General features: G+C 66.5%; 105 protein-coding genes, 1 tRNA gene and 2 other RNA genes (2 of these 108 cut by a window edge). 51 read left to right on the forward strand and 57 right to left on the reverse strand.

Annotation, left to right across the window (positions count from 1 at the left end; translation table 11 throughout):
- The 9 genes from ACYX4P_RS15625 to sppA form a co-directional block, all read right to left on the reverse strand.
- On the reverse strand, positions 1–394 hold the start of the coding sequence (locus ACYX4P_RS15625) for a UDP-N-acetylmuramoyl-L-alanyl-D-glutamate--2,6-diaminopimelate ligase (protein ID WP_248120294.1). It extends 1,064 nt beyond the left edge of the window; the window shows 394 of its 1,458 coding nt (coding positions 1–394); it begins with the start codon at positions 392–394; the stop codon falls past the left edge of the window.
- Positions 391–2,175, reverse strand: coding sequence for a peptidoglycan D,D-transpeptidase FtsI family protein (locus ACYX4P_RS15630; RefSeq protein WP_248120296.1), 1,785 nt, complete (start codon positions 2,173–2,175; stop codon positions 391–393). The genes ACYX4P_RS15625 and ACYX4P_RS15630 overlap by 4 nt, the downstream gene beginning before the upstream one ends.
- Entirely contained in the window at positions 2,172–2,618 is a 447-nt protein-coding gene (gene ftsL / locus ACYX4P_RS15635) for a cell division protein FtsL (RefSeq protein WP_248120298.1), read from the reverse strand. The genes ACYX4P_RS15630 and ftsL overlap by 4 nt, the downstream gene beginning before the upstream one ends.
- Positions 2,615–3,583: a 16S rRNA (cytosine(1402)-N(4))-methyltransferase RsmH gene (rsmH, locus tag ACYX4P_RS15640; RefSeq protein WP_248120300.1), complete on the reverse strand. Its 969-nt coding sequence runs from the start codon at positions 3,581–3,583 to the stop codon at positions 2,615–2,617. The genes ftsL and rsmH overlap by 4 nt, the downstream gene beginning before the upstream one ends.
- Positions 3,580–4,056, reverse strand: a complete 477-nt coding sequence (locus ACYX4P_RS15645; protein WP_248120301.1) for a division/cell wall cluster transcriptional repressor MraZ — start codon at positions 4,054–4,056, stop codon at positions 3,580–3,582. Before ACYX4P_RS15645 ends, rsmH begins: the two co-directional genes overlap by 4 nt.
- A 381-nt stretch (positions 4,057–4,437) precedes the next feature.
- An RNA gene (gene rnpB, locus ACYX4P_RS15650) (RNase P RNA component class A) lies at positions 4,438–4,815 on the reverse strand.
- A 32-nt stretch (positions 4,816–4,847) separates the two neighbouring features.
- On the reverse strand, positions 4,848–5,609 hold the full coding sequence (locus ACYX4P_RS15655; RefSeq protein WP_248120303.1) for an N-acetylmuramoyl-L-alanine amidase: 762 nt from the start codon (positions 5,607–5,609) through the stop codon (positions 4,848–4,850).
- A 12-nt stretch (positions 5,610–5,621) separates the two neighbouring features.
- Positions 5,622–5,945: a hypothetical protein gene (locus ACYX4P_RS15660; protein WP_248120305.1), complete on the reverse strand. Its 324-nt coding sequence runs from the start codon at positions 5,943–5,945 to the stop codon at positions 5,622–5,624.
- 105 nt (positions 5,946–6,050) lie between these two features.
- Positions 6,051–7,829, reverse strand: coding sequence for a signal peptide peptidase SppA (gene sppA / locus ACYX4P_RS15665; RefSeq protein WP_292046028.1), 1,779 nt, complete (start codon positions 7,827–7,829; stop codon positions 6,051–6,053).
- A gap of 214 nt (positions 7,830–8,043) precedes the next feature.
- On the opposite strand from sppA, the gene panD reads away from it, so the two are divergent.
- Positions 8,044–8,400, forward strand: a complete 357-nt coding sequence (gene panD / locus ACYX4P_RS15670; RefSeq protein ID WP_248120309.1) for an aspartate 1-decarboxylase — start codon at positions 8,044–8,046, stop codon at positions 8,398–8,400.
- Between the two features lie 126 nt (positions 8,401–8,526).
- On the opposite strand, the gene ACYX4P_RS15675 is transcribed toward panD, so the two are convergent.
- On the reverse strand, positions 8,527–9,327 hold the full coding sequence (locus ACYX4P_RS15675; protein ID WP_248120310.1) for an SIMPL domain-containing protein: 801 nt from the start codon (positions 9,325–9,327) through the stop codon (positions 8,527–8,529).
- 214 nt (positions 9,328–9,541) lie between these two features.
- Between ACYX4P_RS15675 and ACYX4P_RS15680 the strand changes: the two genes are divergently transcribed.
- Positions 9,542–9,617, forward strand: a tRNA-Ile gene (locus ACYX4P_RS15680).
- A gap of 267 nt (positions 9,618–9,884) precedes the next feature.
- Entirely contained in the window at positions 9,885–10,418 is a 534-nt protein-coding gene (locus ACYX4P_RS15685) for a YobI family P-loop NTPase (protein ID WP_248120312.1), read from the forward strand.
- 307 nt (positions 10,419–10,725) lie between these two features.
- Here ACYX4P_RS15685 and ACYX4P_RS15690 read toward each other — a convergent pair whose 3' ends face one another.
- Entirely contained in the window at positions 10,726–12,099 is a 1,374-nt protein-coding gene (locus ACYX4P_RS15690) for a transposase (protein WP_248120520.1), read from the reverse strand.
- A gap of 406 nt (positions 12,100–12,505) precedes the next feature.
- Between ACYX4P_RS15690 and ACYX4P_RS15695 the strand changes: the two genes are divergently transcribed.
- A complete protein-coding gene (locus ACYX4P_RS15695; RefSeq protein WP_248120314.1) occupies positions 12,506–13,144 on the forward strand; it encodes a TniB family NTP-binding protein in 639 nt (212 codons plus the stop codon).
- An 848-nt stretch (positions 13,145–13,992) separates the two neighbouring features.
- On the opposite strand, the gene ACYX4P_RS15700 is transcribed toward ACYX4P_RS15695, so the two are convergent.
- The gene (locus ACYX4P_RS15700) at positions 13,993–14,166 is read right to left on the reverse strand and encodes a DUF1328 domain-containing protein (protein WP_248120315.1); all 174 of its coding nucleotides are present in this window, start codon (positions 14,164–14,166) and stop codon (positions 13,993–13,995) included.
- 174 nt (positions 14,167–14,340) lie between these two features.
- Here ACYX4P_RS15700 and ACYX4P_RS15705 point away from each other — a divergent pair, with 174 nt between their 5' ends.
- From ACYX4P_RS15705 to ACYX4P_RS15730, 6 genes are all read left to right on the forward strand, one after another.
- A complete protein-coding gene (locus ACYX4P_RS15705) occupies positions 14,341–14,838 on the forward strand; it encodes a GAF domain-containing protein (protein ID WP_248120317.1) in 498 nt (165 codons plus the stop codon).
- A 46-nt stretch (positions 14,839–14,884) separates the two neighbouring features.
- Complete coding sequence (locus ACYX4P_RS15710) at positions 14,885–15,562, forward strand: SDR family NAD(P)-dependent oxidoreductase (protein WP_248120319.1); 678 nt, start codon at positions 14,885–14,887, stop codon at positions 15,560–15,562.
- Positions 15,562–16,395: an HpcH/HpaI aldolase/citrate lyase family protein gene (locus tag ACYX4P_RS15715; RefSeq protein WP_248120320.1), complete on the forward strand. Its 834-nt coding sequence runs from the start codon at positions 15,562–15,564 to the stop codon at positions 16,393–16,395. Before ACYX4P_RS15710 ends, ACYX4P_RS15715 begins: the two co-directional genes overlap by 1 nt.
- 298 nt (positions 16,396–16,693) lie before the next feature.
- Positions 16,694–18,691, forward strand: coding sequence for a capsular polysaccharide biosynthesis protein (locus ACYX4P_RS15720; protein ID WP_313432284.1), 1,998 nt, complete (start codon positions 16,694–16,696; stop codon positions 18,689–18,691).
- A 28-nt stretch (positions 18,692–18,719) separates the two neighbouring features.
- Complete coding sequence (locus ACYX4P_RS15725) at positions 18,720–19,871, forward strand: beta-ketoacyl-ACP synthase III (protein ID WP_248120330.1); 1,152 nt, start codon at positions 18,720–18,722, stop codon at positions 19,869–19,871.
- Between the two features lie 249 nt (positions 19,872–20,120).
- On the forward strand, positions 20,121–20,381 hold the full coding sequence (locus tag ACYX4P_RS15730; RefSeq protein WP_248120332.1) for a hypothetical protein: 261 nt from the start codon (positions 20,121–20,123) through the stop codon (positions 20,379–20,381).
- A gap of 72 nt (positions 20,382–20,453) precedes the next feature.
- Here the strand turns inward: ACYX4P_RS15730 and ACYX4P_RS15735 are convergent, their stop codons facing one another.
- On the reverse strand, positions 20,454–20,981 hold the full coding sequence (locus ACYX4P_RS15735; protein WP_248120334.1) for a porin family protein: 528 nt from the start codon (positions 20,979–20,981) through the stop codon (positions 20,454–20,456).
- Positions 20,982–21,239: 258 nt separating this feature from the next.
- Positions 21,240–23,918, reverse strand: a complete 2,679-nt coding sequence (gene ppdK, locus ACYX4P_RS15740) for a pyruvate, phosphate dikinase (protein WP_248120336.1) — start codon at positions 23,916–23,918, stop codon at positions 21,240–21,242.
- A 199-nt stretch (positions 23,919–24,117) separates the two neighbouring features.
- Here ppdK and ACYX4P_RS15745 point away from each other — a divergent pair, with 199 nt between their 5' ends.
- Positions 24,118–24,471, forward strand: a complete 354-nt coding sequence (locus tag ACYX4P_RS15745; RefSeq protein ID WP_248120338.1) for an endonuclease domain-containing protein — start codon at positions 24,118–24,120, stop codon at positions 24,469–24,471.
- Positions 24,472–24,627: 156 nt separating this feature from the next.
- Here ACYX4P_RS15745 and glyS read toward each other — a convergent pair whose 3' ends face one another.
- The 6 genes from glyS to ACYX4P_RS15775 form a co-directional block, all read right to left on the reverse strand.
- Complete coding sequence (gene glyS, locus ACYX4P_RS15750) at positions 24,628–26,700, reverse strand: glycine--tRNA ligase subunit beta (protein ID WP_248120340.1); 2,073 nt, start codon at positions 26,698–26,700, stop codon at positions 24,628–24,630.
- Positions 26,700–27,593 (reverse strand): glycine--tRNA ligase subunit alpha, encoded by an 894-nt coding sequence (locus ACYX4P_RS15755; RefSeq protein WP_292074810.1) that lies wholly within the window; start codon positions 27,591–27,593, stop codon positions 26,700–26,702. The genes glyS and ACYX4P_RS15755 overlap by 1 nt, the downstream gene beginning before the upstream one ends.
- 109 nt (positions 27,594–27,702) lie before the next feature.
- The gene (locus ACYX4P_RS15760) at positions 27,703–28,542 is read right to left on the reverse strand and encodes a fasciclin domain-containing protein (protein ID WP_248120344.1); all 840 of its coding nucleotides are present in this window, start codon (positions 28,540–28,542) and stop codon (positions 27,703–27,705) included.
- 209 nt (positions 28,543–28,751) lie between these two features.
- The gene (locus tag ACYX4P_RS15765) at positions 28,752–29,624 is read right to left on the reverse strand and encodes a 4-(cytidine 5'-diphospho)-2-C-methyl-D-erythritol kinase (protein ID WP_248120346.1); all 873 of its coding nucleotides are present in this window, start codon (positions 29,622–29,624) and stop codon (positions 28,752–28,754) included.
- Positions 29,625–29,686: 62 nt separating this feature from the next.
- Positions 29,687–31,567, reverse strand: a complete 1,881-nt coding sequence (locus ACYX4P_RS15770; RefSeq protein ID WP_248120348.1) for a tetratricopeptide repeat protein — start codon at positions 31,565–31,567, stop codon at positions 29,687–29,689.
- Positions 31,568–31,669: 102 nt separating this feature from the next.
- Positions 31,670–33,325 carry an electron transfer flavoprotein-ubiquinone oxidoreductase gene (locus ACYX4P_RS15775; protein ID WP_248120522.1) on the reverse strand — a complete coding sequence of 552 codons (1,656 nt, stop codon included), beginning with the start codon at positions 33,323–33,325 and terminating at the stop codon, positions 31,670–31,672.
- A 195-nt stretch (positions 33,326–33,520) separates the two neighbouring features.
- Between ACYX4P_RS15775 and ACYX4P_RS15780 the strand changes: the two genes are divergently transcribed.
- Together ACYX4P_RS15780 and ACYX4P_RS15785 are read left to right on the forward strand one after the other, a co-directional pair.
- A complete protein-coding gene (locus ACYX4P_RS15780) occupies positions 33,521–34,333 on the forward strand; it encodes a uracil-DNA glycosylase (protein ID WP_248120350.1) in 813 nt (270 codons plus the stop codon).
- 94 nt (positions 34,334–34,427) lie between these two features.
- Positions 34,428–36,119: a lytic transglycosylase domain-containing protein gene (locus ACYX4P_RS15785; RefSeq protein ID WP_248120352.1), complete on the forward strand. Its 1,692-nt coding sequence runs from the start codon at positions 34,428–34,430 to the stop codon at positions 36,117–36,119.
- Between the two features lie 4 nt (positions 36,120–36,123).
- Here ACYX4P_RS15785 and ACYX4P_RS15790 read toward each other — a convergent pair whose 3' ends face one another.
- Complete coding sequence (locus ACYX4P_RS15790; protein WP_248120354.1) at positions 36,124–36,273, reverse strand: hypothetical protein; 150 nt, start codon at positions 36,271–36,273, stop codon at positions 36,124–36,126.
- Positions 36,274–36,394: 121 nt separating this feature from the next.
- Positions 36,395–36,715: a DMT family transporter gene (locus ACYX4P_RS15795; protein WP_248120355.1), complete on the reverse strand. Its 321-nt coding sequence runs from the start codon at positions 36,713–36,715 to the stop codon at positions 36,395–36,397.
- A 163-nt stretch (positions 36,716–36,878) separates the two neighbouring features.
- On the opposite strand from ACYX4P_RS15795, the gene purB reads away from it, so the two are divergent.
- From purB to ACYX4P_RS15815, 4 genes are all read left to right on the forward strand, one after another.
- Positions 36,879–38,177 carry an adenylosuccinate lyase gene (gene purB / locus ACYX4P_RS15800; protein ID WP_248120357.1) on the forward strand — a complete coding sequence of 433 codons (1,299 nt, stop codon included), beginning with the start codon at positions 36,879–36,881 and terminating at the stop codon, positions 38,175–38,177.
- On the forward strand, positions 38,178–38,690 hold the full coding sequence (locus ACYX4P_RS15805; RefSeq protein WP_248120359.1) for a DNA-deoxyinosine glycosylase: 513 nt from the start codon (positions 38,178–38,180) through the stop codon (positions 38,688–38,690). It abuts the gene before it with no gap.
- Entirely contained in the window at positions 38,690–39,541 is an 852-nt protein-coding gene (purU, locus tag ACYX4P_RS15810) for a formyltetrahydrofolate deformylase (RefSeq protein ID WP_248120361.1), read from the forward strand. Before ACYX4P_RS15805 ends, purU begins: the two co-directional genes overlap by 1 nt.
- 106 nt (positions 39,542–39,647) lie before the next feature.
- Positions 39,648–40,280 (forward strand): fasciclin domain-containing protein, encoded by a 633-nt coding sequence (locus ACYX4P_RS15815; RefSeq protein ID WP_248120363.1) that lies wholly within the window; start codon positions 39,648–39,650, stop codon positions 40,278–40,280.
- A 182-nt stretch (positions 40,281–40,462) separates the two neighbouring features.
- Here the strand turns inward: ACYX4P_RS15815 and ACYX4P_RS15820 are convergent, their stop codons facing one another.
- Positions 40,463–40,786, reverse strand: a complete 324-nt coding sequence (locus ACYX4P_RS15820; RefSeq protein WP_248120365.1) for a DUF1476 domain-containing protein — start codon at positions 40,784–40,786, stop codon at positions 40,463–40,465.
- 315 nt (positions 40,787–41,101) lie between these two features.
- Here ACYX4P_RS15820 and purC point away from each other — a divergent pair, with 315 nt between their 5' ends.
- The 6 genes from purC to ACYX4P_RS15850 all read left to right on the forward strand — a co-directional run bounded on the left by purC (position 41,102) and on the right by ACYX4P_RS15850 (position 45,484).
- Positions 41,102–41,860: a phosphoribosylaminoimidazolesuccinocarboxamide synthase gene (purC, locus tag ACYX4P_RS15825; RefSeq protein WP_039244425.1), complete on the forward strand. Its 759-nt coding sequence runs from the start codon at positions 41,102–41,104 to the stop codon at positions 41,858–41,860.
- A complete protein-coding gene (gene purS, locus ACYX4P_RS15830) occupies positions 41,860–42,096 on the forward strand; it encodes a phosphoribosylformylglycinamidine synthase subunit PurS (protein ID WP_248120367.1) in 237 nt (78 codons plus the stop codon). Before purC ends, purS begins: the two co-directional genes overlap by 1 nt.
- 89 nt (positions 42,097–42,185) lie before the next feature.
- Positions 42,186–42,665: a YbhB/YbcL family Raf kinase inhibitor-like protein gene (locus tag ACYX4P_RS15835; protein WP_248120369.1), complete on the forward strand. Its 480-nt coding sequence runs from the start codon at positions 42,186–42,188 to the stop codon at positions 42,663–42,665.
- A gap of 37 nt (positions 42,666–42,702) precedes the next feature.
- On the forward strand, positions 42,703–43,920 hold the full coding sequence (locus ACYX4P_RS15840; protein WP_248120371.1) for an MFS transporter: 1,218 nt from the start codon (positions 42,703–42,705) through the stop codon (positions 43,918–43,920).
- Between the two features lie 33 nt (positions 43,921–43,953).
- Entirely contained in the window at positions 43,954–44,616 is a 663-nt protein-coding gene (gene purQ / locus ACYX4P_RS15845; RefSeq protein WP_248120374.1) for a phosphoribosylformylglycinamidine synthase subunit PurQ, read from the forward strand.
- 31 nt (positions 44,617–44,647) lie between these two features.
- Complete coding sequence (locus ACYX4P_RS15850; protein ID WP_248120376.1) at positions 44,648–45,484, forward strand: hypothetical protein; 837 nt, start codon at positions 44,648–44,650, stop codon at positions 45,482–45,484.
- Between the two features lie 5 nt (positions 45,485–45,489).
- Here ACYX4P_RS15850 and ACYX4P_RS15855 read toward each other — a convergent pair whose 3' ends face one another.
- Both ACYX4P_RS15855 and ACYX4P_RS15860 read right to left on the reverse strand, forming a co-directional pair.
- Entirely contained in the window at positions 45,490–45,687 is a 198-nt protein-coding gene (locus ACYX4P_RS15855; RefSeq protein WP_248120377.1) for a hypothetical protein, read from the reverse strand.
- Between the two features lie 56 nt (positions 45,688–45,743).
- Positions 45,744–46,118: a hypothetical protein gene (locus tag ACYX4P_RS15860; protein ID WP_292074815.1), complete on the reverse strand. Its 375-nt coding sequence runs from the start codon at positions 46,116–46,118 to the stop codon at positions 45,744–45,746.
- Positions 46,119–46,258: 140 nt separating this feature from the next.
- On the opposite strand from ACYX4P_RS15860, the gene ACYX4P_RS15865 reads away from it, so the two are divergent.
- Complete coding sequence (locus tag ACYX4P_RS15865; protein WP_248120381.1) at positions 46,259–47,056, forward strand: hypothetical protein; 798 nt, start codon at positions 46,259–46,261, stop codon at positions 47,054–47,056.
- Between the two features lie 59 nt (positions 47,057–47,115).
- Here ACYX4P_RS15865 and ACYX4P_RS15870 read toward each other — a convergent pair whose 3' ends face one another.
- Positions 47,116–47,364, reverse strand: coding sequence for a Tat pathway signal protein (locus ACYX4P_RS15870; protein ID WP_248120383.1), 249 nt, complete (start codon positions 47,362–47,364; stop codon positions 47,116–47,118).
- A complete protein-coding gene (locus ACYX4P_RS15875) occupies positions 47,361–47,504 on the reverse strand; it encodes a hypothetical protein (RefSeq protein ID WP_248120384.1) in 144 nt (47 codons plus the stop codon). The genes ACYX4P_RS15870 and ACYX4P_RS15875 overlap by 4 nt, the downstream gene beginning before the upstream one ends.
- A gap of 112 nt (positions 47,505–47,616) precedes the next feature.
- On the opposite strand from ACYX4P_RS15875, the gene purL reads away from it, so the two are divergent.
- The 3 genes from purL to ACYX4P_RS15890 all read left to right on the forward strand — a co-directional run bounded on the left by purL (position 47,617) and on the right by ACYX4P_RS15890 (position 51,682).
- Positions 47,617–49,833 carry a phosphoribosylformylglycinamidine synthase subunit PurL gene (gene purL / locus ACYX4P_RS15880; RefSeq protein WP_248120386.1) on the forward strand — a complete coding sequence of 739 codons (2,217 nt, stop codon included), beginning with the start codon at positions 47,617–47,619 and terminating at the stop codon, positions 49,831–49,833.
- Positions 49,830–50,258, forward strand: a complete 429-nt coding sequence (locus ACYX4P_RS15885) for a DUF305 domain-containing protein (RefSeq protein ID WP_248120388.1) — start codon at positions 49,830–49,832, stop codon at positions 50,256–50,258. Before purL ends, ACYX4P_RS15885 begins: the two co-directional genes overlap by 4 nt.
- Positions 50,259–50,407: 149 nt before the next feature.
- Complete coding sequence (locus ACYX4P_RS15890) at positions 50,408–51,682, forward strand: cytochrome P450 (protein WP_248120390.1); 1,275 nt, start codon at positions 50,408–50,410, stop codon at positions 51,680–51,682.
- Between the two features lie 31 nt (positions 51,683–51,713).
- Here the strand turns inward: ACYX4P_RS15890 and ACYX4P_RS15895 are convergent, their stop codons facing one another.
- From ACYX4P_RS15895 to ACYX4P_RS15910, 4 genes are read right to left on the reverse strand one after another with little or no spacing between them, the layout of a single operon-like run.
- Entirely contained in the window at positions 51,714–52,535 is an 822-nt protein-coding gene (locus ACYX4P_RS15895) for a TIGR00282 family metallophosphoesterase (RefSeq protein ID WP_248120392.1), read from the reverse strand.
- On the reverse strand, positions 52,532–53,077 hold the full coding sequence (locus tag ACYX4P_RS15900; RefSeq protein ID WP_248120394.1) for a 5-formyltetrahydrofolate cyclo-ligase: 546 nt from the start codon (positions 53,075–53,077) through the stop codon (positions 52,532–52,534). Before ACYX4P_RS15900 ends, ACYX4P_RS15895 begins: the two co-directional genes overlap by 4 nt.
- Complete coding sequence (locus ACYX4P_RS15905; RefSeq protein WP_248120396.1) at positions 53,074–53,556, reverse strand: RES family NAD+ phosphorylase; 483 nt, start codon at positions 53,554–53,556, stop codon at positions 53,074–53,076. The genes ACYX4P_RS15900 and ACYX4P_RS15905 overlap by 4 nt, the downstream gene beginning before the upstream one ends.
- Positions 53,553–53,975, reverse strand: coding sequence for an antitoxin Xre/MbcA/ParS toxin-binding domain-containing protein (locus ACYX4P_RS15910; protein ID WP_248120398.1), 423 nt, complete (start codon positions 53,973–53,975; stop codon positions 53,553–53,555). The genes ACYX4P_RS15905 and ACYX4P_RS15910 overlap by 4 nt, the downstream gene beginning before the upstream one ends.
- Here ACYX4P_RS15910 and ACYX4P_RS15915 point away from each other — a divergent pair.
- The gene (locus ACYX4P_RS15915) at positions 53,974–54,120 is read left to right on the forward strand and encodes a hypothetical protein (RefSeq protein ID WP_248120400.1); all 147 of its coding nucleotides are present in this window, start codon (positions 53,974–53,976) and stop codon (positions 54,118–54,120) included. The genes ACYX4P_RS15910 and ACYX4P_RS15915 overlap by 2 nt on opposite strands.
- 5 nt (positions 54,121–54,125) lie before the next feature.
- Here ACYX4P_RS15915 and ssrS read toward each other — a convergent pair.
- The 3 genes from ssrS to ACYX4P_RS15930 all read right to left on the reverse strand — a co-directional run bounded on the left by ssrS (position 54,126) and on the right by ACYX4P_RS15930 (position 54,919).
- Positions 54,126–54,286, reverse strand: a non-coding RNA gene (ssrS, locus tag ACYX4P_RS15920) — 6S RNA.
- Between the two features lie 52 nt (positions 54,287–54,338).
- The gene (locus ACYX4P_RS15925) at positions 54,339–54,653 is read right to left on the reverse strand and encodes a cell division protein ZapA (RefSeq protein WP_248120402.1); all 315 of its coding nucleotides are present in this window, start codon (positions 54,651–54,653) and stop codon (positions 54,339–54,341) included.
- The gene (locus tag ACYX4P_RS15930) at positions 54,653–54,919 is read right to left on the reverse strand and encodes a hypothetical protein (RefSeq protein ID WP_248120403.1); all 267 of its coding nucleotides are present in this window, start codon (positions 54,917–54,919) and stop codon (positions 54,653–54,655) included. Before ACYX4P_RS15930 ends, ACYX4P_RS15925 begins: the two co-directional genes overlap by 1 nt.
- A 138-nt stretch (positions 54,920–55,057) precedes the next feature.
- On the opposite strand from ACYX4P_RS15930, the gene tkt reads away from it, so the two are divergent.
- From tkt to ACYX4P_RS15950, 4 genes are all read left to right on the forward strand, one after another.
- Entirely contained in the window at positions 55,058–57,007 is a 1,950-nt protein-coding gene (tkt, locus tag ACYX4P_RS15935; RefSeq protein WP_248120524.1) for a transketolase, read from the forward strand.
- Positions 57,008–57,054: 47 nt separating this feature from the next.
- A complete protein-coding gene (purT, locus tag ACYX4P_RS15940) occupies positions 57,055–58,248 on the forward strand; it encodes a formate-dependent phosphoribosylglycinamide formyltransferase (protein ID WP_248120405.1) in 1,194 nt (397 codons plus the stop codon).
- 106 nt (positions 58,249–58,354) lie between these two features.
- On the forward strand, positions 58,355–60,442 hold the full coding sequence (locus ACYX4P_RS15945; RefSeq protein WP_248120407.1) for a carbon starvation CstA family protein: 2,088 nt from the start codon (positions 58,355–58,357) through the stop codon (positions 60,440–60,442).
- Entirely contained in the window at positions 60,435–60,668 is a 234-nt protein-coding gene (locus ACYX4P_RS15950; RefSeq protein ID WP_248120409.1) for a YbdD/YjiX family protein, read from the forward strand. Before ACYX4P_RS15945 ends, ACYX4P_RS15950 begins: the two co-directional genes overlap by 8 nt.
- Before the next feature lie 158 nt (positions 60,669–60,826).
- On the opposite strand, the gene ACYX4P_RS15955 is transcribed toward ACYX4P_RS15950, so the two are convergent.
- Complete coding sequence (locus ACYX4P_RS15955) at positions 60,827–62,095, reverse strand: S41 family peptidase (protein WP_248120411.1); 1,269 nt, start codon at positions 62,093–62,095, stop codon at positions 60,827–60,829.
- 129 nt (positions 62,096–62,224) lie between these two features.
- On the opposite strand from ACYX4P_RS15955, the gene ACYX4P_RS15960 reads away from it, so the two are divergent.
- The 4 genes from ACYX4P_RS15960 (at position 62,225) to carB (ending at position 70,388) form a co-directional block, all read left to right on the forward strand.
- Positions 62,225–62,923 (forward strand): HAD family hydrolase, encoded by a 699-nt coding sequence (locus ACYX4P_RS15960; protein ID WP_248120412.1) that lies wholly within the window; start codon positions 62,225–62,227, stop codon positions 62,921–62,923.
- 295 nt (positions 62,924–63,218) lie between these two features.
- Complete coding sequence (locus ACYX4P_RS15965; RefSeq protein WP_248120414.1) at positions 63,219–66,554, forward strand: TonB-dependent receptor domain-containing protein; 3,336 nt, start codon at positions 63,219–63,221, stop codon at positions 66,552–66,554.
- A gap of 197 nt (positions 66,555–66,751) precedes the next feature.
- Positions 66,752–67,066: a ribonuclease E inhibitor RraB gene (locus tag ACYX4P_RS15970; protein ID WP_248120416.1), complete on the forward strand. Its 315-nt coding sequence runs from the start codon at positions 66,752–66,754 to the stop codon at positions 67,064–67,066.
- Positions 67,067–67,091: 25 nt separating this feature from the next.
- Positions 67,092–70,388, forward strand: a complete 3,297-nt coding sequence (carB, locus tag ACYX4P_RS15975) for a carbamoyl-phosphate synthase large subunit (protein ID WP_248120419.1) — start codon at positions 67,092–67,094, stop codon at positions 70,386–70,388.
- A 56-nt stretch (positions 70,389–70,444) separates the two neighbouring features.
- On the opposite strand, the gene ACYX4P_RS15980 is transcribed toward carB, so the two are convergent.
- Together ACYX4P_RS15980 and ACYX4P_RS15985 are read right to left on the reverse strand one after the other, a co-directional pair.
- Complete coding sequence (locus ACYX4P_RS15980) at positions 70,445–72,358, reverse strand: methyl-accepting chemotaxis protein (protein ID WP_248120421.1); 1,914 nt, start codon at positions 72,356–72,358, stop codon at positions 70,445–70,447.
- Between the two features lie 194 nt (positions 72,359–72,552).
- A complete protein-coding gene (locus ACYX4P_RS15985; RefSeq protein WP_248120423.1) occupies positions 72,553–73,857 on the reverse strand; it encodes a dicarboxylate/amino acid:cation symporter in 1,305 nt (434 codons plus the stop codon).
- Between the two features lie 130 nt (positions 73,858–73,987).
- On the opposite strand from ACYX4P_RS15985, the gene ACYX4P_RS15990 reads away from it, so the two are divergent.
- The 7 genes from ACYX4P_RS15990 to trxB all read left to right on the forward strand — a co-directional run bounded on the left by ACYX4P_RS15990 (position 73,988) and on the right by trxB (position 78,297).
- Positions 73,988–74,212, forward strand: a complete 225-nt coding sequence (locus tag ACYX4P_RS15990; RefSeq protein WP_248120424.1) for a cysteine protease — start codon at positions 73,988–73,990, stop codon at positions 74,210–74,212.
- A 58-nt stretch (positions 74,213–74,270) separates the two neighbouring features.
- Positions 74,271–74,936, forward strand: coding sequence for a glutathione S-transferase family protein (locus tag ACYX4P_RS15995; RefSeq protein WP_248120426.1), 666 nt, complete (start codon positions 74,271–74,273; stop codon positions 74,934–74,936).
- Positions 74,937–74,990: 54 nt separating this feature from the next.
- A complete protein-coding gene (locus ACYX4P_RS16000; protein WP_248120428.1) occupies positions 74,991–75,191 on the forward strand; it encodes a hypothetical protein in 201 nt (66 codons plus the stop codon).
- A gap of 145 nt (positions 75,192–75,336) precedes the next feature.
- The gene (greA, locus tag ACYX4P_RS16005; RefSeq protein ID WP_312570599.1) at positions 75,337–75,810 is read left to right on the forward strand and encodes a transcription elongation factor GreA; all 474 of its coding nucleotides are present in this window, start codon (positions 75,337–75,339) and stop codon (positions 75,808–75,810) included.
- A 4-nt stretch (positions 75,811–75,814) separates the two neighbouring features.
- The gene (locus ACYX4P_RS16010; RefSeq protein ID WP_248120430.1) at positions 75,815–76,237 is read left to right on the forward strand and encodes a VOC family protein; all 423 of its coding nucleotides are present in this window, start codon (positions 75,815–75,817) and stop codon (positions 76,235–76,237) included.
- Positions 76,234–77,220: a mitochondrial fission ELM1 family protein gene (locus ACYX4P_RS16015; RefSeq protein WP_248120431.1), complete on the forward strand. Its 987-nt coding sequence runs from the start codon at positions 76,234–76,236 to the stop codon at positions 77,218–77,220. Before ACYX4P_RS16010 ends, ACYX4P_RS16015 begins: the two co-directional genes overlap by 4 nt.
- Positions 77,221–77,289: 69 nt before the next feature.
- Entirely contained in the window at positions 77,290–78,297 is a 1,008-nt protein-coding gene (gene trxB, locus ACYX4P_RS16020) for a thioredoxin-disulfide reductase (RefSeq protein WP_248120433.1), read from the forward strand.
- 144 nt (positions 78,298–78,441) lie between these two features.
- Here trxB and ACYX4P_RS16025 read toward each other — a convergent pair whose 3' ends face one another.
- From ACYX4P_RS16025 to ACYX4P_RS16040, 4 genes are all read right to left on the reverse strand, one after another.
- Positions 78,442–79,401 carry an aldo/keto reductase gene (locus tag ACYX4P_RS16025; protein ID WP_248120435.1) on the reverse strand — a complete coding sequence of 320 codons (960 nt, stop codon included), beginning with the start codon at positions 79,399–79,401 and terminating at the stop codon, positions 78,442–78,444.
- Positions 79,402–79,470: 69 nt separating this feature from the next.
- Entirely contained in the window at positions 79,471–79,878 is a 408-nt protein-coding gene (locus tag ACYX4P_RS16030; RefSeq protein ID WP_248120437.1) for a response regulator, read from the reverse strand.
- 64 nt (positions 79,879–79,942) lie between these two features.
- Positions 79,943–81,880 (reverse strand): PAS domain-containing protein, encoded by a 1,938-nt coding sequence (locus tag ACYX4P_RS16035; RefSeq protein WP_314135886.1) that lies wholly within the window; start codon positions 81,878–81,880, stop codon positions 79,943–79,945.
- A gap of 95 nt (positions 81,881–81,975) precedes the next feature.
- On the reverse strand, positions 81,976–83,154 hold the full coding sequence (locus ACYX4P_RS16040; protein ID WP_248120441.1) for a cell wall hydrolase: 1,179 nt from the start codon (positions 83,152–83,154) through the stop codon (positions 81,976–81,978).
- Between the two features lie 199 nt (positions 83,155–83,353).
- Here ACYX4P_RS16040 and ACYX4P_RS16045 point away from each other — a divergent pair, with 199 nt between their 5' ends.
- On the forward strand, positions 83,354–86,641 hold the full coding sequence (locus ACYX4P_RS16045; RefSeq protein WP_374322560.1) for a PAS domain S-box protein: 3,288 nt from the start codon (positions 83,354–83,356) through the stop codon (positions 86,639–86,641).
- Between the two features lie 60 nt (positions 86,642–86,701).
- On the opposite strand, the gene ACYX4P_RS16050 is transcribed toward ACYX4P_RS16045, so the two are convergent.
- Complete coding sequence (locus ACYX4P_RS16050; protein ID WP_248120445.1) at positions 86,702–87,058, reverse strand: DUF6481 family protein; 357 nt, start codon at positions 87,056–87,058, stop codon at positions 86,702–86,704.
- A 250-nt stretch (positions 87,059–87,308) separates the two neighbouring features.
- Complete coding sequence (locus ACYX4P_RS16055) at positions 87,309–87,491, reverse strand: hypothetical protein (RefSeq protein WP_248120447.1); 183 nt, start codon at positions 87,489–87,491, stop codon at positions 87,309–87,311.
- A 513-nt stretch (positions 87,492–88,004) separates the two neighbouring features.
- On the opposite strand from ACYX4P_RS16055, the gene ACYX4P_RS16060 reads away from it, so the two are divergent.
- Positions 88,005–89,105, forward strand: coding sequence for a cell wall hydrolase (locus ACYX4P_RS16060; protein ID WP_292074817.1), 1,101 nt, complete (start codon positions 88,005–88,007; stop codon positions 89,103–89,105).
- 19 nt (positions 89,106–89,124) lie between these two features.
- Here ACYX4P_RS16060 and nadC read toward each other — a convergent pair whose 3' ends face one another.
- The 4 genes from nadC to nadA are packed head-to-tail and all read right to left on the reverse strand — an operon-like array spanning position 89,125 to position 93,493.
- Entirely contained in the window at positions 89,125–89,982 is an 858-nt protein-coding gene (gene nadC / locus ACYX4P_RS16065) for a carboxylating nicotinate-nucleotide diphosphorylase (RefSeq protein ID WP_248120450.1), read from the reverse strand.
- Positions 89,979–91,490, reverse strand: a complete 1,512-nt coding sequence (locus ACYX4P_RS16070) for an L-aspartate oxidase (RefSeq protein WP_248120528.1) — start codon at positions 91,488–91,490, stop codon at positions 89,979–89,981. Before ACYX4P_RS16070 ends, nadC begins: the two co-directional genes overlap by 4 nt.
- A gap of 5 nt (positions 91,491–91,495) precedes the next feature.
- Positions 91,496–92,359: a metalloprotease gene (locus ACYX4P_RS16075; protein WP_292046078.1), complete on the reverse strand. Its 864-nt coding sequence runs from the start codon at positions 92,357–92,359 to the stop codon at positions 91,496–91,498.
- Positions 92,360–92,413: 54 nt separating this feature from the next.
- The gene (nadA, locus tag ACYX4P_RS16080; protein WP_248120455.1) at positions 92,414–93,493 is read right to left on the reverse strand and encodes a quinolinate synthase NadA; all 1,080 of its coding nucleotides are present in this window, start codon (positions 93,491–93,493) and stop codon (positions 92,414–92,416) included.
- A gap of 211 nt (positions 93,494–93,704) precedes the next feature.
- Between nadA and ilvA the strand changes: the two genes are divergently transcribed.
- Complete coding sequence (ilvA, locus tag ACYX4P_RS16085; RefSeq protein ID WP_248120457.1) at positions 93,705–95,219, forward strand: threonine ammonia-lyase, biosynthetic; 1,515 nt, start codon at positions 93,705–93,707, stop codon at positions 95,217–95,219.
- A 122-nt stretch (positions 95,220–95,341) separates the two neighbouring features.
- Positions 95,342–96,769: a purple acid phosphatase family protein gene (locus tag ACYX4P_RS16090; protein WP_476070010.1), complete on the forward strand. Its 1,428-nt coding sequence runs from the start codon at positions 95,342–95,344 to the stop codon at positions 96,767–96,769.
- A 57-nt stretch (positions 96,770–96,826) separates the two neighbouring features.
- On the opposite strand, the gene ACYX4P_RS16095 is transcribed toward ACYX4P_RS16090, so the two are convergent.
- Positions 96,827–97,225, reverse strand: coding sequence for a host attachment family protein (locus ACYX4P_RS16095; protein WP_248120468.1), 399 nt, complete (start codon positions 97,223–97,225; stop codon positions 96,827–96,829).
- Positions 97,226–97,434: 209 nt separating this feature from the next.
- Here ACYX4P_RS16095 and ACYX4P_RS16100 point away from each other — a divergent pair, with 209 nt between their 5' ends.
- A complete protein-coding gene (locus ACYX4P_RS16100; protein WP_248120470.1) occupies positions 97,435–98,247 on the forward strand; it encodes a tetratricopeptide repeat protein in 813 nt (270 codons plus the stop codon).
- Here the strand turns inward: ACYX4P_RS16100 and ACYX4P_RS16105 are convergent.
- The 6 genes from ACYX4P_RS16105 to ACYX4P_RS16130 form a co-directional block, all read right to left on the reverse strand.
- Complete coding sequence (locus tag ACYX4P_RS16105; protein ID WP_248120472.1) at positions 98,244–98,789, reverse strand: methylated-DNA--[protein]-cysteine S-methyltransferase; 546 nt, start codon at positions 98,787–98,789, stop codon at positions 98,244–98,246. The two genes, ACYX4P_RS16100 and ACYX4P_RS16105, sit on opposite strands and share 4 nt — an antisense overlap.
- The gene (locus tag ACYX4P_RS16110) at positions 98,773–99,906 is read right to left on the reverse strand and encodes a bifunctional transcriptional activator/DNA repair enzyme AdaA (protein ID WP_248120474.1); all 1,134 of its coding nucleotides are present in this window, start codon (positions 99,904–99,906) and stop codon (positions 98,773–98,775) included. Before ACYX4P_RS16110 ends, ACYX4P_RS16105 begins: the two co-directional genes overlap by 17 nt.
- Before the next feature lie 63 nt (positions 99,907–99,969).
- Positions 99,970–100,179 (reverse strand): helix-turn-helix transcriptional regulator, encoded by a 210-nt coding sequence (locus ACYX4P_RS16115; protein WP_476070013.1) that lies wholly within the window; start codon positions 100,177–100,179, stop codon positions 99,970–99,972.
- Positions 100,172–100,873, reverse strand: coding sequence for a hypothetical protein (locus ACYX4P_RS16120; RefSeq protein WP_248120477.1), 702 nt, complete (start codon positions 100,871–100,873; stop codon positions 100,172–100,174). Before ACYX4P_RS16120 ends, ACYX4P_RS16115 begins: the two co-directional genes overlap by 8 nt.
- A 54-nt stretch (positions 100,874–100,927) precedes the next feature.
- Entirely contained in the window at positions 100,928–102,061 is a 1,134-nt protein-coding gene (locus ACYX4P_RS16125; RefSeq protein WP_476070015.1) for an HAAS signaling domain-containing protein, read from the reverse strand.
- A gap of 26 nt (positions 102,062–102,087) precedes the next feature.
- Positions 102,088–102,423 (reverse strand): PadR family transcriptional regulator, encoded by a 336-nt coding sequence (locus ACYX4P_RS16130; RefSeq protein ID WP_248120481.1) that lies wholly within the window; start codon positions 102,421–102,423, stop codon positions 102,088–102,090.
- Between the two features lie 144 nt (positions 102,424–102,567).
- Between ACYX4P_RS16130 and uvrB the strand changes: the two genes are divergently transcribed.
- Entirely contained in the window at positions 102,568–104,910 is a 2,343-nt protein-coding gene (gene uvrB / locus ACYX4P_RS16135) for an excinuclease ABC subunit UvrB (RefSeq protein WP_248120483.1), read from the forward strand.
- A 230-nt stretch (positions 104,911–105,140) separates the two neighbouring features.
- On the opposite strand, the gene ACYX4P_RS16140 is transcribed toward uvrB, so the two are convergent.
- Together ACYX4P_RS16140 and ACYX4P_RS16145 are read right to left on the reverse strand one after the other, a co-directional pair.
- Positions 105,141–106,571, reverse strand: coding sequence for a hypothetical protein (locus ACYX4P_RS16140; protein WP_292046102.1), 1,431 nt, complete (start codon positions 106,569–106,571; stop codon positions 105,141–105,143).
- A 358-nt stretch (positions 106,572–106,929) separates the two neighbouring features.
- Positions 106,930–107,700, reverse strand: coding sequence for a hypothetical protein (locus ACYX4P_RS16145; RefSeq protein ID WP_248120486.1), 771 nt, complete (start codon positions 107,698–107,700; stop codon positions 106,930–106,932).
- A gap of 172 nt (positions 107,701–107,872) precedes the next feature.
- Here ACYX4P_RS16145 and ACYX4P_RS16150 point away from each other — a divergent pair, with 172 nt between their 5' ends.
- Together ACYX4P_RS16150 and ACYX4P_RS16155 are read left to right on the forward strand one after the other, a co-directional pair.
- On the forward strand, positions 107,873–108,442 hold the full coding sequence (locus ACYX4P_RS16150) for a hypothetical protein (RefSeq protein WP_248120488.1): 570 nt from the start codon (positions 107,873–107,875) through the stop codon (positions 108,440–108,442).
- A gap of 234 nt (positions 108,443–108,676) precedes the next feature.
- A complete protein-coding gene (locus tag ACYX4P_RS16155; protein WP_248120489.1) occupies positions 108,677–110,224 on the forward strand; it encodes a DEAD/DEAH box helicase in 1,548 nt (515 codons plus the stop codon).
- Positions 110,225–110,338: 114 nt separating this feature from the next.
- Here ACYX4P_RS16155 and ACYX4P_RS16160 read toward each other — a convergent pair whose 3' ends face one another.
- On the reverse strand, positions 110,339–111,065 hold the 3' portion of the coding sequence (locus tag ACYX4P_RS16160; protein ID WP_248120491.1) for an OmpP1/FadL family transporter. It continues 626 nt past the right edge of the window; the window shows 727 of its 1,353 coding nt (coding positions 627–1,353); its start codon lies off the right edge, out of view; the stop codon is at positions 110,339–110,341.

The following is a 111,065-nucleotide window of genomic DNA, read 5'->3' on the forward strand; positions in this document are numbered from 1 at the left end:
TGCCCATGCTGGCCGACTTGTGCCCGACGCCCGCCCACAGCTGGCGGCAGAAGGCGGCGACCGAGGTCTTGCCGTTGGTGCCGGTCACGGCGACGCAGGTCTTGGGCTGGGCGCCGTAGAATCCGCGCGCGGCGATGGCGTAGGCGCGGCGCACGTCGCCGGACGTGACCAGGACCGGCGCCGCCGTATCGGGGGTGTCGGCGGGGGCCAGGACGGCGGCGGCGCCCTGGGCCAGGGCCTGGGGTATGAAGGCGCGGCCGTCGGCGGCCGATCCCGGCAGGGCGACGAACAGGGCGCCGGGCGCGACCTTGCGGCTGTCGGCGGTGACGCCGGTGATGACGGGATCGGAGGCTACGTCGCGGCGCAGCAGGTCGGACAGGTGAAGCGCGCTCACAGCCCGTCCCCCGCCACGTCCTGATAGGCGGGAACCTTCTCGCCCATGGCGGTGCGCCAGCGGTCCTCGCGCCGTTCCACGCCCAGGAAACCGGCGATGCGGTCGGCGATGTTGCGCACAGCCGGGGCGGCGACATAGGCGCCGGTCTTGGGATAGGTCCCCGGCTCGTCCATCACGATCAGGATGGCGTAGCGTTTGCCGTTCAGCGGACCATCGACTGGGAAGACCGCCGCGAAGGAGCCGAGGGCGTGGCTGGGGTCGTAGCGGCCGCCGACCAGCTTGTTGGCCGAGCCGGTCTTTCCGCCCACGCGCAGGCCGGGCGCATCGGCGAAGCCGCCCGAACCCTTGACCACATTGCGGCGCATCAGGTCCAGAATGGTGCGCGAGGTCTCTTCGGTGACGACCTGCTGGGGCTGGACGCCGCGCGCCCCGCCCTTGCGCAGGCTCAACGGGATCATCCGCCCGCCGTTGGTCAGGGCGCCCATGGCCTGTATCATCTGGGCCGGGGTGATCATGATGCCATAGCCGAACGACAGCGACGCCAGGGTCGAATTGTCCCAGCGGCGCGGCACGACAGGCTTGGCCGATTCCTTCAGCTCGATCCTGGCGGGGTCCAGCAGGCCCAGCCGCTGGAAATAGCTGCGCATCACGTCCGGCCCCATCTGCACCGCCAGTTGCGAGGTGCCGATGTTGGAGGAGTGCAGATAGACTTCCTCCAGGGTCATCACCCGGTTCTGGGCGTGGAAGTCCTTGATCTTGCGGTCGCCGATCTGGAAGGCCTGGGAGGCGTCGAACAGGGTGTTCATGTCGGCCCGGCCGGTGTCCAGACCGGCGGCGACGGTGAAGGTCTTGAACACCGAGCCCATTTCATAGTGGCCCGAGACGGCGCGGTTCAGCGTCGCGCCATCGGGCGCCGCGCCGCGATTGGCCGAGTTGAAGGTCGGCCAGGAGGCCATGCCCAGCACCTCGCCGGTCTGGACGTCGGTGACGATGCCCACCGCGCCCTTGGCCTGGGCCTTGATCGCTGCGGCGGCCAGTTCGTTTTCCAGCACGCCCTGAACGCGCAGGTCGATGGACAGGGGGAAGGTCTCGCCCCGCTGGCCCGCCGCGCGGATTTCGTCGTTGAAGGCCAGTTCGGCGCCGGACACCCCCTGCCCGCCCGTGTCGGCGTCGCCGATCAGGTGGACGGCCGAGGTTCCCAGCGGATAGGCGCGGCGATCCTCGGGCTCGAAGGTGACGCCGCCCAGAGCCAGGTCGTGGACGGCGGCCTTTTCCTGAGGCGTCAGGCCGGTCAGGGCGATCAGGCGGCGATCACCGGCCAGGACACGCTTCAGCCGGTCGCTGGAGATACGCGGCAGGGCGCGGCGCAGCTGGCGATAGGCCAGGTCGCGATCCCAGATCTCGGCCGGATCTATATAGAGGCCGTAGTGGACGATGTTGGTGGCCAGCAGTTCGCCGTTGCGATCCGTCAGATCGCCGCGCACGAGGGCGTCGGGATTGGCGCCGGCGCCGCGCCCGCCGCCGGGGGCCAGCAGCGCCTTATAGGACGCGCCCAGCGCCAGCCCAGCGAAGACGCACGAAAAGACGATCATGATCAGGAAGATGCGGACGCGCGTGTCTTCTTCCGGCCGGGCGTCGGCGCGGGCGCGTTCGAACCCATGCTCCAGCCTCCAGACCAGCTCGGACAGCCAGCGCCAGAACGGCGACAGACGGCCCTGCAACCGCTCCTGGAAGTCGCCACCCGGCGCGGGGCGGTGATAGCGATGGTCCTGAACGCTCATTGCTGCGTCTCATGAGCGGGCGCGGGCGCGGCGTCGTCGGCGATCGCGGGGGCGGCGGGCGTCGCGGCAGGGGCGGCGGCCGGCTTGGCGGCGGCGGCTGGCTTCAGGGCGGTCAACTGCCCCTCCCCCGCCTGGCGGTGGACGTCGACCGGGGCCATGCCGATCTGGCGCGACAGGGCCTCCAGCCGGGCGGGCTGCTCCAGTCGGGCGACCTCAGCCCGCAACAGGCGGACACGCTGACCGTTCTCGCGGATGTCCTGCTCCAGCTGGGCGATGCGGCTGCTTTCGCGCGCGGCGGCCGCCTTGGCGGCATAGACCGACACGATCATGATCGCGACCAGAGCCACACCGATGATCTCGACCCAGCGCACGCCGCGCACCTTCCAGTCGAACAGGCGCTGAAGGGCCGAGCGGGAATAGGTGAAGAAGGGCGCCGTGGTCATGCCGCAGCCTTCCCGGAAATCCCGCCCCAGGCCGGGGCGTCGGTTCGGATGGCCGCGCGCAGCTTCGCCGAGCGGGCGCGGGGATTGGTCGAACGCTCTTCGTCGCCCGCCTCGCGCGCGCCCTTGAACCGAAGCGTGAAGCTGGGCTTGCGCGGATCGACGGCCATGGGCGCGTGGCGCGAACCGGCGGGCGCATTGCCGGTGCGCTCCGTCAGGAAGGCCTTGACGATGCGGTCTTCCAGCGAATGGAAGGTGACGACGGCCAGACGGCCGCCGGGCGCCAGGGTCGCCTCGGCCGCCTCCAGCCCGCGCTCCAGTTCGCCCAGTTCGTCATTCACCGCGATGCGCAGGGCCTGAAACACCCGGGTCGCAGGATGAATCGGCGCGCCGCGACGACCGCCCAGAGCCTTTTCGACGACCTCGGCCAGATCCAGGGTCCGGGTGAAGGGTTGTTCGACGCGCCGGCGCAGGATGGCGGTGGCGACCCGGCCCGACTGACGCTCTTCGCCATACAGTTTGAAGATGTGGGCCAGGGGGCCGTGATCCCAGGTGTTGACGATGTCGGCTGCGGTTGCGCCGTCGTCGGACATCCGCATGTCCAACGGACCGTCGCGCATGAAGGAGAAGCCGCGCTCGGCCTGATCCAGCTGCATGGAGGACACGCCGATGTCGAACACGGCGCCGTCCAGCTGGGCCTCGCCGCTGTCGGCGAAGGCTTGCGCCAGACCCGAGAAGGGGGTGCGGATCAGTTGGAACCGACCGGGGAAGTCATTGGCGACCGCCTCGGCGTGCGGCTGGACCGTCGGGTCGCGATCCAGTCCGATCACCTGGGCGCCGGACTTCAGGATGGCGCGGGTATAGCCGCCGGCGCCGAAGGTGGCGTCGATCATCACATCGCCGGGCGCGGGCGACAGAGCCTCGATCACCTCGGCCAGCAGGACGGGGGCGTGCGGAGCGTCAATCACGCCCCACCTCCCGCCAGCTTCATCTGGGCCTGCAGCTTCAGGGCGCCGATCTGGGCCATGCCGGCCTTGGCCAGGGCGCGTTGTTCGGCGCGGCGGGCCGCCCATTTCTCGCGCGACCAGATCTGGAAACGGTCGTTCAGGCCGACGATGACGACGGTGTCGTCCAGACCCGCCTCGGCGCACAGGCTTTCCGGCAGGGTGATGCGACCGCCGGAATCATAGGCCAAACGCACCTGCTCGCCCATGACCTGCCACTCCAAGGCAGAACGCTCTTCGGACCCGAACGGCAGAGCCTCGATCATTTCGGCATAGACGGCGAACAGGCGGTCGCCGCCCGCTTCCAGGCAGTCGGCCTCGATAGAGGGGAAGATGAAAACGCCGCCGGCCGCGCCGTTTTCGGCCGTGCGGAAATCGTTGGGGATCAGGAGACGGCGCTTGCCGTCCAGCTGCTTCTCATAGGTCGAGAGAAACACGCCCTGCCCAATCGGACCCTTCCGGCCCGTCCCTAGATGCCTGACGAACGCCCGCCGCGCCCGCCTTTCAGCCCCAAATCATGATATTGGGATAGCATGGGACGAAATGGGCCTCAATGGGATCGAGACCAAGATTTAACCATGTTTTGACATGTGGCCACCTGAACACGCTCATAGAAGCGGAACATACATAGAACATCTTAAGTATTCACAGCCTGTGAAGCGTTCTAACCTTCGTTGGAGAGACAACAGGTTAACGAGCGCTGGACCGCGCATGCGCCATCAGAACGCTGAAATGCGGGGATAATCCGAATACGGACCACAGCAGAGCAACAGGCGTGCGAACCCAGACAGGCCGAGGGCCGACAGGCCCAGGGAAAATATGCCAGACGGCCTGTAAGCCGGGTTTTGTTCCGCTCCGAAAAGCGGCGACGATCATTCCTCTGGACCGACCATTGCTGATCGGTTCTCGCGACCTACCCGGACATCTGAGGCGGTGAACCCCGCGAGCGAGCCCGCGCGATGTCCCTATTTGGTCTTGCTCCAGGCGGGGCTTGCCATGCCGTCCCTGTTGCCAGGCACGCGGTGGGCTCTTACCCCACCCTTTCACCCTTACCGGCCTCGCAAGGCCGGAGGTTTGCTTTCTGTGGCGCTATCCCTCGGGTCGCCCCGGGCGGAAGTTATCCGCCGCCTCTTCACCGTGGAGCCCGGACTTTCCTCGACGGGATCAAGTCCCGCCGCGACCGCCCAGCCGTCTGGCGCGCGCTAGATGCGCGTAACCGGGCCGAAGGTCAATCCAGCACGCCCGTCACGCTTTCGGCGCTGGCGAGTTGAAGCAGGCCGACAAGGCGGGCGCGGGTTTCGCCGTCGGCGACGCCGTCGATCCGGCTGGGGCGCCAGTGACGCTGGAAGGCGCGGACGGCGGTTTCGGCATCCGCATCATAATCGCCGCCGGGCTTCAGCCCGTAGCCCAGGCGATGCAGACCGGCGCGCAGGACGATGACGCCGATCCCCTGATCCCCTTTCTGCAACAGGCCGCCCAAGGCCTGGATACGCTCGGGGGCCGGTTCGAACCACAGGCCGTGGCCAGCCTCGGCCAGACGTTTCCAGGGGAAGCGTTCTCCGGGATCTTCCTTGCGGTCCGGCGCCAGATCGGAATGGCCGATGATGCGGTTGTCGGGGATGGTCCAGCGGCTGCGGATGTCGCCGATCAGGGCGATGACGGCCGCGACCTGATCTTCGGGGAAGTCGCGATAGCCGAACTCATGGCCGGGATTGACGATCTCGATGCCGATGGAGGCGGCGTTGCAGTCGTCTTGGCCCTGCCAGACGCCGCGACCGGCGTGCCAGGCGCGGCGTTCTTCTGGCGCGAGTTGGAAGATGCGGCCGTCCTCCTCCACCAGATAATGAGCCGAGACCTTGGCCTCGGGATCGCGCAGGCGCGCCAGGGCCGCCTCGCCCGTTTGCATCCCCGTATAGTGGAGCACCAGCATGTCGGGCGGCGCACGGCGCGCGTCGAAGTTGGGCGAAGGCGCGTCGATGAAGGCGATCATGAAGGCGTGGCCTCAGCGGCCGTTGCGTTCCCACCCATAGGCGACCCAGGCGCCGTCCACCTTGTGCGCCTCGATCAGGTCGGGATCGCCGGCGCGGCGGCGCGGCGTCATGGTGCGCCGGGTCCGCATCACCAGACCGACCAGGAAGACCAGCACCCCCGCGAACAGGGCGATCACCGCCACCGCAGCGGCGGTGAAGACGGCCAGCACCGCACCGACGGCCATGGCGGCGACGGCCGCGATCACGCCGGCGAGCCACATCACCGAGGCGACCAGGCCGTTGGGACGGCGGCGGGCGGCGAAACCGATAGTGGCGAGACGTTCAGGCTGGAACATGGATCATCCTTTCAGGCGCTCCGGGGAACGCCTGAACCGCAATGTCGGTCCATCGGGGCCTGCGGTCAATGGACTGCGGCGCACGGCCGCGCTTCGGCGCCTCCGTCAGAACATCGGCTGTTCGGCCAGGACCACGGCGCCCTGGCTGCGCATCCTGTCGCTGTCGATCCGCTGCATCACCGCCTGGGCCTGGGGATCGGCCATCACCCCGCCCAGCATGACGAGGGCCTTGGCGGCTTCGGTCTGGACGCCGAACATTTCGGAAATGGCCTGCCACGGCGACTTCTCCTTGGGGAAATGCTTGAAGCGGACGGACTGATCGGCGGGAATCTTGGCCAACTGCCTGGCCTTGGCCACCGCTTCGGTCAGGCCGCCCAGCTGGTCCACCAGCCCCAGCGGCAGGGCCTGGGCGCCTGTCCAGACGCGCCCCTTGGCGATCTCGCGCACCCGTTCCGCAGGCAGTTTGCGGCCCGTGGCGACGCGGCTGATGAAGTCGTCGTAGATACGGTCCATCTGGCCCGAGAAGGCCGCGCGCTGGGCCGGAGTGAAGCTCTGGCCGGGCGAGAAGGCGTCGGCGTATTCGCCGCCCACCGTCAGGCCGCGCATATCCACGCCGAAGCGGCCCAAAGCGTCCGCCAGCACGAACTTGCCGCCGAACACGCCGATGGATCCGGTCAGGGTGGTCGGCTGGGCCACGATCCAGTCGGCTTCGGAACTGACCCAATAGCCGCCCGAGGCCGCATAGGCGCCCATGGAGACCACCACCGGCTTGCCGGCCGCACGCGCCGCGCGCACGGCGGCCAGAATCTGTTCGGACGCCTCGGGCGAACCGCCGGGTGACGAGACGCGGAAGACGATGGCCTTCACGTCCTTGTCCTCGATGGCGTCATAGATGGCCTCGGCCGTGTCGTCGGAATAGATGGACGATCCGCCGCCGAAGCCGCCGCCGCCGCCTCGGCCGGTCACGATGGCCCCCTCGCCGCCCACGATGGCGATGGCGTTTCGGCCCGAGCCGGCGCGTTCGCCCTTCTGGTTCAGATATTTGCCGAACTCGACGATCTCGGCGCCCTTGCCGGCGCGGGCCTTGACGGCGATCTCGGCCTCCTCGACCTGGCCGACCTTATCGATCAGGCGGTTGGCCAAGGCCTGTTCGGCCGTATAGGGGCCGGCCTCGATCAGGGTCTTCAGCGTCGGAGCCGTCGTCTTGCGATCCTGAGCGGCGTGGCCCAGGGCGCTGTCGTAGATGGAGGTCATCCAGGCGGTCATGGCCTCGCGGTGCGGGCCGGTGTAATCGCTCTGGGTGTATTCGTTTACGGCGTTCTTGTATTCGTAACGCTGCTCGAACTCGGCCTTCACCCCGTATTTCTGGAAGGCGCGGCCCAGGAACAGGCTGTCGGCCGAGAAGCCCGTGGCCTGGAAGCCGGCGGTGTTCTGCATCCACAGCTCCGACGCCGACGCCCCGACCATATAGGTCGACATCACCGCCCCAGCGGGCGCGAAGCCCTGGCTGTGGGCGATGACCGGCTTGCCCGAGGCGCGGAAGCGATGGATGGCCTGGCGCAGTTCGTCGGCGGTGGCCGGGGTCATGCCGCTTTCCGGCAGGCGGATCAGCACGGCCTTGACGCTGCTGTCGCCCTGGGCCTGCTGCAGGCCGTCGACCACACGGGTCAGGGCCAGGCCAGAGCCGCCGAAGGCCGCGAACGGATTGGACGACGGCTGGTCGCTGATCCCGCCGCGCAGGTCCAGCTCAAGCACCGTATTGGCCGGGGTCGTCGGCTTGGACGTCGAGGCGACGGCGACCGTCAGCAGCACCACGGGAATCACGACCACGAAGAGGATCAACCCGGTGAAGACACCCAGGACCGTCAGAAAGAATTGCTTCATCGGAGGGAAAACGCGCGCTCGCAGGCCGGAAATGGCCGGGCCAGCATAGGGGGCGCTTCGCCGTCGTCAAATGAAGGTGTCGCAAGATCGCGACCACTGCGGCCGCTCATGTTGCAATGCAGCGGCGGCGATTGATGCAGACGGCGAAAATCCCTATATGAGCGGCCTGTCGGCGCGGCCTGAAATCGCGCGTGTATTACGAGGAGACCGGGCGATGCTGGTCACCCTGATGAAGTCCAAGCTGCACCGGGCCACGGTGACCCAGGCCGATCTCGACTACGAGGGATCGATCGCCATCGACATGGATCTGCTGGACGCCGCGGGCATCTATCCGCACGAGCAGGTCGATGTGCTGAACATCACCAATGGCGCGCGCTTCACCACCTACGCCATCGAGGCCCCGCGCGGCTCGCGCGTCATCGGCGTCAACGGCGCCGCCGCCCGCCTGGTGCAGAAGAACGACAAGGTCATCGTGGTCACCTATGGCCAGATGCCCCATGAAGAGGCTCGTCAGTGGAACCCGAACGTGGTCCTGCTGGACGACGCCAACGAGATCAAGCACGCGGGCTGAAGCCGTCTCCTCTCCATGAGATGGGGAGGAGGACCGCAAAGCGGTGGAGGCGCTCCTTGCCGCCCACCCACCAACAAAAAAGGCCCGCCGTCGCCGGCGGGCCTTTCTTCGTTTCAGCCGATGGGATCAGCGGGCGATGTCGTAAACGCCCGAGATATCGATCCGCACCGACAGTTCGCCGGCCGAGACTGGGGTGCTTTCGGCACGATCCATGGCCACCGCGCGGGCGGCGAACATCGGCATCGGCGGCTGCGGCGCATAGCCGCCGCCCTCGGTCAGGTTGCGGATGCCCGACAGTTGGACGTTCAGCGACTGGGCGTACAACTGGGCCTTGGCCTGCAGATTGCGGACGGCCAGTTGGCGCGCCTGATTCTCGGCCGCCGTGGGGTCCTTCAGGCCAAAGCTGATGCCGTCGATCTGGTTGACGCCGGCCGCGACCACGGCGTCGGCCGTCGTCCCCACCTTGGTCAGGTCGTTGATGACCACCGTCACGCGGTTGACCGCCTGATAGCCGCGCAGCTTGGGCGGCTCGTTCTGTTGATAGTCATACTGGGCCGACAGGTTCAGGCCCGAGGTCTGGATGTCGCGCTCGGCGATGCCTGCGCGACGCAGGGCGGCGACAACGCGCGTCATCTGGGTGGCGTTATCGCGCATGGCGGCCTGGGCCGTCGGCGCCTCGGTCTGGACGCCGAAGGTGATGGTGGCCATGTCCGGCGCGGCCTTGACCTCGCCATAGGCCGACAGGTTCAGCGACGGCGCGGGCTGCATCATATGCATGGCTCCCATGGACGGTTCGGCGGTCTGGGCCATGGCGCGCGGCGTGGCGGCGGCCATGAAGGCGGCGGCGGCGACCGCGCCGCCCAGGGCCAGCGTCTTCAGGGCGGGCGCGGTCAGGCGTTTGGCGGGGGCCGTCAGGGTGCGGGTCATGCGGTTTGTCTCCGTATTCGATCCAGAAGCGACGGGCTCGTCGATCCGTTGCAACGACCTTGGCCGTTCTCGCCTGAATGAACGCCCTTCGTGGCTTTGCAGTTTCCGTTCATCTTCATGAATTCGACGAAACACGACCTTCTGACGCGCCGCCGCTTGGCAAGCCGCGCCCGCGCCTGCTAGGCGAACCTCCTTCCGCCGAGGCGCGCCTTGGGGGCCTGTAGCTCAATGGTTAGAGCCGACCGCTCATAACGGTCTGGTTGGGGGTTCGAGTCCCTCCGGGCCTACCACTCTGTCGGGACCACTTAGAAGTGGCTCAAAACCACTTAAGAGTGGCTTAGCGGATAGATTCATCTCTCCAGTGAGCAGCAGGGTGTCCACGCTTGCGTCAAAGCGGCGGGCGGAAATGTCCGCTGTCGGGTGGATATTTGTGATTGTGTTTGCTGCGCGCGCAGCATCATCACAGGACCGCGCGCATCGTCATCAGATTTGAGCAGGCTTTTGCGGCCGATTGACCGATGTTAGTCGATCTCTTGGGCGCACGGGGGGCTTACGCCATGAAGAAACTGTTCGAATTTCGAGCGAAATTGTCTGGCTGGGTTGCATCCGTCGCGGATTGGCTTGCTCCCAATCCTGCGGCTGATGAGGACAAGTCCAGATTCGTCGACCTCGCCCCAACCGACAAAGCGGACGAAGCAGGCATATATTCAGCGGCGTTGACGGAGGCGACCAACAATCCCCGCGTGATGAACATCGCGCTTACCGGACCCTACGGGTCAGGCAAGAGCAGCATCGTAAAATCGTTCCTGAAACGCTATAAGCGCCCGGCATTGCAGATCTCGTTGGCGGCGTTCATGCCCGAGGCCGTACCCACTGGTATGGCGGTCGGAAGACAGGAAATCGAGCGCAGTATCCTTCAGCAGATGCTCTACGGCGCCGACGCCAATCGCCTGCCGCTGTCCAGGTTCAAACGCATCCAGTCGCCCGGCCGATGGTCCGGGATCATGAAGACGCGGAACATCATCTCGTCGTGGAGTAGAGAGACAGGCTTCTTCGGTGACAGCATTCGCATTAATTTATTCAGGAAATAGGTGCAATCGACCAAGGTGTGCGGATGCATCATGTTAGCTTGCGCCCGCCTGAGCAGCCCTTACGCCGAGGTTAGGCTAGGCTGATGCCGATGCGTGTGCCGGCGACAAGGGCAGTTTAGCTACGGTGGCGGTACGGTTGCCGCCAGAGCACGATCTCTGACCGTGTGAGTCAGTGAGGCGCTGACTCAGACCAAGCCAATGACGTCTGCTTGTCGGTTGGAAATCAATGTCCACTATTGGCGGATTTCGTTGAAAAGGCGGCTGCTGAGATCGCCGCCAGTGACGGACGCTGCGGTTTATTCTCGCCTCACGCGGTCGCCGGCGTCGTTGGTGGGATCAGTTTGGCCATTTTGCGCAGGTTCTGGGCGGTGGCGGCGAGGAGGAACTCGTCCTTGGCGCCGTTGGGGCCTCTCAGGCGCAGTCGGTCCAGCTTCAGGATGCGCTTGAGGTGGGCGAACAGCATCTCGACCTTCTTCCGTTCGCGCCGGGAAACGACGTAGGCGTCGGTCTTGGCGATGTCGCGGGCGAAGTCCCGGGCGCCTTCGTGGATTGAGCGCGTGACCTTGCGCATCGGCGTGTTGGGGCAGCAGCGAGGCTTGAGGGCGCAGGCCCGGCAGTCGGCCGTGCTGGCGCGATAGCGCAGGGTGTCATCAGGCGGCGCCTGGGTCCGGGGCGTCGAGAAGACGCGCCGACCGTGGACCAGCGTCTTGCCCGCCGGGCAGCGGTAGAGGTCCTGGGCGTGGTCATAGGCGAAGTCGCTGCGTGAGAAAGTCCCGTCGACCCGCTCGGATTTGTCGATGACAGGGATGTGGGGCTCGATGCCCTGATCGTGGACCAGCCAGTCCAGCATCTCGGCCGAGCCATAGGCCGTGTCCGCCGCCAGCCGGGCAGGCCACAGATCATGATGCTCGCGCGCACGCTCGATCATGGTGCGGGCCGCCGTCACCTCAGCCTGGCGCACCGCCGTGCACGGCTCGACATCGACGATGATCGCGTGGTCCAGGTCGATCAGATAGTTCGTCGCATAGGCGAAAAAGGCCAGACCCTTGTTGGCGCCGGTCCAGCGCGAGGCCGGGTCGGCTGGCGAGATGAACTTGGGCGTCACCGGGGTGGCGCCGCCGAAGGCTGCGTCGTCAAGCACGGCCAGATACTCGTCGATCGCGCGGCTGGCGGCCTCGGGCGGCAGACCTTCGTCGCCGGGCACGCAGCGCTGGCGGTTGGCGTCAGCCTTGATCAGGCTCGCATCGACGGCGAAGCGCTCACCGCCGACCAGACCCTCGGCCATGCAGCGGCGCAGCACCGTCTCGAACAGTTCCAGCAGCAAGTCGCTGTCGCGGAAGCGGCCATGGCGGTTCTTCGAGAAGGTCGAGTGGTTCGGCACGTCGCCGTCCAGGCCCAGCCGGCAGAACCAGCGATAAGCCAGGTTCAGGTGGACTTCCTCGCACAACCGCCGCTCCGAGCGGATGCCGAAGCAGTAGCCGACCAACAGCATCCGGATCAGCAACTCTGGGTCGATCGAGGGGCGACCGATGGTGCTGTAGAACGGCGCCAGATGCGCCCGCAGCCCGTCCAGTTCCACGAAGCGATCAATCGCCCGCAACAGGTGATCCGCCGGCACATGCCGCTCCAGCGAGAACTCGTAGAACAGGGCTGACTGATCGACCCGCCGTTCGCCCATCATCGCCGCACCTCCGGTCTCAACGACCAGAGTGAATCAGCGCGGCGCCCTCATGCCAATTGCCGGAGGCTGCCTTTTTCAACGAAATCGGCGCTTGGCAGACTTCGCTGCACGACCGTCGATCGGTCGTGAAACGCTACCGCTAACTTCAGCCCCTCCCCCGATCGTGCAGTGGCTTCGTGGCGCAAGGATTCAGCGACGTCCTTATCACGCTCGACCTACGCAGTTCGATGTTGAGCCATATCAACAGCTTTCGTCACTTGCCGGCTCGTTAGCGTCGTTGATCTACAGATAGCTGGAAAGTCGATCCGCCCATCCAGGCACTTCGAGACATGGATTTGGCCCTCCCGCACCGCGACAACTCGACACTATCAGATGTTTGACAAAAGATATGCTTCTAGGACGCCCTATGAGTGTCCGCTCTGAACAAACGCGCGCCGAACTCAATGACGGGATTGCCGCCAAGATCGCGGCATTCAAAGAGGTTTTCATACCTTACCCGATCCATATGTCGCTGCACGTCGAGCTGGACTACCTGCAAAAGCTCGGCCGACAGACCGTGGGTCAGCCACAGATGGGGCTGCGCGTATTGGGTCCTACGGGATCCGGCAAAACATCCGCCATTCTGGCCTATATCGCCGCTGTGGAGCGGAGACGGCCTAGAACAGCGACATTCGTCCCTGTCCTGAAGGTGGATTTGGAGCGCGGATCGACACCCAAAAAGTTCATGATGTCGATACTCCAGGCATATGGGGATCTGCACGCCGGTCATGGCAATGAGCTGGCCCTAAAAATCCGCGTCTTTGCCTGCTTCGAGCGGTTCGGGACTGAGCTGCTCATCGTGGATGAGTTCCAGCACCTCAACTATCGCAACGGGGTCAAAAACGATGTGACGGATACGCTGAAGGGCATGCTCGACGCCGGCATTGTCCCGATGGCCTTTCTCGGAACAGAGGAAGCCTCGCCCATGTTCGTGCGAAACCTACAGCTCAACGGACGCTTGCTGCCTCCTTGCGACCTGATCGACCCGTGTCCGGCGACGTCGTAATCTAGTGGCGTAACTGGCAGAGGCCGCCATGCGGCGATGGCCGCACGGGCCTCTTCAAGAACGTCTGGCGCGAACCGGCCGACTGCGTCGTCGCAGAGCTTCAGAAACCGCCGCTGCAGCCGCTCAAGGGTCAGGTCGCCATAGCCGAGGTCTTGGCTGTCCTTACTTACAAGGACCGGCGGCGTTGGGCAGGAGGCGATCCAGTCCCGATAGTCGTCCGGGCTCTCGCCTTGACTGAGGATCAGGACGGTGAATGGAGCGACATCCGGAATCGGTTGGGATCGGATCGCTCGAGGAGACTGGGGGTGGACCTCCAGCGGTGCCGTACCGCACAGACGTCGGGACAAAAAGCCAGCATGGTGCTCCGGCATGAAGTCAAGGATGGTCGTAGGCAGGCAGGAGAGCGCACCCAAATAGGGACTAGCTTCGCACAGCTGAAGCGAGAAACCCGCCAGAGGGGTCGCCTCTTCAGGCCGCCAATCAGGTACGGTCGGGACATAAACGATAGTCGTCAGAATGCGTTCGAGCATGGCCCAAGCCTAGCTGGACGTCCGGCATCGACAAAGCTGATGTGCGATTATCTCAGTTCGTTGCAACACATCTCGCAGACGCATCGAAGTCTAAGAGTTGGCAATATCTGGTGTTAGCGCTGACCTGCGACGACGTCCTCCCTAAATCCAAATCGACTGAGGCACTGTTAAGTGGTCAGCTAACATGCGGGCGGAAAAATTGAGCGGGTTTTCAACCAGCGCCTGAGCCAATCTTAAGTGGTCCCGACACACTCCCTGTCAAACGAAAACGGCGGCCCCGGAGGGCCGCCGCGTCGGTCTTGGAGCAATCCTGAAAGATCAGGTGACCTTCTTGGCGACGGTGACGCCGAGCACCAGGAAGACCGCGAAGACGATCAGGGCGACGACGAACAACAGTTTGGCGATGCCGGCGGCGGCGCCTGCGATTCCACCAAAGCCCAGCAGGCCCGCCACCACGGCGATTACTGCGAAAATCAAAGCCCATTTCAACATTGCGTTCTCCTTTGACTGCAGAACGACAGCGGCGGGACGGAGTTCCGGCGGCGCTCGCGAATCGTGGACAGAACGTCGCGGGGACGCAGGACGGGGATGGACGGCGCGCCTCCCCTCCCCTTCTGAGGGCGGTCCCCCTATATGGCGGGCCTAATCGCTTTCGGAGTTTTCACCATGGCCTATGTCGCCCGCACCGACCGACCCGCCGACAAGGCGGCGCGCTATCATGAGGTCGAGGCGGAAATCCTGGCCGTGCTGGATGGGGAGCCGAATGTCACGGCGCGGATGGCGACGGTCGCCTCGATGCTGGCGGATGCGTTCGAACACTATTTCTGGACCGGCTTCTATGCCGTGGCGCCGGACAGGGCGGACGAACTGGTGGTCGGGCCTTATCAGGGAACGCTGGGCTGTCTGCGGATCGCCTTCGGGCGCGGGGTTTGCGGGGCGGCGGCGGCGACTGGGCAGACGCAGTTGGTCGAGGACGTTCATGCCTTCCCCGGCCACATCGCCTGTGACAGCCGTTCCGCCAGCGAGATCGTGGTTCCGGTGCGGGATGCGTCGGGCGCCCTGATCGCCGTGTTCGACGTGGATGCGACGACCCCGGCCGCCTTCGACACCGAGGATCAGATTGCGCTGGAGCGTCTGATGGCGCGGGTGTTCGCGACCGGTTGATCGCGTGATGGGCGACTCTATGGTTCCTGGCGACAGGGAGGATGCGATGAGCCGGCGGACGATGGCGATTACGGGCGGACACGGCGTCCTGGGGCGGTCGGTGCTGGAAGCGGCGCTGAACGCCGGGTGGCAGGTCGCCGTCATCGACCATGCTGGAGGCCACGCTGTGCCGCACGGCGTGCTGGAGGTCGGCGGGATCGATCTGACCGACGCCGATCAGGCGCAGCGGGCCGTGGATACGGTGATCGCACGGTTCGGACGGCTGGACGCCCTGCTGAACATCGCTGGCGGTTTCGTCTGGCAGACGACCGACGACGCCGCCCCGGCTTGGGACCGTATGCACGCCCTGAACGTGACCACGGCGCTGAACGCCAGCCGGGCGGCTCTGTCGGCGCTGAAGGCCTCGCCCGAGGGCCGGATCGTAAACGTCGGCTCGGCCGCCGCGCTGAAGGCCGGGGCCGGCATGGGGGCCTATGGCGCGGCCAAGGCAGGGGTCCACGTCCTGACACAGGCGCTGGCCGAAGAGCTGAAGACCACATCCGTCACCGTCAATGCCGTCCTGCCCTCCATCATCGACACGCCCGCCAACCGAAAGGACATGCCCGACGCCGACCCGGCGACCTGGGTCGCGCCGGCCGATCTGGCGGCGGTGATCCTGTTCTTGGCCTCGCCCGAGAGCCGGGCCATGACCGGCGCCCTGATCCCCGTGACGGGCCGGGTCTGATGCGAAGCGAACGGGTTCGCAGCGTCCTTTATCTGCCCGCCTCCAATGCGCGGGCGATCGAGAAGGCGCGGACACTGGATTGCGACGTCGCCTTGCTGGACCTGGAGGATGCGGTGGCGCCCGAGGCCAAGGCCGCAGCGCGCGACGCCGCCGTCGCCGCGGTTCGGGGCGGCGGGTTCGGGCCGCGCCTGGGGGTGCGGATCAACGGGCTGGACACCGAGTGGGGCTTGGACGACCTGGCGGCGATGAAGGCGGCGGGGGCGTCGCTGGTGGTCGCGCCCAAGGTGGAGACGCCTGAGGCCGTCCACGCCCTGTCCTCCGGCCTCGCCAAGAGTTGCGCCCTGTGGGCCATGATCGAAACGCCGCGCGCCCTGATGGCCCTGGCCGACATCGCCACGGCGGACGGGGCGCTGGACGGACTGATGCTGGGGGTCAACGATCTGGCCAAGACGCTGGGGACCGGGGCATCGGCGGATCGCGAGCCGTTCAAACCCTGGCTGGCGATGCTGGTGGCCGCCGCGCGGGCCAACGGACTGCTGGCCATCGACGGCGTGTTCAACCGGATCGACGACACGGAGGGCCTGGCGGCCGAAGCGGCGCAGGGCAAGCTGTATGGGTTCGACGGCAAGAGCCTGATCCATCCGTCGCAGATCGCGGCCGCCAACGCCGCCTTCTCGCCGTCCGAAGCCGATATCGCGCAGGCCCGCGCGGTGGTCGCCGCCTTCGCCGAGCCGCAGGCAGAAGGTCAGGGCGCGATCCGCGTGGACGGAGCCATGGTCGAGCGGCTGCATCTGGAACAGGCCAGAGCTTTGCTGGCGCGGGCGGAAGGCTGACCACCGTCTGCTCCCCACTCGCGGGGAAGGGGACCGGCCCCGGGTCTAGCCAAAGGCGAGCCCGAGGACAGGCGACGCGGTAGAGGGGCTTTTGAGCGCTCGTGATGCGGTGAGACCCCCTCCGTCTCTTCGCTGCGCTTCGAGCCACCTCCCCATGAAATGGGGAGGTGACAATGGGATCGGACCTAGCGGGTGCGAGGCAACCGCCCTAAACCTCGCGTCGAACCTCAGCGGACCCGCCTTGCCCCTCCCCTCTGACACATCTGCAAGAATCCCGGCCTGGGTCTGTGCGCCCGGCGTGCTGAAGGTTCCGTTCCTAAACGTCTTCCTGGCCGACTACGACCTGCGGCGACTGCCGGGTGATGACATCAAAGCCGTGCTGGGCTGGGGGATGAAGCCGACGGCGGCGACGGGGCGAAGGTGGGCGCAGAAGAACGGGCGGCCCTATGTGGCGCTGGAGGACGGGTTCCTGAGGTCGGTCGGGATCGGCGAGACGGGGGCGACGAGCCTCAGCCTGATCGTCGATGATCTGGGAGTCTATTACGATGCGACGCGACCCAGCCGGCTTGAGCATCTGATCCAGACGGCCGACGACTGGTGCGACGCGGCGATGATCGCGCGGGCGGGCGGGCTGATCGACCGGATCGTGGCGTCAGGCGTGTCCAAGACCAATATGGGCGGGCCGCTGGATCCGGGCCTGCTGAAGCCCGGCCGCCGCGTGCTGATCGTGGACCAGACGTTCGCGGACGCCTCCATCGCCCACGGGCTAGCCACGGCGCAGAGCTTCGACGACATGATCGCCGCCGCCCGACGCGACGAGCCGGACGCCCAGTTGATCGTGAAACGCCACCCGGCCGTGGCGGCGGGCAAGAAGCGCGGCTGCGTGACAGACCTGACAAGCGTCACCCTGGTCGATACGGACGTGCGGCCCGCCGACCTGCTGGCGGCGGTGGATGCGGTCTATTGCGTCACCTCGGCGTTGGGGTTCGAAGCGCTGTTGCGGGGGCTGCCGGTGCGGTGTTTCGGGGCGCCCTTCTATTCCGGGTGGGGCCTGACGACCGATGCGGTCCAGACGGGACGGCGCGACGTGGCGCGGTCGATCGAACAGATCGCCGCCGCCGCCCTGATCGCCTACAGCCGCTATGTGGATCCTGTGACGGGCCAGCGATGCGAGGCCGAACAGGCGCTGGAGCGGTTGATCGCCCTTCGCGACCGGGCCGACCGGCTGGCGGGGTCCTGGTCCGCGGTGGGGTTCGCGCCGGCCAAGCGCCCCCCAGTGCGCCGTCTGCTGAACTCGCCCAAGGCGTCAATGCGTTATTTCATGTCGCCCTCGCGCGCCGCCGCCCATGCGAAGACGACCGATGGCCGCCTGATCTGGTGGGCGGGCAAGGAGAGCGAGGCGACACGTCAGGCCGCGGCGGCGTTCACCGGGCCCACGGTGCGGATGGAGGACGGCTTCATACGCTCGCGCGGGCTCGGGTCCGATTTCGTCGGCGCGCTGTCGGTCGCCCTGGACGATCAGGGCGTCTATTACGACCCGTCGCGGCCCTCGCGGCTGGAGACCCTGATCGAGACCTCGGACCTGTCGCCGCTCCAACTGGCGCGGGCCGCCGCCCTGCGGACGCGCGTGGTCGATGCGGGCCTGTCGAAATACAATCTGAAGGGTCAGGCGCCGACCGGGTGGCCGGTTGATCGCGATATCCTGCTGGTCGTCGGTCAGGTCGAGAACGACAAGTCGATCCTGCTGGGCTGCCACCCCGATCTCAACACCAACTCGGCCCTGGTGGAGGCGGCGCGGCGCGATCACCCGAACGCCTTTCTGGTCTATCGCAATCACCCCGACGTGCTGGCGGGCAACCGGCCGGGGCGGCTGGACGCCGGGGCCATGGCCTCGGTCGATGCGGTGGGTGACGGGCTGGACATCGTGGACTGTCTGAACGCATGTCGGCGAGTGGCGACCTTGACGTCCCTGACCGGGTTCGAGGCCCTGATGCGGGGCAAGGCGGTTTCGGTCTATGGGCGACCCTTCTATGCTGGCTGGGGCCTGAGCGACGACCGGCTGACGTTCAAGCGCCGCAGCCGCCGCGCCAGCGTCGATCACCTGATCCACGCCGCCCTGATCGCCTATCCGCTGTATGTCACGCCCGAGGGCTGGCCGTGCGAGGCCGAGGATCTGGTGGACCGGCTGATCGCCGCGCGCGAACAGCCGACGCCCAAGGCGCCGCGCGGTCAGGTGCAGCGCTGGGCCGCCGGGATCATCGCCAGTCTCGACCGCAGGCCGCCGCCGTCCTATTAAGGGGGTTCGTAAAGGAAACCCGCTTCCAGTGTCCAAAGCCGTCATCGCCGCCACCGGCCTTTTCACCCCCGAACAGTCGGTCTCCAACGCCGAACTGGTCGATAGCTACAACGCCTGGGCCGATGGCTGGAACGCGCGCCACGCCGCCCAGATCGAGGCCGGCGAACTGGAGGCCAAGGCCCACTCCTCGCCCGAGTTCATCGAGAAGGCGTCCGGGATCAAGAGCCGCTTCGTGCTGGACAAGGCCGGGATCATCGACCCCGAGCGGATGGCCCCGAACCTGGCCGAACGCTCCAACGACGAACTGTCGATCCTGGCCGAGATGGCGGTGAAGGCCGCGCGTCAGGCGATCGAAGCCTGGGGCAAGCCGGTGTCGGAGATCGGGGCGGTCCTGTGCGCCGCCTCGAACATGCAGCGCGCCTATCCCGCCATCGCGATCGAGGTGCAGCAGGCGCTGGGGATCGAGGGTTTCGCCTTCGACATGAATGTGGCCTGCAGTTCCGCGACCTTCGGCATCAAGACCGCGGCCGACTTCATCGGCGGGGGGGCGGTCAAGGCCGTGTTGATGGTCAACCCCGAGGTCTGTTCGGCCCACCTGAACTTCACCGACCGCGACAGCCATTTCATCTTTGGCGACGTGGCGACGGCGGTGATCGTGGAATCGTCCGAGACGGCCGGACCGGGCGGCTGGGACCTGCTAGGCACGCGGCTGAAGACGACCTTCTCGAACAATATCCGCAACAACTTCGGCTTCCTGAACCGAAACGCGCGCGACACCGCGCATCTGGACAGCCCCGTAGCCGACGACAGCGTCCAGAACGACAAGTTGTTCATCCAGCAGGGGCGCAAGGTGTTCCGCGACGTGGTGCCGATGGTGTCGGACATGATCGTCGATCATGCGGACGAACTGGGCGTCGATCCCCACGGCCTGAAGCGGCTGTGGCTGCACCAGGCCAACATCAACATGAACACCATGATCGGCAAGAAGGTGCTGGGGCGCGAGCCCTCCGCCGAGGAGAACGTCATCATTCTGGACGATTACGCCAACACCTCTTCGGCCGGGTCGATCATCGCCTTCCACCTGCACAACGACGGGTTCGAAGCGGGCGACACGGGCCTGATCTGCAGCTTCGGCGCCGGCTATTCGGCCGGCGCCGTCTTCGTGCGTAAACGGGCCTGAGGCGAAGAAATTGGGGTCAGCCGGCCGAGCGCGGCCGGTCGGATGGGCCGACTTGCATTCCCCGGCGCGCCGGATGCGGTCATGCGCTCTAAGGAATTTTTCGGAGCATTCTCGCTTTAGAGAACCAAATCGCCTGACCCGCGTTATGTCAGGTTAATTCGCATCCATGCTGATTCTCGCGCGGCGACGCTTGAAACTGTCACAAGTTTTTGTCACCCATTCGCCTGTCGAGAACAGGGGATATCCCAGATGGCTCACACGACGCCTAAGCAGGTGCTGGAAAGCTTGGCCAAAGACATCGCCGCCGTGCTGAAAAGCATGGGCGGTTCGGCGCATCAGAACATGGTGGTCGATTGCATCGCCGCCATGCGGCGCCAGCGCGGCGAGGCGGTCAATCCGCCCGACTTGCGCAACAAGATCATCGAAGCCTTTGAACAATATCGCGACTGGTTCGTGCGCCCGTTCGGCGAAGGCTCTCAACGCTGGGCCCTGGCCGGCGACTTCGCCTGACATCGCGGCCCTGAACGCAAAAGGCGCGCTCCTTGCGGAGCGCGCCTTCGTCGTTTTGGCTGACCCTAAAGATCAGAAGCGACGGATGTAGCTGACCGAATAGGCGTCGGCCTTGCCCGCGTCGTCGCGGTAGTCGCGGCGGGTCCAGTCGGCGCGCACGCCGTTCACGCCGTCCACGAAATAGTTGGCGCCCGCGCCATAGTTCCAGCTGTCGCCGCCGACGTCGGTATTGGCGCCCGGGAACTTCTGCTTCAGCTCGGTGTGGCCGTAGCCGCCGCGCGCGAACAGTTCCAGCTTGTCGGAGACCGGCACCTTGCCGACCACATAACCGGCCGCGTCCCACTCCTGCTTGATCTCGCCATCGACGCCAGCGACGGTGAAGTCGTCATGCTTGACGCCGACCGAAGCTTCGGTCTCGACGGCCAGGTAACGGTTGAGGTTCACGCCCAGACGACCCGTGACGGCGCCGGTCGTTGCATTGTCACCTTCAAGATGAGTGTAGCCCAGCGAGCCGTAACCACGCGGCTCGGGATTGGTTTGAGCAAATGCCGGCGCGGCGATTGCGGAAACGGCGACAGCGGCGAGAATAATGTTACGCATTGTTTCTTATTAACTCCTAGATGTGATGACCAGGCCGATCATCAGCCCCATCCAGCGAGTGCTTAAATAGGTCAGCCACTCATCTGTTCCAGAGGCCGTAAAACACTACCAACGCCTGTGGATGCCAAGACACATACGCCGTTCCGTCAAGGTTGGCGGTTTTGTGACAGAAAAAAGGGCGGCCTCCGCAGAGACCGCCCTTTATTTCTTTCCCCGTCATCCTCGAGCTCGAGCCGAGAATGACGGGTGTGTGAAGCCTCAGCGGTCTTTTTCCCGTTCGATGTCCAGCGCCGCCTGCGCTGCCGCCAAACGCGCGATCGGCACGCGGTAGGGTGAGCAGGAGACGTAATCGAGCCCGGCCTGTTCGCAGAAGGCGATCGACGACGGGTCGCCGCCGTGTTCGCCGCAGATGCCCAGCTTCACCTCGGGCCGCACGACGCGCCCCCGCTCGGCGGCGATCTCGATCAGGCCGCCCACGCCGTCCTGGTCCAGACGCACGAAGGGATCGGTCTCGAAGATGCCCTTGTCCAGATAGGCCTGCAGGAAGCGCCCCGAGTCGTCGCGGCTGATGCCGAACGTCGTCTGGGTCAGGTCGTTGGTGCCGAAGCTGAAGAACTGGGCGTATTCGGCCAGATCGCCGGCGCGGATGGCGGCGCGGGGCAGTTCGATCATGGTGCCGACCAGATAGTCCACGCTGTCGCCGGCCTCTTCGAAGACGGCCTTGGCCGTGCGGTCGGTCAGTTCGCGCAGATATTTCATCTCCAGACCCAGGGCGACCAGCGGGTGCATGATCTCCGGGATCGGCGCCAGACCGGATGTTTGCTTGACCTCCAGCGCGGCCTCCAGCACGGCCCGGACCTGCATCTCATAGATTTCGGGATAGGCCACGCCCAGGCGACAGCCGCGATGGCCCAGCATGGGGTTGGTCTCGTGCAACTCCTTGGCGCGGCGCTTCAGCTTGTCCGCGTCGATGCCCGAAGAGGCGGCCAGGGCGTCGATATCCTCGTCCGTATGCGGGATGAACTCGTGCAGCGGCGGGTCCAGCAGCCGCACCGTTACCGGCAGGCCCGCCATGATCTCGAACAGCTCCACGAAGTCGGACTTCTGGAACGGCGCGATCTTGGCCAGGGCCGTGCGGCGACCCTTTTCGTCGTCGGCCAGGATCATCTCGCGGACGGCGGCGATGCGGCTGTCGTCGAAGAACATATGTTCGGTGCGGCACAGGCCGATGCCCTCCGCGCCGAAACCGCGCGCGGTCTTGGCGTCCAGCGGGGTCTCGGCGTTGGCGCGGACCTTCAGGCGGCGCACCTTGTCGGCCCAGCCCATCAGGGTCTGGAAGTCTCCGGTCAGTTCCGGCTCGATCATGGCCACGGCGCCGTCCAGCACCTCGCCCTTCGACCCGTCGATGGTGATGACCTCGCCGGCCTTGAAGGTGCGGCCGCGCGCGGTGAAGACGCCCTTGGCCTCGTCGATATGGATTTCGCCGGCGCCGGAGACGCAGGCGCGCCCCATGCCGCGCGCCACGACGGCGGCGTGGCTGGTCATGCCGCCACGCGCGGTGACGATGCCGCGCGCCGCATGCATGCCGTGGATGTCTTCGGGGCTGGTTTCCTCGCGCACCAGAATGACCGCCTCGCCCAGACCGGCCAGACGTTCGGCCTCATCCGCATCGAAGACGATCTTGCCGGTCGCCGCGCCGGGCGAGGCGGGCAGGCCCGCCGCCACCACGCGACGTTCCGCATCCGGGTCCAGCGTCGGGTGCAGCAGCTGGTCCAGAGCTGCAGGCTCGACGCGGCTGATGGCCTCTTCCTGAGAAATGACGCCCTCTGCGGCCAGATCCACCGCCACCTTCAGCGCCGACTTGGCCGTGCGCTTGCCGTTGCGGGTCTGAAGCATCCACAGACGGCCCTGTTCGACCGTGAACTCGATGTCCTGCATGTCGCGGTAGTGGCTTTCCAGCTTGCCGACGACTTCGACGAACTGGCCGAACACTTCCGGCATGGCTTCTTCCATCGAGGGGGCGGTCTCGCCCATCTCCTCGCGGCCGATCTTGGTCAGGCTCTGCGGCGTGCGGATGCCCGCGACCACGTCTTCGCCTTGCGCGTTGATCAGGAACTCGCCGTAGAGGCGCGCCTCGCCGGTCGAGGGGTTGCGGGTGAAGGCCACGCCCGTCGCCGACGTCTCGCCCATGTTGCCGAACACCATCGACTGGATATTGACGGCGGTGCCCCAGCTTTCGGGGATGTCGTGCATCCGGCGATAGAATTTCGCCCGATCGTTCATCCAGCTTTCGAACACGGCGCCCACGGCGCCCCACAACTGGTCCTTGGGGTCCTGCGGGAAGGCGTGACCCAGCTCGCGCTCGACCACGGCCTTGTAGTCGGCGACCACCTTTTCCCAGTCGGACGCGCTCAGGTCGGTGTCGACGGTGACGCCCAGACGGTCCTTGTGCTGGTCCAGCACCTCTTCGAAATCGTCGTGGCTGAGGCCCAGCACCACGTTGGAATACATGGTGATGAAGCGGCGATAGGAGTCGAAGGCGAAGCGGCGGTCGCCCGACAGCTGGGCCAGCCCCTCGACCGTCTGGTCGTTCAGACCCAGGTTCAGGACGGTGTCCATCATGCCCGGCATCGACGCCCGCGCGCCCGAGCGCACCGAGACCAGCAGCGGATTTTCGACATCGCCGAACGTCTTGCCGACGATCCCTTCCACCTTCTCCAGCGCCGTCTGGACCTGGGCCTCCAGGTCGGCGGGATAGGTTTCGCCATTGGCGTAATAGTGGGTGCAGACCTCGGTCGTGACGGTGAAGCCCGGCGGCACCGGCAGGCCCAGCGACGACATCTCCGCCAGATTGGCGCCCTTGCCGCCCAGAAGGTTCTTCATCGACGCATCGCCGTCGGCGGAGCCTCCGCCGAAGCCGTACACCCACTTGGTCATCTTGCAGTCCCTGAGCTTTGTCGGATCATGCGGCGGGTTCTCCCCGCTCGCACATGCAGCATGATCTAGCGCGGGCGATCCGGCTTGGCCATGGCGGATGTAACAATGCGTGACCGGTCGGGCGGTTTCTTGACGTCATCGTCTCCTCCCCATGAAATGGGGAGGTGGCTCGGAGCGCAGCGGAGAGACGGAGGGGTTCTTGACGCACGAAGGCTCCGTCTCGCGCGCCCGCATTCTGCGTTGCGCCCTTACGCCACCCGAAGCGCGGCTTTGGATCCGCCTGCGTCGTCGCGCTCTAGCCGGCATGAAGTTCCGTCGCCAGCATCCGGTCGGCATCTATGTGCTGGACTTCTATTGCGCGGAGGCGATGCTGGCGGTCGAAGTGGATGGCGAAAGCCATGAGGGCCGGGGCGAGCACGATGCGCGAAGGACGCGCTGGCTTGCGACCCAGGGCATTGCGGTCATCCGCGTCTCGGCGGAACAGGTGCGGGTGGACTTAGGCGACGTTCTCGATTTCATCGCCGACAAGGCGAGAGAGCGCATTCAATGCTGACGCATCCGTCTCCTCCCCATTCCATGGGGAGGTGGCGCGGCGCGCTTGCGCCGTGACGGAGGGGTTCTTCACCCCATCGCAGCGGTGGGACGTCAAGAGCCCCTCCACCGCTGCGCGGTCCCCCTCCCAACAAGTGGGGAGGAGACGATGCGGCCCCTATCCCGCGATCTGACCGAAGTCGGCGACCTGGCCCATCACGCCGCGCACCTGGCCCAGCAGTTTCAGGCGGTTGTCGCGTTCCTCGGCCACGTCGGAGTTGACCATGACGGCCTCGAAGAAAGCGTCCACCGGGGCGCGAAGGGCGGCGAGCGCCGTCATGGCGGCGGCGAAGTCCTCGGTGTCCAGCGCCGCCTCGACGGCCGTGCGGGCGGCGCCGACGGCGAAGGCCAGGGTGATCTCGGCCTCGGGCTGGTTCGGCAGGCCGGTCTGGACCATTCCGGTCGGCAGCGGTCCCTTCTTCTCCTCGGCGCGCAGGATGTTGGAGGCGCGCTTGTAGCCCGCCAGCAGATTGGCCCCGTCGTCCGTGGCCAGGAAGGCGGCCAGCGCCTCCACCCGACGCACGATGCGGACCAGATCGTCGTCGCCCAGAGCGAAGACGGCGGCGACGAGATCGTGGCGCTGGCCTTGATCGCGAAGGAGGACGGTCAAGCGGTCGGCGAAGAAGGACGCCAGTTCTGACCCAAGGGACAGCTTATCGACCTGGCGATCTACCTTGCCCTGACTTGTAATGAGCGCAATCGCAGGAGCAAAAGCGTCGTCGGCTAGAGCAAGCCGGATCTTGTTATTCAGAATTAGACGAACCACCCCAAGCGCCGCACGGCGCAGCGCGAACGGGTCCTTCGATCCCGTGGGCTTTTCGTCGATGGCGAAGAAGCCGACCAATGTGTCCAGCTTGTCGGCCAGGGCGACGGCGACCGTGACGGGCGCGGTCGGGACCGTGTCGGCGGGGCCTTGGGGCTTGTAGTGGTCGCGCACGGCGTCGGCGATCGCGTCAGAATGGCCGGCGAGGCGGGCGTAATAGCCGCCCATGATTCCCTGCAGTTCCGGGAATTCGCTGACCATGCCCGACAGTAGGTCGGCCTTGGACAGGCGGGCCGCCATCTCGGATTCGTCAGCGTCGGCGCCGACCAGCGGCGCGATCTCACGGGCCAGGGCGGCGATACGCTCGACGCGCTCGGCCAGGGTGCCCAGCTTGGCGTGGAAGGTGACGCCGGACAGTTTGGCGTTCCAGGCGTCGAAGCCGACCTTCTGGTCTTCATCCCAGAAGAAGCGGGCGTCGTTCAGGCGGGCGCTCAGCACGCGGCTGTTGCCGGCGGCCAGGGCCTTGCCGCCGTCGGTCGCCTCGACATTGGCCACGACCAGGAAGTTGGGGGCCAGGCCATCTTTCGACGGATCGCGGACGGCGAAATACTTCTGATGCACCTTCATCGACAGTTGGATCACTTCCGGCGGCAAAGCCAGGAACTGCGGGTCCATGTCGCCAAGGATCGGCGTCGGCCATTCGGCCAGACCCGCCACCTCGTCCAGCAGGCCGTCGTCGTCGACCAGCACCAGCCTGCGCGCGGCGCAGGCGGCCTTGGCCTGTTCCAGGATACGCAGCTTGCGGTCGGCCACGTCGATCAGGACGAAATTCTTCTCCAGCTGGGCGCGGTAGTCGGCGAAGTCGCTGACCCGCAAGGGTGCGCCCGAACCCAGGAACCGATGGCCCTCCGTGATCGCATCGGACGCGATGCCGTCGATCTCGAACGGGACCACCGCCCCGTCGAAGACGCACAGGATGCGCTTGATCGGCCGCACCCAGCGCAGGGTTCCGACACCCCAGCGCATCGACTTGGGCCAGGGGAAGGCGCGCACCATCTGATCGACCGTCTCGGCGACCAGATCGGCGGTGGCGCGGCCCTTGGACGACAGGACGGCGAACAGGACGCCGTCGCGCTCCACCAGCTGTTCGCGGGTCAGGCCGGTCTTGCGCAGGAAGCCTTCCAGCGCCTGTTCGGGCGCCGAGGCCTTCGGCCCCTTGACCTCGTCCTCTCGGTCGGGCGTGGCGGCAGGCAGGCCGTCCACCACCAGCGTCAGGCGACGCGGCCCGGCATAGGTGGTCAGAGCATCCCAGGTCAGGCCAGCGGCCTTCAGACGCTCGGTCGCCATACGCTCCAGATCGCGCGCGGCGCCCTGCTGCATGCGGGCGGGGATTTCTTCGGAGAAGATTTCGAGGAGAAGCTGGGGCATCAGGCGGTTTTCCGCTCTTGTTCGACGTAAGCGAGGGCGCAGGCTTTGCAGAGTTCGCGGATGCGGCCGATGTAGCTCTGGCGTTCCGCCACGGCGATGGCGCCACGCGCATCCATCAGGTTGAACAGGTGGCTGGCTTTCAGAACCTGGTCGTAGGCGGGCAGGACCAGCGGCTGGCCCTGGGGTCCGGTCATGGCCAGAAGCCGCGAGACCTCCGACACCATGTCCTCGAACCGGCGCTTCAGACCATCCACGTCATAGCCGTGGAAGTTGGCTTCCGACTGCTGGCGCTCGTTCTCCAGGAAGACCTCGCCATAGGTCAGCCCCTCCTTGGTGAACTTCAGGTCGTACACATTGTCGACGCCCTGCACATACATCGCCAGACGCTCCAGCCCGTAGGTCAGTTCGCCCGACACCACGTCCACCTCGATGCCGCCGACGCCCTGGAAATAGGTGAACTGCGTCACCTCCATCCCGTCGCACCAGACCTCCCAGCCCAGGCCCCAGGCGCCCACGGTGGGGTTTTCCCAGTCATCCTCGACAAAGCGGATGTCGTGCAGTTTCGGGTCGATGCCGATGGCGGCCAGCGACCCAAGGTACAGCTCCTGCAGGTTGTCCGGGTTCGGCTTCAGGATGACCTGGTATTGATAATAGTGCTGAAGCCGGTTCGGATTCTCGCCATAGCGGCCGTCGCCGGGGCGGCGGCTGGGCTGGACGTAGGCGGCCTTCCAAGGCTTCTGGCCCAGGGCGCGCAGCACCGTCGCCGGGTGCAGCGTGCCCGCCCCCACCTCTATGTCATAGGGTTGCAAGATGGCGCAGCCCTGATCGCCCCAATAGCGGTGAAGGGTCAGGATCAGGTCCTGAAACGCGAGCGGCTCAGTCGGGGTGGTCAAATCGGGCTCGGGAGGGGCTGCAAAAAAGACGGCGGACCATAGGGCCCGCCGCCTCTCGCTTCAACACGCTGCGCCCGCCCATTTGGCGGCGGGCGAAACCCGGCCGGTCCTATTTCGGGTTCGGAGCGGTCTGGTCGCCGGCGTCCGGGGTCGGATCGACCTGGCCATCCGTCGGATTCTGGACCGGGGGCGAGGCGGTGGTGGTGGTGGTCGCAGCCGGTTCGCCAGTCGGCGCCGTGGGGGCCGCAGCGCCGTCGCTCGCTTCGGGCGGAGCGGCTGCGTCGGCCGGGGCGGCGGCTTCTTCGTCGCCCATGGCGGCCATGGACTGGGCCGGGTTCAGCACCTTGTCGATGGGGAAGACCGCGCCGTTGGAGGCGTCAAGCTCGGCGCTGACCACGGTCGCGCCATCCGCCTTGATGGCAGAGCCGGTGCCGTCCAGCAGGATTTGGCTGTCCGCGGCGGTCGGCACGCCGCCCTTCTTGCCCTGGATCTGATCGGGCGTCACATCAGCGACGATGACATGATAGAGCAGCAGCTGGCGCAACTCGGCCGCATTGGCCGGGTCCATCAGGCGGGTGCGATCCGCCTCGGGCAGTGCGGCGAAGGCCGCGTCCGTCGGAGCGAAGATCGAGATGGCCGGGCGGCTAGCCAGGGTATCGGTCAGTTGGGCGGCGTCCAGGGCGGCCAGAAGGGTGGTGAACTGACCGCTGGATTTCAGCACATCGACCACCGTCTCGGCGGCGGCGGGCGTGGCCTGGGTCGTGGCGGTTCGGGCGGGCGCGACCTCCTGCATCACGGGCGCGGCAGCGGCGGGCGCTTGATCCGGCGTCTGAGCCGGCGTTTCCGCAGGCGCCTGCGTCGGGGTGACGGGGGCGGTTTCCTGGGCGAAAGCCGGGGCGGCCATCAGGGTGGCCACGGCGGTCGCGGCAAGCAGTTTGGCACGAAGCATGACGATATCCTTTTTCTGTTTGAGGATCGTCATCGGCAGAGAGACGATCCGTTCCAGTCATCGGAACTGTCATGCCCAAGTCGGAGACCGGCGGTCCGGTTCCGAGATTTCGTTACAAACCGTAACTCCTGTGATCATCGCGGCGAGACCTGGGCGAATGCTGGACCAAATGCGTCATATCGCCAGCATTCGGCCATAAGACTGAGGCGTTACTGCACAGCCAGTCGGGTCGACTGAACCCAGGCGGTCGGATGAGCTTCGGCCAGAAAAGCCGACGCCGCCTCGGCGGCATCGACGTTCGGATAGAGGCCAAACACCGTCGCGCCCGAGCCGGACATCCGCGTAAGGGCGATATCTGGCGTGGTGGAGACCGCGCGCAGGGCGCCGGCGATGGCGGGCGTCAGGGCCAGAGCCGGCGCCTCAAGGTCGTTGCGCTGGCGCGACAGCCAATCGATCACGCCGCCGATGCTCCAGTCGATAGGCGGCGCCGGGCGATCCGCCGCCGCGACGGGCCCGGCGTCATAGGCCCGATAGACCTCGCCGGTAGGCGACGTAACGCCGGGATTGAACAGGACGGCCGGCAGCGGCGGCAGCCGCGGTTCGTCCGTCAGGACGTCGCCCCGCCCTTCGGCCCAGGCGGTGCGCATCCTGACGCACATGGGGCCGTCGGCGCCGACGACGGTCGCCACCGTCTCCAGCCCTGCATCGTCGATGTCGAGCGCCAGCACGTCGCGCGCCAGCTTCAGCGCCGCGCCGGCATCCGACGATCCGCCGCCCAGGCCCGCCGCGATGGGCAGGCGCTTGTCCAGAACGACCTTCAGCCCCGGTTCGCCCGCGCCGACCGTCTCGCCCAGTCGACGCAGCGCGCGCAGAATAAGATTGTCGTCAGCGCCCGATAGGCCAGCGGCGAACGGGCCGACGACGTCAAGCGACAGCCGCGCGGCCGGTTCGACGGACACCCGGTCGCCCACGTCGGCGAAGGCCACCAGACTGCTGAGCGGATGATAGCCGTCCCCGTCCAGGGGCCCGACATGCAGGAACAGATTGATCTTGGCCGGGGCCAAGGCGGTGCGGACGGTCATGGGCGCTGACTAACCCATGACCGGGCGCATTTCATCCGTTCATCCCCGCGAATGATCGGAGATCAGTTCGAGACGCCGCTGGTCGAAGCAGGCTTGTCCAACCCATCGGCGATCTTGCGTTCGACCTCGACGCGGCGTTCGTCGTCGGGGTTCAGCACCAGGACGCGGTTCCACAACCAGACGGCCTCGCGCTGGCGGCCGACCTTCCAATAGGCGTCGCCCAGGTGGTCGTTGATCTCAGCGTTGGCCGGCTCCTTGTCCACTGCCTCTTCCAGGGTGTTGACCGCGACGTCGTACTGGCCCTGTTTGAACTGGGCCCAGCCCAGGGAGTCCTGGATGTTGCCGTTGTCGGGTTCCAGCGCGTGGGCGCGGGCGATCATGGCGGCGCCCTCTTGCACGCGCAGCCCCTTGTCCACCCAAAGATAGCCCAGGTAATTCAGCATGTCGGCGTCGTTTGGCGCGGCCTGAAGCGCGGCCCACAGCTCGGCCTCGGCCTCGGTCGTGCGGTTCAGGGCCTCATAGGCGGCGCCGCGCAGGAAGTGGACGTTGGCGCCCTGATCGGCGGTGTTCAGCACCGGCCCGTCCAGCAGGGTCAGCGCCTCTTCATGCTGTTTCAACTGCATCAACTGCCCCGCCAAGACCAGGGCGATCTGGCGATTGTCGGGGCTGGCGGCGAAGGCGCGGCGCAGTTCGGTCAGGGCGTCGTCCGACCGCCCCTCTTCTTCCAGACTGACGGCCATCTGGGCACGGGCGGCGGCATAGAGCGCCGCGTCCTCGGTCCCGATGCGCGACAGGGCGGCGCGGGCGGAGCTTTTCAGCCCGGCGCGGGCCAGGACCTGGGCCAGCTGATATTCGGTCTCGTCGTCGGGATAGAGGTTCTGGGCAAGGCGCAGATAGACGGCGGCGAATTCGTTGCCCCGCTCGGCCGAGGCCTGGGCCGCGGCGGTGACCAAGGCCTGGGACGCGCCTTCGCGCAGATCAGGCAAGGCAGGAGGCCGACCGCCGGCTTCGGCCCGTTCCAGGGCGCGCGTCACGCCGGGATCGACCGGCTGAACCGCCGTCGCCGCGCGATAGAGGGTGATGGCGTCATCACGGCGACCGCGCCGCTCCATGAACTCGCCGTAGGGGCGTTTGAACAGGGCGCCGATGGTCGGCGCATCGGCCGCCGCTTTCAGCTCGACCTCGGCCCCGGCATAGTCGCGGCGGCGCTCCAGCAGGGATGCGCGGTTGATGCGAGCGAAGGCCAGGGTCAGCGGATCGCCGGCGGTCGGAGCGGGCTGAAGCGCGCGCGTCCAGTCATTGGCGGCGGCCGCGATCCATGGCGCGACCAGCAGACCCGCGCGGGCGTGGGGCGCGCCGATCGGCTTGGCCGCCAGGGCGGCGTTGGCGGCGCGGGCGTCGCCGTGGGCGTAATCCTGAACCAATCGAACCAGCCGCCCGCCCTCGACGAAGGCCGGAGACGCCGTGGCGTCGGTCGGGGCCAATGCCGCCGCCACGTCCAGATCGCCGGTCAGCAGCGCCGAGGTGAAGGCCTGTTCGCGCACGCGCGGCTGTTCCGGCGTCAGCCGCTCGGCCCGGGCCAGATAGTCGGAGCCTTGCGCGCCCTCCCCCTGCATCAGGGCCAGTTTGCCGGCCAGATACAGACCATAGGCGCTGCGGCCCTCGGCGTTTGTCGGGATCGGCGCCCAGACGGCCGGTATCGCCGGGGCGGCGGGCGTTTCGGTGATGACGATGTGGGGATCGGACGCGGCGCCCTGAGCCGGCGAGGTCGTCTGGCCGGGAATGGGTTGGCCCGGCTCCAGGATCACGGCCGGCGGATGGGTCTGGGGCGTTGGGGCGGCGGGCGCGGCGTCCTGCGCCCCCGCCTGTCCGGCCATGGCCAGGGCGACGACGGTCAGGGAGGCGGAAATCAGAGTCGAGCGGCGCGAACGAGAGGCGATCATGCCGCGACCCTTCACGCTTTCCCCCTCCCCCGCAAGAGGCTGGATGATTGCTCCTCCACTCCGCTCATCCCGAGGAAAGCCGGGATGGGCGGATAGGGGTGTTTACATGTTCGGATAGTTGGGACCGCCGCCGCCTTCGGGCGTGGTCCAGACGATGTTCTGCGACGGGTCCTTGATGTCGCAGGTTTTGCAGTGGACGCAGTTCTGGGCGTTGATGACGAAGCGCGGGTCAGCCTTGGCCGCCTCGTCGCCATAGACGACCTCGTACACCCCCGCCGGGCAGTACAGCCGCGCAGGCTCGCCGTATTCGGGCAGATTGACCCGGATGGGGATGGACGGATCCAGCAGCTTCAGGTGGGCGGGCTGATCCTCGGCATGGTTGGTGTTGGAGATGAAGACCGACGAGAGCTTGTCGAACGACAGCTTGCCGTCCGGCTTGGGGTATTTGATCGGTTTGTGGTTGGCCGCCAACTCGGTCGAGGCGGCGTCGGTCTTGGCGTGTTTCAACGTCGGGATCGGCGACCAGCCGCCCAGCAGCGTTCGGCACCACATGTCGAACATGCCCAGCGCCCCGCCCAGGGTCGTGCCGAACTTGCTGAGCAGCGGCTTGGCGTTTCTGACGACCGACAGCTCCTTATAGACCCAGCTCTTTTCGAAGGCGGTCTGGTATTCAAACAGTTCGTCGCCCGACCGCCCCGCCTGAACCGCCTCATAGGCGGCGTCGGCGGCCAGCATGCCGGTCTTCATGGCGTTGTGGCTGCCCTTGATGCGGGGCACGTTCACGAAGCCCGCCGAACAGCCGATCAGAGCGCCGCCGGGGAAGGACAGTTTCGGAATCGACTGCAGCCCCCCCTCGGTGATCGCCCGCGCGCCATAGGAGATGCGCGTCCCGCCCTGCAGGTGTTTGGCGATCTCGGGGTGGTGCTTGAAGCGTTGGAACTCGTCGAACGGCGACAGGAACGGGTTCTTGTAGTTCAGGTGAACGACATAGCCCACGGCCACGTAGCGGTCGCCGAAATGATACAGGAAGCTGCCCCCGCCGGTGTGTTCGTCCAGCGGCCAGCCGGTCGTGTGCTGGGCCAGGCCGGGCTGGTGCTGTTCGGCGGGCACCTGCCACAGCTCCTTCAGGCCGATGCCGTATTTCTGCGGCGACTTGCCGTCCTGAAGCTTGTGACGAGCGATGATGGTCTTGGCCAGGGAGCCGCGCACGCCCTCGGCGATGAAGACATATTTGCCGTGCAGTTCGATGCCCGGCTGGAAGTCGTCGGTCGGCTTGCCTTCGCGGTCGATGCCGAAGACGCCGGCGACGACGCCCTTCACCCGGCCCGTCTCTTCTTCCCAGACGACATGGCTGGCGGCCATGCCGGGATAGACCTCGACGCCCAGCGCCTCGGCCTGTTCGCCCAACCAGCGTGTGACATTGCCCAGCGAGGCGATGTAGCAGCCGTGGTTGTGCATGAAGGGCGGCAACAACGGCATCGGCAGCGGCGCCGACCCTTGCGGCCCCAGCAACAGGAAGCGATCCTTGGTGACGGGCGTCTCCAGCGGCGCGCCCCGTTCCTTCCAGTCGGGGAACAACTCGTTCAGCGCCTTGGGATCGATCACGGCGCCGGACAGGATGTGACCGCCGACCTCGGCCGCCTTTTCCAGCACCGCAACGGTGATCTCATTGCCGTCCTTCTCCGCGCGCTGCTTCAGGCGGATGGCCGCCGACAGGCCAGCCGGGCCTCCGCCGACGATCACGACATCATATTCCATGATCTCGCGCTCGACGCCGTTCAGCGCCTCCAGCGGCGGCAGATTGTCGATGATGGCTTCCTGACGGGCGTTTTCGGCGCCGCCCTCGATGGCGTCTTCGGCCATGATTTCCCCTGAATCCCGGTTGTCCGTGTGGTTATGCCGCTTATCGGAAGGTGACGCGAGGGCGGTCAAGGCCTATCGGTACCCGCAGACATGAACGCGCAACCCCATGACATCGCTGCAGTCGAAAGCCTGCTCGCCTTCTGGCGGGATGCGGGGGTGGACGCCTGCTATGGCGACGCCCCGGTCGACCACACCCATATCGCTCCGCCGCCGGCGGTGAAGGCGGTGCAGCGCGCGACCGCCTCTGTGGCCCCGGCCCTGGCCGGACACGCCGCCGAGGACGCCGTGTCCGAGGCCCGGCGTCTGGCCGCGGGCGCGGCGACCTTGCAGGATCTCGCCGCCGCCGTCGCCGCCTTCGAAGGATGTCCGTTGCGCGGCATGGGCGCGACCCAGTCGGTGTTCGGACGCGGCAATCCCAACGCCCCCGTGCTGATCGTCGGCGAAGGCCCCGGCGCGGACGAGGACCGGATCGGCCAGCCCTTCGTCGGCAAGGCGGGTCAGTTGCTGGACCGGATGCTGGCGGCGGCCGGCCTGACCGACCGGGTCTTCATCACCAACACCGTCTTCTGGCGCCCCCCCGGCAATCGCACGCCCACGCCCCAGGAGCAGGCGGTCTGCGCCCCCTTCGTGGAGCGCGCCTTCGCCTTGTTGAAGCCGCGCGCGGTGCTGCTGCTGGGCGCCGCCTCTGCGCGCGGGGTGCTTCAGGCCGAGGACGGGATCATGAAGCTGCGCGGCCGCTGGCAGGAGTGGCGGCTCGCGGAGGGCGGCGTTTCCGCCCCCGTCATACCGACGCTGCACCCCGCGTTTCTGCTACGTCAGCCCCAGGCCAAACGCCAGGTCTGGGCCGATCTGCTTTCGCTGGCGGTTCGCCTTGAAACGGACTCGGTTGAAGAACAAGGCTAACGGCGGCATTGTGACATGCTGACGACCATCGCCATACACGCGCCGCCTTTGTCCTGTTGACAGGCAGCCGTCGCCAACGAGGGGGCCGCCGCTTATGCACCTGTTCCGCCGCGCGTTCCTCGCGCCGACGCTGGCTGTCGCCGTCTGCGCCGTATCGTGCGCGGCGTGGGCCGAAACGCCCTACGGCGGTTCAACGGCGGATTCGAGCGCCGGTTCCGGCCGCCCCGTCGCCCTGAGCTCCGCCGACCGGATTTCCTACACCACCGCCTTCGACGCCCTGCGGCGCGGCGACATCGAGACGGCGCGGGCCTCCGCGCGCCAGGCCCAGGACCGGGTGCTGCTGGGCCAGGTCGAGTTCGAGAGCCTGTTCCACCCCGACCACATCGCCACCTATGAAGAACTGACGGCCTGGCTGGAAACCTATTCCGACCTGCCCTGCGCCGACCGCGTTTATACGCTGGCGCTGCGTCGTCGCCCGGACGGCGCGCCCGAGCCGACGCGGCCCGGCGGCGTGATCGGCCGGACCTGGAACAGCCTGGTGACGGCGGTTTCCGGCGGCGGCGGGGTCGACGATCCGGCCAAGGCGGCGCGCGTCGCCTACAACAACGACGACCTGACCGGCGCCTCGGCCATCGGTCGCCAGATCGGCGACTGGTGGACGGTCGGCTTGGCGGAATGGCGGCTGGGCCAGTTCCACGAAGCCTTCGCCGCCTTCGAGCGCGTCGCCAACGACCCGACCGAAGATCCGTGGGTGCGCGCCGGCGCCGCCTATTGGACCGCGCGCGCGGCCTCGCAGTCCGGCCGCCAGGATCGGGTCAACGACTATCTGCATCTGGCGGGACAATGGCCCGCCACCTTCTATGGTCAGATCGCCCTGCGTCAGCTGGGCGAGGAGCCGACCATCGAGAACATGGGGCCGCGCCCCTATGAGGCCGAGGCGCGCCTGCGCCGCGCGACCTATGTGCCCCAGAGCGCCAGCGTCGAGCCGACCGCGCTGGAGGCCTTCGTCCAGAGCGACACGCGCGCCAAGCGCACTGTCGCCTTCTACGAGGTCGGACGCCGGGCCGACGCCGAGACGGAGTTGCGATCCAACCTGCGCACCGCCGTCGGCGACGCCGCCAAGATGTGGACCGCCCTGGCCCGCGCCATCATGCCGGTGAACACCGCCGCTGAGGCCAGTCGCATCGATGCGACCCGCTACCCCATGCCGGACCTGGCGCCCGAGGGCGGCTTCGTCATCGAAAAGGCCCTGGTCTATGCGTTGGCGCGCAAGGAGACCGATTTCAACGCCACGGCGCGATCCAGCGTCGGCGCCTATGGCCTGATGCAGGTTATGCCGACGACGGCGGCGGAACTGAGCGGGGATCGGGGCTTCGTCAACGATCCGACCCGTCTGTTCAACCCTGCGGTGAACCTGCGACTGGGTCAGGCCTATATCAGTCGAATGCTGGCCCTGCCGGCCTTCCAGGGCGACCTCCTGCGGGCGGTGGCCTCCTACAACGCCGGGCCGGGGCCGATGCTGGCGGCGGTCAGGAAGCTGGGACCAGACGCCGATCCCCTGCTGCTGATCGAAACCATCGACGTACCCCAGGCCCGCGACTACGTCGAAAAGGTCGTGGCCAGCTACTGGATCTATCAGCGAATGTTCGGCGGGCCGTTGAAAACGCTGGACGCCTTGGCATCGGGCGCCCGGGCCGCGCCGATCGCCCTGGATTATGTCGCTCCGCCGCCTCAGGCCGAGCCGGTCCTGATCGCCCAGGCCAGCGCGGTCGGAGGCGAGCGATAGCCGCCTAGAAGATCGCCATCAGCAGGCTGGCCCAGAAGGCGGTTCCGATCAGGGCCGCCAGACCATAGCCCACGACCGGATGCATGGCGCGCGGCGCAGCGTCCGCGTCCGCGTCCGTTTGGGGCTGAATTGTCGGCATGGCCGTGCGGGGCATCTGACAGGTCCGAATAAGGGAAACGCCGTCCTTCAGGTAACGACGTCGGCTTAACGCGGCGTCTGCCGAAATGGTTCGCGTTCGTTTAGGATTTCGCCGCCGCCTCAAACCTGCAAGACCGTCAATGGCTGGAGGCCAGTTTCAGCACGATCAGGCCGGACGCCACCAGGGTCACGCCGACGAGTCTGAGAGGCGTCAGCGGCTCGCCCAGAAAGACCGCCCCGACCGCGAAGGCGCCCACCGCCCCGATGCCGGTCCAGATAGCGTAGGCCGTGCCCAGCGGCAGGGTTCTCATCGCCATCGACAACAGGCCGAACGACCCGATCATGAAGACGATCATCCCCACGGTCGGCCACGGCCGTGTGAAACCGACAGACGCCTTCATCAGAAAGGCCCAGATCACTTCGAGCAGGCCGGCGAAAAGAAGGAAAGCCCAGGCCATGACGTATCTCCCTGCATGGCGCCGGGTCGTCCCGGCGTTGATCCCATGTGGGGGAGGTCGTCCTCCTGAAAGCGCGCCTAATCTGGGACAGGGCAGCGCAAAGTCAAGGCTGGCGTCCGGCGAACCTTGACTCCGAGGCCCGTCAGACCGACACGAACCGCCCATGATCACGCGCTATTCCCGCCCCGTCGCCGCCGCCATCTGGTCCCAGGAAACCAAGTACAAGATCTGGTTCGAGATCGAGGCCCACGCCGCCACGAAGATGGCAGAACTGGGCGTGATTCCGAAGGAATCGGCCGAGGCCATCTGGGCCAAGGGCAAGGACGCGACCTTCGACGCCGATCGCATCGACGAGATCGAACGCACCACCAAACACGACGTCATCGCCTTCCTGACGCACGTCGCGGAAATCGTCGGTGAGGAAGCCCGCTTTCTGCACCAGGGCATGACCTCATCGGACGTGCTGGACACCTGTTTCGCGGTCCAACTGGCGCGCTCGTCGGACCTGCTGATCGAGGGCGTGGACCGGGTGCTGGCCGCGCTGGAGACCCGCGCCAAGGAGCATAAATACACCCCGACCGTGGGCCGTTCGCACGGCATCCACGCCGAGCCGGTGACCTTCGGCCTGAAGCTGGCCGGCTATCACGCCGAGTTCCAGCGCGCCAAACGCCGCCTGATCACCGCCAAGGAAGAGATCGCCACCTGCGCAATCTCGGGCGCCGTCGGCACCTTCGCCAATGTCGATCCGGCCGTTGAACAGTATGTCGCCGACCAGATGGGCCTTCAGGTCGAGCCGGTCTCGACCCAGGTCATCCCGCGCGACCGCCACGCCGCCTTCTTCGCCGCTCTGGGCGTGGTCGCGTCGTCGGTCGAACGCCTCGCGGTCGAAATCCGCCACCTGCAACGCACCGAAGTTCTCGAAGCCGAAGAGTTCTTCGACAAGGGCCAGAAGGGCTCGTCGGCCATGCCGCACAAGCGCAACCCGATCCTGACCGAAAACCTGACCGGCCTGGCCCGTCTGGTCCGTTCGGCCGTGACCCCGGCGATGGAGAACGTCGCCCTGTGGCATGAGCGCGACATCAGCCATTCTTCGGTCGAGCGCGGCATCGGCCCCGACGCGACCATCCACCTGGACTTCGCCCTGCACCGCCTGGCCAGTGTCGTCGAGCGGCTGAACGTCTATCCTGAGAACATGCAGAAGAACATCGACCGCCTGGGCGGTCTGGTTCACTCGCAACGGGTCATGCTGGCCCTGACCCAGGCGGGCGTTTTGCGCGAAGACGCCTATGCCGCCGTTCAAGAGAACGCCATGAAGGTCTGGCGCGGCGAAGGCGCCTTCATCGACTTCCTGAAGGCCGACGATCGCGTCACCCTGCCCCACGACCAGCTCGAAGCCCTGTTCGACCTGGGCTACCACACCAAGAACGTGGATGTGGTGTTCAAGCGGGTGTTCGGAGACTGAGTGTCTGACCAGCGCCGCATCGGCTTTGAACCCATTGTCGATGCGGGCGCCCGCCTGCTCATTCTCGGCAGTCTGCCGGGGGATGCGTCTCTGAAGGCGGCGCAGTATTACGCGCATCCGCGCAACGGCTTCTGGGCGCTGATCGGCGGCGTGCTGGGCGAAGACCTGCCTGCCCTGCCCTATGAGCAACGGCTCGAACGGTTGAAGGCGTGCGGGGTCGGGTTGTGGGACGTGATCGCCTCGGCGGAACGGTCGGGCAGTCTGGACGCCGCCATCCGCTCGCCCGAGGCCGCCGATCTGCGCGGACTGGTCGAAAGCCTGCCGGCGCTGCGAGCCGTCGCCTTCAATGGCGGCTTGGCGGCCCGGCTGGGGCGGCGGATCCTGAGCGGCGTGGGCGGCGTCGAACTGCTGGATTTGCCGTCATCCAGCCCCGCCCATGCAATATCCTTGTCGGCAAAGTCGACAACCTGGGCCATACTGGGGAAGTTTCTGCCAGATAAGCCTGCTGACTGATGATCCTGACCCTTTCCTGCCCTGACCGCCACGGCATCGTCGCGGCGGTTTCCTCGTTTCTGCTGGCGCGCGACGCCAACATCTCCGACGCCCAGCAGTTCGGCGACGCTTACAGCGACACCTTCTTCATGCGGGTGGTGTTCGAACCCGCCGACGGTGACGTCGAGGCCGTGATCAGGGACGCCTTCGCCCCTCTGGCCGCGCGGTTCGAGATGGACTGGACGCTGCGTGGGGCAGAACTACGCAAGGTGATGATCCTGACGTCCAGGTTCGATCACTGCCTGGCGGACCTGCTGTACCGCTGGCGCATCGACGAACTGCCCATGCAGGTGACGGCCGTCGTGTCGAACCATCCGCGCGAGCTGATCGGTCATGTCGATCTGGGCGACCTGCCGTTCCACCACTTGCCGCTGAAGGCGGGCGACGCCCCCGCCAAGGCGGATCAGGAAAAGACCCTGCTGCGCCTGATCGAAGAGACCGGCACGGAGCTGGTTGTGCTGGCGCGCTACATGCAAATCCTGTCGGACGACCTCAGCCGCGCGCTGGCGGGGCGATGCATCAACATCCACCACTCGTTCCTGCCGGGCTTCAAGGGCGCCAAACCCTATCACCAGGCCCATGCGCGCGGGGTGAAGGTCATCGGCGCCACCGCCCACTATGTCACGCCCGACCTGGACGAAGGGCCGATCATCGAGCAGGACGTGGAGCGGATCAGCCACCGCGACCGCCCCGAAGACCTGATCCGCAAGGGCCGCGACATCGAGCGCCGCGTTTTGGCCCGCGCTGTCCGTCGTCATTTGGAAGACCGCGTTTTGCTGCATGGTGCAAAGACGGTCGTGTTCGAAGACTGAATGGTGAAGCTGCGATTTCTTGTCGCGCGACATGCATCCTCTCGGCCTTCGTAAACGTAACGTTCCCGTTACCGCCTCGTGAGCGGGAAATAGGGAACGAAACACCATGAAAAATCTTCGCAATCTTATGCTCGTCGCCGTATCCGGCGGCGCGCTGATGGCGCTAGGCGCCTGCAACAACAACGAACCGGCAAAGACCGCGCCCGCGGAAACGACCGCCATGGCGCCAGCCGAAGGCGCGGCGATGGCCCCCGCGACCGATCCAATGGTCGGGGGCGCCGCGATGAGCCCGAACGAGACCATCGTCGCCAACGCCTCCAAGGCGTCGAATCTGACCACCCTGGTCTCGGCCGTCAAAGCCGCCGGCCTGGTTGACACCTTGCAGGGCGCTGGTCCCTTCACCGTCTTCGCGCCTGACAACGCCGCTTTCGGCAAAATCCCCGAGGCCACCCGCACCAGCCTGATGCAGCCGGCGATGAAGGCAGATCTGACCAAGATTCTGACCTATCACGTCGTCGCCGGTCGTCTGACGGCCGCCGACATCGCCGCCCAAGCTCGGGCCAATGGCGGCGTCGCCACGCTGAAGACGGTTCAGGGCGAAGAACTGAAGGTTTCGGCCGGCCCGAACAACACCTGGGTCATCACCGACGCCAAGGGCGGCAAGTCCACCATCACCCAGGCGGACGTGGCGCAATCGAACGGCATGGTCCACGTCGTGGACACGGTTCTGATGCCGTAAAAATAATTGGGTTTCGGCCTCTCGGCGCTGAAACCAAAATCTTGCGCCGGTGTTGTTTAGGGGCGCGAGACGCACAGTACGCCGGGTGAGACATCCCCCAACGTCCCCGGCAAAAAAGAAAGGGCCGCACTTTCCCCCGGGTGCGGCCCTTTCGAATTTCGATATCGACCCCGACCGAAGGCTTATTCGCCGGCGCGAATCTGCTCTCGAGCGATGGAGGCCAGTTCGTCGATCTTGGAGCGAATCTCGCCTTCGGACACGGACAGGCCCGAAGCCTTGAAGTCGCCGGCGACCTTGCGGAACACGTCCTCGTCGCCCGGCTGCTCGAAATCGGCTCGCACGACGGCTGCGGCGTACTGATCGGCGCTTTCGGCCGACAGGCCCATCTTTTCGGCGGCCCAGAGGCCCAGCATCCGGTTGCGCCGGGCGATGGCCTTGAACTCCTGCTCCTGATCGAGGGCGAACTTGGCCTCGAAGGCCTTTTCCCGATCGTCGAAGGTCGTCATTTCGCTCAGCATAGCTCCGTACGCCCCGCTAACGTCGGGGCAACGGCCGTCTATAGACCGCCCGGCCATGAACGCAACCTGAGTTCAGTCGTCTGGGACCGTCTGTCCTCATCCGGCGCATGTGTCACGCTGGGGTCAACAGGGCGCGACCGCCATCCTCATTTGTATCATAGCCCGGGTTCCGCTAAGGAGACGCCGAACGAGATTGACTGCCCGAACGATTCCGAAACGCGCCGCCAGGACCGGGTCTTGCCCTTCCATTCATGGCCGCGCGATTTTTGTTTCTGGAAGGCGCCCGTAAGCCGGGACCGGACGATGAACAGCAAGCGCAAGAAAATCTACGAGGGCAAGGCCAAGATCCTCTACGAAGGACCCGAGCCCGGCACCCTGATCCAGTATTTCAAGGACGACGCCACCGCCTTCAACGCGCAGAAGAAGGCCGTGCTGGAAGGCAAGGGCGTGGTCAACAATCAGATCAGCGAGTTCATCATGTCGCGCCTGAACGGCATCGGCGTGACCAACCACTTCATCAAACGCCTGAACCTGCGCGAGCAGCTGATCCGCGAAGTCGAGATCATTCCGCTGGAAGTCGTCTGCCGCAACATCGTCGCCGGTTCGATGAGCCAGCGCCTGGGCATCGAGGAAGGCACGCCCCTGCCCCGTTCAATCATCGAATTCTACTACAAGAAGGACGAGCTCAACGACCCCATGGTCACCGAAGAGCATATCACCGCCTTCAACTGGGCCTCGACCCAGGAACTGGACGACATGCTGGCCATGACGGTGCGGGTGAACGACTATCTGTCGGGCCTGTTCAGCGCCGTCGGCATCACCTTGGTTGACTTCAAGATCGAGTTCGGCCGCGTGTGGGAGAACGACTTCAGCCGCGTGCTGCTGGCCGACGAGATCAGCCCCGACAGCTGCCGCCTGTGGGACGCCTCGACCGGCGAGAAGCTGGACAAGGACCGCTTCCGTCGCGACCTCGGCAATGTGATCGAAAGCTACACCGAGGTTGCGCGTCGCCTGGGCATCATGAAGGGCATGCCGACCGTCATCCAGGGGGGACTGCACTAATGGCTAAGGTCAAGGTTCACGTCTTCCTCAAACCGGGCGTTCTGGATGTTCAGGGCAAGGCCGTCGAAGGCGCCCTGCAGGGTCTGGGCTGGCCCGGCGTATCGAACGCCCGCGTCGGCAAGCTGATCGAATTCGACCTGACCGGGGTCGAAGACCCGCAAGGCGAAGCCAAGAAGATGTGCGAGCAACTGCTCGCCAATACGGTGATCGAAAGCTACCGCATCGAGGCGGCCTGACGGCTCCTCCCCGACATATTGAGGTGGAGACGGTTGCATCCTTCGTCATGGGCGCCAGTTTAGCAGACGGCTTGATCGACGGAGCGCCCATGACCTTCACCCTCACCTCCACCGACATTCAGGACGGCGGGGTTTTGCCGGACGCCCAGGTTCACGCCAAGGGCAACACCTCGCCGCAGTTGGCCTGGTCCGGGGCGCCGGAGGGGACCAAGAGCTATGCGATCACCTGCTATGATCCCGATGCGCCGACCGGCTCGGGCTTCTGGCACTGGACAGTGGCCAATATTCCGGCGGATGTGACCCAACTGGCGAGCGGCGCCGGATCGGCGGGGGGACATCTGCCTCACAGCGCGATCCAGGGGCGCACGGACTTCGGCCAGGCCGGCTTCGGCGGCGCCGCACCTCCGGCCGGCCACGGCCCGCACCGCTACATCTTCACCGTCTTCGCGGTGGATGTGGAGAGCCTGGACGTCACGGCCGACAATTCCGGCGCCGTGTTCGGCTTCAACCTGCATTTCCACACCCTGGCCAAGGCGTCGATCACGGCGACCTACGAAAACCAGGGTTGATCGCGGGTTTGCCCTTGTCGGGTCATTAGGCGAGCGTATGTTGCGCCGCAACATGGCCCAGGCCGCTCTTCTTCCCGACTCGCCAACGCTCTCTCGCGGGGCAGTGGCGCTGGTTCTGGTCGCCCTGGCCATGGGCGGCTTCGCCATCGGCGTGACAGAGTTCGCGGCCATGAGCATCCTGCCCGACTTCGCCGCCGGTCTGGGTGTCGATGCCCCGACTGCGGGCCATGTCATCAGCGCCTATGCCGCGGGCGTCGTGGTCGGCGCGCCGATCCTGGCGGTGCTGGGCGCGCGCCTGCCGCGCTGGCAGTTGCTGATCGGTTTCATGGCCTTGTTCGCCATCGGCAATGTCGCCAGCGCCCTCGCGCCCACCTATCACTGGATGCTGGTGTTCCGCTTTCTCAGCGGTTTGCCGCACGGAGCCTATTTCGGCGTGGCGGCCCTGGTCGCAGCCTCGGTCGTGCCGCTTCATTTCCGCACCCGCGCCGTCTCGACCATACTGATGGGGCTGACGGTCGGGACCGTGCTGGGCGTGCCGGTGGTCAATATCATCAGCCACGCCCACGGCTGGCGCTGGACCTTCGCCATCGTGGGCCTGCTGGCCGTCGTGACCATGGCGCTGGTCGCCTTGTTCGCGCCGCGCGATCCAGCCCATCCCGACGCCAGCCCCTTGCGCGAACTAGGCGCGCTGAAGCGCAGTCAGGTGTGGCTGACGCTGGGCGTCGGCGCCGTCGGCTTCGGCGGCATGTTCGCGGTCTATGCCTATCTGGCCTCCACGCTTGAGGCGGTGACGGGCGTGAGCGCCGCTGTCATGCCCTGGATCTTCGCCGTGTTCGGCGTGGGAATGTTCATGGGCAATATCCTGGGCGCATGGGCGGCGGACCACATCGGGTTCAAGGCCGCAGGCCTGCTGTTGCTGTGGAGCGCGGCGGCCCTGGCGCTCTATCCGATCGCGACGCCGCATCTGTGGGCGGTGATGATCGTGATCTTCCTGATCGGCGCCGGCGGGGGGCTGGGGTCGATCCTTCAGACCCGGCTGATGGATGTGGCCGGCGACGCCCAGACCCTGGCGGCGGCGCTGAACCACTCGGCCTTCAACACCGCCAACGCCATCGGCCCCCTGTTGGGCGGCATGGCCATCGCGGCCGGCTATGGCTGGGCCTCGACCGGCTGGGTCGGCATGGGGCTGTCGCTGGGCGGCTTCGTCATCTTCGTCATCGCCTGGGTCACCGGTCGCAAGCACGCGACGGCCTGACAAGCCGAAAGAAGCCTGCTAAAGGCCCGCGCCATGAGCGCCGCCGTCATCGTCTTCCCCGGTTCCAACTGCGATCGCGACTGCAAGGTCGCCGTCGAACGCTCCACCGGCGAGCCGGTGTCGATGGTCTGGCACGCCGAGACCGAGCTGCCTCAAGGTCTGGACCTGATCGTGATTCCCGGCGGCTTTTCCTACGGCGACTATCTGCGCTGCGGCGCCATGGCGGCCCAGTCGCCGGTGATGCAGGCGGTCAAGAAGGCGGCGGAAGACGGCGTCGCCGTGGTCGGCATCTGCAACGGCTTCCAGATCCTGTGCGAGGCCGGACTGCTGCCAGGCGCCCTGTTGCGCAATCAGGGTCTGAAATACGTCTGCAAGCCCATCGCCCTGACCGTCGCCAACGGCCAGACCCGCTTCACCGCCGGCTATCAGGGCCAGCGCGAGGTGGTGATGACGCAGGGCAACGGCGACGGAAACTTCTTCGCCGACGCCGAAACCCTGGCCCGCATCGAGGGCGAGGGCCAAGTCGTGTTCCGCTACGTCGACAATCCCAACGGCTCGGTCAACGCCATCGCCGGCATCCAGAACGCACGCGGCAACGTCCTGGGCATGATGCCCCACCCGGACCGCGCCTTCGAAGCCGAACTGGGTTCCGCCGACGGAGCCGTGCTGTTCCAGAGCATCTACGCCGCCGCTTGACGGCAATCAGAAGTTGGTGCGGATTAAGGCGATGCACAATCGCCTTCGATTAACCGCCGCTCTCCTTTCTCTCGCCGCAGCTTCGCCTGTCCTGGCACAAGAGAGCACTCCTCAGGCCGAGGACTGGACGCTGACGTCCGTGCCTGAACGCAAGGCTGTGATGGCGACGATCGACTTCACATCGGGCCTTGCCATAGCCGCCCGCTGTATGGATGGGGTCTATGACGTCCTGATCACCGGCCTTCCCGACGCGCCGCGTCGCGACCTGTCGCGCGAACTTGGAATCCAGGCCGGCGACCAGACTGAACCCTACACCTCGGTCTGGACAGTAGGCACGCAGCGGAACACTGCGTTCAGTCGATTGCCCGCGGTCGTCGCGCGCGACTTGGCGAAGGGCGGCAAGCTTCAGGTCATCGTGCCCGCATCGCCCCCAAACGGTCGGCGGACGCGCTACGTCATGGATCTGGATACGTCCAGCACCGCGATCGAACAGACACTGACCGCCTGCGGCCGGCCGATGGTCGATCCGCGCGAAGCGAGGGCCCGAGAAATCGACGGCAATGGGCAGGACGGACTGCCTGACACCGTGCAATGGCAGACCGTGCCGCGCCCGACATTCCCAGAATCGGTAAATGGTCGAAGTCCGCTGGAGGGCTATGTCGTGCTGTCCTGCGTCCTGACCGATACCGGGCAGATGACCGATTGTCAGACGGAAAGCGAGCAACCTGCGGGCTATAATCTGTGGCGCTCGGTCGAACGTTCTCTGCCTCGCGCGCGCCTCAAGCTTTCGGAAGAAGCGGCCGCCGCAGGTCTGACGCTGGGCGGCCGGATGGTACGCTTTTCGGTCAACTTCAAGATGGAGCCCTGAGGCGCTCAGACATCCTTGATCTGGGCGCGCCCATCGGAAAGATCGGCGGCCGCATCGTCTTCGTCCTGGCCGTCGAACGCCTTTTCCCCCGCCTCGCGCTGGGCGGCCAATTCGCGCGCGCCGACGCCCAACCCCTGTTCGATGGCCAGGTTGGCCTCGACCTCTTCGGTCAGGTGCAGGTCTTCGTTGTCGGGGTCGGCCATGGGGTCATCCTCTATGCGGGTTCAGCCGAAAAACCACCTTCGGGCGTCTTGGGTTCCTATCGACCGAACAAGGGCTCCAGACTGGCGCGGGACAGGGGGCGGAACACCAGAAACTGTCCTCCGACCGTGATCGTGACCTCATGCGCCTGTGGCCGTTGCAGCAAGGCCGGATCGTCCAGGGACACTGCGCGCCCGGAGGCGATGTCGCGCGCGTCCATGGGCGGCAGGGTGGGCCGCCGTTCGTATGCCGCCAACGCGGACAGGAAGCCACGTACGGCGTTGGCCTGCTGGGCGGGCGTCAGGGCGGCGCGCACCTGGACCCAGGCGTCCTGAACCGAGGCTGGCAAGGGCGCCGTCTGAACCGACGGCTGCACCTGCGCGACAGTGGCGGTCGAAACGCCGACCGCCGATAGAAGGACCAGAATCGACACGACCAGAGGTTTCGAATCTTGCATCGAAACAGCAGAGGGCGCCGGCAGCGCGTAATGCAAGCTTCACTTTTCCGAGGAGTGGATGAACCTTCTTCCCGTCCTGCGCGTATGACCCGCACAAGCTTCGCAATGGAAAGCCAATGTCCTCCATCATCCGCCCTACCCCCGGTCAACGCACACGCCGCCTGGTTGTCCTGGCCGCCGCCGTTTTCGCCATCGCCGTGCCTCTGGTCCAGAATCTGGCCGGCCTGGGCCTGAACCAGGCCGAGTTCGCCGAAGACGGGAACAGCACCCTGCGCGTCGCCGGCTACGCCTTCGCCATCTGGGGGCTGATCTATGCGGGCGTGCTGGCCTATGCCATCCGCCAGGTCCTGCCGCAGACCGGAGAAAGCCCTCTGCTGACGCGGATGGGCCTGCCCTCGGCGGTCTCCTTCTTCGGCATCGGGTTATGGATCATCGTCGCCGCCCTGAACCTGAAGGCGGCCAGCGTGGTCGTGATCTTCGCATCCCTGGTGGCCTTGCTCCTGCCGCTGCTCAGCGTCGCCGGCCTTGTGCGGAGCTTGCCGCGTCTGGACCGCGAGCGGCTGTTGCTGGTCTGGCCGCTGGCCGCCCTTGCAGGCTGGTTGACGGTCGCCGCGCCGCTGAACCTGATCACCACCTTGACCGCTTTTGAAGCCCTGCCCACCGCCCTGTCGCCTGAGCTTTGGGCTATCGTCGCCATCGTGGCGGTGACGGTGATCGCGCTGGGCGTCACGGCGGTTCTGCGGACGCTGGCCTATCCGCTGCCGACGGCCTGGGGCCTGCTGGGCGCCTTCGTGGCGGAGCAGGCGGACAAGCCCGCCGTGGCCTTCACGGCCCTGGGCGGCGCGGTTGTGCTTTTGGTGGGCGGCGTGCTGTTGAGCTTCCGCCTGCGCCCCGGCGTCGAGCGCGCCCGCTAGAGTTCGGGAGCTTTTCCCGCTCATCCCTGCTGTCGTCGGGATGAGCGGGAAGCCATGGATCAGGCTTCAGGCTTAGCCGTGATCGCATCATCCTGGGGCTCGTGATCATCGGCCCCAACGTCGAAGGCGCCGTCTTGGTCGAATCCAACGCTGCCGACACCGGCAGCGGAACCCGTCAGGCGCTGGCGACTGGCCAGGGCGGCCTCTGGCGCGGCGGCGTCCAGTTCGGCCGTCGTCTCGGGGTCGTTCGAACGATCCATCTGCTGACCCGAAGCGGGGACGATGCGGTCGGTGTGAGGCTTGCTCACTTGTCGTCCTCCTCGGCGTCGTCTTCCGCCTTCTTCTGAGCGGCTTCGGCAAGGGCGGACGCGCCCGCGTCATCGGCGGCGATCTCGGGCCGGTCGTCGTCCTCGGGCGTGGCGGCCGGGTCTATAGGGGTGTCGGTCATGGTGTGCTCCTTGGAACTGTCGCCGAAATCAACCGCTCGCCGTGGTCGATGTTCCCCGATCTTGCGCCACGCGGGCTGACAATCGGCGCATCTGCGGCTAGAAGCGCCGCCCATGAGCGCTCCTGAAAAGACGATGTCCGAATTGGCCGCTGAATACGGCCTGGCCCCGAACGAGTATCAGGTCGTCCTCGACCGACTGGGGCGCGAGCCCAACCACGTCGAACTGGGCGTCTTCTCGGTCATGTGGTCCGAGCACTGCTCCTACAAATCCTCCAAGATCCACCTGGGCAAGTTCCCGACCACGGGCGAGCGCGTCATCTGCGGTCCGGGCGAGAATGCCGGCGTGATCGACATCGACGACGGCGACGCCTGCATCTTCAAGATGGAGAGCCACAACCACCCCAGCTTCATCGAACCCTATCAGGGCGCGGCGACGGGCGTGGGCGGCATCATGCGCGACGTCTTCACCATGGGTGCGCGCCCCGTGGCCCTGCTGAACGCCCTGCGTTTCGGCGATGTGAACCATGAGAAGACCAGGCGTCTGGTCTCGGGCGTCGTGTCGGGCATCGGCGGCTACGGCAACTGCGTCGGCGTGCCGACCGTGGCGGGCGAGACCAACTTCCACTCCGGCTACAACGGCAACATCCTGGTCAACGCGATGTGCGTGGGCCTGGCCAAGGCCGACAGCATCTTCTATTCGGCCGCGCCCTCGGCGGGCCTGTCGGTGGTCTATTTCGGGTCCAAGACAGGGCGCGACGGCATCCACGGCGCAACCATGTCCTCGGCCGAGTTCGACGACGAATCGGAATCCAAACGCCCCACCGTCCAGGTCGGCGACCCCTTCGCCGAGAAACTGCTGATCGAGGCGACGCTGGAGCTGATGGCGTCCGGCGCGGTCGCCGCCATCCAGGACATGGGCGCGGCGGGCCTGACCTCCTCCTCGGTCGAAATGGCCGGCAAGGGCGGCGTCGGCATCGAGTTGAACATGGACGCCGTGCCCCAGCGCGAAGAGGGCATGACCGCCTATGAGATGATGCTGTCGGAAAGTCAGGAGCGGATGCTGGCCGTCCTGAAGCCCGGCCGCGAGGAAGACGGTCACCGCATCTTCAAGAAGTGGGGCCTGGACGCCGCCGTCATCGGCGTGACCACCGACACCGGCCGTCTGGTGCTGAAGCATCACGGCGAGACCGTGTGCGACGTGCCGCTGGCGCCCCTGTTCGACGATGCGCCCCTGTATGACCGTCCGTGGGTCCAGCCGGAGCTTCAGCCGAAACTGAACCACGCCGACATCCCCGCGCCCGAGAACTGGGACGATGCGGTGATGAAGGTCGTCGCCTGCCCCGACATGGCCTCCAAGCGCTGGATCTGGGAACAGTACGACCGCCACGTCATGGCCGACACGCTGCAGGATTCGGCCACCGGCGCCGACGCGGGCGTGGTGCGGGTGCATGGTACGGACAAGGGTCTGGCCGTCACCTCGGACTGCACCCCGCGCTATGTCCAGAACGACCCCTATGAGGGCGGCAAACAGGCCGTGGCCGAGGCTTGGCGCAACCTGACCGCCGTGGGGTCGCGCCCCATCGCCATCACCGACAATCTGAACTTCGGCAATCCGCAGCGCCCCGAGATCATGGGCCAGATCGTGCGCGCCATCGACGGCATGGCCGAGGCCTGCCGAGAACTGGTCTTCCCGGTCGTGAGCGGCAACGTCAGCCTTTATAACGAGACCAACGGCGTCGCCATTCCGCCGACCCCTACCGTGGGCGCCGTGGGACTGCTGCCCAACTATGACGTGGTGACCGGCTTTGGCGGCATGGCCGAGGGCGATACGCTGGTCCTGATCGGCCAGACGCACGGCGAACTGGGCGCCTCCATCTATCTGCGCGAGGTTCTTGGCCGCGAGGACGGCGCCCCGCCGCCTGTCGATCTGAAGCTTGAGAAGCAAACAGGTGATTTCGTGCGCGGCCTGATCGAGGCTGGCGAACTGACCGTGGTGCATGATCTGTCCGACGGCGGCCTGATCGGCGCCGTCTCCGATCTGGTGCTGGCCTCGGACGTCGGCGTGACCTTGGACGCCTCCAGCGCCGCCCATGCCCACATCTTCCTGTTCGGAGAAGACCAGGCCCGTTATCTGGTCGCCGTGACCGACGCCGACGCCCTGATCGCCAAGGCCCAGGCCGCCGGTCTGCATGCCTCGGTCGTCGGCCATGCGGGCGGCGACGCCTTCGCCTCCAAGGGCGACAAGGGCGAACTGTTCAGCATCCCCGTCGCCCATCTGCGCGAATGGCACGAAGGCTGGATGCCAGGCTGGATGGGCGACGCCGCATGATCCGCACCGCCGCGCCCGTCGCCCTGGTCCTGTTGCTGGGGGCCTGTGACGGCGGCGGCGACCCGGTGCAGCAGGCGCTGCGCGACACCTCGGCCGCCAACCACGCGGCGGCGGCCCGGACCACGGCCGAAGTCGAGACGTCCCATAGCCCGGCGTCGGGCGTCACGCCGGGCGACCGGGCCTTCGCCGCGTCGGAAGCCGAAATGCACCGCAAGATGGCCGCAGCGTCGGGCCAGACGATCGACCAGGCCTATGTCGCCAAGATGATCGCCCACCACGAGGGCGCCGTCGACATGGCCAAGGTCGCCCTGCGCGACAGCCGCGACCCGGCCATCCGTCGCATGGCCCAGACCGTGATCGACGCGCAGACGCGCGAGATCACGCAAATGAAGGCCTGGGCACCCTCCACGCCGACGACGCGCTGATCCGCCTTTCGAACGTCACATCCCGCGCCTAGGGTTCGGGAATGGCTGACGGCGCAACGCCCTTTCGTCCCGCAATACCGCCCCGAAGGGCGGGCAAGCCTCTTTCTCTGCTGCCGTTCCTTTGGGTCAGTTGGCGTGATCCGATCCGCATGTGGTCGCAGCGGCATTTCACCGAGCCGCAGATTTACGGCCACTCGGCCTTTGGCGAGGTTCTGGTTGTCAGCCATCCCGAGGGGGTTCGGCACGTCCTGACCGAGAACGCCGCCAACTATGAGAAGGGCGAGTTGCAGAAGCGGGTGCTGGGTCCGATGCTGGCCGAGGGCTTGCTGTTGACCGAGGGCGACAAATGGCGCCGCGCCCGACGCATCCTGGCGCCCCTGTTCACCCCGGCGAAGATGGCCACGCTGAACGCGCGCATGGCCGAGGTCTGCCATGCGCGCGTCGCCGCCTGGGCGCTGTCGGCGCGAGGGCGAGTGCTGGACGTCGATTCCGAGATGTCGGGCCTGACCTTCGACATCCTGTCGGCCACCATGTTTTCGGACGAGCTGGGCGGCGAAGCGCGTGGGTTCGAGCGGGCGCTGAACCAGTTCCTGGCCAATGGCGCGCGCATCGACCCGCTGGATGTGCTGGGCGCGCCCGACTGGGCCCCGCGTCTGGGGCGGCTGGCCAGCTTCCGCTCGGCCCGGTTCTTCGAACAGCGGGTGACGCGGTTGGTCGAGGCGCGGCGGGCGCACATCCAGGCGGGCGACGCTCCGCCGGCCGATCTGCTCAGCGCCCTTCTGCTGGCCAGGGACGAGAACGGCGGCCCAGGTCTGTCAGATGCCGAGGTGGCCTCCAACATCCTGACCTTCATCCTGGCGGGGCATGAGACCACAGCGCGCGCCCTGGGCTGGGTGCTGCATCTGCTGTCGCGTCAGCCGGAGTATCTGGCCCGGGTGCAGGCGGAAGCCGACCAGTTCGACGTCGCCAATCCCAAATGGGCCGAGGCCCTGCCCTGGACCCGCGCCGTGCTGGAAGAGACGATGCGCCTGTTCCCGCCCGCCCCGACCATGGCGCGCAAGGCGCTGGCGGACGACGAGATCGGGGGCCAGAAGATCAGGGCCGGCGCGACGGTGATCGTGTCCCCGTGGATTCTGCAACGCCACACGCTTTGGTGGGACGATCCCGACGCCTTCAGACCCGAACGGTTCCTGCCCGAACATCGCAAGGCCATCGACCGCTACGCCTATATCCCCTTCAGCGCCGGGCCCCGCGTCTGCATCGGCGCGGCCTTCGCCCTGCAGGAGGCGATGATCGCCTTGGCCGCCATACTCCACGTGGCGGAGGTGGAGCCTTTGACGACCGCCGAACCCCGCCCTGTCCACCAGATCACCCTGCGCAGCCGCGAACCGATGCGGCTGAGGCTGCGAGCGCGGCGTCGCTGATCAGGGCGGCGAGGCGCCCGTCCAACCCAGCCTAGACGACCGGGATCGCCTGGGACAGGCGACCGCCGACCCGGATCGGCTCGACGCGCGTCGCCAACCCGGTCCGGTCGTCGGTCTCCACGAAGACGCCGCAGATAGTCGCCGGACCCGAGGCCGGGGTGTAGCGGCCGCCCGAAATTCTGGTGGTGAAACGGCGCAGCGGCTCGTCCTTTTCGTTGCCGATGACACTGTCATAGTCGCAGCAGCCACCGGCGTCGGTCTGATAGGCCGTGCCGCCCGGCAGGATCTGGCAGTCAGCGGTCGGGACGTGGGTGTGGGTGCCCACGACCAGCGAAGCGCGTCCGTCGCAGAAGTGGCCCATGGCCATCTTCTCCGAGGTCGCTTCGCAATGCATGTCCACGATGACGGCGTCGGCGACGGCGCCGAGCGGGGCGGCCGCCAGTTCCCGCTCCACCGCGCCGAACGGATCATCCATCGGGTCCATATGGACGCGCCCCAGCACATTCATGACCAGAACGGTTCGCCCGGTATCGGTCTCGAACAGATTGGCCCCGGCGCCCGGCGCATCCATCAGACGCGGATAGTTGGCTGGACGGATCAGGCGCGGCTCGCGCACGATATAGGTCAGGGCCTCGCGCTGGTCCCACGAATGGTTGCCCAGCGTCAGACAGTCGGCGCCCGCCATGAACAGCTCTCGCGCCGTGTTCTCAGTAATGCCGAACCCGCCCGCCGCGTTCTCGGCGTTGACCACCACGAAATCGAGTTTCAGGTCGCGCTTCAAGCCAGGAAGGTGATCGCTGATGCCGTCACGGCCGGACTTGCCGATGACGTCGCCGAAAAATGCCAGTCTCATTTGGAAGCCGTATAGCCGTTCTCGGTCAGAACGCCATGCAGCCGAATGTCGTGTTCATCCAAAATCAGCCGCTCGACCACCTGACCCGCATAGGCGAAGCCGATGCGCAGGGCGTGCGGCCGTTCCGCGAAGGTGCGGTCGTAAAAGCCGCCGCCCTGCCCCAGGCGTCCGCCCTGATCGTCGAAGGCCAGAAGGGGCGCCAGGATCAGATCGGGATCGACAGTCTGGGCCAACGGCAGGGGCGCGGGGCATCCGGCGGCGTCCAGCTCCAGCGGCTCGCCCGGCGACCAGGCGCGAAAGATCATCGGGGCGTCACGCTGGATCACCACGGGCAGGCAGAGACGACGGCCCTGGCGTGACAGGGCCTGGGCCAGGGCGTCCGTGTCCAGCTCCGACCCCATCGCGCGGTACAGGGCCACGAACTCACCCTTCGGCAACTGGTCCGCATGATCGGCGGCGCGCGCCGCCGCCTCTGGATCCAGCCCGGCCAGACGTTTGCGCAGCATGCGCATGTCCGAGCGCCGTTGGGACTTGTCGCTCATGGAAACAGTCTCGCGTCCCAATAGACAGGGATGTTCAGCCCGGTCGTGATCCGCGCGAAGTCGGAATGGTTGGGATTGATCAGGATGTTGCTGTCCAGCCGCGCCACGACGGAGGGAACGATCAGGATCAACGACCGCGCCGATCTGTGCCATTCGCAACCGAAAGCGCGGCTGACCGCGCCATTCGCCAAATCCCAGCCCGGATGGGCTGCGGGCTGAAACACCTCGTAGCTGACGCCTGCGGGGATGGCGATCTCGACATAGTGCTGGTTCGGCGGCAGGGCGCCGGAGCCGTGGACCAGCTTCTCCAGCAAGCTAGTGGAATAGTGTTGCGCCGCATAGATCAACGGATGCGTCGGGTCGTTCCAGCGGCCTGGATTGATGGTCGATCCTGTGGCGTCGAATATCGGATAGGCCGCCCCCTCCGGATCACCGATCCGGTAGGCGGTCAGCCCCTTGTCCAGCCGTTGCGCCGTCAAGCCGCCGAGCCGTAGCGCAATCGACCCAGAATATCGCAAACCAATTCGGCGCCCAGTTCACTGCCGATGGCCACCGTCATCGGGGCCTGATTTTCCAGCATGGCGTGGGGGCGGAACAGGAAGCCGCGCGCCGCGACATCGCCGCCCCAGACCGCCACCGCCTCGGCCCAGACGCGCGCGACGCGGGCGACCCGCTCGCTGGCGGCGGGAGACAGGACGCCGGACTTGTTGCGGGCCGCCGTGGCGCGCGGCACGACCTTGTGGCGGAAACCGTTGTCGTCGGGGCTGACGGCGTCGGCCACCAGCGTCAGGGCGCGTGTCGGCAGACCGGCGCTGACCGATCGGGCCAGATCCATAGGCGAAATGCTGGCGGCGTCCTTGACCCCCAGCACATAGGCGACAGTGGAATAGTCAGACATGACCGACCTCGCTCAACATAGACAGCATGTTGTCTCACATGAGACGCTTGTCAATGACAGCAAACAGCCGACGCTGAGTGGAATGACGAACGCGCGCTCAAGCAGCGAGCCGCCGCGCGGCGAGCGTTTGCGCCAGAAGGAATGAAAGGTGGCGGCGCCGCGCGAACCGTGAAGAACGTTTAAATCCTCTCGACCTGGGTAGCCAGGTGGGCTCCATATGCCCAGGCCCTCGAGCCCGGACAGGGACAGATCCCGTAGAGTGAATTAAGGTCAGAAGGATATGTTGTCTTCGACGTGAGCCGCAGCATGACCCGCCGCCAGACAAGATAGGGCCTTGCGCGCGAACACGCCAGCGGCCCGACGTCAGATATTTTGAGCGATCTTCTCGATCCGCGCGGCGACGGCGTTCAGGGCCTCGGCGACCCCGTCGGTCGCAGCGGGCGCGGGCGCGGCGGCCGGCGCCTTTCCTCCGCCCAGGCGGGCTTCGTGCAACTCATCGGCCAGAATCAGGGCCGACATCAAAAACAGGCGCAGATCGCCGACCTGACCGACATCCTGGGCCACGGCGCGAACCTGATTGTCGAACTGTTTGGCCAGGATGCGGACCCGCTCTTCCTGACCATCGGCGCAACCCACCGCATAAGGGCGGCCGTTCACCTCAACCGTCACCGTCGCCATCAGCGATCCTTGCCTTCGGTCATATCCTGCGCCTCTTCCAGAACCTCGCGCACGGCCTCGGCCGCACGACCCAGGGCCTCGGACGCCTCGCGGCCTGCGGCCTCCAACTCGGCGAGGCGCGCATCCGCGGGGCGGGGCGCGAACAGGTCGTCGTCCGCAACGGCGGGCGCCGAGGCGGGGCGCGCCTTCAGCTCCAGTATCTTGCGTTCGAGGTCGGCCAGGGCGCGGTCGATGCGCGCCCGTGCGGCCGTGGTGGCGTCTGCCATCGGTCGCTCCTTGCAAATTGCGTATAGAACCCGAGGACGCGCCGGGGTAAAGCGGCGCCGCCTCTTAAATTCCGCATCGTTCGAAAGGTCTCCGCCGTGACCGACGCCAAATCCGCACCCAAGGCCACCCCCGAACAGATGGCCAACGCCATCCGCGTCCTCGCGATGGACGGCGTGGAGAAGGCCAAGTCGGGCCACCCCGGCATGCCGATGGGCATGGCCGACGTCGCCACGGTGCTGTTTTCCAAGTTCCTGAAGTTTGACGCCTCGCGCCCCGACTGGGCCGACCGCGACCGCTTCATCCTGTCGGCCGGCCACGGCTCGATGCTGATCTACGCCCTGCTGCACCTGACCGGCTACAAGGCGGCGACCAAGGAAGAACTGTCGAACTTCCGCCAGTGGGGTTCCAAGACCGCGGGCCACCCTGAGTATGGCCATATGCCCGGCGTCGAGGTCACGACTGGCCCGCTGGGTCAGGGTCTGGCCACCTCGGTCGGTTTCGCCATGGCCGAGCGTCATCTGGCCGCCAAATACGGCGACGACCTGGTCGATCACCGCACCTGGGTCATCGCCGGCGACGGCTGCCTGATGGAGGGCGTGTCACAGGAAGCCATCGCGCTTGCCGGCCGCTACAAGCTGAACAAGCTGACCGTGCTGTGGGACGACAACGAGATCACCATCGACGGCAAGGTCTCGCTGTCCGACGCCGTTGACCAGAAGGCCCGCTTCAAGGCCGCCGGCTGGGCGGTCAAGGCCGTCGACGGCCACGACATGAAGGCGATCAAGTCGGCGATGCAATGGGCCATCCGCCAGGACAAGCCCGTCCTGCTGGCCTGCAAGACCAAGATCGGCAAGGGCGCCGCCACCATGGAAGGCAGCCACAAGACCCACGGCGCGGCCCTGGGCGCCGCCGAGATCGCCGCCACCCGCCTGGGCCTGGCCTGGGATCACGACCCATTCGAAATGCCCGAGACCATCCTGTCGGCCTGGCACAAGGTCGGCCGTCGCGGCGCCAAGGACCGCAAGAAGTGGGAGGCCCGCCTCGCCGCCTCGTCCCAGGCCGCCGACTTCACCCGCGCCATGAAGGGCGACCTGCCCGAGGCCGCCTTCGACGCCCTGAACGCCAAGATCGCCGAACTGGTCGAGGCTAAGCCCGCACAGGCCACGCGCCAGTCGTCAGGCGCTGCGCTGGACGAACTGTTCGCCGCCATCCCCGAACTGGTCGGCGGCTCGGCCGACCTGACCGGATCGAACAACACCTTCGTCAAGGGCACGCCGGTCCTGGACGCGCCGACCTATGAAGGCCGCTACGTCAACTGGGGCATCCGCGAATTCGGCATGGCGGCGGCCATGAACGGCCTGGCCCTGCACGGCGGGGTCATCCCCTACGGCGGCACCTTCATGGTGTTTTCGGACTACAGCCGTCCGGCGATTCGTCTGGGAGCATTGATGGGCGTGCGCGCCATCCACGTCCTGACGCACGACAGCATCGGTCTGGGCGAAGACGGCCCGACGCACCAGCCGGTCGAGCATCTGGCGGCCCTGCGCGCCATTCCGAACCTGCTGGTCTTCCGCCCCGCCGACACGATTGAGGCGATGGAGTGCTGGCAGATCGCGCTTCAGACCAAGACGGCGCCCTCGGCCCTGGCCCTGTCGCGCCAGAAGACGCCTGCCGTCCGCACCGCCGCCGCGACCGAAAACCTGTCAGCCAAGGGCGCCTATGAGATCAAGGCCGCCAATGGCGAGGCCAAGGTCACCCTGTTCGGCACCGGCACCGAACTGGCTCTGGCGCTGGACGCCGCGGCAACTCTGGAAGCCGAAGGCACGCCCACCCGCGTCGTCTCGGTGCCCTCGTTCGAATTGTTCGAGCAACAGGACGCCGCCTACCAGGCCGCCGTCATTGGTCGCGGCACCGTGCGCGTCGCGGTGGAAGCCGCCATCAAACAGGGCTGGGAGCGGTTCATCGGCGAAGACGGCGCCTTCATCGGCATGTCCAGCTTCGGCGCCTCGGCCCCGGCCGAAGTCCTGTACGAGAAGTTCGGCATCACCTCGGACGCCGTAGTGGCGGCGGTCAAGGCCCGGCTTTAGGCCTCAGATCCTCCCCCGCTGGCGGGGGAGGACTTCAGGAGCAGATGATGAAACTCGGCACCCCGCTTTCCGACACCGCCGTGCGCGTGATGCTGCTCGGCGCGGGCGAACTGGGCAAGGAGGTCGCCATCGAGCTGCAGCGGCTGGGCGCCGAGGTGATCGCTGTGGACCGTTATCCCAACGCTCCGGCCATGCAGGTCGCGCACCGCAGCCACGTCATCCCCATGACCGACGCCCAGGTGCTGAACGGCGTCATCCTGGCCGAGGCGCCGCACATCATCGTGCCCGAGATCGAGGCCATCGCCACCGAGGTTCTGGCCGATATCGAGGCGGCGGGCATGGCGCGGGTCGTTCCCACCGCCCGCGCGGTTCAGCTGACCATGAACCGCGAGGGCATCCGCAAGCTGGCCGCCGAGACCCTCGGCCTGCCCACCAGCCCCTACGCCTTCGCAGGATCGCCTGAGGAACTGGCGGCGGGCGCTGAGATCGTCGGCTATCCCAACTTCGTCAAGCCGGTCATGTCTTCGTCCGGCAAGGGGCAGTCCTTCGTCGAGAACCCCGACGAAATCGCCGACGCCTGGACCTATGCCCAGGAAGGCGGCCGCGTCGCGGGCGCGCGCGTCATCGTCGAGGGCCGGATCGATTTCGACTTCGAGATCACCCTGCTGACCGTGCGTTCGCTGCGCGATGGCGTGGTCGTCACCGACTTCTGCGCCCCCATCGGCCATCGCCAGGTCAAGGGCGACTATGTCGAGAGCTGGCAGCCTCAGGCCATGACGCCCGCCGCGCTGGCCGCTTCGCAGGACATCGCCGGCAAGGTGACGGAGGCGCTAGGCGGCCTGGGCGTCTTCGGCGTCGAACTGTTCGTCAAGGGCGATCAGGTCTGGTTCTCCGAGGTTTCGCCCCGTCCGCACGACACCGGCCTGGTCACCCTGGCCAGCCAGACCATGAGCGAGTTCGCCCTGCACGCCCGCGCCATCCTGGGCCTGCCGGTCGATGTGACCCAGCGCGAGCCCGCCGCCAGCGCGGTCATCTATGGCGGCCTGGAGGCTGAGGGCGTCGCCTTCGAGGGCGTGGCCGAGGCCCTGTCGGTCCCCACCGCCGACCTGCGCCTGTTCGGCAAGCCCGAAGCCTTCGAGCGCCGCCGCATGGGCGTGGCGACCGCGCGCGGCGCCGATGTGGATCAGGCCCGCGAACGGGCGCGCGAGGCGGCCGGGCGGGTGAAGGTCGTTCGGGGCTGACGCCGACCCTCCTCCACCTCTACGACTTTGGTCGATTGGCCTTGTCCCGCATTGTGGTGCAAACCATGGGCGAGGGCCGCGATCAGTCGGCTGGGAGGGAACTGTCGTGGGCAAGCTGAGCACACCCATAATCTTCGGCGCCATCGCCATCCTGGGGGCCGTGTCCCTGGGCGTCATCGCCCTGCATCAGGGCGAGAGCATCAGCGCGGTCTGGATGGTGGTCGCCGCCGTCTGCACCTATGCGATCGCCTATCGGTTCTACAGCCGGTATCTGGCCAACAAGGTCATGGGATTGAACCCCGCGCGCCTGACGCCCGCCATGCGTCGCAACGACGGGCTGGACTATGTGCCGACGCCCCGAAATGTCCTGTTCGGCCACCACTTCGCCGCCATCGCGGGGGCCGGGCCGCTGGTCGGGCCCGTGCTGGCCGCGCAGATGGGCTATCTGCCCGGCGTCTTGTGGATCCTGGTCGGCGCCGTGCTGGCGGGGGCGGTGCAGGACATGATGGTCCTGTTCATGTCCACGCGCCGCGACGGCAAGTCCTTGGGCGACATGATCCGCACCGAGATGGGGAATATCCCCGGCATCATCGCCCAGGTCGGCGTCCTGATGATCATGGTCATCATCCTGGCCGTTCTGGCCCTGGTGGTGGTCAAGGCCCTGGCCGAAAGCCCGTGGGGCACGTTCACCGTCGCCGCCACCATCCCCATCGCCATCTTCATGGGCCTGTACACCCGCTTCCTGCGCCCCGGCCGCGTGGGCGAGGTGTCGGTGATTGGCGTCGTCCTGCTGATCCTGGCCATCATCGGCGGCGGCCATGTCGCGGCTGATCCCTATTGGGGCCCGGCCTTCACCCTGACCGGCCCGACCCTGGCCATTCTGATGATGATCTATGGCTTCATCGCCTCGGTCATTCCGGTGTGGTTGCTGCTGGCGCCGCGCGATTACCTGTCCACCTTCCTGAAGATCGGCGCCATCGTGGCCTTGGCCGTCGGCATCCTGATCGTGCGTCCGCACCTGCAGATGCCGGCCATCACCCCCTTCATCGACGGCACCGGCCCGGTCTTCGCCGGGGCCCTGTTCCCCTTCCTGTTCATCACCATCGCCTGTGGCGCCGTGTCGGGCTTCCACGCCCTGATCTCTTCGGGCACCACGCCCAAGCTGCTGGAGAACGAAGCCCAGATCCCGATGATCGGCTATGGCGCCATGCTGTGCGAAAGCTTCGTCGCGGTCATGGCCCTGATCGCCGCCACGGTTCTGGACCCGGCGGTCTATTTCGCCATGAACAGCCCGGCCGCCGTGATCGGCAAGGATGCGGCCTCGGCCGCCGCCGCCGTGGCCCAGTGGGGCTTCCACATCACGCCCGGAGAGTTGGAGCAACTGGCCCGCGACGTGGGCGAGCACTCGATCCTGTCGCGCGCGGGCGGCGCCCCGACCCTGGCGGTCGGCATGGCGCACATCCTGTCCAGCGTGATCGGCGGCAAGGCGATGATGGCCTTCTGGTATCACTTCGCCATCCTGTTCGAGGCCCTGTTCATCCTGACGACCGTGGACGCCGGCACCCGCGTCTGCCGCTTCATGATCCAGGATCTGCTGGGCGTCGCGGTTCCCAAGATGCGCGAAACCAAGTCCTGGGCCGCCAACGTCGTGGCCACGGCCCTGACGGTCGGTCTGTGGGGCTATTTCCTCTATACCGGCGTGGTCGATCCGCTGGGCGGCATCAACAGCCTGTGGCCCCTGTTCGGCATCGCCAACCAGATGCTGGCGGCCGTCGCCCTGATCCTGGGGACCGTGGTCCTGTTCAAGATGAAGCGCGAGAAGTTCGCCTGGGTCATGGTCGTGCCAGCGACCTGGCTGCTGATCTGCACCCTGACGGCGGGCTTCCAGAAGCTGTTCCACCCCGAGGTCCGCATCGGCTTCCTGGCCCATGCCCGGAAGTATCAGGAGGCGCTGGGCGCCGGCGAACTGATCGCCCCGGCCAAGTCGGCGGCGGACATGCATCGGATCGTGGTCAACGACTACGTCAACTCGGCGCTGACGGCGGGCTTCCTGTTCGTGGTCATCACCATGGTCGTCTATGGCGTCCTGGCCTGCCGCAAGGCCTATCGCAACAACCGTCCGACCGTGCGCGAATATCCCGAAAGCCACGAACTGACCCCGGCCGACGAAGCCGCGGACGTGGCCCGTGCCTGACCCCTCGAACGAGGACCTGCTGTGCCTGTGCCGCGAAACCGCCCTGCGGTGGGGTCGCGGCGTCAGGCGCACGGCCGGGGCCATGATCGGCCAGCCGGACTATCAGGCCTATGTCGACCATGCGGCGGCGACCCATCCCGACCAGCCGCCGCTGGACAAGACCGCCTTCTTCCGCCTGCACGAACAACGCCGGTTCGGCGGGGCGGGCGGGTTCAAATGCTGCTGATCGCTCTTTGATCTTGCGCTCCTCCCGGCGAAAGCCGGGACCCAGCGCTTTGGACGTTCGACCCGGACCCAAAGCGCCAGCCGCCAATCCAACGTACCCATCTTGCAAAAGAACTGGGTCCCGGCTTTCGCCGGGATGGGGCGATAGAAGAAAATGAGCTAGAGCGGGCCGGGTCGGTCAGCGGCGCCCGCCCGATCCTGGCTGCGAAGCGCCGCAATGGCGGCCTCCAGCGTCGGGTCGTCGCCGGCGCGTCTTTGGGCCACCGTGCGAGGGGCGGCGATGTCTGGCGTCACCCCGCGCTTTTCCAGCCGCGTCCCGCCGGCGGTGACGAAATCCGCCCGGCTTAGGGTCAGCCGCCCTCCATCCGGCAGATTGGTCTCCTGCGCGATCAGCACCGACCCGCCGGTCCGTTCCCCCACCACGATGCCGCGTCGCGCCTCTTGCAGGGCCGCCGGCGTCAGTTCAGCCGCGCTGCGACTGCCCTGATCGACCAGGACGGCGACGGGGTTGGCCAGGGGATCGCGCCGGTCGCCACAGTCGCCCGCCGCCCTCAGCACCACCGCCCGCCCGGTTCGCCCCGTCCGCGTCGCCCAGGCCTGATTGCGAGGAAGGAAACAGGTCAGGACCGATTCGGCCTCCCACAATCGCCCGCCAGGATTGCCGCGCAGATCAAGCACCACGTCCACATCGGGCGGCAGTCCCTCCAGCGCGCTGCCCATCCACGGTCCCAGGCCCTTGTCGAACTGCTCGACCCGCAGCACCAGGACGCCGGGCCGCGACGTATCGGCGACGAAGGGCTGGACGGCATCCATGATGCGCGGCGTCAGGGTCGTCTCTCGCCGCTGGCCCGCCTCGTCGGTCAGGACCAGATGCACGGGTCGGCCGTCGAACGCCTCCACGTCCGGTCCCCACGGCCGACCGTCAACGGTTTTCAGCGCCCAGCCCAGTTGGATGCCCGCCTCCTCGGCCGGAGAACCGTGTCGGATGCGCTCCACGGTCCAGTCGTCCGGCGTCTGGCCCCGCATCAGGGTCATACCCATCACGGCCCGACGCGCGAACTGCATTTCCTGACGCCGGACGGCGGCCGGCGGGCTGGCGGCGGCGTGGCCGTCATCCAGCAGGTCCAGCATGGCGTTCAGCACCCGGTACAGCGCCCGCTCGTCCGGCGCCGCCATGGCCTGAGGTCGGAACTGGGTCCGCGCCGCGCGCCAGTCCACGCCATGCAATGAAGGGTCGTAATAGCCGCGCCGAACCTCGTCCCACACCCGGTCGAACACACGCTGATTCAACCGTTCCTGCGCGCGACTTGGCGCGACGCCTGCCGCGCTGACCGGCGCCAGGGGCGCAGCGACCGCCGAAGCCGCCGACCCGAGGGGCAGCCCCAGCAACACGACCCCGAACAGGCGAGACGAAAGAGATAGACGCATAGGCCGCATCTGACCTTGCCGCCCCGGTCGTCTCAAATCACGAATGCGCGTCATTGGCGCAGATGGGCCGCAACGCCGAACCGTTCATCGCGTCTCCCTTCTCGCCCCATGCCGTGATAGGGGCGCGGAATGAGCATCACCACGGTCGGCCTCGACGCCGACGACACCCTTTGGCACAACGAGACGATCTTCCGCCTGACCCACGCGCGGTTCGTCGATCTGCTGGCCGACCACGGCGACGAGGCGACCATCGAGGCGCGTTTGGCCGAGACCGAACAGCGCAACCTGCGTCTCTATGGCTACGGCGTGAAGGGCTTCACCCTGTCGATGATCGAGACGGCGATGGAGCTGACGGGCGGTTCCGCCCCGCCCCAAGTCGTGCGTGAGATACTGGCGGCCGGCCGCGAGATGCTGGCCCACCCGGTCGAAACCCTGCCCGGCGTGGACGAAGTCATCGCCGAACTGTCAGAGAAATATCGCCTTGTGTTGATCACCAAGGGCGACCTGCTGGATCAGGAACGCAAACTGGCCGCGTCCGGCCTGGGTGAACGGTTCAGCGCGGTCGAGATCGTGTCCGAGAAGGACCGCGCCACCTACGACCGCGTCTTCGCGCGTCACGGAACAGGCGCGGCCGAGGCCGTCATGGCCGGCAACTCCATGAAGTCCGACGTCCTGCCCGCCATCGCCGCCGGCGCCTTCGGCGTCCACATCCCTTACCACGTCACCTGGGCCCACGAATTGGCCGACGCCCCTGTTGACGAGCCCCGCTACGTCTCCCTGGCCCGCATCGGCGAACTGCCCGACTGGATCGCGGCGATCAATTGTTGAGACAGAGCCTACTTTGAAAGCCCTGGCGGTCCCGAGAAGACGGTAAGCCGGAAGGCCCATAATAAGTCTTGAATAACGTCATACGGTGCTTGAGCAGGCTAAAAGCTCAGCTTCCCATCAGGATGGGTAAGTGTGTCTATTCTAAAACAGTAAGAATGTATAACGTCGTTATTCGGTCTATAATCGCGACCTGCCTTGACGTCACCTTCTGTGTCAGGTTTGTGACCCGCAAGCGGCGGATCAACGACGTCTTTTGGCGTCTTGTCCCCCATCGGCCGCGCCATACGGAGTCCATATGCGAAATATTCTACTGTCATCAACGGTGCTCGCGGGCGCCCTGATCGCCACGACCGCCTTCGCTCAAGATTTGCCTGCCCAGACGACGTCCCCCTCAGACGCTTCGGCCACGCAACTGGGCGAAATCATCGTCACTGGATCGCGCATCCGTCGCAGCGCCGCAAATGCGCCGACGCCTTTGATCCAGGTGTCGCAGGATGAAATCCTGTCGACCGGCCAGACCAGCGTCATCGACTATCTAGCGACCATTCCGGCGCTTCAAAACTCGACGGTGCCCTCCGACACCACCGGACAAACCCTGAACACCGGCGGCCTCTCGCTGCCCAACCTGCGCTCGCTGGGCGCGGGTCGCACGCTGACGCTGGTCGACGGTCGTCGGCATGTCGGGTCTTCCGGCGGCGAGCTTTCGGTGGACGTGGACACCATTCCGCGCCTGCTTATCCAGAATGTTGAAATCATCACGGGCGGCGCCTCTTCGGTGTACGGCGCCGACGCGGTTTCCGGCGTTGTCAACTTCATCCTGAAGAAGGACTTCGAAGGCCTGGAGATCGACGCCAACTACGGCCAGATCAACAGTAACGGCGAAGCTAGCCGCCGCATTTCAGGCTTGGTCGGCAAGAACTTCTTCGATGACCGGCTGAACGTCTATGCACACGCCGAGTACGAAAAGATCGACAACGTCGATTCGATGGACATCAACTGGATCCGTCGCGCCCCGATCCGCCTGGCTATCGACGCCGATCCCACGACGGCGCCTTATGACGGCCGTCTCGACGCCACGGTCTTCTATGGCGTTAACCGTCTGGACATCCTGCCGTGGGGCCAAACCACGCTGGCCAACTTGCAACAGCCCAGCGACCTGACTAACCCCAACATTCCTTACCAAAACTGCTTTGGCGACAGCGGCTTCACCTATGCCGCAAACTGCTACGGAATCACGCCCGGCAAGACCTACGTCTATGACGGCGCGAACGGCCGTCTGGCGAACTTCGGTCAACGCGTCGGCAACGTCGGCATCAACCGCCCCTACAACATCGGCGGTGACGGCATGCCTTTGGGCGAAGTGGCCGGCTACAGCCGCGTGCCTGCATCGGAATCGCAGCGTTACCAGGTCGGCACCAACTTCAAGGTCACGGACGCCATCAGCTTCTTTGCAGAGGCGAAATACGTCACCGAAGACACCTTCATGCGGGGTCAGCGGACGTTCTTCGACATCGATCTGGACAATAGCTCCTATGCTGCGAACGACACGAATTCGATCTGGGGCACCTCGGCCTTCGACCTGCGCTGGGACGACAACGCCTTCCTGCCGCAGAACCTGAAGACGGCGATCGCCGCCAATCGCATCGATGTGTATGCGCCGCCGACGGCAGCAAACGCGGGCCAGTTGATCCGCAGCCAGGCGTTGCCGATCGCGCGTCACAGCTTCTTCGGCCCTGACCGGACGCAGTCGAACACCCGTGATATCCAACGCTATGTCGCTGGCTTCAAGGGCGATCACGGGCCGATGGGCTTCGCCAAGTCGCTGTCCTGGGACCTGGGCTACACCTACGGCAAGGCCGAGATCGAAAACATCGAGCGCGCTGTCGATTCGCAGCGCATGGCGCTCGCCGCCGACTCGGTCATCGACAGACTGGGTGTCGCTGGCCCGGCAGGCTCCATCGTCTGCCGCTCCAAATTGCTTCAGGCGCAAGGCGCGACCTTCATCGCCGACAAGCACCGCAGGGACGCAAACGGCGACCCCACCAACCTGCTGGACACGGAATACGGCCGCAACTCGATCGCGCAATGTGCGCCGCTGAACATCTTCGGCGCAGGCAATCAGTCGGCTGAAGCGCTGCAGTACGTGGACGCCGCCGTCGTTGTTAAGGAAATGAACGAACAGCAGCAGGCTGTCGGATCGATCTCCACCGAACTCTGGGATCTATGGGGCGCCGGCAACCTCGGCTTCGCCTTCGGCGGTGAATGGCGCAAGGAAACGACATCGGCCATCGGTCGTAGCGCAACGGCCGGCGACCGCCTGCTGTTCCTCAACACCGGAGCGGATTTCCCTGAAGTCAGCTATGAATCCAAGGAAGTGTTCACGGAGCTGTCCGTGCCGCTGTTCCGCGATTCCCGTCTTGGCGAATATGCCGAACTCAGCGGTTCGTACCGCTGGGCCGACTATTCGACGGTCGGCAATGTCGATGTCTACGGCGTGAACCTGGTTTATCGCCCGATCCGCGACATCACCTTCAAGACCAGCTTCAACTCCTCTGTTCGCGTTCCGAACCTCGGCGAGAACTACTCTCCGTTCGGCCAAACCTTCGCGAACAGCTTCGTTGATCCATGCGCGACCGCTAGCATCGCCGCGGTGAACGACCAGGAGACCAAGGCCAACCGCATCAAGAACTGCACGGCCCTGGCCGCGCAGAAGGGTCTGATGTTCGACTTCGCCGGCGCGACCGCCACCAACACCGACGACTTCCGCCCGGACTACACCTCGGGCATCGCCGGCGTCAGCGGCGGCAATCCGAACCTGGAGCCGGAAGAATCCGAATCCTTCACCTTCTCGACCGTGCTTCAGCCGCGCTTCATCCCCGGCCTGACCATGACGCTGGATTATTACGAGATCCGCATCGACAAGGTGATCGCCTCGGTCTCGGCTGAAGGGATCGCGAACAACTGCGTCAATGGCGCGGAACTAAACCTGGACGCCTGTAACTCGATCTTCCGCAACTCGCCGAACATTCCGTTCGGTGTCGGCGCACCGTCCGGCAATGCGATCGGCGGCTTCATCGAGCGGTCGTTCAACTACGCTGCTCTCGAGACCCGCGGGCTCGATTTCGGCGCCAACTACACGCTGGAAACGGCTGACTTCGGCAAGAATTGGGGCGCCTTCGACTGGCGTGTGAACGGGTCATGGCTGATCGAGCAGAAGCAATATCTGAACGAATCTGACCCGAGCGACTACGATGAACTGGCTGGAAGCATCGGTCTCAGCGGCACCAACGTCTATCCGCGTGTGCGTCTGAGCTCGTCGCTGGCATGGCGTCCGAACGACACCTGGAACATCAACTGGACGGCCGACTGGCAGTCGAGCGCCAACATCATTCGGGCGCGCGACTTCATCAACAACGCCGACGCCCGCTTGGTCGACCAGATGGAGACTGGACCGTTCGTCCGCCACGATCTGACCGTTCGCTACAAGGTGCGGGACGATCTGACGCTGCGCGCCGGGGTGGTTAACCTGTTCGACGCAGAACAGCGCGATATCCTGGGCACGACCATCTACTCCAACTACGATCCCTACGGCCGTCGCTTCTTCGTCGGCCTGAACTTCCGCCCCTTCTAAGGGAGGTTCGCTTCTGAGACTGGAGGGCGGCGTCGCAAGACGCCGCCCTTTTTCTTTGCTCAGAGGCCGCACCGCCTTGTCAGGCGTCCCCTGCCTCTCTAAACGGGCCGCTTAACCGACAACATGACGCGAACGTCGCATGGCCCTGCCGTGCGGGGGCTTCTCGCGCGCGTAGAGACCGAAGGAACAGGCCGCTCTTGCTCGCCACCGACATCAGTCATGACGAACGCGACGCCATGGTGCGCGCGGCGCTGGCCGAACAGGGCGACAGCGGCGTGACCCCGCGCCACACGCGGTTCCACTTCTATGGCGAAGGCGACCACGGCGACCTGAACGAGGTGGCGCGCCGTGCGGGCTTCCTGACCAGCGGCGCCGACGATTCCACCATTCTAGAGACCACCATGGCGGTGGACGAGGCGTCGTTTTCGGCGACCTCAGCCATGATGCAGACCTGGGCCGCGGCCTTCCAGCTGGACTATGACGGCTGGGACTGCGCGGTCGTGACCCATTAGCGTTCTATAAGAAGAAGAGCTGGCGATGCCCAAGCGCACAGACATCAAGTCCATCCTCATCATCGGCGCCGGCCCGATCGTCATCGGCCAGGCGTGCGAGTTCGACTATTCCGGCGTTCAGGCCTGCAAGGCGCTGAAGGCGGAAGGCTATCGGGTCATCCTGGTCAACTCGAACCCCGCCACCATCATGACCGACCCGGAGGTGGCCGACGCCACCTATATCGAGCCGATCACGCCCGAAATGGTCGAGAAGATCATCATCAAGGAAAAGCCCGACGCCCTGCTGCCGACCATGGGCGGCCAGACGGCGCTGAACACGGCCCTCGCCCTGCATGAATCCGGCGCGCTGGAGAAGCACGGGGTCGAGATGATCGGCGCCAAGGCCGAGGTGATCGACAAGGCCGAGGATCGTCAGAAGTTCCGCGACGCCATGGACAAGCTGGGCCTGGAATCGCCCCGCTCAAAGGCCGCACATTCGATGGAAGAGGCGTTGGAGGGACTGGAGTTCGTCGGCCTGCCCGCCGTGATCCGCCCGTCGTTCACCCTGGCCGGCACCGGCGGCGGCATCGCCTTCAACCGTGAGGAGTTCGAGGAGATCGTGCTTCGCGGACTGGACCTGTCGCCGACCACCGAAGTCCTGATCGAAGAGTCGGTGCTAGGCTGGAAGGAATATGAGATGGAGGTCGTCCGCGACACCGCGGACAACTGCATCATCATCTGCTCCATCGAGAACGTCGATCCGATGGGCGTCCATACGGGCGATTCCATCACCGTCGCCCCCGCCCTGACGCTGACCGACAAGGAATATCAGCGGATGCGGACCGGCTCGATCAACGTCCTGCGCGAGATCGGGGTTGAGACGGGCGGATCGAACGTCCAGTGGGCCATCAACCCCGCCGACGGCCGAATGGTCGTGATCGAGATGAACCCGCGCGTGTCGCGTTCGTCCGCCCTGGCGTCCAAGGCCACCGGCTTCCCCATCGCCAAGGTCGCGGCGCGTCTGGCCGTCGGCTATACGCTGGACGAACTGCAGAACGACATCACACAGGTCACGCCCGCCAGCTTCGAGCCGAGCATCGACTATGTGGTCACCAAGATCCCGCGCTTCGCCTTCGAGAAATATCCGGGCTCGGAGCCCCTGCTCGGCACCTCGATGAAGTCTGTGGGCGAGGTCATGGCCATCGGCCGCACCTTCCAGGAATCGATGCAGAAGGCCCGGCGGGGGCTTGAGACCGGCCTGTCCGGCTTCGACGAGGTGGAGATCGAGGGCGTCGCCGGGGCCGCCGACGATGCGACGGCGCGCGCCGCCGTGGTGCGGGCGCTGGGCGTCCCTACGCCGGACCGCATCCGCGTCATCGCCCAGGCCTTCCGCCATGGCCTGTCGGTGGAAGAGGTCAACGCGGCCTGCGCCTATGAGCCCTGGTTCCTGCGTCAGATCGCCGACATCGTGCGCGAGGAAGGCCATGTGCGGGTCAAGGGCCTGCCGACCGACCCGACAGAGTTCCGCCGCCTGAAGGCCAAGGGCTTCTCCGATGCTCGCCTCGCCCAACTGACGGGCGCGACCGAAAAGGCCGTGCGTCTGGCCCGTCGCGGCCTGAACGTGCGGCCGGTGTTCAAGCGGATCGACACCTGCGCCGCCGAGTTCGCCTCGGCCACCGCCTATATGTATTCGACCTATGAGACCGGCGCGCTGGGCCAAATCCCCGAGTGCGAATCCGAGCCGTCGGACAAGAAGAAGGCCATCATCCTGGGCGGCGGTCCGAACCGCATCGGCCAGGGGATCGAGTTCGACTACTGCTGCTGTCATGCGGCCTTCGCCTTCGACCAGATCGGCGTCGAGTCGATCATGGTCAACTGCAACCCCGAGACCGTCTCGACCGACTACGACACCTCCGACCGCCTGTATTTCGAGCCGCTGACGGCCGAGGACGTGCTGGAGTTGATCGAGGTCGAACGCTCCAGGGGCGACCTTATCGGCTGCGTCGTGCAGTTCGGCGGCCAGACGCCGCTGAAGCTGGCCCACGCGCTGCAGGACGACAATATCCCCGTGTTGGGCACATCCGTCGACTCCATCGACCTGGCCGAGGACCGCGAGCGCTTCCAGCAGATGCTGGAAGGCATCGGCCTGCGCCAACCGCCCAACGGCCTGGCCCGCAGCGCTGAAGAGGCCGCGCAGAAGGCGGAAGAGGTCGGCTATCCCGTCGTCCTGCGCCCCTCCTACGTCCTGGGCGGACGCGGCATGATGATCGTCCACGACCGCGAGCAACTGGACCGTTACGTCCATGAGGCCATGCGCGTTTCGGGCGATGATCCCGTCCTGATCGACCACTATCTGAACCGCGCCACCGAGGTGGATGTGGACGCCCTGTGCGACGACGAGACGGTCTTCGTCGCGGGCGTGCTGGAGCACATCGAGGAAGCTGGCGTCCACTCGGGCGACAGCGCCTGCTCCATGCCGCCCTACTCGCTGTCCGCCGAGACGGTGACGGAGTTGAAGCGCCAGACCACCGAAATGGCCAAGGCCCTGAAGGTGCGTGGCCTGATGAACGTGCAGTTCGCCATCGAGGAACCGCACAGCGAGAACCCGCGCATCTTCGTGCTGGAGGTCAACCCGCGCGCCTCGCGCACGGCGCCCTTCGTGGCCAAGACCATCGGCCAACCCATCGCCTCCATCGCCGCCAAGGTGATGGCCGGGGTTCCGCTGAAGTCCTTCGGCCTGACGGACAGGCCTTACGACCATATCGCGGTCAAGGAAGCCGTCTTCCCCTTCGCGCGCTTCGCGGGGGTGGACACCATCCTGGGCCCGGAAATGCGCTCGACCGGCGAGGTCATGGGTCTGGACTGGAAGCGTGAGGGCGAGGCCGATATGGCCCCGGCCTTCGCCCGCGCCTTCGCCAAGTCGCAGATCGGCGGCGGGACCACCCTGCCGACCTCGGGCTGCGCCTTCATCTCTGTCAAGGACGAGGACAAGCCGTTTATCGTGGATGCGGCCAAGACCCTGCTAGCCGAGGGCTTCAGCCTGATCGCCACCGGCGGCACCCACGCCTATCTGGTCGAACAGGGGCTGGAGGTGAAGCGGGTCAAGAAGGTGTTGGAAGGCCGTCCGCACATCGTGGACGCCATGAAGAACGGCGAGGTCCAGTTGGTCTTCAACACCACCTCGGGCAAGCAGTCGCTGCAGGACAGCTTCAGCCTGCGCCGCACGGCCCTGATGATGAAGATGCCCTACTACACCACCACCGCCGGCGCGCTGGCGGCGGCCCAGGCCATTGGCGCCATCAAGGCCGGTGATCTGGATGTGAAGGCGATCCAGGAATACTGAGCGATCGACGGGCGGAGGTTTCGACCTCCGCCCGTCGGCTTTTCGGGCTTAGCGGCTCAGAACTCTTCCCAGCCCGCTTCCTCGGCGACCGGCGCCGGACGCCGGACGGCGGCGGCGCCAGACCCGATGTTGCGCATCTGAACGACGGGCCGCGGGGCCTGACGGGCGGAAGGCGGCACCGGAGCCTTACGCGCGGCCGAAGGGGGCGCGCCGAGGTTGAACCGTGCGACGGAGTCCGCCAGTCCGAGGGCCTCTTGCGACAGAGAATGGCTGGCCGCCGTCGATTCCTCGACCATGGCGGCGTTCTGTTGGGTCACCTGGTCCATCTGGTTCACGGCGGTGTTGACCTGGGCCAGGCCGACGGCCTGCTCTTGGGCCGAGGCGGCGATTTCCGACACCAAGCCATCGATTTCCGCAACGCGACCGACGATGCGTTGCAGGGCCTCGCCCGTCTGGCCCACCAGATTGACGCCTGTGTTCACCTGGCGCGTGGACGCGGAGATAAGAGTCTTGATCTCCTTTGCGGCCTCGGCCGAGCGCTGGGCCAGGGCGCGCACCTCGGAGGCCACGACCGCAAACCCCCGACCGGCTTCGCCCGCGCGGGCGGCCTCCACCCCGGCGTTCAGGGCCAGGAGGTTGGTCTGGAAGGCGATCTCGTCGATCACGCCGATGATCTGGCTGATCTCCTGCGCCGATTTCTCGATATCGCCCATCGCCTGCACGGCGTCACGAACGATGACGCCTGATGTTTCAGCGTCGTTCTTGGCCGCCAGAACCGTATCGGAGGCTTGGCGCGCGCCGGCTGCGGTGCGGTTGACGGTGGCGGTGATCTGATCCAGCGCGGCGGCGGTTTCCTCCAGACTGGCGGCCTGTTGCTCGGTGCGGCGCGACAGGTCGTCGGCGGCGTGGCTGATCTCGCCCGAACCCGAACGGATGGCCGACACATTGGTCACCACAACCGACATCGTATCCTTCAACGCGGCCATGGCGGCGTTGAAATCGGAACGCAGCTTTTCGTACTCCACCGGCAGGCTGTCATTGACGTGATAGGTCAGGTCGCCCTGCGCCAGACGATCAAGCGCCACACCGAACGACTGCACGACCAGGGCCTGCTGTTCGGCGATGGCCGTTTCACTGGCGACGCGTTGATCGTGGTCGGCCTTGGCCTTGGCCTCGACCATGGCCGCGTCGGCCTTGATCTTGGCGATGGCGGCGTCGCGGAACACCACCACGGCGTCGGCCATCTGTCCCAGTTCATCGCGCTGCCCCACGGCCGGTACGACGATACCGTGGTCGCCGTCTGCAAGGCGCAACATGGCGCCCGTCATGGCCTGCAGAGGCGTGGAGACCCGTTTGACGATCACATGGGTGGCGAAGACCAGCAGGCCGACAGCCGCCAGAGCGATCAGAGCCATGACGATCATGGCGATCTTGAAGACTCCTGCGGCTTCCACGCCATCTTCGCGAGCTACGCGAACCTGAAGATCGACAAGCTTGGCCATGTTGGCGCTGACCGGATCGATTGCGGGATAAAGGTCGGTTCGGACGAACCGATCCAGCCCCGCAGCGTCGCCCGCGCGCAGCAAACGCTCCAGCTCTTCTACAGCCGCATTGGCGGCGGGCAGGGCGGCAGACGTGCTTTCGACCAAAGCGTGCTCATCGGCCGTCATGCTCGTGACGCGATAGGCGTTCCAGTTGCTGGCGATCGTGGACTTGGCGGCCGTGATGGCCTGGATGGCTTGATCGGATGTCATCGCGCCGTCGCGCGCCTTATGGGCGGTGTCGACGATGTTGACGGCATACATGTCGACGGCCGCCTTCAACTGCTGCATGGGGACCACGCGATTGGAGAGCACCGACTGCATGCGCTGGTTCATGACCGATGCAGAGACCCACCCGCTGAGACCGATGGCCGCCATGCCGACGGCCAGGGCGGCCAGACACAGCAAGAGCCGCGCTTTGATGCTCATAATCGCACTTTCACCTTGAAGGGGGATCGCGCGTGCCGATGCCGCGCCTGTCCTCGTTCACGGGGCGATTACAGAACGCCCATTAAGCAAGTCTCAATCGGCGCTTTTGAAATAAAGAATCTTCTCAACTTTCAGGACACGTGCCAGTTGCACCATTCTTTCCGAAAAGGAGAGAATAGTTTCGCGCCAGTTTCTTATGACGTCTTGGAATGCTCGAAATCGATTAGCTTCGCAGCCCTACCCTGCACGATCCGGGTCGCGGCAAGGTCGGCCGTGACATTGCCGACCGTGCGGAAGATGTCGGGAATCACCTCCACCGCCAGCAACAGAGGCAGGACACCCAGCGGCAGCCCCATGGCCAGGCAGATGGGGCCGATAGCGGCGAAGAAGCTGACCTGGCCCGGCAGGCCGACCGAGGCGATGGACACGGCGATGGCCGTCAGTCCGCCCGCGATCAAAACGCCGAGGCTTAGGTCAATCCCGTTCAGTTGCGCCACATAGAGACAGACCGCCAGGTTGGCGACCGGGCTGGTGATGCGAAACACCGCAACCGCCAGCGGCAGGATCAGACCAGCCGAGGTCTGCGGTACGCCCAGCCAATCGCGCGCCCGCTCGATCATAACCGGCAGGCTGGCCAGCGACGACTGGGTCGAGACGGCGACGACCTGGGCGGGGGCGACGGCACGTGCGAACCGGGCCAGCGATATCCGCCCCCAGACCACCGCCACGACATAGGTGATCAGGATCAGGCCGATCTGGCTGAGGCAGACGATGGCGACATAGTGGGCCAGCGTCCCCGCCACCCCCAGGCCCGCGCGCAGCCCCACGCCCAGCGCCAGGGCGAAGACGCCGAACGGCGCAGCCAGCAGCACCCAGTGGACGATGACCACCATGGTCTCGGCCACCGCCTCGAAGAAACCGGCCAGGGGCCGACGCAGTTCGGTCTTGATCCGGGTGGCGGCGAAGCCGAAGGCCACCGCGAATACGACCACGGCCAGCACCCCGTCGTCGGCGGCCGCCTTGACCACATTGGCCGGCGCCAGACTGGACAGGAAGGCGCGAAGGCCGTCCGTTCGCGCCGCCTCGCCCACCACGGCGACCGAATCCGCCGGGGTTCCCGCCAGCAGGGCCCGACCGGCCTCCGGGTCGATGGGCCAAAGGGCCAGCAGTCCCAGACCCGCCAGGATCGCATAGATGGTCGCCCCGACCAGCAACACGCCGAAGACCATCAGCGACCGCGCCGCGATACGCCCGGTGGCGGCCGCGTTGGCGATGGACACAATGCCGGTGACCAACAGGCTGAACACCAGCGGAATGACGGTCATGCGCAGCGCGTTCAGCCAGACCTGCCCCAGGCTTTCGACCACGCCCAACCCGCCCGTCAGCCATGGCGCGTCCGCGCCCTGGGCCATCGCCCCGACCACCACCCCGGCGACCAGGGCGGCGATGACGAAGAAGCTGAGCGAGGTGAAGAAAGCGGCGAGACGAGAAGAGCGCATCGACCAGAGCTAGCACCCCTTTTCGCCGCGCGCGCGCCAAACCTTCTGGCGGTCTTTGGCAGATCAGGTCGTCGCAGCACGAAACGCGAACTCCGCCGGTGCGTTGGAGACGAGAACAAGGAGATCGACCATGTCCCGTCTGCACAAACTGGTTCCCATGCTGGGCGGCCTCTTGCTGTCCAAGGGCGGACGCCGCCTGGCGGGGCGTCACGCCGGCAAACTGGCTCTGGCCACCCTGGCCTATGAGGTCTGGCGCAGCCGTCGCGAGAGCGCCCGACCCGGGACCGCCGCTCAGAACCAGGCCCAGACCCGGCCGCGTCCGCGCGCCAGGTGGAGCGGCCGTAAGCCGCATTAGGCCTCGACTTCACATCCTGCGGCGCGAATAGTCGCCATTCGCCTACCGGAGCCGACCGATGATCAAAGTCCATCACCTGAACGACAGCCGCTCGCAACGTGTCCTGTGGCTGCTGGAGGAGTTGGGGCTGGATTATGAGGTGATCCGCTACGAGCGGAACGCGGGCAACAGGCTGGCGCCGCCCGAACTGCTTAAGGTCCATCCTCTGGGCAAGTCGCCGGTGATCGAAGACGGCTCCATCACGGTGGCTGAGACCGGAGCCATCGTCGAATATCTGCTAGAGGCGTATGGCCAGGGTCGGCTTCGCCCGGCGGCGGGTACGGACGAGGCGCGTCGCTTCACCTATTGGCTGCACTACGCCGAAGGCTCGGCGATGCCGCCGCTGTTGCTGAAACTGGTCTTCTCAATCTTGCCCCAGCGCGCACCGGGCCTGATGAAGCCGCTGGTCAAGGGCGTGGCGAACAAGGCGCTGGCCAGTTTTGTCGAACCCCAACTTCGCACCCATGTCGCTTTCTGGGAGAGTGAGTTGGGACGCTCGGAATGGTTTGCCGGGGATCAGTTCACCGCCGCCGACATCATGATGAGCTTCCCCGTGGAAGCCGGGGCCGATCGCGCCTTTGACGCCGCCAGCAAGCCGCGCCTGAAGGCCTTCCTAGACCACATTCATGCCCGCCCGGCCTATCGCCGCGCCTTGGAGCGAGGCGGCGAATACAGCTATGCGTGATCGGATCGTGATCGGCTGATCGCAACTCGACAGGGCGCTAGGCGTTAACGGATCATGCGCCTTCAAACCATTCAGATCATCGCCGGGCTCGCCGCCGCCGTCGCCTTCGTCCTCGCCTTCATGGCTGCCGGAGCGGCGCTGGTTTCCGGCCTGTTCATGTTCGCCGGTCTGGCCGCAATCGGCTGGCTGGCCTACAGCTTGATCAAGGGCGTTTTGCGCCGCGATCATAAGTCGGAACCACCCGCGCGGGCCTGAAATATGGCCCGTGTGGGGCGGCGGACTTGATTTTAGGCGTGATTACCCCTAGCTTTGATGCCCGGCCGCGCCCGCCCCGCGGCCTTTTATGTGCCTACTTCCGCGTCTTTCCAGTCTCTGGGCGAACAAGAAAAATCACGACACAATGGAAAAAGTGCCGATGACGGCCGAGGGCTATCGCGTCCTCGACGATCAACTGAAGCAATTGAAGTCGGTCGAGAGGCCCAGCGTGATCGCGGCCATCTCCGAGGCCCGTGAACACGGCGACCTGTCCGAGAACGCCGAATACCATGCCGCCAAGGAGCGGCAGGGCTGGATTGAGGGCCAGATCGCCGAGATCGAGGACAAGATCAGCCGCGCCCAGGTCATCGACGTGTCCAAACTGTCGGGCGACCAGGTCAAGTTCGGCGCCACCGTCACCGTGGTGGACGAGGACACCGAGGAAGAGAGCCGCTACCAGATCGTCGGCGAGCACGAGGCCGACGTGAAACAGGGCCGCATCTCCATCGCCTCCCCCATCGCCCGCGCCATGATCTCCAAGGAGGTCGGCGATGTCGTCGAGGTCAACACGCCCGGCGGGGTGAAGGCTTACGAAATCGTCAAGGTCGAGTGGAAATAAGGCCATGACCGACGCCGCCGAAACACGCCCGCCCCTGGTGTCGCATGTTTCGGTGGGCGTCACGGACCTGGCCAGGGCTGGCGTCTTCTATGACGCGGTCTTCGACGCGCTGAGCATTGGGCGGGTGATGGAACACCCGATGGGTGTGGCCTATGGCCGCGCCTTTCCCGAGTTCTGGGCGTCCGTCCCTCAGGATCATGGAGCCGCGTCGGCCGGCAATGGCGCCCATGTTTGTTTCGCCGCGCCGGACCGACAGGCCGTCGATCGCTTCCATGCCCAAGGTCTGGCGGCGGGCGGCCATGATGCGGGCGCGCCCGGTTTTCGTCCTGAATATGCGCCTGGATACTACGCTGCATTCCTGCGCGATCCTGACGGCAACAAGATCGAGGCCATGACCTGGGTGCGGGCCGACGTGACCGGGGCGTGACCCCCATTCCGTCCCCCAGCCCTCTAAGCATCTGGGTCGTCTCGGACGGCCGCGCCGGGATCGAGAACCAGGCCCTGGGTCTGGCCGAGGCCGTCAAGCGGCTGACCCCCGCCGAAATCACCATCAAACATATCCGCTGGCGGCCCGTCTTCGACCGCCTGCCCTCCGCCTTGAAGACGGCGGCGATGCTGGACCCCGCGTCCGATCCGATCGCCGCGCCCTGGCCCGATCTGTGGATCGCGACGGGCCGCGCGACCCTGCCCCTGTCAACGAGGGTTAAGACCTGGAGCGCGGGCAAGACATTCGTCGTCCAGACCCAGGATCCGCGTTGGGCGAACCACCGCTACGACATGATCATCGCCCCCGCCCATGACGGCCTCTCGGGCGACAATGTCTTCGAAATCACCGGCTCGCCCCACCGCATAACGGCTGAACGCATCGCCGAAGCCGCACCTGCCTTCGCCGACCGCATCGCCCCCCTGCCCCATCCGCGCGTCGCGGTCCTGATCGGCGGCAAGTCCAAGGCGTTCGACCTGCCCGCCGAACACGCCGCCGACCTGGCCGACCGGATCGCGGCGGCCGTTCGGGCGTCGGGCGGTTCGCTGATGCTGACCTTCTCGCGCCGCACGCCCGAGACGGCCAAGGCGGCCCTGGCCGCGCGCCTGTCAGATTTGCCCGGCTGGATCTGGGACGGGAGCGGCGACAATCCCCTGTTCGGCTTCCTGCACTTCGCCGACCATATCCTGGTCACCGAGGACAGCGCCAACATGGCCGCCGAGGCCGCCTCGACCGGCAAGCCGGTCCACATCCTGCCGATGATCCCGCTGAAGTCCGGCGGCAAGTTCGCCCGCCTGCATGACGACCTTCAATCGCGCGGCGCGACCCGCCCCTTGGACGGGACGCTGGATAGCTGGACCTATGAGGCGCTGGCCGAAACCGACCGCGCGGCGCGGGCGGTTCTGGAGGCGATGCGGGCGCGATAAGGCGACGCTTCGTCGTCATCCGTCATGACCGCCATCGCGCAAACGGGAATCACCGCCTAAATAGGCGTCATGACCCAAGCTCGTACCGTTCGCGTCGCCATCATCGGATCCGGCCCCGCCGGCTGGACCGCCGCCATCTACGCCGCCCGCGCGTCGCTGAACCCCGTCGTCATCGCCGGCATCCAGCCCGGCGGCCAGCTGACCATCACCACCGACGTCGAGAACTATCCCGGCTTCGCCGACACCATTCAGGGCCCGTGGCTGATGGAGCAGATGCAGGCCCAGGCCCTGCACGTGGGGACCGAGGTCATCCACGACATCGTCACCTCTGCGGACCTGTCGCAGCGTCCGTTCCGCCTGACGCTGGACAGCGGTGAGGAAATCCTGGCCGAGACGGTCATCATCTCCACCGGGGCGCAGGCCAAATGGCTGGGTCTGGAGAGCGAGGCCGCCTATCAGGGGTTCGGCGTTTCCGCCTGCGCCACCTGCGACGGCTTCTTCTATCGCGGCAAGGAAGTGGTCGTGGTCGGTGGCGGCAACACGGCCGTCGAAGAGGCGCTGTTCCTGACCAACTTCGCCTCCAAGGTCACGGTCGTTCACCGCCGTGAAGAGTTCCGCGCCGAGAAGATCCTGCAGGACCGCCTGTTCGCCAACCCCAAGGTCGAGGTGATCTGGAACGTGGCCATCGAAGAGATCGTGGGCGTCGTCGACGGCATGGCCAGGAACGTCACCGGCGTGCGCCTGAAGAACGTCAAGGATGGCGCGACCCGTGAAATCCCGGCGGACGGCGTCTTCATCGCCATCGGCCACGCCCCGTCGTCGGAGTTGTTCAAGGGTCAGCTTGAGACGAACTCGGGCGGATATCTGCGCGTCAAGCCCGGAACAGCCTCCACTGCTATCGAAGGCGTCTGGGCCGCCGGCGACGTCACCGACGACGTCTATCGCCAGGCGGTCACCGCCGCCGGCATGGGGTGCATGGCCGCCCTTGAGGCCAGCCGCTTCCTGGCCGAGGAAGACCACGCCAAGGCCAACCACCCCATCAGCCACGCCGAGGCCGAGAAGATCGGCGTCTGGTAGGCCGCAACCCAAAAAGATCCGTCCTCCTAGGCCCTGCGCCTAGGATCCATAGCCTCCGTCGAAGACGGTTCGCACTCTCCGACACCGGGCGTATGGATCCTCGGGATAGCTCGGGGATGACGGATTTGAATGGGCGCGCGCGGCTTAAGAAGCCGAAGCCTCTGTCAGTTCCGCCACATCCTCGTCCGACAGCGCCAGGGTCGCGGCCTTTAGCGTATCGGACAGTTGCTCCAGCGTGGTGGCGCTGACGATCGGAGCGGTGACGCCTGGCTGCGCGAGAAGCCAGGCCAAGGCCACCTGAGCGGGGGTGGCCTCGTTCTTTTGGGCGATGGCGTCCAGAACGGCCAGAATGCGCACGCCGCGCTCGTCGAACTTGTCCTGCAGCGCGCTCTCTCGCTTGGCCCCGGCGATCTGGTCGACGGTCTTGTATTTGCCGGTCAGGAAGCCGCTTTCCAGGCTGAAGTAAGTGATGACGCCAAGCCCCTTCTGAACCGCCAGATCCTGCAGCGCCCCTTCGAAGGTGTTGCGGCTATAGAGGTTGTAGTGTGGCTGGAGCGAGGCGTAGGCGGCCAGTCCCTCGCGTTCGGATATCGACAGCGCCTCAGCGACCTGTTCGGCCGTGTGGTTGGATGTGCCGATGACCCGCACCTTGCCCGCCTGCACCAGACTGTCGAGCGCACGCAGCGTTTCCTCCTGTGGCGTGTCCGGGTCGGGCCAGTGGGTTTGGTACAGATCGATGTAGTCGGTCTGGAGCCGACGCAAACTGTCCTCGACCGCCTTCTCGATCCAGGCGGGGGACAGGTCTTTGCGGCCTTGCCCCATGTCGGAGCCCACCTTGGTGAAGATCTTGACCGCCTCGCGATTGCCGCGCGCGTGCAGCCATTCCCCGATGATGGTCTCGCTTTCGCCGCCCGAGTGACCGGGAACCCAGCGCGAATAGGCGTCGGCCGTGTCGATGGCGTCGAAACCGGCCCCCATGAACGCATCAAGCAAGGCGAACGATGTCGCCTTGTCCGCCGTCCAGCCAAAGACATTGCCGCCAAAGACGAGAGGCGCGACATCCAGACCACTGCCGCCCAAGGGACGTTTTGCGAGATTGTTCATGGGAGGCTCCATTTCGGGGAGCCTTGGACATAGGGGGCGGAGGAGCCGCCGCAACCGCCTATGAGTTTATCAGCCGAACAGTTGAAGACCCGGCGGCGCGTAATCGGTCGGCTGCCCCTGACGGCGGCGAAGAGCATAGTCCACGCCGGTCTGAACCGCGCGCTCATCGGTCGGTTTGGACAGGACGCCGATGGTGCCCGCGACGCCGTTGCGCACCATGCCCGGATTGGCCGTCATGAACAGGACGCTGACGCCCATGTCCTGGCCCAGTTCGCGGCCCAGATCGATGCCGGTCGCACCGTCAGACAGATGGATGTCGACAAGGGCCAGATCGACATCGTTCTCGCGGGCGATGTCGCGCGCGGCCTTGGCGGTGGCGGCCACGCCGATCACGTCGTGTCCCAGGTCCTCCAGCACAAAGCGGAGTTCCATGGCCACGAGGGCTTCGTCTTCGATGATGAGAATGCGAGCGGTCATGGCGGGGAAGGTTTGATCGTTGGCGTACGTAACGCGGTTTAGAAGGATGGGTTTCAATGAAAAGTTATAGCCCGCCCGAGATCGCGGCTCGGCGGCGCGACAGGGCGGTGGCGGGCAAATCCACGATGACCTTCAACCCGTCCGGGTTCCATTGCCGATCCAGCTTGCCGCCCAACTGCCCCTGCACCGACAGTGTCGCCAGCGACGATCCGAAGCCCGAGCGTGTCGGCGGTCCCTCGACACGCGGACCATCGCGCTCGGTCCAGGTCAGGATGAAGCGATCCTCGTCTCTGGTCGTGTTCAGCAGCACGGTCCCGGCCTTGTCGGACAGGGCTCCGTATTTTGCGGCGTTGGTGGCCAGTTCGTGGAACAGCAGGGCGACGGATGTCGCCGCCTGGTCGTCGAACACCGCATCGTCCCCGTCGATGATGACGCGCGGCAGGCCAACCTCGTCGGCATAGGCTCTGAACAAGTCCGCCAGGAAGGTGTGCAGGGTCGTGGCGCCGATCGTCGTCCTGGACGTTTCGGTGTGGGGGCGAACAAACTCGTGCGCGCGCGCTAGGGCGGCGATGCGCGTGCGCAGCGAGGCCGAAAAAGCCTTGGCCTCCGGATACTGGCGCGCAGACAGGGCGACCAGAGCCGCCACGACGGCGAAGATGTTCTTGATGCGGTGGCTCAGCTCCTGGCTGACCAGCTCGCGCCCCTGCTCCAGCCGTTTCAGCTCGTCGATGTCGGTGCAGGTGCCGAACCAGCGGGTGATCCGCCCCTCGTCGTCGTGGATGGCTACGGCGCGGCCCAGCGTCCAGCGATAGGCGCCGCTGTGGTGTTTCAGCCTGTACTCGATCTCATAGGGATCGCCGGTCGCCAAGGAATGGCGCCAGACCGTCCAGGCCCGCTGCTGGTCTTCGGGATGGAAGATGTCGTTCCAGCCCTCGCCGTCCGTCGAGCCGACCGGGACGCCGGTGAACTCGTACCAGCGGGCGTTGTAGTAGTCGTGGAAACCGTCTGGCAGGGTCGACCAGACCATCTGCGGCATGGCGTCGGCCAGGATGCGGAAACGGGTTTCGCTTTCGCTTAGCGCCCGCGTCGTCGCGGCCAGATCGGTCTCGATCTGCTTGCGCTTGGTGATGTCGACGGCGACGCCGGGCAGGCGTACGGCTGCGCCGGAGCGGTCGTACTCGACCTGACCGCGCGCCAGCACCCACCGTTCCTGGCCGTCCACGACCAGCCGGTATTCGCTGATGAAGATCCCTTCGTCGTCGAGACCGCGCTGGATGTCCTGACCCAGCCGATCAGCATCGTCGGGATGGACGCTGCCGCGAAACACCTCGATCGGAGCGCCGTCGCGGGCGGCGACGGGGTCGACACCGTACATGCGCGCGAACCGCTCGTCGGCGACCACACGGTTCGAAGCGATATCCCAGTCCCATGAGCCGACATAGGCCGAGGCCTCGATAGCCAGCTGAGCCGTTTTCTCGCTGCGGTCTCGGTCCAACAGGGCGCGGCGCAGCTCCAGCTGGGTCATGACCTGGGCCGCCAGAGTCCGCATGGCCGTGGCCTGAAGTTCGGTCAGCCCCTCTGGGCGCGGCCGGTGATCCAGCACGCACAGCGCGCCCAGGGGCGCCCCCTCTGGCGACTTCAGCGGATAGCCGGCGTAGAAGCGGATGTGGGGCGCGCCCGTGACCAGCGGATTGTCGGCGAAGCGACCGTCCTGTTCGGCGTCGGTCACGATCAGCGGCTGATCGCCGAGCATGGCGTGGGCGCAAAAGGAAACGGGACGCGGCGTCTGCGGAAGGCCCAGGCCGACCTCGGCCTTGAACCACTGCCGCTCGGCGTCCACCAGGCTGACGGCGGCCATGGGCGCGTCGCACAGACGCGCCGCCAGATTGGCCAGATCGTCGAATGCGGCCTCAGGCGTGGTGTCCAGCACCCCGTATCTGTTCAGCGCCGCCAAGCGATCCGCCTCGTCCCACCGGGAACACTCGACTTCTGGGTGGTTCAACGCGGCGTCCTTTCAGGCCGGGCCTGAAAGGGCCTGGTGCGTTTTTCGTAAGTGCCTCAATGCCTCGACCCGACAAAGCGTTGCAAGCCGGCTTTTCAGTTCGTCGGCCGTCCGACTTCCTCCACATCCATCGTCGTAACGCCGGCGGGCGCAGGCGTCGTGGTTTTCGGGCGTTCCAAGGCGGTCAGGCGGGCGTTGATGGCGGCGACCTCATCGCGGGTCGGCAGGCGCCGACCGCCCAGACTGGCCACGCCGACCACCCGTTGCTGGCCGTCGATCTCGACGGTCCGGATTGGCGCGTCCTTGGCCGCAGAGGCCGGAGCGTCGGGGTCGGGTCCGCCGGTCGCGGCGCCGGCCGCCATGACCGTGCGCGGGCGCGAGAAGCGCGCCTCGTCGATGGCCGGCTCGCGTCCCTTGTAGACGTTGCGGAAGGCGGCGGTCTCGCCATAGACGCCCTTCCAGCGATAGAAGATATGCGCTCCGATCTGCGTGACCTTGGCGACCGTCGGCGCCCACCAGGGATGCACATAGTCGGCGTGATAGTGGGTGGCGGTGCCGACCTGCTGCGCGACAGCGCCGTCCAGCGCCTTTTCCGCCACACGACGCGCCCGATCCCACGCCCAGGCGACCGGCGCCTGAGCCAGGGAGCCGTCGCAGGTGAAGCTGAACTGGCATCCCGTGGTCCGCTCGGCCCCCTCGAACACCACGCCGCAAACGGTGTTGGCGTAGTTGGGATCACGCACCCGGTTCAGGACGACCTGGGCCACCCCGGCCTGGCCGCTGTCCGGCTCGAGCGCCGCCTCGAAATAGACCGCCTGGGTCAGGCAGCGCAGGGCCCGGCGGCGATCCTCGGCGCTGCCCTTGAAGACGAAGGGCTGGGCCGGGCGCAACGCGCCGGATACCGGGGCCATGGCGGCGTTGAGACGCTGGGCCTCCAGACCACTCTTGCCAGGCTCCAGCCCTGGCTTGCCGGCCAGGGTCAGGCTTTCCCATCCTGGCGTCAGACCGTAGAGCGCCGGCTGCAGAAGATTGGGATCGTGCCGCATGGCCTCGGCCAGCTGCGCGGGGGTAAGCCGCGCCTTGATCGCCGCCAGCCCGTCCACCCCAAGGTCGCCGCCAGTGATGCGCGACACCGCCTCGGCCGTGCGGTCCGCGTCGGGGCGAACGCTGGAGCCGGCCGCCATGGCGACGCCCAGCACCGCGCCCGCCGCTGGCAGGGCCGCCGCCGAACGCCGCAGCGTCTTAAACATCGTCTTCCAGAGCGGCAGGGTCATTCAGGGTCCGACAGGGCGTTCGACAACGTCGCCAAGCGCCAGAGGTTCGCGCCTTTAACGACAAACCTAGACCAATTTCCGGCGACACGGCGACCGCCGTTACGTCGTGTATCGGCCGGCGCGGTTCAAGATGGGGTGGCCGGTGACGACGCAGGGTGTAAAGCTGTGGTCAGTTCGCCTGATCGAGACGGGACCGGGGATGCGTAAAACCAGGGACGACAAGGCGTCGTCGTGGCGCATAAGGGCCGCCGACCGGTGGCTGGTCGGACTGGCCCAGTTGTCGACCCCCTCCGTCGCTGGGCGTGTGATGATCGGCGGCGGTTTCGCGGCGGCGGCCCTGATCGCGCGTGCGGCGCTGTCGGTGATCTATGGCGAACTCACCGGCTTCACCATTCTGCTGCCGGCGGTCAGCCTCGCGGCGCTGGCGGGCGGCTGGACCGCAGCCTTGGTCGCGCTGGTGATCTGTATAGGCGGAGGCTGGGTCATTCTGGGCGTGACCGCCACGGGCAAGGACGGCGTGCTGAGCGCGATCGGTCTGGTGGCCACGGTCAACTTCATCATGGTCGGTCTCTTCATCGCCGCCGTCAGCGCGGCCCTGCGCGGCGCCTTGCTGCGGATCAGCGAGAGCGAGACCCGGTTTCGACAGTTGGCGGACACCACGCCCGCGCCCATCTGGCTGCGCAACGCCGATGGCGCGTTCCAATTCGCCAACGCCGCCGTCCTGAAACTGCATGGTCTGGATCAGACGGCGCTGGCTGAAGGCGGCTGGCGGCAGGCCATACACCCAGACGATTTGAAGAGGATCGACCTCTTGGAGGCCGAGGCCGCCAAGACTTGCCAACCCTACGAATTCGAGGTCCGCGTACGCGGAACGAACGACGACTGGCGCTGGATGCGCGCCATCGCGCGCCCGCGTTTCGACGATCAGGATCGGTTTCTCGGCCACACCGGGATCGCCTTCGACGTGACCGACAGCCACGCGGCGCTGGAGGCCTCGGCGCGGGCCGAGCGTCGCCACGCCTTCTTGCTGGGCCTCAGCGACCGACTGCGTGACCAGACCGATCCAGAAGAGATCATGGGGCAGGTCGAGAACGCCCTGGGCGGCCTGCTGGACGCCGAGCGGGTCGGCTATGGGGAGATCGATCAAGCGGCCGGCGTCGTAACCATGAGCCGCGACTGGACCGCCGGCGTCGCCAGCGCCCAAGGCCAGTTCGCCCTGGACGCCTTCGGCCCAGAATTGATCGCAGACCTTTCCGAGGGCCGCACCATCCAGATCGAGGATGTTCGCCAGGACCCCCGCACCGCCGACTCCGCCGACGCCTTCGACGCCATCCAGACCCGCGCGTTGATCCGCGCGCCCCTGATCCGCAACGGGCGACTGCGCGGCTTCCTTTACGTCCACGCCTCACAGCCGCGCGCCTGGACCGAGGCGCAGGTCAGCCTGGTCGAGGAGGTCGCCGCGCGGACCTGGGCCGAGGTCGAACGCGCCCGCGCCGAGCACGAGACCCGCGAGAGCGAGCAGCGGTTCCGCGTTATCGCCGACACCGCCCCCGTTCTGATCTGGGTGACGGGCCAGGACGGGCGCCGCACCTTCGTCAACCAGACCTATGTCGACTTCCATGGCGCAGACTACGAGACAGCGCGCGACCTGGACTGGCGCGTGGCGATCCACCCTGACGATCAGGCGCGCATCTTGGCCGAGTCCGTCGCCGGCGAGGCGTCGCGCGCGCCCTTTTCCCTGGAGGCCCGCTATCGCCGACATGACGGCCAATGGCGCTGGCTGAAGTCGTTCTCGCGCCCGCGTCTCTGCGGCTCGGAAGTGATCGGTTTCGTCGGGGTGGCCTTCGACGTGACAGAGACCCGCGCGGCCCAGGCCAGGCTTGAGGAATCCGAAAACCGCTTCCGCACCGTCGCGGACAGCGCGCCTGCCCTGATCTGGATGAGCGACGACGCGGCCCAGCTGATCTTCGCCAATCGGCGCTACCGCACCTTCTTCGGCGTGGAAGGCCAGACCCATCTGCCGGACAGCTGGCGGCGCCTGGTGCATGGCGACGACGAGACGGTCTTCTCGGCCGCCTTCATGCGCGCCTTCGAGGCGCGGGATCGGTTCGAGGCCCTGACGCGGGTGCAGCATCCGTCGCTGGGCCTGCGCTGGCTGCGCACCGAGGGGGTGCCGCGCTTCGACGCGTCCGGCCTGTTCCAGGGCTATGTCGGGGCCTGTCTGGACGTGACCGACGCCAAGCGGGCCGAGGACGACCTGAAGCGGATCAACGAATTGCTGGAGGAACGGGTCGACGAGGCGCTGATCGAAAAGGCCCAGGCCGAGGCCCAGCTGATGCACGCCCAACGGATGGAGGCGGTCGGGCGTCTGACCGGCGGGGTGGCGCACGACTTCAACAACCTTCTGACCGTGGTGATCGGCGCACTGGACATCATTTTGCGCAGCGACGATCCGGCCAAGCGCAGGAAGCTGGGCGAGGCCGCCCTGGCCGCCGCCCGCCGGGGCGAGAGCCTGACGCACCAACTGCTGGCCTTCTCGCGACGCCAGGCGCTGCGGCCCGAGCCCATCGACCTGAACGCCCTAATCCGCGAGGGAGAACCGTTGTGGCGGCGCGCGGTCGGCGAGGCGGTGGACTTCAAGGTCAAGCTGAAGCGCGGCGGGGCGCTCGCCAATGTCGATCCCGCCCAGTTCGAGGCGGCCCTGCTGAATCTGATCGTCAACGCCCGCGACGCCCTGGGCGACGTGACCGGACACAAGGGGCGCGGCGGGGCGCACATCACCGTGCAGACGCGCGAGGCCCAGGTCGCGGCCGGCGAAGTCGCCGAACTGGCCCCTGGCCGTTATGTCTGCGTCGCGGTGATCGACAACGGCGAAGGGATGTCGCCTGACATCGTGGACCGCGTGTTCGAACCGTTCTTCACCACCAAGGGTGTCGGCAAGGGCACCGGCCTGGGTCTAAGCCAGGTCTATGGCTTCGCGCGGCAGTCAGGCGGCGGGGCCCAGATCGTCTCGGCGCCGGGTCAGGGGGCGGAAATCCGGCTCTATCTGCCGGCGCTGTCGCGCGACGACCTGGCCGTCGAAGGCGCGCCTGTCGAGACGCACGCCAGCCGCATCGAGGGCGGCCGACTGCTGCTGGTCGAGGACGATCCAGGCGTGGCGGCGGTGGCGCTGGAAATCCTTGAGGAACTGGGGCTGGACGTCGATCTGGCGGAAGATGGCCAAGAGGCGCTGCGCGCGCTGGATCAGGCCGCGTTCGACATGATGCTGACGGACGTCGTGATGCCCGGCGGGATGAGCGGCGTCGATCTGGCGCGCGTCGCAGCCCGATCCTGGCCCGAGATGCGGATCGCCCTGGTGTCGGGTTACGTCGGCGACGATGTGGACGAGGTGCTGGCCGACACGCCTTGGCCGCTGCTTCGGAAACCCTATTCCTCGGACCAGCTTCGCGGCCTGCTGGAACAATTGACCGCCGCGCCTGTCGGCTGACCCGCAAAGAAAAACGCGCCGCAGAGCCTGCGGCGCGTCGATCATTCGAAAAGCCGATCTTTAGCGGCGCGCCTTTCGGGCGGCGTAGCGGGCGTCGCGCTTGGCCTTCTGCTCTTCCTTGGTCAGTTGCTTGCGGGCCTTGCGGTCCGCGCGCTTCTCGGCGTCGATCTCTTCCTGAGCGGCGAGTTCGGCGGCGATGCGAGCGGCTTCCTTCTCGGCCTTTTCGCGACGCAGCTCGGCCTTGGCCAGTTCGTGCTGCTGGCGCAGGGCTTCCTTTTCGGCGGCCCGCTTCTCGGCCAGCTTTTCGAACTCGGGATCAGGCGCGGCGGCCTTGGGCTTGAACTTGGCGAGCAGCGCCTTCTTGGCGTCCTGCTGGGCGGAGATACGGTCGGAGAATCCGGTCTTCAGATCTTTCATGCGAAAGCGTCAGGGTTCCTTGTGAGCGGCCAGGAGCGGCCGTCGGGGGTCAGGCGGCGAAGAAAACGCGCGGCCCGAAGCGGGGCGCACAAAGCCGATATGCGGGCGAAAATCAAGGTTCGCGGCGATGAAATCGACGGCCGCCAAGATTCGATTGGCGGTGGCGTCCTCGCCGCAACACCGCCATGCAGGCAGGAAGCTTCTGCCGGACGACAAGCGCCGCCGCCCGGCAGACCCGCCTTTTCAGGGCTTAGCGCGGCTTCTGCGACTGGCCGACCACTGTGCCGGCCGCGCCCCCGACGGCTGCGCCGACAGGGCCGCCGACCACGGCGCCCGCGACCGCGCCGCTGGCGGCCTTCTGTTCGATGGTGGTTCCGCAGGCGGCCAGGGCCAGGGTTCCCAAGACGGCAGCGGCGGTGATGGCGATTTTCATGGGCGTGTCTCCAAAAGCCACGCTTGAACGCCGAATCCGGCTTCGCGGTTCCAGCGGCTCGCCTTCAGTCGCGCATTACCTGACCGGTCACATTTCACAACCGCATCAGCCCGAACCTTTAGTCATCGACATCAACTACGCCCATTTATGACAAAGTTATCACAGAAAACAATACAGTATTGACGACATTGATTTCACCCTAATCGTCCGTTTTTGGCCACATCGTCGGCGACTGCTGAAAAATACCTAGGCGCTTCTGTCCCTTAACAGCCCGATTGCGAATCGACCACATTGCGGCCATAAAAGACTGGCTATAGGCCCGTCCTCGACGCCCGGGCCAGTGAGCCGAGCGCCGGATTCTGCAGGCTGGAAAGCGACCGAAAGTGTCGCCTGGCCGGCAAGACTACCCCGGGGGCCGCGTTTCTCGCCCTGCTGAACAGGACTACCTCGTTGTCGCATTCCTCGCAGACGCGCGCCCTTCTGCGCGCCGATCGTGTGGCCAGGATGAAGCCCATGACGGCCGCCGCAGCAATCGGGGGTCTGGTGGGTCTGGCGATCGGATGCGCCTATCTTGGCGGTACGGCTGCGCGCGCGACGACGCTGCGCGCCCAGGCCGAACGGATTCAAGGCGCCACCGCAGCCGGCTTCACCGAAGAAGCCCTGGCCGCCGCAGCAGGCGGCCTGGACGCCAGCGCCCTGACCATTGCACGTCGGCACGATCCCTATACCAGCGCCGGGTCCGCCCAGCGTGACCGCCAATCCGAATTGCTGGCCGCTCGTCTTGAACAGCTTCGCGCCTCGGACGGTTCCAGTCTTCGTCGCGCCAGCCTGACGGCGCCCGACCCCGCCCGACCCTTCCGCATGGACCACGCGCTGGACGCCAGCCGCGATCTGGATTGCCTGACGCAAGCCGTCTATTACGAAGCGCGCGGCGAAGGGTCTGACGGCATGAAGGCCGTGGCCCAGGTGGTTCTGAACCGCGTTCGCCATCCGGCCTTCCCCAAGACCATTTGCGGCGTGGTGTTCCAGGGCGCCGCGCGCAGCAGCGGATGCCAGTTCTCCTTCACCTGCTCCGGCGTGATGCGCGGCCGGGTCAACGCCTCGGCCTGGACCCGCGCGCGTTCTGTCGCCTCCAGCGCCCTGTCCGGTTCGGTCTTCGCCCGCGTCGGCAACGCCACCCATTTCCACACCACCAATGTCGCGCCCGGCTGGCGTTCGTCGCTGGTGCAGGTCAGCCAGGTCGGGAGCCATCTGTTCTATCGCTTCGGCGGGCGTTCGGGCGGCGGCAACGCCTTCACCTACGCCGCCCGTCCGTCGACCGAGGCCGAACGTCCGCGTCTGGTCCAGGCCAGCCTGAACCCCGTCGAGACGGCCCGTCAGGCCGGGCAGGCCGTGGCCTATTCGCTCGTTCTGGCGCAGGAGGGGCTCAGCGTCCCGACGGCCCACGGAGCCACGCCCCAGTCGCGCTCAGCGACCGCTCAAACCCCGACGCAGACTTCGGCCCAAGCCGTCGCTCGCACGACCGGCGCCGCATCGCCAGCCGCGCGCCCTGCCCGCCCCGCCGAGACGGCCACCAAGGCCGAGATGGCCGAAACGGCCGCCAGCCCCGCCTGATTGGCGGCGGCGGCGCGGCTCACAGCGCGTCCAGACCGATATCCAGCACCGGCGCCGAATGGGTTAGAGCCCCCACCGAGATGACGTCAACGCCCGTCTCGGCGATGGCTCGCACCGTGGTCAGATCGACGCCGCCCGAGGCCTCCAGCACGATGCGGCCGGCGACGCGGCTCACCGCCGTGCGAAGGTTGGCCAGGCTGAAGTTATCCAGCATGACGACGTCCGGCGCGGCGCCCTCATCGATCAAGTCTAGGACATCGTCCAACTGATCCAGGCCGTCGACCTCGACCTCGACCTTCATCAGATGCGGCGCAAAGGCCCGCGCGCGGCGCACCGCCTCGGCTACGCCACCGCAGACGGCGACGTGGTTGTCCTTGATCAGGATGGCGTCATCCAGACCGAAGCGATGGTTCATCCCCCCGCCGCAGGCCACCGCGTGCTTCTCCAGCGCGCGCAGGCCGGGTGTGGTCTTGCGGGTATCGGCGATGCGCGCCCCCGTGCCCTTGACCGCCTGGACATAGGCCTGCGTCAGGGTGGCCACGCCCGACAGCCTCCCCACCAGGTTCAGCGCCGTGCGTTCGGCGGACAGGAAGCCCCGCGCGTTCGCTTCGACCACCGCCAAAACAGCGCCCGGCGACAGGGCGTCGCCATCGGTCAGGCGCACGTCGATCCGGGCCTGGGGATCGAGCGCGAGGACAGCCAGACGCACCGCATCCACCCCCGCCAGAACGCCGGACTTGCGCGAGACGAAGGCCGCGGTCATCCGCGCATCCTCCGGGATGCAGGACATGGCGGTGACGTCGCCTGCCCGACCCAAGTCTTCGGCCAGGGCCAGACGCACGACCGGCTCGATCAGGATGTCGGGCAATCGTCTCATTCCGCCGCCTCCAGCGCCGCCGGGTGCGCCAGCCGCACGCGGGTATGAACGGCCTCCACCGCCGTTTCGGGATGGTCGGCGCGATAATGGCCGCCTCGGCTCTCGCGCCGGTCCAGCGCGGCCTGAGCGATCAGCCGCGCGGCCAGCAAGGACGCCGCGGGACCGTGCGCGGCCCGAAGCCGGTCGATCAGGTCGATCAACGTCGCCAGCCCCTCGGCCGTCCGCACCACGCCCGCATAGGCCGTCATGGCGCCCCGCAGTTTCGCCAAGCCGTCTTCCGGCAGATCGGACGCGATCTGAACCGCCAGCGGCCGCCCCCCACCCGTCTCGCCGGCTGCGGCCTTACCTGCCCGACGCCCGAAGGCGGCGGCTTCCAGCAGGGAGTTGGACGCCAGGCGATTGCCGCCATGCACGCCCGTCGCGGCGCATTCGCCCACGGCGAACAGGCCGGGCGTTGTCGTACGCCCGTCCGCGTCGGCGGCGACCCCCCCCATATGATAGTGGCAGGCGGCCATCACGGGGATGGGGCTAAGGCGCGGGTCCAGACCGGCGCGCATACAGGCGGCGAACACGGCGGGAAAGGCGTGAGGGAACTCCTGCCCGATTGCGGCGCGCGCATCCAGATAGGCGCCGCGCCCCTCGCTCCGCGCCGCGTGAACCGCGCGCGCCACAACGTCGCGCGGTTTCAGGTCGGCGTCGTCCGCCTCACCCAGCAGGAACCGCCCCTCGCCGTCGATCAGCCGCGCGCCTTCGCCGCGCAAAGCCTCGGTCGCCAGCGGCGCCGGGTCCAGGCCCACGTCGATGGCGGTGGGATGAAACTGCACGAACTCGGGATCGAGAATCGCCGCCCCCGCCAAAGCGGCCAGGGCCATCCCCTCGCCCTTCAGGCCCGAAGGCGTGGTAGTGGCGGCGAACAGGCCGCCCGCCCCGCCGGTGGCCAGCACCACCGCCGTCGCGGTGATCTCGACCAGACGAACGTTCGGTCCGCGCGCGATAACGGCGCCGACGACCCGCCCATCGGCGTCCTGCGTCAGGGCTTTAAGCCGGCCATCGTCCCAGACCTCGATCCGTTTTTCCGCTCGCACCGCCGCGACGACGGCCGACAGTATGGCGCGCCCAGCGCCGTCGCCGCCGACCCGCGCCACGCGCGGGGTGGAATGGGCGGCCTCCAGACTGACGACGAAACCGCCGTCCGCCTCGCGGTCGAACGGTGCGCCAAGTGCGGCCAGCCATTCCACCGTCTGACGTCCCACGCGGGTCAGGGCGCGCGCTGCTTCCGCTTCTACCAGGCCTGCACCCGCCGCCTCCGTGTCCCGGGCGTGGCGTTCGGGAGAATCGACGGCGGTCAGGGCGGCGGCCATTCCGCCCTGCGCCCAAGCCGAGGAACATCCGTTCAGCAGCGGCTCTGGCGTGATCACCAGAACCCTGACGCCCGCCCGCGCCGCCTCCAGCGCCGCCGACAGTCCCGCCAGGCCCGCGCCGACGATCAACGGCCCGTTATGTCGCATCCGGTTCACCGTCCGATCCCAAGATAGCTCAGCCCCAGACGCATCGCGCCCGCCGCGTCGCCCTCCGTCACCGGCAACAGGGCGCCGACCGTTGCCGCCGCGCACACCGCCAGGGTCAGAAGATAGAGGGCCAGGCTCTTGCCCGCCTCGGGCCAGTTCAGCGTGCCCCAGGCCGTGCGCCACACGCCGCGCTTCATGTGCGAAAAGACCGACAGCGCCAGGAAGGCGGCCAGGATGAACCGGCCCGTCGACAGCCCCCACCAGACCACCGCGACGCCGATCACCAGCAGCACCCCCTGCTCCAACCGGGGATGCACCCGCGTCAGCACCGGCCCCAGCGCTTTTGATCCGTCCAGCGGCGGGGCGGGAACCAAGTTCACCAGGTTCAGCAGGGCGATGAAGAAGGCGCCGGCCAGCCATTCGGGCCGACCGAGAACCAGGCCCACGCCCATGAACGGGATCATGGCCAGAAGACCGAACGCTGGCCCGGCCAGCGACACCAGAACGCCGTGCCACTCGCTCTTGGGCTCACGTCGGGCCTTGGCCAGACCGCCGAGGAACGGAATGATGTAGATGCGCGCCGGCCCCATGCCGAGCCGGTTCATGACCAGGGCGTGGCCCGCCTCATGGACGAACAGGCCGATCAGCACGGCCCCGGCGACGACGGCGCTGCCCGTGATCCACCACAGGAAGCCGCCCATCAGGGCGGTGGAGGCCAAGGCCCAGACCAGACTCTGGTCCTTTTCGACCGGCTGGTCGGCGCCGGGGGCCGCAGCGTCGGAAGCGCGCGGCGTTTCGGTGTGCTGGGACGGTTGGACGTCCCAGGGGCCAGGTGTGCGGGTGCGGGGTGTGGTGTCGATGTCGCTCATGGCGTCCAGATGGGCGCGCGCGTCGGGTCCGTCGCCGGGACCGAACGCCGCGCCTCAGATCAGCTCCACATCCACGTGATGACGCGCCTTTACGATGTCGTAACGAGCTGGAACGGCGGGCGGCGGCAGGTCGATCATCCGCTGGACGGCCAGACGCCCGCGCTCGATCATCTCCTCGGGCACGGTCACTTCGAATTGCAGGTTCACCAGGCAGTCGTGGATGTTCCGCAACGTGATCCGCTTCATGTGCGGGCACAAATTGCAGGGACCGACGAACTCGACGCTGGGCACGTCGCCCTTGATGTTGGACGCCATCGAGCATTCGGTGATCAACACCACGCGCTTGGGCCGGCGCTGCTCGACATAGTCGGTCATGGCCGCCGTCGATCCGGCGAAGTCCGAGGCCGCCAAAATCTCTTCCGGGCATTCAGGATGGGCCAGAACCTCGGCGTCCGGCCAGGCGTCGCGCATGTCCGCGATGTCCTGGACGGTGAAGCGCTTGTGCACCTCGCAATGGCCCTTCCAGGCGATGATCCCGACTGTCGTCTGGGCCGCCACGTTGCGGGCCAGGAACTCGTCGGGGATCAGGATGACACGGTTCACGCCCCATTCCTTCGCCGCCCATTCCACCACCTGAACCGCGTTGGCGCTGGTGCAGCAGATGTCGGTCTCGGCCTTCACCTCGGCCGTCGTATTGACATAGGTGATGACCGGCAGGTCGGGATAGCGCTGCTTGATCAGCCGCACGTCCGCCCCCGTGATCGACGAGGCCAGCGAACAGCCGGCCTTGAGGTCCGGGATCAACACGGTCTTCTCGGGAGATAGGATCTTCGACGTCTCGGCCATGAAGTGGACGCCCGCCTGGACGATCACTCTGGCGTCCGATCGCGCGGCCTCCTTGGCCAGGCCCAGGCTGTCGCCCACGTAGTCGCCGACCCCATGAAAGATTTCCGGCGTCATATAGTTGTGGGCCAGGATCACGGCGTCGCGCTCGCGCTTCAGCCGATTGATCTCGCTGATCAGCCGCGCCTGCTCGGGCCACTCCAGGGGGGTCACGTGGTCCTTGACCTTGGCCCACACCCCGTCGGTCTCCCGTTCCAGATCCTTCGTCAGACCGAACACGCCGTCCGCCATGACCGCCTTCTCCCTACCCTTATGCTCAAAGTTAGCATAAGCGGAACCAATGTAGGCCGATAGGGGCCGCGCGCAAGAGGAAACCGACGTCGGCGAGGCGGAAGCGCGTTTCGCGATAGGGACAAAGCGCAAAAACCTTTCCCAAAAGCGCCGCTATCGCCTAGACGAAGGCCCGTTTCGTTTCCGACCTCAGCGTCTTTTCGATATTTCCATGCAGGACACCATTCGCCGCATCCTGACCGCCCGTGTCTATGACGTGGCGGAGGAGACCCCGCTCGACCCTTTGAGTCGCCTCTCGGCGCGGATGCAGCGGCCCGTCCTGTTGAAGCGCGAGGACCTGCAGCCTGTCTTCTCGTTCAAGATCCGCGGCGCCTACAACAAGATCGCCGGCCTGTCCGAAAGCGAACTGGCGCGCGGCGTCATCTGCGCCTCGGCCGGCAATCACGCGCAAGGCGTGGCCCTGGCGGCGGCGCGTCGCGAGACGCAAGCGACCATCGTCATGCCGACCACCACGCCCGGCATCAAGGTCGCCGCCGTCCGGGCGCTGGGCGGCGAGGTCGTGCTGCATGGCGACAGTTTCGACGCCGCCTACGCCCATGCGCGCCTACTGGAGCAGCAGACCGGCGCGGTCTTCATTCATCCGTTCGACGATCCCGACGTCATCGCCGGCCAAGGCACGGTGGGACTGGAGATCGCTCGTCAGCACGCCGATCCGATCCAGGCCGTCTTCGTGCCCATCGGCGGCGGCGGTCTGGCGGCCGGCGTCGCCGCCATCGTCAAATTCCTGCGGCCCGAAACCCGCGTCATCGGGGTAGAGCCGGTCGATGCGCCCACCATGAAGTCCGCCCTGGACGCGGGCCAGGTCGTGACCTTGAACGAGGTCGGCCTGTTCGCCGACGGGGTCGCGGTGCGTCGCGTGGGCGACCAGACCTTCTCGCTGTGCAAGACCCTGCTCGACGAGATCGTACTGGTGGACACCGACGCCATCTGCGCGGCGATCAAGGACATCTTCGATGACAGCCGCGCCATCGCCGAACCCTCCGGCGCGGTGGCCTTGGCCGGGCTGAAGGCCTGGGCGGCCGCCAACCCGGGGGATGGCTCGCTGATCGCCATCAACTCGGGCGCCAACGTCAACTTCGACCGATTGCGTTACGTCGCCGAACGGGCAGAGATCGGCGAAGGCGCCGAGGCCCTTTTGGCCGTGGCGATGAGGGACGACCGCGACGACTATCGCCGCTTCCTGAACAGTCTGGACGGCCGGTCGGTGACCGAGTTCAACTATCGCTGGTCCGGCGATGGCCAGGCGCAGATCTTCGTCGGGGTGGCGCTGAGGAACGGCCCGCACGAGCGTGACGACCTGATCGCCGCCCTGCGTTCGGGCGGCTACGCCGTCGAGGACATGAGCGACAACGAGACCGCCAAGCTGCACGTCCGATATATGGTCGGCGGTCGCACCGTGGGGCTGCCGCACGAGCGCATCCTGCGCTTCCAGTTCCCCGAACGGCCCGGCGCCTTCCTGCGGTTCCTGAACAGCCTGCAACCCGCCTGGGCCCTGACCCTGTTTCACTATCGCAACCACGGCGACGACGTGGGCCGGGTGCTGGCCGGGATCAGCGTGCCGCCGCAGGATCAGGATCGGTTCGCGGCCGCCCTGGCTGACCTGGGCTATCCCTATGTCGAGGAGACCGACAATCCCGCCTGCCGCCTGTTCCTGGACGGCGTCTGAGGGACCGGAAGGCGACGATGCGTCGCATGGGCAAGGAGCGATGATGACGAAACCGTCGCATCTTCGTCGCCGACCCGACATCCAGCGCCTCTAGCTGGCCCGGATCGATCCGGGGGACCGCCATGCGACTGTTTTCGACCATCGCGCTGTGCGCGCTCATCGGCGCGGGCGCGGCCCAGGCCCAGGTGGTCGCGCCGCCCGATCCCGATCCCCTGCCCCCGCCGACCCAGGCGCCGAACGGCCGCTACGCCGCCAAGGGCTGGGCCGACCGGATCGTTCTGTCGCCCGGCGCGGACGCCGCGCGCGAAATGGCCGTCGCCTGGCGCACCGACACACGCCAGACCAGCGCGCAAGCCCAGATCGCTCTGGACATCGCCGGCCCCTTGCTGGACCACGCGGCCCGCACCGTGGCGGGAAAAACAATCGCCGCGACGGCCGAGAACGGCCCAGCCAACCACCACCATGTCCGCTTTACCGACCTGACGCCGGGCGCCCGCTATGTCTATCGGGTCAAGGCCGCCGATGGCTGGTCGGAATGGCTGCCCTTCACCACCGCCAAGGCCGAGCCGGCGCCGTTCCGCTTCCTCTATTTCGGCGACACGCAGAACGACATCCTTGAGATTGGGTCGCGCGTCATTCGTCAGGCCTTCCTGTCGTCCGGCCCGGTCGCCCTGGCCGTCCACGCCGGCGACCAGGTGGCCCAGCGCGAGACCAAGGTGAACGACGACGAATACGGCGAATGGACCGAAGCAGGCGGCTACGCCTTCGCCATGATCCCTCAGGCCGTGGCCGCCGGAAACCACGAATACCGCGACGCCGCCGCCGCCGACGGTTCGGAGACCCGCGAACTGGGTCCGGGCTGGACGCCTCACCACGCCCTGCCCGCCAATGGCGCGCGGGGCGCCGAGTCGACCTCCTACGTCTTCGATTTCCAGGGCGCGCGGTTCGTGGTGCTGGACGGCACCTCGGCTCTCGACCTCGGCACGCTTGACAGCCAAACCGTTTGGCTGGAGCGCGTGCTGTCCGAAAGCATGGCGCGCTGGACCATCGTCCTGATGCACCAGCCGATCTTCACCTGCGCGCGGCCGAACGACACCACCGCCCTGAAGGCCGCCTGGAAGCCGATCTTCGAACGTCACAAGGTGGATTTGGTCCTGCAGGGCCACGACCACTGCTACGCCCGCGTTTCCAACGAGGGCGGCGCCGCGGCCTCTCGCGCGGCCTCGGATGCGGGACAGCCGGCGGGGCCGGTCTATCTGGTATCGGTGGTCGGCTCCAAAATGTATGGGCTGAACGACCGCGCCGACGTGCAGCCGGTTCGCGCCGCCGAGAATACCGAACTCTATCAGGTCATCGACGTCGCCGACGACCACATCGCCTTCCGGGCCTTCACCGCCGACGGCGATCTTTACGACGCCTTTTCCCTGAGGCGCGGGGCGGATGGTCGCAATCGTTTGGTCGAAACGGACGAAGCACTGCCCGCCGCCCGCCGTTGCGACGGCGTCGCCGGTCCAGACGGCCGGCCCTGCACCGCCGAAATCAAGGACTGACGACAAAAAGGGGGCGCTTGCGCCCCCCCTCTCTGCATGGTCATCGGATCGGAAGCATCAAGCCTTTTCGATGGCGGCCGCGATCTGGTCACTGGAATGGCCGGTCAGATCCTTGGCGATCTCACCGACCAGCTTGCCCTGCAAATCCTTGTGCCAATGCTTGCGCAGTTCGCCCAGCGTCTTGGGCGCGGCGATCACCAGCAGTTCATCGATCTTGTTGGTGACCGACCATTTGTTCAGCACCTCGGCCACGCCCATGGCGAAGCCGTCCTCGGCCTGGGTGTCGTTGTCGGGATTGGCTTCGTTGGAGCGCCGCCCGGCCGAGCCGGACACCCGGTCGGCGATGGGCGGGTTCTCCAGCGGGACCAGGGTGATGTCGGAACCATTCGTGTTCTTGAACAGAGCCAGCTTCTCGCCGTCCAGCACCGCCACCAGCGCGCCATTGGAAAGTTTCATCGTCGGTTCTCCAGTCTCTTTCGGGCTGGAGGTAACGAACCGGAGCCTGTGCCGTTGCCTTGGCGTGTCACGCACGATGTCGCACGACAAGGCGTCAAGACATTCGCGCTGGGGTCGGCTTCCGAATGCCGCGTAGCAACCACGTAAGGGGACCTCGTCAGCGACCGGAGGTTGTGATTAGACTGTGACCAAACGAGGGACGGATCGCCATGTTGAAGATTTTCGTCGCGACGCTGGCGCTTTCGACAGTCGCCATGGCGACCAGACCAGCGACGGCGCTTGCTCCAGCTGTCGCGGCCGCCTCGCCGCAAATGACGCGGCAGGAACGTCAGGACCACGATCTGTTCATACGGGCCAACGGCGAGTTTCAGCGTCGGGGCTATCCCGGCCTTGCGCGCCATCTTCCGGCGCTGCGCCAGGCGCTGGATCGGATGCCGGCCGACTATGGCCAGGTCGCCGAGCAGGATGGTCAGAATATCGTCCGACTGACCGATCCTGGCGATGTGGTGGTCATGATGATCGCACTGTCGGCCACGGCGCAGAAAGATGGCGCCGCCAAGGGCGCGACCGCCCTGCCGAACGTGTATGGCGACATAGCTCTTATGCTCGCCTCGGACGCGGTCGAAGCGCGGCGGTATGAGGAAGGGGTCGCCTATCTGGATCGTGTACTGAAGGCGCAACCCAAGAACTGGTTGCTGCTCGTCGAAAAGGCCGCCGCCCTTCAGGGGCTGGGCCGGTGGGACGAGGCGTTGGCCCTGTCGGACGCCGCCCTGGCCGACAACGACGTCATGATGGTCCTGCATCGCGGCCCGTTCCATCGTCGGCGGGGCTTCAGCCTGATCGAACTGGGCCGGTTGGATGAGGCCAAGGCCGCCTACGAGGCCGCGCTGCAGATCGACCCCGACGACGCAAACGCCAAGCGCGAGTTGGAATATATCTCCCAACTGAAAGCTGGCGCTGCGCCTGCCGCGCCCCAGGTGGTCGCGCCTCTGTCGTCGACGTCGGCGCGCCCAACCCGCTAGAGCAACCGACCGCCCGCTTCGTGGGCCAGCAGCCAGCGTTTGCGTTCGAGGCCGCCCGCATAGCCGGTCAAGGCGCCGTTCGCGCCGATCACGCGGTGGCAGGGCACGATGACGCCGACGGGATTGGCGCCGTTCGCCAGGCCCACCGCCCGGACGGCCTTTGGCGCGCCGATGGCGGCCGCCAGTTGGCCATAGGTGCGGGTCTCGCCGGCGGGGATGTCGCGCAGAGCCCGCCAGACCGCGCGCTGAAACACGGTGCCGCCGGTGCGGACCTCTAGCCCGTCGAAGGCGGTCAGCTCGCCGCCGAACCAGGCGTCGACGGCCTCGCGCACCGGCTGCGGCGCCCGACCTTCGCTCAGCACGACCGCGTCATAGTGTCGGGTCAGCAATCGCCGCAGCCGTGGCTCGTAGTCGTGGAAATCCAATGCTCGAACCGCACCGTCAGCGTCGGTCACGACCATCACCTCGCCGACCGGCGACGCCAGCCGGTCCAGCGTCAGGATCAGCGGATGCGCGTGGGCCATCTCAGCCTGTCCGGTCATGTCGAAGCTCCTTGCTCAGGGTCCAGTAGAGGGCGCCGTAGGCCCGCCACGGCCGCCACCGCTCCGCGCGCGCCAGCAGATCGCCGTCGCGCGTCACCAATCGGTCGCTGGGCGCATCCTCGCCCACGTCGATCCAGTCTCCTGCGGGCCTAAGCCCCGGCCGCACCTGAAGCAAAGGCTGCAGGAGGGAATCGGCCGACAGATCACGCGCGATCGCCTCTGGGTCGGCGGCAAGGTCGAACACGCGCCGCACGCGGGCCAGAACGCCCGGCAGGGCCTTCAGCGCGCCGATACGGGCCTGGACCTCCGCCTTACCGTTGGCGGCGGGGCGCAGCGTCACCGATCCGTCCGCGCCATCCACCGCTGCACGCAGCCGTCGCGTCCAAACGCCGTTCACCACCGTTTCGTCCGCCGCCCGGCGCGTCGCCAGCGCGCCCATCATGGCCGGCCAGTCATAGGGCGGGCGATAGGTCAGACCGAGCCTGATCGCCCCGCCCGCCTCGCCCCCGACTTCGCCGCCAGTCTTGCGTCGCCGCAGGTCCGACGGCGCCCGGCCATACAGGGCCTGAAACGTCTCGTTGAAACGCCGCACGCTGCCGAAACCTGCCGCCAGGGCCACATCGGCCATCGACAGGTCGGTCTCGTGGATCAGCTGTTTGGCTAGAAGCACGCGCCGGGTCTGGGCCACGCTGACCGGCGCGGCGCCCAGGTGCTGGCGGAACAGGCGTCGCAGTTGCCGCTCGCCTAGCCCCAACCGCGCGGCCAGGGCCTCCGTGTCGCCGGCGTCCAGCGCCCCCGCCTCGATCAGGGCCAACGCGCGGCTGACCGTATTCGCGGTGCCGCGCCAGGCGCCCCCGCGCGGCGTCTCGCCCCGCCAGCCGGCGAAGTCCGGCGCCGTCTCGGGCCGGCAGCGCAGACAGGCCCGAAGGCCCGACGCCTCGGCCGCCGCCGCCGTCGGGTGAAAGACCACATTCTCGCGCTTGGGCGTGCGCGCCGGGCAGACCGGACGGCAGTAGATGCCGGTCGAGACGACGCCGGTGAAGAACCGCCCGTCGAAACGGGCGTCCCTCGCCACCACCGCCCGCCAGCAGGCGTCCTGATCCAGACCTGTATTCATGACCTAAAGGATGCCCGCCGCGCCGCGCGATGTCTCGCGGTTTTCGGACATAGATCGATCAGATCAGTCCTTCAGGAAGAATAGGGCATCCACGGTGGTTTCCAGCGCCCGCGCCAAGTCCAGCGCCAGCAGGGTGGACGGGATGAAGACGCCGTTCTCGACCGTATTTATGGTCTTGCGCGACACCCCGGCCAGGTCGGCCAGCCCCTGCTGCGTCAAGCCGGCGGCGGTGCGAACGTTCTTGAGCCTGGAGCCCAGGCGTGGATCACCCATCGCGGCCGGCCTCGCGGTCCAGCCAGGCGAATCGCAACCCCGCCGAGGCGCCGCCCAGCGCCAGCACATAGGGCAGCGCCATCACCCCATAATCGGCCCGCCAAAGCCCCAGGCCCAGCGCCACGGTCACGCCGCCCATCAGCACGACGAAAGCCAGGATCATCGACTTCGCCCGCATGACCTGGGTCAGTTCGTCCTCCAGCAGGCGGCGGTTGCGCCGCGCGTGCAAGTCCCACCCCATCACCAGGACCGGGATCAACCAGCCGTACAGAATAGGCAACAGGATCTGCACATAGGCGCCCGCATTGTGATCGCCCCCCAATACTCGCTGCATCCCCATCTGCGCCTGGAACATGAACAGCAGCAGGACCAAGGGAAACAGCACCAGTTGGCGCGTCCGCTCGCGTTGCAGCTTTTCGCGGCGGGCGCCGTCGCGGCTGGCGCCGGGATTGAGCGGGCGACCAGGGCGGCCCCACCACATCGCCAGCCCGCCCACCAGGATTAGTCCGAACCCCATCCCGGCCGCGATCCCGGCGATCGTCGCCTGATCGCCGCCCGTTCCGTTCAGCAGGGCGAAACCCGTGCCGCCGATCAGCCCCATGCCCCCGACGACGGCCAGGGCGACGCCGCTCCACCAGCATCGCCCCCTTTGCGTCGTCATCCGCCGCACGGCATCCGCTTCGTTGTGGGTCATTGCAACCTCCTCAAGTCACCTTCAGGTTACATATCACCTATAGGTTACACGACGTCAAGCGGCCTTTTTGTCGGCCCCGGCCGCCAGGCGCGCTCCCGCCCGCACGATACGGGCCACTTCCACCGCAAAGGCCCAGACCACGACCACCATCAATATGGTCGCCAGACTGGCCTCTTGCCCGCCGGAGCGGTCGATGAGAATGCGGATTCGTTCGAAGAAGGCCGTCGCCGTCCCAACCCATATCACCGGCGATAAGGCCGACCAGAACCAGATCCACAGCACGCCCCAGGCCGCGGCCAGGCCGAACAGGATATCGCCGGCCGCTGTCAGGCGCGCGTTCGCGCCCGCGATCACCCGCATCAGATCGAACCCGATCCGGCACACGGCGAACAGGATGACCGGCCAGTATGCGACGGCGAACATCTGACCCAGAATACGGCCGTAGTTCACGCCGTCGACCACGCCGGCCCATTCCTCGGGCTGGATCGGACGGATCTGCAACAGGCCGGTCCACCACAACAGTATGACCGACCAGCCGATGGCGCTGGCCGCCGCGCGGGCGACCGGCGACATCTGGGCGCCCTTGCGCACTTCACGGCCCGATTTCGATGGGCGTTCGCGCCCCCTACTGAACCACTCGCCCCTGGCGATCCGGTCGCTGGTCCAGCGTTCGGCGTCGAAGTCGCGGCCCAGTTCGAACACGCCCAAATCCTTGACCCGCCATTGGGCGATGAAGTCCGGCTTCTTCTCCTGCCGCTCCAGAATGAATCCGGCGATGGTCAGAAGGCCGACCACGGTGACGGCACCGCTGAACAGGCTGGCGAAGGCCTGACCGACGGCCTGCCCCACATAGATGTCGCCGACCAGCACCCGCACCGCCAGCCCGACCAGGGTGAAGCCCGCCATGACCACCAGCCCGACCTTGGCCCCGAACAGCCACCACGGATAAAGTGTCGGCCCGATCAGCGCCTGCGGCCCTGGACGATAGCGCGCGGCGACGCTCAGCGGATGACCGACCTCGCGCAACAGCCCCTCGACCTCGTCGTCCGTCGCCGGCCGCCCCAGACGGGCCTCTAGCGCCTCCAACCGTCCTATGATCTCGTCGCGCAGTTCGGCGACGATGTCCTCGCGAACGGCCTTGGGCAGTTGCGCCGCCAAGGCGTTCAGATAGCGTTCCACCAGGTCCATATCGGCCCCTCCTTCAGTCCCGTTTTTCACAGCATCGCCTCCAGCGAGGCCGAAAGACCCCGCCATTCCACCGCCAGTCGTTTCAGCATCGTCTCGCCGCGCGTCGACAGGCGATAGAACCGCTTCTTGCGCCGTTCTTCCTCTCGCCATTCGCTGTCCAGCAGCCCCTGGCTCTCCAGCCGGCGCAGCAGCGGATAGAGGGTGCTTTCCTCCATCTCGATCCCCGCCTCGCCGAGAGAAACCCGCAGCGAATAGCCGTATTGCTCGCGCCTCAGGCTGGCCAGCACGGCCAGGATAAGCGACCCCCGCCGCAGTTCCAGACGCAGGCTCTCGAATAGCAGCGCCTCTTCATTCTGGCTCAATCTCAAGCCTCCGTGCGTCACATAGTGTGTGACACACAGTGTATGGGACATACTGTACGACAGAGTCAAGTCGGCCTTGAGGCGAAACCGCCCGCCCTGCGGCGCGCTATGGCGAGATACGCCCTCACGCACTAAGTTCTGTTCATGAACCGTTCTTCGACGCCGAAGCCCGCCGCCGCCAAGCCCGCCAAACCCGTCCACGTGCCAAACCCTGGCGTGCAGGAGGCGTCGGCCGCCTTCATCCGCGATACAGGCAAGATGCCGATGTTCGCCCCGGTCACCGGCCCGCGCCTGACGCCGGAGGAGCCGGTCGCCGCCCCCGCCGACTGGGTGCCGCACCGTCCCTCGCGCGAAGGGACCAAGAAAGGCGGCAGGTTCCGGCTGGAGACCAAATACACCCCTGCAGGGGACCAGCCCGCCGCCATCGCCGAACTGGTGGCCCAGGCGGACGCCGGCGACCGGGATCAGGTGCTGCTGGGCGTCACCGGCTCAGGCAAGACCTTCACCATGGCCAAGGTCATTGAACAGACCCAGCGCCCGGCCCTGATCCTGGCCCCGAACAAGACGCTGGCGGCGCAACTCTATTCCGAATTCAAGGCTTTCTTTCCCGACAATGCCGTTGAATACTTTGTAAGCTACTACGATTACTACCAGCCTGAAGCCTATGTTCCGCGCACAGACACGTACATTGAGAAGGACTCAAGCATAAACGAGCAGATCGACCGGATGCGCCACTCGGCGACGCGGGCGATACTGGAGCGGGACGATGTGATCGTGGTGGCGTCGGTCAGTTGCATCTACGGCATCGGGTCGGTCGAGACCTATACCGCCATGACCTTCACGCTGAAGGTCGGGGATCAGATCGACGAGGCCAAGCTGCGCGCCGACCTGATCGCGCTGCAATACAAGCGCAACGACCTGAACTTCGATCGGGGCATGTTCAGGAAACGCGGCGACGTGATCGAGATCTTCCCCGTCCACCTGGAGGATCGGGCGTGGCGCATCAGCCTGTTCGGGGACGAGCTGGAGGCGATCCAGGAGTTCGATCCCCTGACCGGCAAGAAGACCGCCGACCTGACCGAGATCACCGTCTACGCCGCCAGCCACTATGTCACCCCGCGCCCCACGCTGAACCAGGCGACCAACGGCATCAAGGCGGAGCTGAAGGAGACGCTGGACTGGATGGTCGAGAACGGCAAGCTGCTGGAGGCGCAACGCCTGGAGCAACGCACTCGCTTCGACCTGGAGATGATGGAGGCCACCGGCTCCTGCGCCGGCATCGAGAACTATTCCCGCTGGCTGACCGGCCGCGCGCCGGGCGAGCCGCCGCCGACCTTCTTCGAATACATCCCCGACAACGCCCTGCTGTTCGTGGACGAGAGCCACGTCACCATCGGCCAGATCAACGGCATGTTCCGGGGCGACTACCGCCGCAAGTCGACGCTGGCGGAATACGGCTTCCGCCTGCCGTCGTGCATCGACAACCGCCCGCTGAAGTTCGAGGAATGGGACGCCATGCGGCCCCAGACGGTGCACGTCAGCGCCACCCCCGGCCCGTGGGAGATGGAGCGCGCGGGCGGCGTCTTCGTGGAACAGGTCATCCGCCCCACCGGCCTGATCGACCCGCCGGTCGAGATCCGCCCCGTCTCCGGCAAGACCCGCAACCAGGTCGACGACGTCATCGACGAGGTCAAGGCCACCACGGCGCGCGGCTATCGCAGCCTGGTCACCACCCTGACCAAGAAGATGGCCGAGGACCTGACCGAATATATGCATGAGCAGGGCATCCGCGTCCGCTACATGCACTCCGACGTCGACACGCTGGAGCGGATCGAGATCCTGCGCGACCTGCGCCTGGGCTCGTTCGACTGCCTGATCGGCATCAACCTGCTGCGCGAGGGGCTGGACATCCCCGAGTGCGGCCTGGTCGCCATTCTGGACGCGGACAAGGAGGGCTTCCTCCGCTCGGAGACCTCATTGATCCAGACCATCGGCCGCGCCGCCCGCAATGTGGACGGCCGCGTCATTCTGTACGCCGACCGCATGACCGGCAGTATGGAGCGCGCCATCGCCGAGACCGACCGCCGCCGGGAACGGCAACAGGCCTATAACGCCGAACACGGCATCACGCCCGAAAGCGTCAAGCGCGACATCAAGGAAATCCTGGACAGCCCCTATGAGTCGCGCGACCTGGACCGCCTGACCAAGCCGGGCGTGGCTGAGGCTTCCAAACCCTTCGTCGGCTCCAACTTCCAGGCCGCCCTGCGCGATCTGGAAGGCCGCATGCGCGAGGCCGCCTCCAACCTGGAGTTCGAAGAAGCCGCCCGCCTGCGCGACGAGATCAAGCGCATGAAGCTGATGGACCTGGAGTTCGCCAACGAAGCCCTGACCGGCGCGGGCGAAGAGGTGGACCGGTCAGCCCCGAAGAAATGGCGCAAGGAGGCGGCGGCGGAAGCGCAGGAGCGGTTCAGGAAGGGGCGACTCTAAACCTCTCTTCCCTAGGGGGAGAAGCTGGCCGAGCGGAGCGAGGTCGGATGTTCAACCTGACCTTTGCCCAGATCGCGAATATGTGCGCTGACCATCAGCAGGCGCGCTCAGAGGCGCGTTAGATTACTCACGATCGCTGGGAGGTTATTGAGTCCATCATTCGCACCCAGATCAATAACTCTGCGACCTAGGCGTGAATATTGCTGACTTAAGACGCAGAGAAGCCGAAGCTAACGCTTACTCGCCGAAGTCCGCTGGGACGCGTCCACGATCTCGATAAGAGAAGCTGGTTCGTTTGCTATCACCGCCGCGTTGCGGAGGTCGGTGATCGCCTGGAGCTTCGCATCCCAATTGTCGCCAAACTCGATCACCAAAAAATATGCGGCATCGGTATTGGAGGCAGCTTTGTACACTTCAAGTTGCTTCTCGTACCCATGCTTAACCGCACCCATGGACCGTTTGACTTCGACTAGAACGCGGTTGGCGTAGCCAGATGAAAACTTGAAATCGACAGGCCCACCGCCGGGGTTCATTTCCGGGCTGATGTCCACGTTGTTGGCTTGGCAATATGCGTCGGATACGGCGAAAAAGAGGAGCTGAGCTGCGCGCTCTTTGCGCGGCCGACCGTTGCTCCAAAGCAACTCCCAATTATTGTTCTCCTCCACCAAGCGGCGAAAATGGACGATGATCTCGCCGACAATCCGGACAATCTCTTCTTTGGATTTTGTGCGGGGCGGCGCGATTCCCCCCCGGAAGGCATCGAGGTTTCCGCTGAGGACCTTTCTGAAAGCGTAAAAGCCGAGAATATCTTCATTAGGATCGTAGTTGGTGCTGCCACTCAGAACGGCTTCGAGCAGGGCGCGGAAATTCTCTAATGACAACATCGCTGCGCGCTTGATAGCGTGCTTCTTGTCGGAGACAGTGGCCTTGCTGATGTCACCGACAAAGCTGTTGAAGGCGTCGCGGATAAGCTGGTTTTGGAATGCCACCTCCGAAACGTCACTCCAATCTGTGGCAAGCGGTAAATCACGCAGTACATCGCTCGGGACAAGCAGTACTGGCGTGTTGGGCCGGTACGGATTGCTTGGCAGCGGCATTCCGAAGAACTGCGGGAAGTTTTTGACGGTAATGCCGTGGGCGACGGCGAATTCACTCGTGAGCTTAGCGAGCCCCTTGGAAATCGCAGTCGTCGTGAGATCGCTGATGGTATCCGGTCCCACGCCATCTTCGAACATCCCCATGAGAGAGATGATCTCCGGGTCATTCTCCCCGAGCCTGACGATTTCCTTGGTGGTCTTGAGGATTGTCGTCCGCAGCGCCTCGGGCCGAGAGCTGCCGCGAATCGAGCCGCCACCAAAGCCGAGGCAGGTTTCGGGGCGCTCGGAAAGATCGAGTTGGCGCTCCGCCGCTTTCCACGCGGGATCACCCGGATTTTGCGAGGCATCAAGGAGACGAACCACGTTGGCGAACCGCGCGCGGAGTTGATCGTAACATTCGCCGCTGGCGACTTCGTTCGAACTGGTTCTCAACAGAAGCGGGTCGACGAAAAGCGGCGTGTCGCAATTGAGGATCGGGTCGAATAGGCCCGCCATGTCGAGTTCGGCTGGATCAATATCGAAATGCGCCGAGAACAGCTTCGGTGATTGTAGCTTCCGGCTCATGCTCATTCTGGTAGGTTGATCACTGATACTCGAGCTTAGGCATTGACTAGCTTGCAATCCACCCTTGGCTCACGTCAACGGCGACGCTTTCCGATCTGGCGGGCCACGTCCGCTTTCGGCCCCAAGCCTAAGAGCAAATCGCCACCTTGAAGAAATCCAGAATAGCCGCTCATGGGCCGAGGCACCGCGAGCGGAACCCGGCCTAAAAGATGGCGGGGTTATCCTCATCCGTCCACGTGATACCCGCGCAGTTGGCGCGATGGTTCCCTCCTGGGCGGCTCCACTTGTCTCGAAATTCGCTAGCTGAAATAGTGACCTAGAAATCCACCTTCTCCCGCAAGGGGAGAAGGATCGGGCTTCACAGCTCATCCAGCGTCTTGTCCCATTCCTCCATCGAGATGACCCCGCGCGGGCGGCCGACGTAGAGGTCGAGGCCCTGGGAGATGCGGCGGTCGCGTTCGCGCTCGATGACGGGGTCGAGGCCGGCTTCGCGCAACTGGGCCTCAAGCGCGGCGATGCGGCGTTCCAGCTGGACGCGGCGGGCCAGTTGGGCGTGGCCCCATTCATTGTTGACGCGCTCCAGCTTCTGCTTTTCCCGCCAGTAGTGGCCGCGCAGTTCCCAGTCGCTCTTGTCGCTGGTGTTCATGGCGAAGCGACGCTCGGCCTCGTCCGGGTTGGTCAGGATGTCGAAGACCAGTTGCAGGGGCGCGGTCTTGAGCGTCAGGCGGGCGGCGCGTCCGCGCCCGTCGCCGTCGGCCAGCTTGCGATAGGTCTCGGCTAAAGCCGCCAAGGCGCGGGCCTGGGGGAAGTCCTGGGCGTGCAGGGCGCGGCCGGACGCCTGGGCGGCGGCGCGGGCCAGGTCGGCGGGGTCGTGGACATCGCCGTCCGACGCCGACAGGGCCTCCATCGCCGGGAGCGGCAGGGCGTCCGCAGACCCCTCGTCCAGAAGCGGCGCCGCCGCATTGCGGGGGTTTCGGGACCAGCCCTCGCGCGTGGCGCGGGCGCGAAGGGCGGCCTCGGTCACGCCGTGACGATCGGCGACAGTCCGGGCGTCATCACCCGACAGATAATCCTGGCGGATGCGGTTCCAGACCTGGGGCGGTTGAATCTTGTAGGTGCGTTTTGTCATGCCGACAGTATGGGCGCAGTCCTACCTCAGGCCGGATGATTGCCGAATTTCGAGGCTAAATGCCTGATTTTCCATATGTGGAGATGTCAGGTTAGACGCGCCAGCCATCCTAAATCACCGCCGGCGCCGCCTACGTCCGACTTTGGCGCAACGGCGTGCGACGACGGCGGGCATGAGCCAGGGCATTCATCGCAAGATCCGCTCCGACGCCGTCTGGGCCGAGGCGCGCAAGGCGTGGGAGGCCGGCGAAACCGCCCGGTCGGTGGCGCAACGCTATGACGTCGGGGTGCCGGCCCTGTGGAAGCGGCGCGAGGCCGAGGGCTGGACGCGGCCCGACCCGGCCGCCTCGGCCGCCCCGGTGGAGCCGGCGGAAGGCTGGTGTCGCCACATCCAGGCGCGGCGCGACGACTTTCACGCGCGGCTGGAGGAGGCGCGGGTGCTGGCCGAATGCCTGGTGAAGGCGATGCAGGACGAGCGGCTGAGCGCGGCGCCGGACTGGCATATTCCGTGGCTGTATCACTGGCGCGCCAAACACCTGGGGCCGGAGGCGGAGGCGCGGGACCGGGCGCGGGCGATCGAGATGAACCAGCCGTGGGCCGAACGGTTCTGGGACGCGGACGGGACGCTGAAACCCCTGCCCTGGCTGGATCGGGAGATGGCGCGGCTGGACCCCGAGGCTTGGCGCGAGGCGCTGGGCCTGCCCGACGGCCTGCCAGAGGCGGCGCGGCGATGGCTGGCCTGAACGGGGCGGCGGGTTGACTTATCGGCGATAAGCGCCCATTTGCGCCGCATCGCACACTCGCGATCTCCGGCGTCTCCAGCGCGTGTGGGTCCGTTTCGGACCTGACTGTAGCAGCCGCCGGTTCCTCAAGTTCATTCGCTGCCCGGACACGCGGGGCGGCGCCCGATCCACCCCGCAGGCCTCATGTCGAGGCTCCGTCGGGACTGGCGGTGCGCGGCCCGACGGCGTCATGCCATGGCTGAAAGCGCCCTGCCGCACGCGAAAGACATTGCTGTGAGCATCACCTTCGAATCCATGGGCCTGAACAAGGCCCTTCTCCAGGCTCTGGCCTCGACCGGCTATACCAAGCCCACGCCGATCCAGGAGAAATCCATCCCCGACGTCATGGCCGGCAAGGACCTGCTGGGCATCGCCCAGACCGGCACCGGCAAGACCGCCGCCTTCGCCCTGCCGATCCTGCACCGCCTGGCCGAGAACCGCACCCCGCCCGCGCCGCGCACCACGCGCGCCCTGATCCTGAGCCCCACGCGCGAACTGGCGACCCAGATCGCCGACAGCTTCAAGGCCTACGGCGCCCACCTGGGCTTCCGGGTCGCGGTGATCTTCGGCGGCGTGAAATACGGCGCCCAGGAACGCGCCCTGCAACAGGGTCTGGACATCCTGGTCGCGGCGCCCGGCCGCCTGCTGGACCATATCCAGCAGAAGAACCTAGACCTGTCCTCGACCGAAATCTTCGTGCTGGACGAGGCCGACCAGATGCTGGACCTGGGCTTCATCAAGCCGATCCGCCAGATCGTCAGCCGCATTCCGGCCAAGCGCCAGAACCTGTTCTTCTCGGCCACCATGCCGTCGGAGATCGGCAAGCTGGCGGGCGAACTGCTGAAAGACCCGGTCAAGGTCCAGGTCACGCCGCAGTCGACCACCGTCCAGCGCATCAGCCAGTCGGTCGTCTATATCGAACAGGGCAAGAAGCGCGCCCTGCTGACCGAGATGTTCAGCGACCCGGAATACAAGCGCTGCCTGGTCTTCACCAAGACCAAGCACGGCGCCGACAAGGTCGCCGCCTATCTGGAGACCGGCGGCGTCGAGGCCGGGGCCATCCACGGCAACAAGTCCCAGCCGCAGCGCGAGCGCACGCTGGAAGCCTTCAAGAAGGGCAAGCTGCGCGTTCTGGTCGCCACCGACATCGCCGCGCGCGGCATCGACGTGGACGGCGTCTCGCACGTCGTGAACTTCGAACTGCCGCACGTGCCGGAATCCTATGTCCACCGCATCGGCCGCACGGCGCGGGCAGGCAAGGACGGCACCGCCGTCAGCTTCGTGGCCGGCGACGAGATGAAGCTTCTGCGCGACATCGAAAAGGTCACGCGCCAGAAGATCCCGGCCGCCGACCGCCGCAACGACAAGCAGCTGGCGGCTCTGGACGCCTCCATCATGTCCGCCGGCGTGGCCAAGAAGGCGACCCTGCCCGAGCGTGAAGGCGGCGAGCGCAACGAAGGCGGCCGTGGCGGTCGCGGACGCCGCAATCCGCACCGCGACGGCGTGCGCCCGGAAGGCGGCGGCCAACCCCACCGCAAGCGTCGTGGCGATCGCGGCGGCGAGGCTGCGGCTGCGCGTCCCGAGAAGACCTACAATCCGATGGCGGGTGAAAAGACCACGCCGCGCGAACCCCGCCCGGCCGATACGCGCAAGAGCGAGCCGCGTCCCGAGGGTGAAATGAAGCGTCGTCCCCGTCGCCGCCCGTCGAACGGCGGCAAGGGCTATGGGGCCGCCAAGGGCTGACGTCCAGCCTGCGTCATCCTCGGTTCGAGCCGAGGATGACAGGTCGGCGATCGGCAAAAAAAACGGCGGCTCCTTCGCAGGAGCCGCCGTTCTCATGTCAGGCGTATGCGGACCTTAGAAGTTCCAGGTCGCGCCCAGCGAGAAGCCGACGCCGTTGCCCTTGGCCTCGCCCCGCAGGTTCGAGACGACCAGACCGTTGCCATAGACGTCGCGCGTGTCGTTGATCGCGGCGGTGTCGATGTCGATGTAGGTCACGGCGCCGTCGAAGGTCATCGAACCCATCGTCTTGGACAGACCGGCGGCGTAGAGCCAGCGGTCGCCGTCCGGGATGCGGGCGGTGCGGTGATCGTCCGGGGTCGGGGTCGGGTCGTAGCCCACGCCCGCGCGGAAGGTCATGGTCGGGTCGATCTTGTAGTCGAAACCGACCGCGCCGGTGGTGACGTCGTCATAGTCCTGAACGATGGTCGATGCGCCGGTGGCGCCATAGTTGACGCGGATGGCGTCGAACTTGCTCCAGCCGATCTGGTTGACCTGGGCGTTCAGGGTCAGGCGGTCGTTCACGGCGTAGCGGGCCGAGAGGGTGGCGTACCACGGCGTGGTGAACTTGGCCGTGCCGTCCGCCGAGACGTTGGCGCCGGCCAGGACGCCGGTCAGGCCCGAGATGTTCACCGTGCCGTCAAGCTCGTGCTTGATTTCCGAACGATAGGACAGGCCCAGGTCCAGCTTGCCGAAATGCATTTGGGCGCCGGCGTTCCAGCCGTAGTTCCAGCCGTCGCCTTCCAACTGATTGCGACCGTCGGTGGACGGCGAAATGACATAGGCGGGCGACAGGACGGCCGGG

Source organism: Brevundimonas sp. ABV4_179, assembly GCF_056311945.1.

Excerpts from the sequence above, each read along its gene's own strand:
- ACYX4P_RS16090 (WP_476070010.1), top strand. The coding sequence starts at position 95,342 with ATGCGACTGTTTTCGACCATCGCGCTGTGCGCGCTCATCGGCGCGGGC.
- ACYX4P_RS16070 (WP_248120528.1), bottom strand. The coding sequence starts at position 91,490 with ATGCGACATAACGGGCCGTTGATCGTCGGCGCGGGCCTGGCGGGACTG.
- ACYX4P_RS16025 (WP_248120435.1), bottom strand. The coding sequence starts at position 79,401 with ATGAACAATCTCGCAAAACGTCCCTTGGGCGGCAGTGGTCTGGATGTC.
- sppA (WP_292046028.1), bottom strand. The coding sequence starts at position 7,829 with ATGAAGCAATTCTTTCTGACGGTCCTGGGTGTCTTCACCGGGTTGATC.
- greA (WP_312570599.1), top strand. The coding sequence starts at position 75,337 with ATGGAAAAAGTGCCGATGACGGCCGAGGGCTATCGCGTCCTCGACGAT.
- ACYX4P_RS15735 (WP_248120334.1), bottom strand. The coding sequence starts at position 20,981 with ATGCGTAACATTATTCTCGCCGCTGTCGCCGTTTCCGCAATCGCCGCG.
- ACYX4P_RS16155 (WP_248120489.1), top strand. The coding sequence starts at position 108,677 with ATGGCTGAAAGCGCCCTGCCGCACGCGAAAGACATTGCTGTGAGCATC.
- ACYX4P_RS16120 (WP_248120477.1), bottom strand. The coding sequence starts at position 100,873 with ATGACCCACAACGAAGCGGATGCCGTGCGGCGGATGACGACGCAAAGG.
- purS (WP_248120367.1), top strand. The coding sequence starts at position 41,860 with ATGGCTAAGGTCAAGGTTCACGTCTTCCTCAAACCGGGCGTTCTGGAT.
- ACYX4P_RS15990 (WP_248120424.1), top strand. The coding sequence starts at position 73,988 with ATGTCCCGTCTGCACAAACTGGTTCCCATGCTGGGCGGCCTCTTGCTG.
- ACYX4P_RS15655 (WP_248120303.1), bottom strand. The coding sequence starts at position 5,609 with ATGATCGCCTTCATCGACGCGCCTTCGCCCAACTTCGACGCGCGCCGT.
- purC (WP_039244425.1), top strand. The coding sequence starts at position 41,102 with ATGAACAGCAAGCGCAAGAAAATCTACGAGGGCAAGGCCAAGATCCTC.
- ACYX4P_RS16125 (WP_476070015.1), bottom strand. The coding sequence starts at position 102,061 with ATGGACCTGGTGGAACGCTATCTGAACGCCTTGGCGGCGCAACTGCCC.
- ACYX4P_RS16115 (WP_476070013.1), bottom strand. The coding sequence starts at position 100,179 with ATGGGTGATCCACGCCTGGGCTCCAGGCTCAAGAACGTTCGCACCGCC.
- ACYX4P_RS15785 (WP_248120352.1), top strand. The coding sequence starts at position 34,428 with ATGCACCTGTTCCGCCGCGCGTTCCTCGCGCCGACGCTGGCTGTCGCC.
- ACYX4P_RS15965 (WP_248120414.1), top strand. The coding sequence starts at position 63,219 with ATGCGAAATATTCTACTGTCATCAACGGTGCTCGCGGGCGCCCTGATC.
- ACYX4P_RS15715 (WP_248120320.1), top strand. The coding sequence starts at position 15,562 with ATGCGAAGCGAACGGGTTCGCAGCGTCCTTTATCTGCCCGCCTCCAAT.
- ACYX4P_RS15930 (WP_248120403.1), bottom strand. The coding sequence starts at position 54,919 with ATGGCAGACGCCACCACGGCCGCACGGGCGCGCATCGACCGCGCCCTG.
- ACYX4P_RS15685 (WP_248120312.1), top strand. The coding sequence starts at position 9,885 with ATGAAGAAACTGTTCGAATTTCGAGCGAAATTGTCTGGCTGGGTTGCA.
- purT (WP_248120405.1), top strand. The coding sequence starts at position 57,055 with ATGAAACTCGGCACCCCGCTTTCCGACACCGCCGTGCGCGTGATGCTG.
- ACYX4P_RS15770 (WP_248120348.1), bottom strand. The coding sequence starts at position 31,567 with ATGATCGCCTCTCGTTCGCGCCGCTCGACTCTGATTTCCGCCTCCCTG.
- ACYX4P_RS15895 (WP_248120392.1), bottom strand. The coding sequence starts at position 52,535 with ATGAGACTGGCATTTTTCGGCGACGTCATCGGCAAGTCCGGCCGTGAC.
- ACYX4P_RS16105 (WP_248120472.1), bottom strand. The coding sequence starts at position 98,789 with ATGACCGGACAGGCTGAGATGGCCCACGCGCATCCGCTGATCCTGACG.
- ACYX4P_RS15875 (WP_248120384.1), bottom strand. The coding sequence starts at position 47,504 with ATGACCGACACCCCTATAGACCCGGCCGCCACGCCCGAGGACGACGAC.
- ACYX4P_RS15775 (WP_248120522.1), bottom strand. The coding sequence starts at position 33,325 with ATGGAATATGATGTCGTGATCGTCGGCGGAGGCCCGGCTGGCCTGTCG.
- purQ (WP_248120374.1), top strand. The coding sequence starts at position 43,954 with ATGAGCGCCGCCGTCATCGTCTTCCCCGGTTCCAACTGCGATCGCGAC.
- ACYX4P_RS15695 (WP_248120314.1), top strand. The coding sequence starts at position 12,506 with ATGAGTGTCCGCTCTGAACAAACGCGCGCCGAACTCAATGACGGGATT.
- ACYX4P_RS15960 (WP_248120412.1), top strand. The coding sequence starts at position 62,225 with ATGAGCATCACCACGGTCGGCCTCGACGCCGACGACACCCTTTGGCAC.
- nadA (WP_248120455.1), bottom strand. The coding sequence starts at position 93,493 with ATGGCGGACGGCGTGTTCGGTCTGACGAAGGATCTGGAACGGGAGACC.
- tkt (WP_248120524.1), top strand. The coding sequence starts at position 55,058 with ATGGCCAACGCCATCCGCGTCCTCGCGATGGACGGCGTGGAGAAGGCC.
- ACYX4P_RS16150 (WP_248120488.1), top strand. The coding sequence starts at position 107,873 with ATGAGCCAGGGCATTCATCGCAAGATCCGCTCCGACGCCGTCTGGGCC.
- ACYX4P_RS15795 (WP_248120355.1), bottom strand. The coding sequence starts at position 36,715 with ATGGCCTGGGCTTTCCTTCTTTTCGCCGGCCTGCTCGAAGTGATCTGG.
- ACYX4P_RS15985 (WP_248120423.1), bottom strand. The coding sequence starts at position 73,857 with ATGCGCTCTTCTCGTCTCGCCGCTTTCTTCACCTCGCTCAGCTTCTTC.
- ACYX4P_RS15885 (WP_248120388.1), top strand. The coding sequence starts at position 49,830 with ATGATCCGCACCGCCGCGCCCGTCGCCCTGGTCCTGTTGCTGGGGGCC.
- ACYX4P_RS15855 (WP_248120377.1), bottom strand. The coding sequence starts at position 45,687 with ATGGCCGACCCCGACAACGAAGACCTGCACCTGACCGAAGAGGTCGAG.
- ACYX4P_RS16055 (WP_248120447.1), bottom strand. The coding sequence starts at position 87,491 with ATGAAAATCGCCATCACCGCCGCTGCCGTCTTGGGAACCCTGGCCCTG.
- ACYX4P_RS15840 (WP_248120371.1), top strand. The coding sequence starts at position 42,703 with ATGTTGCGCCGCAACATGGCCCAGGCCGCTCTTCTTCCCGACTCGCCA.
- ACYX4P_RS15835 (WP_248120369.1), top strand. The coding sequence starts at position 42,186 with ATGACCTTCACCCTCACCTCCACCGACATTCAGGACGGCGGGGTTTTG.
- ACYX4P_RS15925 (WP_248120402.1), bottom strand. The coding sequence starts at position 54,653 with ATGGCGACGGTGACGGTTGAGGTGAACGGCCGCCCTTATGCGGTGGGT.
- ACYX4P_RS15730 (WP_248120332.1), top strand. The coding sequence starts at position 20,121 with ATGGCTCACACGACGCCTAAGCAGGTGCTGGAAAGCTTGGCCAAAGAC.
- ACYX4P_RS15900 (WP_248120394.1), bottom strand. The coding sequence starts at position 53,077 with ATGAGCGACAAGTCCCAACGGCGCTCGGACATGCGCATGCTGCGCAAA.
- purL (WP_248120386.1), top strand. The coding sequence starts at position 47,617 with ATGAGCGCTCCTGAAAAGACGATGTCCGAATTGGCCGCTGAATACGGC.
- ACYX4P_RS15690 (WP_248120520.1), bottom strand. The coding sequence starts at position 12,099 with ATGATGGGCGAACGGCGGGTCGATCAGTCAGCCCTGTTCTACGAGTTC.
- ACYX4P_RS15700 (WP_248120315.1), bottom strand. The coding sequence starts at position 14,166 with ATGTTGAAATGGGCTTTGATTTTCGCAGTAATCGCCGTGGTGGCGGGC.
- uvrB (WP_248120483.1), top strand. The coding sequence starts at position 102,568 with ATGAACCGTTCTTCGACGCCGAAGCCCGCCGCCGCCAAGCCCGCCAAA.
- ACYX4P_RS15890 (WP_248120390.1), top strand. The coding sequence starts at position 50,408 with ATGTGGTCGCAGCGGCATTTCACCGAGCCGCAGATTTACGGCCACTCG.
- ACYX4P_RS15765 (WP_248120346.1), bottom strand. The coding sequence starts at position 29,624 with ATGACCGTCCGCACCGCCTTGGCCCCGGCCAAGATCAATCTGTTCCTG.
- ACYX4P_RS16075 (WP_292046078.1), bottom strand. The coding sequence starts at position 92,359 with ATGAGCGACATCGACACCACACCCCGCACCCGCACACCTGGCCCCTGG.
- ACYX4P_RS15630 (WP_248120296.1), bottom strand. The coding sequence starts at position 2,175 with ATGAGCGTTCAGGACCATCGCTATCACCGCCCCGCGCCGGGTGGCGAC.
- ACYX4P_RS15790 (WP_248120354.1), bottom strand. The coding sequence starts at position 36,273 with ATGCCCCGCACGGCCATGCCGACAATTCAGCCCCAAACGGACGCGGAC.
- ACYX4P_RS16145 (WP_248120486.1), bottom strand. The coding sequence starts at position 107,700 with ATGACAAAACGCACCTACAAGATTCAACCGCCCCAGGTCTGGAACCGC.
- ACYX4P_RS15780 (WP_248120350.1), top strand. The coding sequence starts at position 33,521 with ATGAACGCGCAACCCCATGACATCGCTGCAGTCGAAAGCCTGCTCGCC.
- ACYX4P_RS16140 (WP_292046102.1), bottom strand. The coding sequence starts at position 106,571 with ATGAGCCGGAAGCTACAATCACCGAAGCTGTTCTCGGCGCATTTCGAT.
- ACYX4P_RS16030 (WP_248120437.1), bottom strand. The coding sequence starts at position 79,878 with ATGACCGCTCGCATTCTCATCATCGAAGACGAAGCCCTCGTGGCCATG.
- ACYX4P_RS15675 (WP_248120310.1), bottom strand. The coding sequence starts at position 9,327 with ATGACCCGCACCCTGACGGCCCCCGCCAAACGCCTGACCGCGCCCGCC.
- panD (WP_248120309.1), top strand. The coding sequence starts at position 8,044 with ATGCTGGTCACCCTGATGAAGTCCAAGCTGCACCGGGCCACGGTGACC.
- ACYX4P_RS15850 (WP_248120376.1), top strand. The coding sequence starts at position 44,648 with ATGCACAATCGCCTTCGATTAACCGCCGCTCTCCTTTCTCTCGCCGCA.
- ACYX4P_RS15955 (WP_248120411.1), bottom strand. The coding sequence starts at position 62,095 with ATGCGTCTATCTCTTTCGTCTCGCCTGTTCGGGGTCGTGTTGCTGGGG.
- ACYX4P_RS16110 (WP_248120474.1), bottom strand. The coding sequence starts at position 99,906 with ATGAATACAGGTCTGGATCAGGACGCCTGCTGGCGGGCGGTGGTGGCG.
- ppdK (WP_248120336.1), bottom strand. The coding sequence starts at position 23,918 with ATGACCAAGTGGGTGTACGGCTTCGGCGGAGGCTCCGCCGACGGCGAT.
- ACYX4P_RS15865 (WP_248120381.1), top strand. The coding sequence starts at position 46,259 with ATGTCCTCCATCATCCGCCCTACCCCCGGTCAACGCACACGCCGCCTG.
- carB (WP_248120419.1), top strand. The coding sequence starts at position 67,092 with ATGCCCAAGCGCACAGACATCAAGTCCATCCTCATCATCGGCGCCGGC.
- purU (WP_248120361.1), top strand. The coding sequence starts at position 38,690 with ATGATCCTGACCCTTTCCTGCCCTGACCGCCACGGCATCGTCGCGGCG.
- ACYX4P_RS15760 (WP_248120344.1), bottom strand. The coding sequence starts at position 28,542 with ATGCTTCGTGCCAAACTGCTTGCCGCGACCGCCGTGGCCACCCTGATG.
- ftsL (WP_248120298.1), bottom strand. The coding sequence starts at position 2,618 with ATGACCACGGCGCCCTTCTTCACCTATTCCCGCTCGGCCCTTCAGCGC.
- ACYX4P_RS16000 (WP_248120428.1), top strand. The coding sequence starts at position 74,991 with ATGCGCCTTCAAACCATTCAGATCATCGCCGGGCTCGCCGCCGCCGTC.
- glyS (WP_248120340.1), bottom strand. The coding sequence starts at position 26,700 with ATGCCCCAGCTTCTCCTCGAAATCTTCTCCGAAGAAATCCCCGCCCGC.
- ACYX4P_RS16095 (WP_248120468.1), bottom strand. The coding sequence starts at position 97,225 with ATGAAACTTTCCAATGGCGCGCTGGTGGCGGTGCTGGACGGCGAGAAG.
- ACYX4P_RS15710 (WP_248120319.1), top strand. The coding sequence starts at position 14,885 with ATGAGCCGGCGGACGATGGCGATTACGGGCGGACACGGCGTCCTGGGG.
- purB (WP_248120357.1), top strand. The coding sequence starts at position 36,879 with ATGATCACGCGCTATTCCCGCCCCGTCGCCGCCGCCATCTGGTCCCAG.
- ACYX4P_RS15980 (WP_248120421.1), bottom strand. The coding sequence starts at position 72,358 with ATGAGCATCAAAGCGCGGCTCTTGCTGTGTCTGGCCGCCCTGGCCGTC.
- ACYX4P_RS16050 (WP_248120445.1), bottom strand. The coding sequence starts at position 87,058 with ATGAAAGATCTGAAGACCGGATTCTCCGACCGTATCTCCGCCCAGCAG.
- nadC (WP_248120450.1), bottom strand. The coding sequence starts at position 89,982 with ATGAGACGATTGCCCGACATCCTGATCGAGCCGGTCGTGCGTCTGGCC.
- trxB (WP_248120433.1), top strand. The coding sequence starts at position 77,290 with ATGACCCAAGCTCGTACCGTTCGCGTCGCCATCATCGGATCCGGCCCC.
- ilvA (WP_248120457.1), top strand. The coding sequence starts at position 93,705 with ATGCAGGACACCATTCGCCGCATCCTGACCGCCCGTGTCTATGACGTG.
- ACYX4P_RS15820 (WP_248120365.1), bottom strand. The coding sequence starts at position 40,786 with ATGACGACCTTCGACGATCGGGAAAAGGCCTTCGAGGCCAAGTTCGCC.
- ACYX4P_RS15910 (WP_248120398.1), bottom strand. The coding sequence starts at position 53,975 with ATGTCTGACTATTCCACTGTCGCCTATGTGCTGGGGGTCAAGGACGCC.
- ACYX4P_RS16045 (WP_374322560.1), top strand. The coding sequence starts at position 83,354 with ATGCGTAAAACCAGGGACGACAAGGCGTCGTCGTGGCGCATAAGGGCC.
- ACYX4P_RS15705 (WP_248120317.1), top strand. The coding sequence starts at position 14,341 with ATGGCCTATGTCGCCCGCACCGACCGACCCGCCGACAAGGCGGCGCGC.
- ACYX4P_RS15815 (WP_248120363.1), top strand. The coding sequence starts at position 39,648 with ATGAAAAATCTTCGCAATCTTATGCTCGTCGCCGTATCCGGCGGCGCG.
- ACYX4P_RS16010 (WP_248120430.1), top strand. The coding sequence starts at position 75,815 with ATGACCGACGCCGCCGAAACACGCCCGCCCCTGGTGTCGCATGTTTCG.
- ACYX4P_RS16060 (WP_292074817.1), top strand. The coding sequence starts at position 88,005 with ATGACGGCCGCCGCAGCAATCGGGGGTCTGGTGGGTCTGGCGATCGGA.
- ACYX4P_RS15660 (WP_248120305.1), bottom strand. The coding sequence starts at position 5,945 with ATGTTCCAGCCTGAACGTCTCGCCACTATCGGTTTCGCCGCCCGCCGC.
- ACYX4P_RS16100 (WP_248120470.1), top strand. The coding sequence starts at position 97,435 with ATGTTGAAGATTTTCGTCGCGACGCTGGCGCTTTCGACAGTCGCCATG.
- ACYX4P_RS15995 (WP_248120426.1), top strand. The coding sequence starts at position 74,271 with ATGATCAAAGTCCATCACCTGAACGACAGCCGCTCGCAACGTGTCCTG.
- ACYX4P_RS15915 (WP_248120400.1), top strand. The coding sequence starts at position 53,974 with ATGACCGACCTCGCTCAACATAGACAGCATGTTGTCTCACATGAGACG.
- ACYX4P_RS16040 (WP_248120441.1), bottom strand. The coding sequence starts at position 83,154 with ATGACCCTGCCGCTCTGGAAGACGATGTTTAAGACGCTGCGGCGTTCG.